Origin of the sequence: Bradyrhizobium sp. Cp5.3, assembly GCF_000426265.1 — a bacterium.
GTDB lineage: Bacteria > Pseudomonadota > Alphaproteobacteria > Rhizobiales > Xanthobacteraceae > Bradyrhizobium > Bradyrhizobium neotropicale.
On record NZ_AUFA01000014.1, the window covers coordinates 1 to 112,950 of the forward strand.

The window sequence follows — 112,950 nt, forward strand, 5'->3', positions numbered from 1 at the left end:
GCGTCGGGCAATTTCGATGTCGTGCTGCCGGGCCTTGGCCGCAAGGACGAGATCGGCGAGATGGCCGGCGCGGTCGAGGAGTTCAAGATGCAGGCCGTAGCCAAGGCCGAGCGCGACGCTGCCGCCAGCGAAGCCCAGAACAAGGAAGCAAGCGCGGCGCGCCGTTCCGAGCTGATCCGCTTTGCCGACGATTTCGAGAGCGCCGTCGGCGCCATCGTCTCCAACGTCTCGGCCTCGGCGGTGCAGCTCGAATCGGCGGCCTCGACGCTGACCCGCACCGCCGAGACCACGCAGAGCCTGTCGAGCCAGGTCGCCGGCGTGTCCGAGCAGGCCTCGAGCAACATGCAGTCGGTCGCGACCGCGACCGAGGAGCTGTCGGCCTCCGTCGAGGAGATCGGCCGCCAGGTCCGCGACTCCAGCCGCATCGCGGAAGCCGCCGTGGTGCAGGCCAAGGAAACCGACGGCCGCATCGGCAAGCTCTCGCATGCCGCCCAGCAGATCGGCGAGGTCGTCAAGCTGATCACCGCGATCGCCGAGCAGACCAATCTTCTGGCGCTCAACGCCACCATCGAGGCGGCGCGCGCCGGTGAGGCCGGCCGCGGCTTTGCCGTGGTCGCGAGCGAAGTGAAGTCGCTGGCGAGCCAGACCGCGAAGGCGACGGACGAGATCTCCTCGCACATCGCAGGGATGCAGGGCGCGACCGCCGAATCGGTCGCGGCCATCAAGGAGATCGGCGCGACCATCGGCCAGATCTCGACGATTTCGACCTCCATCGCCAGCGCGGTGGAGCAGCAGGGTGCCGCCACCCAGGAGATCGCCCGCAGCGTCCAGAACGTCGCCCAAGGCACGCAGGCCGCCGCCACCGACATCGGCCAGGTCAACCGCGGCGCCGCCGAGACCGGCTCGGCCTCGGAAGAGGTGCTGAATTCGGCCAAGTCGCTCTCCAGCGAGAGCACCCGCCTCCGGGCCGAGCTCGACCGCTTCATGGGGAATATCAGGGCGGCGTAACACTCAGGTCGGGCCACGCTCTCCATGTCGTCACGGCGAAGGCGGAGTTAGATGCGCCGTCCGAGCTTCACTCCCGCCCGAACGCCCGCTTCAGCTCCACCTTCGCCTTCTCCAGCCGCGTGCGTTGTGTCTTGGGCAGGGTCCTGCCGGCGCGGTTGATATAGAAGGTCAGCATCGAGAGTGCCGAGCGATAGGCACCGGTCTTGCGGCGCGAGCTGTGTTCGGCCGATCGCTTCAGTGATGCCGCGATCTTCTTCGGGCTCGTCTGCTTGAACACGCCGCGCTTGAGATCGAGCGCGTCGCTCTCCTTCGTCACGCGCTGCGACCAGCGTTTCGGCGCGGCACGCTTTGTGCTCTTGCGCGCGCTCGTGCTGCGCCTTGCCGTGCTCGTCTTCGTCCGGCGCGTCGTCTTCCGTGCGCCGCTCTTTCGCGAATGTGTCGTCTTTCTGACCTGAGCCATGCGTCAACTCCTTGCGGCTCCATCGGAAACGGGCGGCCTCAGGGGGTGTTCCTAAGGGAACCTGTCGTCGCGGCAGACGTTGTCGCCCGTGGCAGGCGTAATGCCGCACTGGCATGATCGGATCGACCCCGTCCACATCACGTGCCGCGGGGACGGTGGTATTGATCAGACACAACACGCGATGGAATTGCAGCAGAGCCCAGCGCTGAATCTTGGTCCTGCGGCGTCAGTGGCGGCCGCGGCGAGCCGCATCGTCGAGACCAGCATACCTTCGCGGCTCGACGCGCTGCCGTGGAGCGGCTTTCACACCCGCGTCGTGCTGGCGCTCGGCATCACCTGGATCCTCGACGGCCTCGAAGTGACGCTCGCCGGCGCACTCTCCGGCGCGCTGAAGCAGAGTCCGTTGCTGCAGTTCTCCAATCTCGATCTCGGCATCGCCAATTCCGCCTATCTCGCCGGTGCGGTGCTGGGCGCGCTCGGCTTCGGCTGGCTCACCGACCGCATCGGCCGCAAGAAGCTGTTCTTCATCACCCTTGCGGTCTATCTCTCGGCAACGGCCGCAACCGCGCTGTCCTGGAATATCGCGAGCTACGCGCTGTTCCGCTTCCTCACCGGCGCCGGTATCGGCGGCGAATACACGGCAATCAACTCGACCATCCAGGAACTGGTGCCGGCGCGCTATCGTGGCTGGACCGATCTCGTCATCAACGGCAGTTTCTGGATCGGCGCCGCCATGGGCGCCGTGGCCGCCATCGTGCTGCTCGATCCGGCTTTCATCGGGCCCGATCTCGGCTGGCGCCTCGCCTATCTCATCGGCGCAACGATCGGCCTCGTCGTGCTGTTCATGCGGATGTGGATCCCGGAGAGCCCGCGCTGGCTGATGATCCATGGCCGCCCCGACCAGGCCCATGCCATTGTCGACGAGATCGAAAGCTCGGTGGTCGGACATCGGCGGGAGGACCGCGAGGGCTTTGCCAAGATTCGCCTGAAGATGCGCGACCACACGCCGCTCGGTGAAGTCTGGCACACGCTGTTCTCCGCCTATCGGCAGCGCGCGGTGGTCGGCCTCGTGCTGATGAGCGCGCAGGCCTTCTTCTACAATGCGATCTTCTTCACCTTCGCGCTGGTGCTGACCGATTTCTACGGCATCAGCGCCGATCACGTCGGCTGGTATCTCCTGCCTTTCGCCGCCGGCAATTTCCTCGGGCCGCTCCTGCTTGGCCGTCTGTTCGATACGCTCGGCCGCCGCACCATGATCATGTTCACCTATGGCGCATCAGGCCTGCTGCTGGCGCTGTCGGGCTATCTGTTCTCGATCGGCGCATTGAGCGCGCAGGGGCAGACCATCGCCTGGATGGTGATCTTCTTCTTTGCTTCGCCGGCCGCGAGCGCGGCCTATCTCACCGTCAGCGAAACGTTTCCTCTGGAGGTTCGCGCGCTGGCGATCGCGGTGTTCTACGCGGTCGGCACCGGCATCGGTGGCGTCATCGGGCCGGCGCTGTTCGGCGCGCTGATCGACACCGGCTCGCGCACCAGCGTGTTCGCGGGCTATCTCTTGGGGTCGGTGCTGATGATCGCGGCCGCGATCGTGGCGTGGCGCTACGCCGTCTCCGCGGAGCGCAAACCGCTCGAACAAATCGCGCGGCCGCTCGCCTTTATGGAGTAGACTATGAAATCAGATCTGGCGGAAATGCCGTTGAACGACGAACCGACCATGCGCGATGACGAGGATACGCCGGAAACGGTGCCGGTTCCTCACGCGCTCGTGCCGCACCTGAACGAGACCGCGATCCTGCTCGACATCGACGGCACGCTGCTCGACCTGATGCCGACGCCGCGCGAGGTCTGGGTGCCGCCGGGCCTGTCTGATACGCTCAACCGCCTGGTCGAGCGTACGTCGGGCGCGCTGGCGCTGGTCAGCGGCCGCTCGCTCAACGACATCGATTTGATCTTCGCGCCCGATGTCTTTCGCGCCGTTGCCGGCCACGGCGCGGAAATGCGCCTGTCCCTGGACAATGAAGCTGACGACGTGCACGCCCCGCCGCTGGACAAGGAGTTGAAGCGGCGGCTGGCCGCGATCGCCAAGCTCAGCCCGGGCATTCTGCTCGAAGACAAGGGCTATTCCCTGGCACTGCACTACCGCCTTGCGCCGCATGCGGAGAAAGCGATCTACGAATCCGTCTCGCTGATCCGCGCCGACCTGCCCAATGCACCGATCGAGGTGCTGCCCGGCAAGTTCGTCTGCGAGATCAAGCATTCCGGCTTCACCAAGGCGAGCGGCGTGCGCGAATTGATGAAGCACGAGCCTTTCAAGGGACGCCGTCCGATCTTCATCGGCGACGACGTCACCGATGAGACCGTGTTCGCGATCATGCCGGATATGGACGGACTCGCTTTCTCGGTCGGCCGCCGCGCCATCGGCGTCGACGGCCATTTCGATGCACCGCGCGACGTGCGCGAGTTCCTCGCGCGTCTGCTCGATAATCCGAGCATGTGATCCTGACCTATCACGCGGTGACGAATCGTCCCGTGCTTTAGGTAAAAGCAAGGCAACGCCATCTCAGAGCCACAATACCTCTCGCGCAGCTCTCTCGCGTACGCGAATTCGTGCTGCGCAACACGGCTGCAAAAACTGTCTTTGCAGGCAAATTTCCGGGTTCCGCAGGCAAAACCGGTTCCAACGCACGCGCCCGATTTTGGTTTCAATTGGTTGAAACGATGAACAGGAACCTTATTGATGAACGTCAGTTAAACGGGACGGAATGAACAGGAGGGGACGACCTGTGAATCTTGTCGTCGTTTCGAACCGCGTCGCGCGCGGTAAGCCAAATGAACCCATGACGGGCGGCCTCGCGGCTGCTCTGCTTCCGGTGGTGGAATACTCAGGCGCGATCTGGGTGGGTTCCTCGGGTCGCGTGCGCGACGGCCAGCAGAAGGAACCGTTCGCCGAGATCGAAGCGCTCGGTACCGGTGCCTTGGCGACGCTGGATCTGCCGGCGGCGCATTACGGCGGCTATTACGAAGGTTTCGCCAATTCGGCATTGTGGCCGGCGCTGCATTCGCGCAGCGACCTGATCCGCGTCTCGCAGGGCGATTACCTCAGCTATCGCGAGGTCAACGCCTTCATGGCGCGCGCGCTGCTGCGCTTCCGAAAGACGCGGACTGCGTTCTGGGTGCAGGACTACCATTTCCTTGCGCTCGGCGCGGAGTTGCGGGATCTCGGCATCGACGATCCGATCGGCTTCTTCCTGCACACGCCCTGGCCGGTGACAGCGGTGATGCAGGGCGTACCGAATCATCGCGAGCTGATCACGGCGATGCTGGCCTACGATCTCCTTGGCTTCCAGACCGAGACCGATCGCCAGAACTTTCTCGGTTATGTCGGCGGCGAGCTGGGTCTCAGCGTCGATGACGGCATCGTGCTCTCGCAGCATGGCCGCACGCGCTGCGAGGTGTTCCCGATCGGCATCGATGCGGAGAAGTTCGCGCAATATGCCGCAAAGTCGGTCTCGCATCCTGACGTGTCGCGGCTGCGCCGCAGCCTCAACGGCGAGCGGCTCGCGATCGGCGTCGACCGGCTCGACTATTCCAAGGGCCTCGTCAACCGCATCAGCGCGTTCGACCGGCTCTGGACCGAGCACCCCCAATTCTCGCGCAGCATCTCGCTGCTGCAGATCGCCAACCCCTCGCGCGGCGGCATCGAGGCCTATGGCAATCTTCAGAACGAGGTTGCGCGGCTGGTCACCGACGTCAACGGCCGCCATGGCGAGGTGGATTGGACTCCGATCCGCTATCTCAACAAGGGCTTCAGCCAGGCCGTGCTCGCGGGCCTCTACCGCACCGCGCAGGTCGGCGTGGTGACGCCGCTTCATGACGGCATGAACCTCGTTGCCAAGGAATATGTCGCCGCCCAGAACCCGGCCGATCCGGGCGTGCTCGTGCTGTCGAAATTCGCCGGCGCCGCCAACGAGCTCGACACGGCGCTGCAGGTCAACCCGCACGACATCGACGGCATGGCGCGCGCGATCGCGATCGCGGCCGCGATGCCGCTCCCGGAGCGCAAGATGCGCTGGGATGCGATGATGAAGAAGCTGCGCGGTCACACCATCCAGCAATGGTCGAGCGATTTCGTCGCCGAGCTCGAGAAGTGCCGCACCCAGAAAGCCGCCGTCGCTCCGCTCGCCGCCCAACCGCCGCAAGCATTGCGCTGGCTGAAGTCGGCGATATCGGGCGTGAGGCTGATCTAGTCTCTTCCTCCTCTCCCCGTTCTTACGGGGAGAGGGCCGGGGTGAGGGGCTGTCTCCACAATCACGGTAGGAGATGGACTCGCGGAGAGTCCCCCTCACCCGGATTTGCATCTTCAATGCAACATAGCCGAAGCTCCGCTTCGGCGTTCTTAGGAACGGCCGCCGAAGGCGGCCTATGCCTCTCACCGCAAGCGGGGCGAGGTGAAAGCAAGCAGCCTTAGTAGCAATACGACACGCCATCCAGCACCGCGCACTGCCGCTTGTTCGGCGCGTTGGGATCATCCAGCGGCACCATGCCCTTGCCTTGGCCGACGAACACGCCGGGCCCGACATGGATCGACGACTTGTTGCCGATGATCACGCTCTGATGCGGCGTCGAGCTCGAGCGCGTGCCGTCCGGCCAGATGATGGCGTCGCCCGACAGCACCCCGCGCCGCCCGTCGTCGCAGCTGACGTCGACCCCCTGCCGCGTGCAGGCCTGCGCAAGGGCAGGCGGGGCGAAGGGGGCGGCAAGGGCCGAGAGCAGGCCCAGCGCGGCGATGGTTTTGCGGATGGTCATGGTGTCCCCAAGCATGTTTGGCGGTCAGTAGTGAATCGTCGCGTCAAACCCGCCCCCGGTTCAGCCGGCAGGCGACTTTATGCCGCCGCACGACGGCGTATATTCTCGCGTAATTACAATATCTTACGGAAAATTCATCCGATTTCCCCGCAGTCCCTTGCAAAATCATCTCTGCCCCTTCAAGAGAGGGCGCTCCGGAGAGATGGCCGAGTGGCTTAAGGCGCACGCTTGGAAAGCGTGTGTGCGGGAAACCGTACCGTGGGTTCGAATCCCACTCTCTCCGCCAGCCAGCTTCATCCCACGAGCCTCCACCTCCCATCCCCCGCGCGCTTCAGTGCCGGATCGCTCACCCGCACATGCTCGGCCAGAAAATCGATGAAGGCGCGCACGCGTGCGGGCAGGGGCGCGGTGTGGCCGACATAGACGGCGTGAATGTCTTCGCGGTCGCCTGGATTGTAGCTTTGCAGCACCGGCACGAGGCGGCCGGCTTCGATGTCGGGGCCGATATGGAAGAGGGCGAGACGGGCAAGGCCGACGCCGCCGAGAGCGAGGCGACGGGCGGCTTCGCCGTCGCTGGCACGCGCGGCGGGCGGCGGCACGGCTTCCTCGGTGCGGTCGCCGCGCTTGAATGGCCAGCCGCGGATCGCGCGCGGAAAGGTCCAGCCGATGCCGCGATGCTCGGCGAGATCCGCCGGCGTCTTCGGGGTGCGGAAGCGCGCCAGATAATTCGGCGCACCGACCACCACCATGCGGCTGGTGCCGAGCTTGCGCGCGACGAGGCGCGAGGCTCGCAACGGCCCGACGCGGATGGCGACATCGGCGCGCTCCTGCATGAGGTCGATCAGCGTGTCGGTCAGCACGAGATCGAGCGTGACGTCCGGATGCTGTTCGAGGAAGCGCGGGATCAGTGGCATCACATGCAGCATGCCAAAGGGAATGTTGCTGTTGACCGTGAGCCGTCCGCGCGGCGCGGCGCCCGAGGCCGCCTCGCGCTCGGCCTCCTCCATCTCGGCGAGGATGCGCACGGCGCGCTGGTAGAAGGCCTGGCCTTCCTCCGTGAGGGTGAGCTTGCGCGTGGTGCGGTTGATCAGCCGCGTGCCGAGGCGCGCCTCCAGCCGCGAGATCAGCTTGCTGACGCCCGACGGCGTCAAGCGCAGCTTTCGCCCGGCGTGGGTGAATCCGCCCAAATCGACGACGCGGACAAAAACCTCCATCTCGGCGGAGCGGTTGAGGTCGAAGCGGGCCATGTTGAATTCACGTCATAAATGATTGGATTGCGGACATCCTAATGGTTTTGCCGCGGTGCGGCTATCTGCGTGTCTCGTTCCTCTCATTGGAAGTCACGCATGCCTCCCGCCGTCCTCGCGCTCACCGCCGGTGCCTTCGGCATCGGCACCACCGAATTCATCATCATGGGCCTGTTGCTCCAGGTCGCCGCCGACATGCACGTCTCCGTGCCGGTCGCAGGTCTCCTCATCTCCGGCTATGCGCTCGGCGTCTTTATCGGCGCGCCGGTCCTGACTCTCGCCACGCGGCGGATGCCGCGGAAGACCGTGCTGCTCGCGCTGATGGCGATCTTCACGCTGGGCAATGCCGCCTGTGCGCTGGCGCCGAACTATGAACTGCTGATGGCGGCGCGCGTGCTGACCTCGCTCGCTCACGGCACCTTCTTCGGCGTCGGCTCGGTGGTGGCGACCAGCCTCGTTGCCGAGAACAAGCGTGCCTCCGCGATCGCCACCATGTTCATCGGCCTGACCGTCGCGACATTGCTCGGCGTGCCCTTCGGCGCCTGGTTCGGCCTGATGCTGGGCTGGCGCGCGGCGTTCTGGGCGGTGACGGTGATCGGTGTGATCGCCTTCGCAGTGGTCGCGGCTCTCGTGCCCGGCCACGTCGGCAGCGGCGACAAGCCCATCTCGCTTGCCGAAGAAGTCGCGGTGCTCGGCCGGCCGCAAGTGCTGCTCGGCCTTGCCATGACCGTGTTCGGCTTCGCCGGCCTGTTCGTCGTCTTCACCTATATCCAGCCGATCCTGACGCGCTTCACCGGCTTTCCGGAAGCCGCGGTCTCGCCGATCCTCCTGGTGTTCGGCGTCGGCCTTGCCATCGGCAATGTCGCGGGTGGCAAGCTCGCCGACCGTGGGCTGGCACGCGCCTTGATCGGCACGCTCGCCGCGCTAGCCATCGTGCTCGTGGGTCTTGCCGCGGCGCTATCGATCAAGAGCCTTGCCATCGTGCTCATCCTGCTGCTCGGCATCGCCGCCTTCGCGACTGTGGCGCCGCTCCAGCTTCGCGTGCTGGAGGCCGCCGGCCCCAGCGGCCGGACGCTGGCCTCCAGCCTCAACATCGCTGCCTTCAATCTCGGCAACGCGCTCGGCGCCTGGGCCGGTGGCGTCACCATCGATCGCGGCCTCGGTCTTTCCGCGCTGCCGCTGGTCGCGGCCGGCATCACCGCGGTCGGCATCGTGCTGGCGCTGTGGAGCCTCAGGCTCGACCGCGCGCCGGATGCGGTCGCGGCGTGCCCTGCCGAATAGAGCGAAGACACCCGACGATCCCCCGACAATTCGTCGCATTGACCGCCAATGCGTCATGCAGAAACGCCGCTGTACACGCTTCATCGCCCTCCGTAACCTCCGCTGCGCAATTTCAGGAGAATGCGACGTGGCGAAGAAGACGGTGACCAGGAAGAAAACTGCTTCGAAGAAATCGGCGGCGAAGGCCTCGAGCAGGAAGACCAGCGCCCGCAAGGGGGTTGTTGCCAAGCCGGCGAAGAAGGCCGCGCCACGCAAGTCGGCTACAGCGCGCCGTCCCAAGGGGCCAGTCTGGCAATGGTCGGCGGTCGAGACCGCGGCTGCGATCCGCGCGGGCGCGATCTCCGCGGTTGAGACGGTCGAGGCGCATCTGGATCGGATGCGGGCGGTCAATCCGAGGCTGAATGCGGTGGTCGTCGATCTCTCGGAAGATGCGCTCGCGGCGGCGCATGCGGCCGACAAGCAGCGCGCCAAGGGCGGCGAACTCGGCCTGCTGCACGGCGTGCCGATCACCATCAAGGAGAACGTCGACTATGAAGGCCGGGCCAATTTCAACGGCGTGCCGGCCAACAAGGACCTCATCGCGCCATCCGACTCGCCAGTCGTCAGCAACCTGAAGAAGGCCGGCGCGATCGTCATCGGGCTGACCAACACTCCGGAATTCTCCTTCCGCGGCTTCACCGACAATCCCCTGCACGGGCTGACATTGAACCCCTGGGATCCCGACATCACCTGCGGCGGCTCCTCGGGCGGCGCGGGCTCGGCTGTCGCCGCCGGCATCGGCACCATCGCGCATGGCAACGATATCGGCGGCTCGCTGCGCTGGCCGGCACATTGCAACGGTGTTGCGACCATCAAGCCGACGCAGGGGCGCATCCCCGCCTTCAACCAGAGCGCAACCGCCGAGCGGCCGATGCTGGCGCATCTGATGTCGGCGCAAGGGCCGCTTGCCCGCCATGTCGCGGATGTTCGCCTCGCGCTGGAGGTGATGAGCCAGCGCGATCCGCGCGACCCCTGGTGGGTGCCGGCGCCGCTGGTCGGCCCGAAGCCGAAGGGACCGATCAAGGTCGCGCTGGCGAAAATCCCCGAGGATATGGACGTCGATCCGCAGGTGACGGCGGCGCTGCGCCAGGCCGCCGATCACCTCGAGCGTTCCGGCTACCGCGTCAGCGAGGTCGAGGTGCCCGACATCAACGGAGTCTGGCAGACCTGGTGCGACATCATCACCAACGAGACCGTGGTGATGCAGGAAGCCGCGATGCTGAAGGTCGCCTCGGAGGACTTCCACAAGGCGTGGGGCGGCATGAAGACCGAGGCCAACGTGCTCGATCTGCCGGCCTGGATGCGCGCCACCGCCGCACGCAACGGCCATATCCGCGCCTGGCAATTGTTCTTCGAGGAATATCCGGTGGTGCTGGCGCCGACCACGGTAAAGCCGACGCCGGGACCGCGCGAGGACATCGTCAGCGCCGAGCGCGTGCGCGAGATCTTCTGGGGCGAGATCCGCTTCATTTCGGCGATCAACGTGCTGGGCCTGCCCGGCGCCGTGGTGCCGGTGGCACTGAATGACGGCAAGCCGATCGGCGTGCAACTGATAGCCGGACGCTACCGCGAGGACCTCGCGCTCGATGCGGCCGCCGCGATCGAGAAGCGCGCCGGCGTGCTCGTGCAGCGGCTGTGGGAGCAAATGGCCTGAGCCGGCAGCAGGGGCTTCGCGCACTGCGCGTGCCCCTGCTTGTTGGGCGTTGGCGGGACGGGCTGGTTCGTCGGATGCTAGCGTTGCTCTCGCATTCTCATTCGTGGAAGCATCCCCTCATCCGGCACGCTCCGCGCGTCACCTTCGCCCACAGGGGAGAAGGTGCATCACACCCTTGCCTTGAGCACAGCGCGTGCTGCCGCGACATAGTCCGACCAATGAGCCTCCGCGTAGCGCTCGGCCTGCCGGGCGCAGGTGATGTCAGGTGCATGCGCGGCTGCGATCATGCGTGCGAAGCGCTCTTCGGCCACCGTCGCGCCGTCGTCCGCGGCCGTCGACGCGAAGGCCGGCGCTGCGTGAGGTGCCACGGCGAGCCCGGCCATTCCGGCGAGCAAGATGCGACGTGACGTCTTCATGGCTATCGTCCTCCGTTGTCCGGCCTGCACTGTGGCAGGCGAGTGTGTCTCTGCGATCACGGCAGGGTACCCGTGTGCATTCGCCCAGTCCATCGGTTGCCGACGCCGCTTGACCGCGGCAGCGATCACGTTCCATTTAGCCGACTGTTCCGTCATCACAGCGCCACGCGTCGGATTGTCACGTGTCCTTCCGCAGTCAATCGTCCGGCCCGGCTTTGGCTGCTCCCGCCGCGGGACTGCTCTGTCTGATGATGTCCGCCGGCGCCGCCTTCGCCGCCGACGATGACGCCGCCGCTAAGCCGGCCGTTCCGAACATCTATCTCGATCTGCGCACGATCTATGCGGCGATCCCGGCGGGCACGCTTGGGCTCGGCTTCGGCAACACGTCGCTGTCGGCCGCGCTCGGAGCACTGGCGGTGCAGAGAGGCGCCGGATTGCCGAATGGCTTGCCGGCCGCGAAATCGATAGCCGTCGACCTGCCGCTGACCGTAGACGTCAGCGATCGCGTGTCGCTCTATGGCGGCGTGTCCGGCTCGACGATTGATCTCGGCGGCGGCTGGTCGTCGTTCGATATCACAAGCTGGAACATCGGTGTGCAGGCCGATCTCTATCAGCAGAACGGCGGGAAGATCCCGACGATCACGCTGCAATCCACCCTGACGCAGTCGGTGCCGAACGAGCAGGGCATGACGACGTCGTTCAACAACATCCTGGAATTCGACTACGCGCTGGACGAGGACGAGACGCGGGGCTGGCTTGCCGGCGTGCAATACACCCACACCGACATCGCCAGCCAGTTCGCCAGGATCAGGCCGTACACGATTCTCTATGCCGGCGGCTATTATCAATGGCCGAGCAACTGGAAGTTCACGGGACGCTTGGGTGTGCAGTCATTCGGCGGTGCCCAGCTCGTCAATCAGACGCTGGCGCACTCCTTCACCCAGCCGATCCTGCGGCTCGATCTCGACCGCATGGATGACAACGACAACCGCCTGTTCGGCATCACCGCGCAGATCGCCTGGATGCCGAAGCCGTCCTACCAGCTGACGCTGCGGACGCCGCTTTACGCCGTGCGCAACTGACTGCGGTCGTCTCCCGCAATTGACCGCATGATGGTGTGCGACCTCGGGGATCGGAGTGATCGCGCGGCTAGCTGTTAATCCGGCACCGGCACGTCGAACGTGTTCAGCGTGACGGAGACCATGCAGTAGACGCCGACGAGGTACGACAGCTCGGCCGCGCCGTGCTCGCCGAATTCCTTCACTGCGGCGCGCCAGGTCAATTCCGGCAGCACGCCGCCGCTCACCAGCGCCGAGGCCATGTCGTAGGCGACCGCCTCCTGCTTGGTCAGGTCGACCGGCCGCTGTCCAGCGACGATGGTGGCAAGCTTCTCGTCGGACAGGCCGCGCTGCTCGGCCACCAGCACATGGGCATAGAGCTCGTAGCCGGAGCGGAAATGCGATCCGGTGACCAGGATCGCGACCTCGCGCACCGGAGCCGGCAGTAGCGGCTTCGCCGCGATCGCCTTGACCAGCTCCCACACCGGTCCGCCGAAGCGCGGTTCGCGGATCCAGGGATTCCAGGGCCCGAGCAGCGCGCCGTCCTCGCGCATGTTCACGAAGCCCTTGAAGTGGTCCTTGATGCCCGCTCGCATGTCGTCATAGAGCGGCTTCTGTTCGTCGGTCAGTTGTTTCGGATCGAGAATGGGAAGGCGCACGGCAGGATCTCCTCGTTGAGAAGGCACGAAGCTCGCGCGCATGCCTGCCCAAGGCAAGTGAAGTTGCCGTGACATGCCAGGTCGTAGAGCGTTCGGTCAGGCCGCGCGTCGCGACGCGCTGAACGCCTCGTTCAAAACTCCAGCGGCGCGTTGTCGACGACTTCCTTCATCACGAAGAAGGTGCGGGTCTGGCGCACGCCGGGCAGCGCGATGAGCTGCTCGCCATGGATGCGGTTGAAGTCCTCCATGTCGCCGACGCGGATCTTGAGGAAGTAGTCGAAGTCTCCGGCGACGAGGTGGCAGTCGAGCACGAATTTCAGCTTGGCGATCGCCTGCTCGAACGTCGCAAAACTCTCCGGCGTCGAGCGGTCGAGCACGACGCCGACCATCACCAGCGTGCCCTTCGCCACCTTCTTCGGCGCAACCATGGCGCGGACGGCGGCGATGAAACCGTCCTCGAACAGGCGCTGAGTGCGGCGATGACAAGTCGCCGGGCTGATCGCGACGGTTTCGGCCAGCTCTGCATTGCTGAGCCGGCCGTTATTTTGCAGCAATCTCAATATCTTGAGGTCGGTGCGGTCGACCCTAGCGGCCATGGAAGAAACTTCCAGCAATTTGTAATCCTATGAAAGAATAAATAGCTAATCTGGCAATTAATGCAAGATAAAGCGCAATAGGCGTGCAGCATTTGAGAGCACATTTCCTGGAATAGGTGCTAGTCGCTTCCGCCGGCACAACGCCAATCGGGATGACCTATTCATGACGCTGGAAAAATTCGCGCGCTATCCATTGACCTTCGGGCCGACCCCCATCGAGAAGCTGGAACGGCTGTCAAAGCATCTCGGCGACAAGGTCGAGATCTATGCCAAGCGCGAGGACTGCAATTCCGGCCTTGCCTATGGCGGCAACAAGCTGCGCAAGCTCGAATACATCATCCCTGACGCGATCGCCTCGAACGCCGACACGCTGGTCTCGATCGGCGGCGTGCAGTCCAACCATACCCGCATGATCGCGGCGGTTGCCGCCAAGATCGGCATGAAGTGCCGGCTCGTGCAGGAAGCCTGGGTGCCGCACGAGGACGCGGTCTACGACCGCGTCGGCAACATCATGCTCTCGCGCATCATGGGCGCCGACGTGCGCCTGGTCGACGACGGCTTTGACATCGGCATCCGCAAAAGCTGGGAGCAGGCGATCGAGGAAGTGAAGGCGGCGGGCGGCAAGCCTTATGCAATTCCGGCCGGCGCCTCCGTGCATAAGTTTGGCGGGCTCGGTTACGTCGGCTTCGCCGAGGAGGTGCGCAAGCAGGAGAAGGAGCTCGGCTTCAAGTTCGACTATATCGTCGTCTGCACTGTCACCGGCTCGACCCATGCCGGCATGCTGGTCGGCTTCGCCGCCGACGGTCGCGCGCGAAAGGTGATCGGCATCGACGCCTCGTTCACGCCGGCGCAGACCAAGGCGCAGGTGCTCTCGATCGCGCAGAACACGGCCAAGCTCGTCGAGCTCGGCAAGGACCTCGTCGCGGACGATGTCGTGCTGATCGAGGACTACGCCTACCCGGCCTATGGCGTGCCGTCTGAGGAGACCAAAGAGGCCATCCGTCTGACCGCGCGGCTCGAAGGCATGATCACCGATCCCGTCTACGAGGGTAAATCGATGCAGGGCCTGATCGATCTTGCCAAGAAGGACTATTTCGAGAAGGGCGCAAAGATCCTCTACGCCCATCTCGGCGGCGCCCCGGCGCTGAACGGCTACGCCTACGCGTTCCGGAATGGGTAGCGCAGGTGTGATGTGATACAGGCGTAGCGCGCGCATCCTCACCCGTGTCGTCCTGGCGAAAGCCAGGACCCATTACCCCGACGGTGAGTTGTTGAAACACGCTGGGGCTACCCGCGCGTCATTTGCACGGCCTGTGAGTTATGGATCCCGGATCTGCGGTCGCTACGGGAAAGCGCTACGCGCTGCCCGGCGCTGCGCTCGTCCGGGATGACGATAGGGAGAGACGCGGGCGCACCAACTACAGCTGCGCTACGTGCCTACCGCGTCCTGATCAGTCGCAGCAATTCCTCGCCGTAATGCTCCAGCTTCTTGTCGCCGATCCCTGGCACATTGCGCAATTCGTCGAGCGTTGTCGGCCAGGCCCGCACGATGCCGTCGATGGTGGCATCGTGCAGCACCACATAGGCCGGCACGCCGCGCTCGCGCGCGACGTCGGAGCGCCAGGACCGCAGCCGCGCGCGCAATTCGGGATCGACGTCGCCTTGCGGCGCATTTGCCGCAGGCGCGAGGTCACCGCGGCGGGATTTGGCGCGGCTTGAGCGGATGCGGGTGCCGGGCGCCTCCTCGCGCAGCCACACCTCGGTCTCGCCGCGCAGCACGCCGCGCGATGAGTCCGTCAGCTTCAGCGCGCCAAAAGCCTCGCTGTCACTCTGCAAATGGCCCATCGCCACGAGTTGCCGCAGCACCGTGCGCCACTGCTTCTCGTTGAGCTCGCGCCCGATGCCGAACACCGAGAGCTTGTCGTGGCCGAACTGCGTCACCTTCTCGGTCAGCCGTCCCACCAGCACGTCGATCAGATGCATCGCGCCGAAGCGTTGGCCGGTGCGGTAGACGCAGGAGAGCAGCTTTTGCGCCAGCACCTTGCCGTCGCGCATTTTCGGCGGCGTCAGGCAGTTGTCGCAATTGCCGCAGGTCTCGCCCATCACGATCTCGCCGAAATAGGCGAGCAGCCGGCGGCGCCGGCAATGCGGCGTTTCGGCGAGGCCCACGAGCGCATCGAGCTTGCCGATCGAGACCCGCTTGAAATCGTCGGAGGCGCCGGATTCGTCGATCATGCGGCGCTGCTGCACGATGTCGGAGAGCCCATAGGCCATCCAGGCGGCGGACGGCTTGCCGTCGCGGCCGGCGCGCCCCGTCTCCTGGTAATAGGCCTCGATGCTCTTGGGCAGATCGAGATGGGCGACGAAGCGCACGTCGGGCTTGTCGATGCCCATGCCGAAGGCGATGGTCGCGACGATGACGATGCCGTCCTCGTTGAGGAAGCGGTCCTGGTTGCGCGAGCGTATACTGCTGTCGAGGCCGGCGTGGTAGGGCAGCGCCGCAATGCCGGCGTCTTCCAGCGCGCTGGCGACCTCCTCGACCCGGTTGCGGGAGAGGCAATAGACCACGCCGGCATCGCCGGCATGCCGTTCGCGGATGAACTCCTTCAGTTGCGACACCGAATTGCGCTTGTCGACGATCTCGTAGCGGATGTTCGGCCGGTCGAAGCTGGAGACGAATTGCGGGCTGCCGACAAGCCGAAGCCGCTCGACGATCTCCTTGCGCGTCAAGTCGTCGGCGGTCGCGGTCAGCGCGATCCGCGGCACGTCGGGAAAGCGCTCGGCGATGACGGAGAGAGCGACATATTCGGGGCGGAAGTCATGGCCCCATTGCGAGACGCAATGGGCTTCGTCGATCGCAAACAGCGCCACCTTCGCCTGGGCCAGCAGCGACAGGCAGCGCGGCGTGACCAGCCGTTCCGGCGCGACATAGAGCAGGTCGAGATCGCCCGCGATCAGGCGGCGCTCGATCTCGGACGCCTCCTGGAGTGTCAGCGAGGAGTTCAGCGCGGCAGCGTTGACGCCGGCTTCGATCAGGCCGGCGACCTGGTCGCGCATCAGCGCAATCAAAGGCGACACCACGATGCCGCAGCCCTCGCGCAGCAGCGAGGGCAGTTGATAGCACAGCGATTTGCCGCCGCCGGTCGGCATCAGGACCAGGCAATTGCCGCCATCGGTGACATGCTGGATGATCTTGCCCTGCGCGCCACGGAAGCCGGGCAGGCCGAACACCGAATGCAGCACCGACAGCGCATCGCGGCCGTCTCGGGGCGCGGGCAATGGGGCAGTGGAGGGCGCGGACATGGGCGAACGGGAGCAGGGCGGTGACGATTTCGTCACCGCCAGTGGCATGACGGCGCTGGCGTGACAAGGTTTTTGAGGCGAGCGCGGCAGCTCTTCTCTCGTGGTGTGGACAGAGCGTCCCGGGTTTCGCTCGCCGGGGGCAGGCAGCGGCCAGCCGCTTCCCTCACTCCTTCAGGTCATACCGGTAGGATTTCGACACGATCTGCCAGCCGTCGCTGAGCTTCATCGCGACCAGATAGTCGGTGAAGTAGCGCGGCGGCAGCTGGCACCTGACCTTGATGAAGGCGGTCTTGTCATCCGAGCGATCGATGGTGACGATGAAATCCTCGCGCGGCTTGCCCTCGGCCTTGGCAGAGGCCCGCTTGCGCACGCGGTCGAGCCAATCCGGTACGGTGAGGACCTGAAGCTCGCCCTTCTCGACCCAGCGCAAATCGGCGGAGGGATGGAAGATGGCGCCGAGCTTCTCGGCATCGCCCTCGTAAAGCCCGTCAAAATAGCTCTGCACGACGGCTTCGACGCTCGCACGGTTCTGGCTCATGGATCATCCTTCTAAATGATGGCTTGATCCGAACTTAGTCGTACACATCAAATTGCGCTATGGGTGTCTCCGCCATTTGCGCGAGGGCACTGCGATGACCGGATCAGAAAAGCCGAACGCTCGTATTCTTGCCGGCGAATGTTACTGCCGCGCCGTCCGCTTTGAAGTGGCAGACGAATTCTCCTACGCCATGAACTGCCACTGCTCGAACTGCCGCCGCACCACCGGCGCCGCCTGCAAGCCGTTCGCCGGGATCCAGCACAGCAAGCTCCGCATCGTCGCCGGCGAGGGTGGGCGCATCATTGTCGGGGACGAGATCACCCATGATGCACACTGCGCCCGCTGCGGCTCGCTGCTCTATTCCCGGGTTCGCGAAGGAAAATGGGTCCATGTCGCCATGGGAACCCTGGTCGATGCCCCCTCGATCCGGCCGAGCGCGCATATTTTCGTCGGCTCCAAGGCGCCCTGGCACGAGATCACGGACAATCTGCCGCAATATCGCGGGCACATCGCCGATGGCTGAGGGAACCTGGCCCCTGCGCGGCCTTGTCAGCGAACCGCTATCGCGCTGGCGAGACTAACAAAAGGGGCTCCGCATGCTCCCGGCGCCGTCTTCGTGACCCCCATCACAAGCGCGCGCGGTGGATCCTGCTAAGGAAGCCCAAAAGGGCCCAAAGGGTGTCGAATGCCCTCGATCTCTGGAAGTCGTGTCATGCGCAACCTGCTCAGACTTTGTCCGCTTCTTCTGGTCCTCCTGTTCGGCGCCGAGCCCGCGCTCGCCGGAAAACGCGTCGCGCTGGTGCTCGCCAATTCGGCCTACCAGAACGCGCCGTCGCTCGCGAACCCCGTCAATGACGGCGCGGTGATGGCCAAGACGCTGAAGGAGGCCGGCTTCGACGTCGTCGAGTCCCGGCACGACCTGTCGGCGCTGGATACAAGGCGCGTGCTGCGCGACTTCGCCGACGCGACGCGCGATGCCGATATCGCGGTGGTCTACTACGCCGGCCACGGCATCGAGGTCGAAGGCTCGAACTATCTGATCCCGGTCGACGCCAAGCTCGAGCGCGACACCGACGTCTATGACGAGGCGCTGTCGCTCGACCGCGTCCTGGTCGCGGTCGAACCCGCAAAGCAACTGCGCCTGGTGATCCTCGATGCCTGCCGCGACAATCCGTTCGGCAAGACCATGAAGCGCACGGTCGCCTCGCGCGGCATCGGCCGCGGCCTTGCCCAGGTCGAGCCGACCAGCCCCAACACGTTGATCGCCTATTCGGCCAAGGCCGGCTTCACGGCGCAGGATGGCGACGGCGCCAACAGCCCGTTCACCGTCGCGCTGTCGCGGCATCTGACCACGCCGGGTCTCGACGTCCGCCGAGCCTTCGGCTTCGTGCGCGATGACGTGCTGAAGAGCACGAACAACAAGCAGGAGCCGTTCGTCTATGGCTCGCTCGGTGGCGAGGACGTGCCGCTGGTGCCGGTCAAGGCGACGCCCGCAGCCGCAGCAGTGCCCAATCCGCAGGCGGACATGCGCCGCGACTATGAGCTGGCGCTGCAGGTCGGCAACAAGGCGGCCTGGGAAGCCTTCCTCGCCCAGCACGCCGACGGCTTCTATGCGAGCCTCGCCAGGTTGCAGCTCGAGAAGATCGCGGCCGAGCAGGCCCATGCTGCGGCGATCGAGAAGGCCAAGCAGGCCGAGGCCGAGCGCGACCGTCTCGCCGCTGTCGGCGCACAGAAGGAGGCGCAGGCCAAGGCCGCGGCCGATGCGAAGGTGGCCGAGCAGGCGCAGCTTGCCGCGCAGAAGGCCAAGGAGCAGGCGCAGCAGCAGGCGGCCGCCGCCGAGCAGCAGCGCGTCAACCTCGCCGGCGCAGCGCCGAATGCCGCGCCGGCCAGCGCGGCCGCGCCGACCGGCACAAATGTCGCCGCGCTGACGCCGGCGACCGCGCCGGCCGATCTCACCCGCTCGGTGCAGACCGAGCTCGGCCGCGTCGGCTGCTTTTCCGGGCAGGCCGACGGCAATTGGACCACGACCTCGCAGCGCTCGCTGTCGCAATTCAACCGCTATGCCGGCACCAAGCTCGACGTGAAGGTCGCAAGCGCCGATGCGCTCGATGCCGTCAAGTCAAAATCCTCGCGGGTCTGCCCGCTGGTCTGCGAGCACGGCTTCAGGGCCGATGGCGACAAATGCACCAAGATCGTCTGCGGCGACGGCTATGCGCTGAGCGACGACAATGAGTGCGAGAAGAAGCGCGCGGCCAAGCCCGCGGTTTCAAAGCCCGCGACGTCGCGGCGCGACGACAGCGGCGACGACCGTCCGGCGCGGAAGCGTTCGCAGGAGGGCTCCGCGGGCGGCTATGGCGGCATCGGCGGTTATGGCCGCGCTGCGGCCGGCATCGCAGCCGGCGCGCGTCGGGCATCAGGTGGCAGCAGCGGTCAGATCTATTGCGACAACACCACCTGCCGCCCGGTCAACCGTGGCTGTCATCTCGAATATCGCGGCGGCGGCGGCCCGGGCAATGCGGCCAATGCCGAGGTGTGCAACTAGGGAAATGCTTCCACGTGGTCGTCCCGGCCTTCGCCGGGACGACGGTTACGTCGCGATCGCGCTCGCCGCGATGTTCACCGTTAGTGCGAGCAGAGCCGTGTTGTAGATGAAGGAGACGATGCCGTGCGCGGTGGCGGTGCGGCGGATGGTCTTGTCGGTGATGCCGACGTCGGAGACCTGCGCGGTCATGCCGATCACGAAGGAGAAGTAGACGAAGTCCCAGTAGTCGGCGTGATCGTCCTTGTCGCCGCTCGGGAATTGCAGGCCGCCGGGTGGATGGCGGTAATAGTCGTGGGCGTAGTGCAGCGCGAAGGTCGTGTGCACGGCGGCCCAGGACAGCGCGATGGTGGTGATCGCGATGGTCAGCTCCCAGACGCCGCGATGCGGCGTGCCGAGCTCGAAGACGATCGCGGCGATGCTGGCAAAGGCGCCGATCGCCGTCACCAGCAGGATCACGAAGCGGCCGTCGTCTTGCATTGCTGCGGCGCGGCGGATGTGCTGGTGGTCGTTGTTCAGCATCATGCCGTAGACCAGCACCAGATAGGCCGCAATCAGCGCATCCCAGCCGAGCACCAGCCGCGTCACGAGCCGCAGCGAGCCCGGCAGCAGCAGGCAGACGATGATGCCGATCCCAAGCGAGATGAAGGTTCTCGGCCGCGCATAAAGCAGCCGCATTGGCCGCGACATCTGGCGGAAGCGGACGAGGACGGGATCTTCTTTACCGTCGGCCGCCATCGATGCGAGCTAGCTCTTCCGCTCGGCGACGAAGTGCGCGGCGGCGCGCAGCACGTCGGCGCGATCGCCGAAGATCGAGACGGCGCTGTCGGCCCGCGCGAGCAGGTCGCGCACGCGCTGCTTGGCGCCCTCGATGCCGAGCTGGGTGACGAAGGTGGTCTTGCCGAGCGCTGCGTCCTGCCCCGACGGCTTGCCGAGCGCGGCCGCGTCGCCCTCGACGTCGAGCAAATCATCGGCGATCTGGAAGGCTTCGCCGAGCGCGCGGCCGTAATCGTCGAGCGCCTGATATTCTTTCTGCGAGGCCTGCCCGAGGATGGCGCCCGCGATGCAGCCATAGCGGAGCAGCGCGCCGGTCTTCATCTGCTGGAGCCGAGCAACGTCGACCGGCTCGCGGTCGCCGAAACGACCTTCGCCGGCGAGATCGAGCATCTGGCCGCCGACCATGCCGCCGATGCCGGAGCAGCGCGCCAGTGCGCGCGTCAAAAGGAGCCGCACGTTGGCATCGCGATGGATCTCGTCGCGGGTGATGATGTCGAAGGCGAGCGTCAGCAGTCCGTCGCCGGCGAGGATCGCGGTGGCGTCATCGGTCTTCTTGTGCAGGGTGGGCCGGCCGCGGCGCAGGTCGGAATTGTCCATTGCCGGCAGATCATCGTGGATCAGCGAATAGCAGTGGATGCATTCGAGCGCTGCGCCGGCGAGCAGGGCGGCCTCACGCGGCACACCGAACACCGCGGCGCTCTCGACCACCAGGAACGGCCGCAGGCGCTTGCCGCCGTTAAGGCTCGAATAGCGCATTGCGTCCATCAGTCGCTTGGGGCGGGTGATTTCATCGGGCAGGATGTCGTCCGACAGCAGGCGGCCGAGCAGGGCCTCGGTATCATCAGCGGTCTTGTCCAGACGCTTGGCGAAATCGGACGGGGACGTGCCGGTCATCAAGAAGGGCTCCAGAACCAAAATTCGGCGGGACAATCCTTTATGCGCCCGCCCCAGTCAATCGTTTGGAAGGCCTTAAAAGTGTTGAAAAAGGCCCGAACAATCACAGGCTTAACGGCCGAGTTCGCTGATTTTGCGCCGGAAAGGTTGATTTGCGCGTCCTTAAGACCCTGATCGTGGTGATCGCGATCGCGCTTCTCGCGCCCTACTTGATCGCGCCGTTCTACCGCACCGGCCATCCCGTTTCGACGCTGATGGCCTGGCGAAGCTTGCGCGGTGCGCCGATGCATCGGGAATGGATCGACCTTGCGGCGATGTCGCCCTACCTGCCTCGTTCGGTGGTGGCGGCCGAGGATGCCCATTTCTGCAAGCATCACGGCATCGACTGGGGTGCGCTGCGCGAGGCGATCGACGACGCGCAGGAGGACGGCACGCCGTTCCGGGGCGCTTCCACCATTACCCAGCAGGTGGCGAAAAACCTGTTCCTCTGGCAGGGGCGGGATTTTGTCCGCAAGGCGCTGGAGTTTCCGCTGGCGCTGTGGATCGACTTCGTCCTGCCCAAGCGGCGGATCCTGGAGATCTACCTCAACATCGCCGAACTCGGCCCGCAGGGACAGTTTGGAGTGGAGGCGGCCAGCGCTTATGCCTTTGGCAAATCGGCCGCGAACCTGTCGCCCCGGGAGGCGGGCCTGCTGGCCTCGATCCTGCCGAATCCGGTCAAACGCAGCGCCAGAAACCCCGGTCCGGGCGTGCGGCGGCTGGCTGCAACCTATATGGCAAGGGGGCAGGCCAGCTCGCTTTCAACCTGCTGGCGGGAAAATCGCGGATTTTGAGCCCTTTCCGGGCACATTTTCCGGTCCAAAACCCTAGCTTTGCGGCCAGCCTTCCTCTATAAGCCCGGGCTTGATCGGCATTCAGCTCGCCTCGCATCGCGGGTGCTGAGCCGTCCCCTAGCGGACGATGCCCGGACAACACCAATCCCTAGAGGATATTGATAATGGCCGTTCCGAGAAGAAAAACCTCGCCGTCGCGCCGTGGCATGCGCCGCTCCGCGGACGCGCTCAAGAAGCCGACCTATGTCGAGGACAAGGACTCTGGCGAGCTCCGTCGCCCGCACCATCTCGACCTCAAGACCGGCATGTACAAGGGCCGGCAGGTCTTGAAGAAGAAAGAGTCCTGAGGCCGGACGTTTTCCTTTGGGCAGGGCGACGCAGCCCGCCTGATTTCGGCCTATCCCAGAACCAAGTTGCGTTAGGTGGTGACGGCGGCGGAGCAAATGCTTCGCCGCCGCATTGTCCTGCCCGGAGGTCTAAAGCGCGATGAGACTGGGATGAATCGTCATCGCGCTTTAGGTTATTGTTTGAGCATGATCTTTTCGGAAAACCGCTCCACACTTTTCCGGATCATGCTCTAGATCGAGAAGGCATTTTGCCGATGGTCGGTTTCCCGCTACTTCTGATTCCGCTCGCGGTCTACAACATCATCGCCTTCCTGATGCCGACCGTGTCGTTCACGGACGTGCTGTTCAAGGTGCCGATGGTGACGGGCGAAGTCTGGCCGGTCACGCTCGCTGACCTCCTCCTCGCGCTCGGCGTGGTGCTGTTGCTTCTCGAGGTGGTCAAGGGCGCGCGCCCCGGCGCCAAGTTCCTGATGGATCACCTGCTGTCGCTGATCATATTCGGCGCGGCCGCGGCCGAATTCGTGATGTGGCCGAAATTCGGCAACTCCACCTATTTCCTCCTGGTGCTGCTCTCGATGGCCGATTTCCTCGGCGGCATCGCCCAGCGCACGCGCCGCCGCATCACCTATGTCGCCGCCGAGGCGGTGACGACGCCGCGCAAGGCCAAGCGCCAGGCCGAACCGGAAGCGGAGGATGCGAAGTTCGAGCCGAAACATGAGCCCGCGCCCGCGCCGCTGCCGCCGGCTCCTCCCGCGCCTTCCGCGCAATCGGTTGCCGAATCCGTGCTGATGGATCACCCCGCGCCGAAGCCCGTGCAGAACAACTCGCCGGAAATCCCGTCGCCGCATCTGCAGCCGGGTAACGGCACTCCGTCTCCCGACACGCCGCCGCGCTGATTTTCCCTCAAGCCACCTGCCGCGTACGTGCGCTGACGCTGGGCAGCGGGCGCTTGCTGCCATAGGCCATGCGCGCATCCTCGGGCGAGGCGCGGCGCAGCCGGCTTGCCTGGGGCAGGTGCTCGGCATTGGCGATGAGCTGGGCGACGAAGCTCGGATCGGGGCGCGGCAGCGGCACCTTGTGCACCCACTGCAATGTCGGCGTCATCGGCACCAGGGCCGTGCCCGTGCCGCCTTCCGCCTCGTCCAATCGATCAGTACCCAACATCGCAATCACCGTTGATCCGGCGGAAAACTGTCGCGTTTCGGGACGCTGCGCCGGTGCGAGTCATGTACTCGCAAGGCCTATGCCGGACGGGCCGGTTTGGTTCCGGCCCCGCCTTCAAACGTGGTTTCCAAATTGTTTATGAACTTTGCCTAGGGTCGGGGGCGAATCCGGCTCTATCCTGTGCCGGCTCAGGACTCCCCGCTGTCCCGAAACGAGGCGAATTTGACCCCCGCATTGCCGCAAGCCTCCGAAATCCTCGCTGGCCTCGGCCAGGCCGTGTTTGTCTGGGACCTCGCCAGCGACGCCATCGTCTGGGGCGAGCGTGTCGATGCCGTCTTTCCCGCCATTCCGGCCGAGCGGCTGGCGACTGGCGCCGAATTCGCCAGGCTGATCGAGCCCGTGCAATCCGTGCGCATCGCCGCACTGGCGCAGACCTCCGCCGTGCACGGCGCCGACGGCACGCCCTATCGCGTTGAATATGGCGTGCGCATGAGCGCGTCCGATCCCGTGGTCTGGATCGAGGAGACCGGCCGCTGGTTCGCCGGCCCCGACGGCCGCCCGGTACGTGTGCAGGGTATCGTCTGCATCAACAACGAGCGCCACGCCCGCGACGAGGAGCTGGCGAGGCTCGCCCGCCTCGATCCGCTGACGGGCGAGCTCAACCGCACCCATCTGATCGCGGCGCTGGCCGAGGCGATCGAGGAGTCGACGCGCTTTCGCTCGACCTCGGCCTTCATGCTGCTCGGCATCGATCATCTCGCCCGCGTCAACGACGCCTTTGGCTTCGACGTCGCCGACGCCGTGATCCTCGACGTCGCAAGACGCATCCGCGCGCGACTGCGCGGCGGCGACGTGCTCGGGCGCTTCTCCGGCAACAAGTTCGGCCTGATCCTGAAGAACTGCACCGTCGACGACATGAATGTCGCCGCCGAGCGCTTCCTCGCCGGCATCCGTGACGAGGTGGTGCCGACGAGATCGGGCCCGGTCTCGGTCACGGCCTCGATCGGCGCCATCAGCTTGCCGCGCTATGCCCGCACCACCGACGAGGCGATCAACCGTGCCCACGAGACGCTGGACGCCGCCAAGCGCCGCCGCGCCGGTTCGTTCGCGGCGTGGCGGCCGAACGCCGAGCGCGACGCGCAGCGCCGCGTCAACATCCGCGTCACCGACGAGATCGTCACCGCGCTGAACGAGCGCCGCATCCTGCTCGCCTATGAGCCGGTGGTCGCCGCGGGCACGCGCGAGGGCGCTTTCCACGAATGCCTGGTGCGGATGGACCAGGGTGACGGCCAGGTGCTGCTCGCGCCCGACATCGTACCGGTCGCCGAGCGGCTGGGCCTCATTCGCCTGGTCGATCACCGCGTGCTCGAACTCGTGGTCGCCGAGCTCGCTGCTTCGCCCGATGTCCGGCTCAGCCTCAACATCTCACCCGACACCACCATGGATCCGGATTGGTGGGCCGGAATCGAGTCGCTGATGCACGCCCATCCCGGCGTCGCCGAGCGGCTGATCGTGGAGATCACCGAGACGGTCGCGATCCAGGACATCGACGATGTCCGCGCCTTCGTCGGCCGCCTGAAGCATTTCGGCAGCCGCATCGCCATCGACGATTTCGGCGCCGGCTACACCTCGTTCCGCAATTTGCGCAAGCTCGGCGTGGATATCGTGAAGATCGACGGCGCCTTCGTCCAGAACATCACCCATTCCGCCGACGACCGCGCCTTCGTGCAGACCCTGATTGACCTCGCCCGCCGCCTCGACATCAAGACGGTGGCCGAATGGGTCCAGGACGAGGAAGCCGCCGGCATGCTGCGCGACTGGGGCTGCGACTACATCCAGGGCCGCCTGATCGGGCTGGCGTCAGCCGATCGGCCATGGTGCCCGCCGCCGGACAACGCACTGCCCGCAGCGGGGTAGCTGTGTAGGGTGGGTTAGCGAAGAGCGTAACCCACGACTTTTTGTACCCGCAGGCACGAGCAGAGGTGGGTTACGCCTTCGGCTAACCCACCCTACGATTGCGTTCGTCGGCTTGGCTCTCTCCTCCATCATTGCGTCGCTGCGCTCGCAATGACGGTGTGTGGCTATGCCACGCAGATGTTCGGCACCGCGACCTTCTGAAACAGATGCGGGCTTGCGACGGCGGATGCGGGGTAGACTGCGATCTTGGCCCGGAATTCCGGATGGGTGAAGGCCGCGCGGAAATGCGCGTTGGATTCCCAGACCGCGTAGTTGAGATAGGTCGGATTGTCGCCGACGGCGCGGTGAAGCTGGGTCGAGATGAAGCCGGGCTGCCGCTTCATGAAGGCGGCATCGTCCTGCCAGCTCTTCAGGAAGTTCTGTTCGTCTTCCGCATCGAGCGTGAACAGATTGACCAGCACCACGGGGCCGGCGTCGAGAGCGATCTGGCGGTCGATCGGGAAGGCCGGGTCGAGCGGGCGCATCTGGGGCATGACATCACTCCGTCTAGTTTGGTATCATCATGTCAATTCGACAATGTGTGACATAGATATTTGACATGATGATGTCAATACGGAATGATCGTAACAAATGAGCAAGACCAAGCGGACCCCGGCGGGCGACGCCCTGACCGGCCTCATCCTCGACCTGTTCCGGGCCAACGGCCTGCTGCTGACCGCCGGCGACCGGCTGGTGGCTCCGCTCGGCCTCACCAGCGCGCGCTGGCAGATCCTGGGAGCGATCGTCGATGCGGAGCGTCCCGAGCCGGTCGCCTGGCTGGCGCGCAATCTGGGCGCCAACCGCCAGAACGTGCAGCGTATCGTCAACGACCTCGAGCGGGACGGCCTCGTCGCGTTCGAGGCCAACCCCCATCACCGCCGGGCGCAGCTCGTGGTCCTCACCGACAAGGGCAGGCAGGTCTACGATGCCGCCGGCCGCCTGCAGGTCCCGTGGGTCAACGGGCTGGCGAACGGATTATCGGTCAAGGATATCGAAATGGCCCATCGCGTCGTGACCGCACTGCGAGCCGGTCTGAAAGACGCCGGTGAAGCGAACGAATGAGCGGGGGAGGCGTCAGGGGGACACGAGGCGTACATCGTGTGAGCCCATTTCGGACTCAAATCCGCCGCCGACTCAATCGATGTAATCAAATACGGTTGGGGGCATGTCCTGAGTTGGGGAATTTGCCATGAGTGATGAAGATTTGCTCCGTCATAAGAGACAGAAGCCGATTTCCTCTGCCGAAGATATCGTGCCTGATGAGTCTTTCGAACTCTTGTCAAGGCAGCTTTGCGAAGGCGCTAGCTTTTCGGACGATGAATCCCCGTCGAACGACGTTTTCTTGCTTCTTGAGGAGAATGCGCGGCTTCGTGCGCTTGCCATCAGTCTTTCCAGCCTGGTCGGAGATCTTTCCGAACGGGAGTGGAGCAATGCGCTCGCATCGGTAGATCGTGCCACGCTCAATCGCCTGCGGTCGTCTCGGGCGTGACGATGGAGCGAGCGGCGGGGTGAAGCGGAGCGTCACGCCACGCGGCGGGTGGCGCTCAGCCTCTCGATCACGCCGCGCACCTCCGCAGTGGGGCACGGCTTGCCGAAGTAATAGCCCTGCACCGCAGTGCAGCCGCACTCGCGCACGAAATCGAGCTGCTCCACCGTTTCCACGCCTTCCGCCGTGGTCTCGACGCCGAGCACGGCGCCGAGGCTGGCGATGGTGCGCACGATCGCGATGCTCTCCGGGCTTTCGCCGAGCGTGCCGACGAAGGAGCGGTCGATCTTGATGCGGTCGAACGGGAATTTGCGCAAATAGCTGAGCGATGAGTAGCCGACGCCGAAATCGTCGAGGCTGACGCGTACCCCGAGCGCCCGAAGCTGGTGCAAAATCTCGATCGTCGCCTCGCTGTCGTCGAGCAGTGCCGTCTCGGTGACCTCGAGCTCGAGCCGACGCGGCGGCAGCCCTGCCTCCGCGAGCGCGTTCGTGACCATCGCCACCAGCCCGCGCGAGCGGAATTGCACCGGCGACAGGTTGACCGCCACCGCGACATCCGGCCAGGACGCGGCGGTCGCGCAGGCTGTGCGCAGCGCCCATTCGCCGATCGGAACGATCAGGCCGTTCTCTTCCGCGATCGGAATGAATTCGGCCGGCGAGACCAGGCCGCGCGTCGGATGATTCCAGCGCAGCAGCGCCTCGAAGCCGGTGAGCTCGGACGTGTCGAGGCGGACCTGCGGCTGGAACACGAGGTGGAACTGGCGTCCCTCCAGCGCGCCACGCAAGTCGTGCTCCAGCGCGTGCCGGCTGCGCGCCTCTTCTTCCATCTCGGGTTCGAATAGCTGATAGGCGCCGCGTCCTCTCGCCTTGGCCTGGTACAGCGCGAGGTCGGCGCATTTCATCAGCTCGTCCGCATCGAGCCCGTGATCCGGTGCGATCGCGATGCCGATGGATACGCCGATGTGAATCGACTGGTTCTCCAGCGGAGGTGGCCGGCCGATGATCTCGACCAGACGGCGCGCGAGCTGCTCGGCGGATTGCGGCTGGGGTGCGCGTTGCAGTACCGCGAACTCGTCGCCGCCGAGGCGCGCGACCGTGTCGTGCTCGCCGACATTTTCCTTCAGCCGCGCCGCGACCCAGCGCAAGAGCCGGTCGCCGGCGGCATGTCCGAGCCTGTCGTTGACCGTCTTGAAGTTGTCGAGGTCGAAGCACAGCACGGCCATCGCGCCGCCGGCGATCGCGACCTGGTTCAGTCCCTCGCCCATCTTCTCGCGGAACAGCGTGCGGTTGGGCAGGTCGGTGAGCGAATCGTGCCGCGCCATGTGCGCGACGCGGGCCTGCGCTTTGTGGCGCTCGGTGACGTCCTCATAGGTGACGACCCAGCCGCCATGTTCCATGCGCTTGTGATTGAGCTTGATGATGCGGCCGTCGCTCAAATGGCGGTGCAGCGTGTGCTCGCCTTCGCGCAGCCGCTCGACATAGTCGGCATAGAGTCGCGCAGCCGTGGTGTTCGGGTGGATGCCGAGCGAGCAGCTATGCTCCATGATCTCGCGCATCGAGACACCAGGCTTCACGATGTCGGGCGACAGGCCGTACATCTCGATGTAGCGGCGGTTGCAGACGATGACGCGCAGGCTCGAGTCGAGCATGCACAGGCCCTGGCTCATATTGTTCAATGCCGCGTCGAACCGGCGATATTGCTCGCTCAGCTCCTCGACCGCGCGCTCGCGTTCGGTGATGTCCTCGTAGGTGGCGACAAATCCGCCCTCGGGCAGCGCGCAATAGCGCACCGAGACCACGGTGTCGTTCGTCATGCGCCGGCGCATCGGCGAGGAATCCCGGCTCGCGATCCGCGCGCCCGCGGATTCGAGGATCTGCTGCGGGCTGTATTCCGAGGAGAAGGCGCCGTTCGCGATCGAGCGCTCGATCAGCTCGCCAAGATGCGTGCCGGGCTTGGTCTCCTCCGGCGATAGCATATAGATCTTCCGGTAGGTGTTGTTGCAGACGCGCAGCCGCATGTCGCTGTCGTAGAAGGCGAGCCCGTGCGCCATGTTCTCCAGCGCAGCATCGAGCATGACATTTTGCTGCCGCAGCGCCTCCTCATAACGCAGCCGCTCGGTGACGTCCTCATGCACCGTCACCCAGCCGCCGTCGGGGAGGAAGCGGGACGCCGCCTGCACCATCCGGCCGTCATGGCGCATCACGAGCAGGGACTTCGACTTCCTGCTGCGGATGTCCTCCAGCCGGGCATCGTGGAATTCGTCCGCAGGCATGCCCGGCAGATTGCCGCGCGACATCCAGTGTTCGATCACCGTGCTGTGCGATACGCCCGGCTTCACGATGTCGGCGTCGAGATTGTAGAGACGCAGGAATCGCTCGTTGCAGACGACGACGCGGCTCTCGGCGTCATACATGATGAGGCCGTGCGACATGTTGGCGAGCGCATGCTGGCTGCGCTCGGTCTGCACACGCAGTTCGGCCTCGAGCCGGGCGCGGCGGGTGACGTCGTCGCAGATCGTCATCCAGCCGCCGCCGGGAAGCGGCTTCAGGTCGAGCGCCATGACGAGGCCGCTGGAAAGCCGCTGCTCGGTGCGGAAGGGTTCGCCGGCCGCGATCTGCGCGATGCGCGAGGCGTACAGCGCGTCGAGCTCGCTCTCCGGAAAATTGCCGCGCGTCGCGCTGTGCGCGAGCACCTCGCGGTAGCTGGTCCCCTGCCGGACGACGTCTGCCGACAGGTCGAACAGCTCGAGATAACGGCGGTTGAGCAGCACGATCCGGTTGTCGGCGTCATAGACGCAGACGCCCTGCTCCATGCGGTCGAGCGCAAGCTGGCTCAGCACGAGCAGCGCCTCTGCGCCTTGCTCACGGCCTGCACCGGGCTCGATGTTGCGGGTCGACGTCATGGGATCGGCGGCTTCTCGGCGGGCAATACACTTAACGCGACGTAACTGGGACGCCGAGGGTAGCGAACACCCGGGAAAATTCCCTTAAGCGCGGTAGTTTACGGAGGGTGACCGGCGAAGCGGAGAATGATCCGGTCGCCCCTGGCGCATCGGCCCGGATGCATCTCGGCCGTTCATCCTTCGAGGCTCGCTACGCGCGCACCTCAGGATGACGGGGCTCAGATGATGAGGCGGGGATATGATGACGTGGAGGCACAATGCTGCCCCAACGTCGTCCTGGCGAAAGCCGAGCCATTACGACCGGCCGATGTTGTTGGAATGATCTTTTGTGCCCAGCCGGCCTCAACAACTGCGCCCTGGGGTTATTGCGACGAGCGCAGGCGCTCGCGCGGAGGTCCTGGCTTTCGTCAGGACGACATTGTGGTGCTAGCGGTGCTAAGCTACGGGCTCCGCGCCCGTACGCCGACGAACGAGGGACCTACTCGTCCTTCTTCGACATGCGCTCGAGGCGCTCCTGCATTTCCTTCATCTGCTGGCGCAGATCGTCGATGTTGTTGTCCTTCGGCGCCTCGGCGCTCGCATCGGGCTCCGGCTCCGCCGCCGGCCGCGCCGACGGCGCGAAGGGCTTGAACATCGAGAAGGTCTGCTGGAACAGCTCCATGTTGCGGCGGACCTGCTCTTCCAACGGAGCAAAAGGAGTGCCGGAGAGGGTGCTGGCGATCTGCTTGCGGAACTTCTCCTGCTCCTGGGTCAGCGTCGCGATCGACTGCTCCAGATATTTCGGCACCACCATCTGCATGCTGTCGCCGTAGAAGCGGATGAGCTGGCGCAGGAAGGTGGTCGGCAGCAGGTTCTGGCCGGCCTTGTTCTCCTGTTCGAAGATGATCTGGGCGAGCACGGAGCGGGTGATGTCGTCGCCGGTCTTGGCGTCGTAGACCAGGAAATCTTCGCCCTCCTTCACCATCGCGGCGAGGTCTTCCAGCGTCACGTAGGTGCTCGTTCCGGTGTTATAGAGCCGGCGGTTCGCGTATTTCTTGATAGTCGTGGGTTGGTCTGATTTCGCCATGGGCTCTCACTTGCAAACGCTGAGAACGGGAACCCGACGGGCTATGCCGCAGGGCGGGAAGAGTACGCAACGCAACAAAATAAGCATTTTCAAAGGGCTCACGCTACCGTTTTGTGCGCCACGGTTAATTGCGGAGCAAAAAGCTGCTTGCGAAATCGCCAAGAACGCTATTTTGAATGCGGTGCGGCATGGATTCGGCGCGCTGCCGATTGACATGCCTCAACGACGTTAACAGGATGCCTAACGAGACTGGCGAGCCGTTTTCTCAAAGCCCCGCCTGCCCCCTTCAAGAACCTCAAGCCTCAGGAGATGCCCATGTCAGACGATGTCGTCATCGTCAGCGCCGCCCGCACCCCGGTCGGAAGCTTCAACGGAGCCTTCGCGACCCTTCCTGCCCATGACCTCGGCGCCGTTGCCATCAAGGCCGCGCTGGAGCGCGGCGGCATCGAGCCCGGCCGAGTCTCCGAAGTCATCATGGGTCAGATCCTGACCGCCGCACAGGGTCAGAACCCGGCCCGCCAGGCTGCGATCTCCGCCGGCATTCCGGTCGAGAGCCCGGCCTGGGGTGTCAACCAGCTCTGCGGCTCGGGCCTGCGCTCCGTCGCACTCGGTTACCAGGCGCTGCTCAACGGCGACTCCGACATCGTGGTCGCCGGCGGTCAGGAGTCCATGAGCATGGCCCCGCACGCCCAGTACCTGCGCGGCGGTGTCAAGATGGGCGCAGTCGAGTTCGTCGACACCATGATCAAGGATGGCCTGTGGGACGCCTTCAACGGCTACCACATGGGCAACACCGCGGAAAACGTCGCGCGCCAGTGGCAGATCACCCGCGCCCAGCAGGACGAGTTCGCGGTCGCCTCGCAGCAGAAGGCCGAGGCCGCGCAGAAGGCCGGCAAGTTCAACGACGAGATCGTCCCCGTCACCATCAAGACCCGCAAGGGCGACGTCGTCGTCAGCGCCGACGAATATCCACGTCACGGCGCGACGCTCGACTCGATGGCGAAGCTCAAGCCGGCCTTCGAGAAGGACGGCACGGTTACCGCCGGCTCGGCCTCCGGCATCAATGACGGCGCCGCCGCGGTGGTACTGATGACGGCGAAGCAGGCCGCCAAGGAAGGCAAGAAGCCGATCGCGCGCATCGTGTCCTGGGCGCAGGCCGGCGTCGATCCGAAGATCATGGGCTCGGGGCCGATTCCGGCCTCGCGTCTCGCGCTGAAGAAGGCCGGCTGGAACGTCGGCGATCTCGACCTGATCGAGGCCAACGAGGCCTTCGCGGCGCAGGCCTGCGCCGTCAACAAGGACCTCGGCTGGGATACCTCCAAGGTCAACGTCAACGGCGGCGCGATCGCGATCGGCCATCCGATCGGTGCTTCCGGCGCGCGCGTGCTCGTCACGCTGCTGCACGAGATGCAGAAGCGCGATTCGAAGAAGGGCCTCGCCACGCTGTGCATCGGCGGCGGCATGGGCATCGCGATGTGCGTGGCACGCGACTGAAGCGGCCTTACGCGTAACTGACGCGTGCGCTGCACACGTCAGCCGCGTGCGTTGCACGCGATTAAAAAGGCAGCGGTTGCAAATCAAATATTCTTCGCAACCGCGCCCGCCTCGATTAAAGACAAACGCCCGGCTCGACGCCGGGCGTTTTGTTCTTGATGTCCGTCAAACCTACCGCATAATCCGCAGTTAAAAACGATCACTCAGAAAAGTCCAAGAAACCATCTTCAAGAAACCATCCGAGACGAGTCCAAGGGAAGGAAATCGACATGGCACGTGTTGCATTGGTGACGGGCGGAACGCGCGGTATCGGAGCTGCAATCAGCAAGGCCCTGAAGGCGGCCGGCTACAAGGTCGCAGCAAGCTATGCCGGTAATGATGCGGCCGCGGAGAAGTTCAAGGCGGAAACCGGCATTGCCGTCTACAAATGGGACGTCGCGTCGTTCGACGCCTGCGCCGACGGCGTGAAGAAGGTCGAAGCCGATCTCGGTCCGATCGACGTGCTCGTCAACAACGCCGGCATCACCCGCGACACCGCCTTCCACAAGATGACGCTCGAGCAGTGGACTGCCGTGATCAACACCAATCTCGGTTCGCTGTTCAACATGACGCGCCAGGTGATCGAAGGCATGCGCGCCCGCAAGTTCGGCCGCATCATCTCGATCTCCTCGATCAACGGCCAGAAGGGGCAGTTCGGCCAGGTCAATTACTCCGCTGCCAAGGCCGGCGACATCGGCTTCACCAAGGCGCTGGCGCTGGAGAACGCCAAGGGCGGCATCACCGTGAATGCGATCTGCCCAGGCTACATCAACACCGAGATGGTGCAGGCGGTGCCGAAGGACGTGCTGGAGAAGAGCGTCATCCCGCAGATCCCGGTCAACCGGCTCGGCGAGCCTGAGGAGATCGCGCGTGCCGTGGTGTTCCTTGCGGCCGAAGAGGCCGGCTTCATCACCGGCTCGACGCTGAGCATCAACGGCGGCCAGTATCAGGCCTGATATGGCGCGGCGCGCAACAAGAGGGTAATGAAGACGCTGTGCCCGGCCTCGTGCCGGGCATCCGCGTCCTCAGAGCCCTTTGATTGATGACATCACGCACCGCCACGCTGATCGGATTGACCGCGATCCTGATGTGGTCGCTGCTCGCGGTAATGACGGTGGCGACCGGAAAGATTCCCGCGTTCCAGCTCGCGGCGATGACCTTCGCGATCGGCGGTCTTGTTGGTCTCCTCACCTGGATCGGCCGCAGCGAGGCGGCGCTGAGCCTGCGCCAGCCGCCGGCCGTATGGGTGGTCGGCATCGGCGGGTTGTTCGGCTATCACGCGCTCTATTTCCTCGCGCTGCGTTTCGCGCCGCCGGCCGAAGCCGGCTTGCTCAATTATCTCTGGCCACTCCTGATCGTGCTGTTCTCGTCGTTCCTGCCGGGTGAACGCCTTGCCGTGCATCACGTCATCGGCGCCATGCTCGGCCTCGTCGGCACTGTGCTGCTGTTCGCCGGCAATACCTCTGGCTTCGCGCAGGGACAGTTGCCGGGACTGATCGCCGCCTTCATCGCGGCGTTCGTCTGGGCGGCCTATTCGGTGATGTCGCGCCGGCTGAAAGCGGTGCCGACCGATGCGGTCGCCGGGTTCTGCCTTGCCACAGCCGTGCTGGCGGCGCTGATGCACCTCGCACTTGAAACCACGGTGTGGCCGGAGACCGCACTGCAATGGCTCTCAGTCCTTGCGCTCGGTATCGGGCCGGTCGGGGCCGCGTTCTACGCCTGGGACATCGGCATGAAGCGCGGCGACATTCGCGTGCTCGGGGCCGCGTCCTACGCGACGCCGCTACTGTCGACCGGATTTCTCATCGCCGCCGGCTTTGCGAAGGCCAGCACCAACATCGCCCTCGCAGCGATCCTGATCGCCGGCGGTGGGCTGATCGCGGCAAAGGACATGGTGCTCAGGAAGCGCTGACGTCATTCCGGGGCGCGCGAAGCGCGAGCCCGGAATCCATTCATCCGCATCAATGGTGGCGAGATGGATTCTATGATGCGCAATTGCGCATCATAGTTCGCCGCTATGCGGCGCCCCGGAATGACGGTTTACCTACGGCTCCCAGCCTTTCGGCGCGAGCTCGAACTTCGCGAATTCGAATGCCGGGGCCACGCTGCAGCCGACCAGCGTCCATTCGCCGGAGCTCTCCGCCATCTGCCAGGCCTGCGCCGGCACGATCGCCTGCGGGCGCTCGCCGCCGACGAGGTCCGTGCCGAGCCGCACTTCGTGCTGGGTGCAGCCCTCATGCGCAATGCGCAGCGTCAGCGGGCTGCCGGCGTAATAGTGCCAGACCTCGACCGCATCGATGCGATGCCAGTGCGAGCGCTCGCCGCGCGCGAGCAGGAAATAGATCGAGGTCGAGCGCGACCGCCCGTTGGCGTCCGTGCGCTGGTCGCGGAATGTCTCGCGATAGTGCCCGCCTTCGGGATGAGGTCGGAGTTCAAGGCGCGCGATGATCTCGGCTGCGGTCGGCATCGATCCCCGTCAGGACTTGTTCTTGCGCTCGCGCAATTCGCCGAACACTGCGGCGGCATCCGCGCCCTTCATGTGTAACTTGGCTGCGACCGACGGTTCATCAGCCCGCAGGAACACGTTTGCTCGCTTCTCATCACCAAGCAGTGAGGGAATGGTCGGCTTGTTTTCGGCGCGGAGCTTCGCAACCTCCGCGGCGCGCGCCTGGAGCGCCGGATTGTCGGGCTCGACGGTGAGCGCGAATCTGACGTTGGAGGCAGTGTATTCGTGGCCGCAATAGAGCTTGAAGTCGTCGGGCAGGGCGCGCAGCTTGAGCAGCGAGTCCCACATCATCGGATAGGTGCCTTCGAACACGCGGCCGCAGCCGATCGAGAACAGCGTGTCGGCGGCGAACACCGTCTTCTCGGTGTCGAACACGTAGGAGATGTGATCGAGCGTGTGGCCGGGGGTCTCTATGACGCGCGCCAGCAGGTTGCCGATCTTGACGACGTCGGCATTGGCGACGCGCAGGTCGACATCGGCGATTTTCGTCGTCTTGTCATGCGGCGCGACGACGCGGCAGTTGAATTTCTGCTTGAGTTCGGCGACCCCGCCGACATGATCGCCGTGGTGATGGGTGATCAGGATGTCGGTGAGCTGCCAACCCTCGCGCTCTAGCGCTGTCAGGATGGGGCCAGCCTCCGGCGCGTCGATCGACGCCGTCGCCTTGGTTTCCACATCGTGGATCAGATAGCCGAAATTATCATTTAAACAGCTAAAGGTGCGAATTTCGGCGGCCATGATATCTCCATCGCGCTCAGCCCCGTCAGACAGATATGGCGTTAACGTTGCGCAGGCAATGCAATATTCGGCGCGCGCAGGTTGCCGGGCACATGTTACATTGCCGTCATGAGCATCGATGTCGTCGACCTCCGCGAATTCTATTCCCGTCGCCTCGGCATCGTGGCGCGGCAATTGATCAATCGCGGGATTAGGGAGCGCTGGCCGAACGCCGAGGGCCAGCGGGTGCTCGGCATCGGCTATCCGACGCCCTATCTCGGCCTGTTCCGCGAGGATGCCGAGCGCTGTATCGCCTTCATGCCGGCGGCCCAGGGCGTGCTGAAATGGCCGACCGGGCGGCCCGCGCTGGCCTCGCTGATCGATGAGTTCTCGCTGCCCTTACAGGACGCCGCGGTCGACCGCATCCTGCTCGTCCATGCGCTGGAAATGTCGGACGATCCGGCGGCGCTGCTGCGCGAGGTGTGGCGGGTGCTGTCGCCGTCCGGCCGCGTGATAGCGGTGATCCCGAATCGGCGCGGGGTGTGGACCCGTACCGACAACACCCCGTTCGGCCACGGCCGGCCCTATTCGCGCTCGCAGATCACCGACCTGCTGCGCCAGACCTGGTTCACGCCGACCGCCTGGGGCGAGGCGCTGTTCATGCCGCCCTACGCCGGCGGATGGGTGCTGAAATCGGCGCAGATGTGGGAGCGGGTCGGCGCGGCGCTGTCGCTGCCCTTTGCCGGCGTCCACATCGTCGAAGCCACCAAGCAGGTCTATCGCGCGATCCCTGCCACGCGCGAGCGGGCGCGGCTGATTCCGGCGCTGACGAAGCCCGTGCTGGTGCCGTCCTCGACAACGGTGACGCGCGGCTAGAAACAGGCAGCTCAAAAAAATGTCCCGGCGAGGCCGGGACATTGCACTTCAACAAATCCGAGAGAGATTGTGGCTTACTCGCCGGGGGCGAGATCGTCGCTCGATCCGGCTGGAGCGGCCTCGCGCTCGGGGCGCGGGCCATGCGGCCGCCGCCGCCGCCGCGGATAGCGCTCACCGCCGCCGCCCTCGAAGCTGCCACCCTGGCCACCATTCATCTGCGGCTGCGCGCCGGTGATGAAGGACGGCAGCCGATCGACACTGCCCGCATCGGCGACGACCGGCTGCGGCTGATTCTGCGGTTGCGGCTGGGGCTGATACTGCTGCTGCGGGCGATGTTCGCGCTCGCGGTGCTCGCGCGGCTGCTGCTGGTCGCGCTGATAGGGCTGCTGGTTGTCACGTTGATGGTCGCGCTGGCCGTCGCGGTCGCGCTGATAGTGCTGCTGCTGAGGCTGTGGCGCGAAGCCCGGCTCCTGGCCGAAATTCGAGAAATTCTCGCCGTCGTCCTCGCTGTCCTCGCTGACGGTCTCCTCGCCGCGCGGCTGCTGCTGGTTCTGGCGGAACTGCTCCTGGGCCGCCGCGATCATGCGGAAATAGTGCTCGGCATGCTGGTAGTAGTTCTCTGCCGCGACGGGGTCGCCGGAAGAGCGCGCATCGCGCGCGAGCTGAAGGTATTTTTCGGCGATATGCGAGGCCGTGCCGCGGATCTTGATATCGGGTCCGTTGGACTCGTAGACCCGGGTCATCGGGTTCTGGCCGCGCCGGTTGTTGTTATTGTTATTCCGGTTGCGCATCCGCTGCTTGTTCTGACCGTTTCTCATGTCCTGCCTTTAATTCCAGCCCTAAAAGTTGCACGCATTGACTGACTGCTGAGTGACCTGATGGCAGCGGCTCACTTCTCTTGCACGCACCGCGCGCAAGAGCGGCTCAAGCCCTGCCGATGTTCGTCGACCGTCGCGTTCAACAAAGACGCGTTCCCCACTCGCCAGCATCCATCGCCAGCGAACCCATTCATTTCGCCTGCCGAAACAAGCCCTGTTTTCTTGCGTAAGTCTTCAAGCGCAATATCAGGCTTTCGTTCACGTTGCGGTCGGAAAGCTGCGCAGCTCCACGGGCCATCGCGCTAACAGGACCTGCGGCTTGGAACCTTTGATCAGTAAAGCTCTCGCCCTGAGAGCCCGGTCTCGCCCGTAGATCTACGGGGCCGGTACCGATGTGTTGACCGGAACGTAGTCGTTCCCACGGGATATTCCAAGAGCTTTTTACAGTCCAATCGGGCTTTTATGGGGGCATTTTTCGGGCCGAAACGGCCCTCGGAATGCCCGCCAGATCGGCCCTCGCTGGCCTGTCCACCTTTAACGCGGCAGCAGCCATCAAGGTTTCAATGCCCTGGGCCTGGCCCTGTCCGGCCTCGACAATCAAGGCGCCGCCCGGTGCGAGACGCTCCGCCGCTTGCGGGATCAAGGCGCGATAGGCATCGAAGCCGTCATGCCCGCCGTCGAGGGCAAGATGCGGGTCGTGCTCGCGTACCTCCGCACTCAGATTCACGATGTCCGCCGAGGCGATGTAGGGCGGGTTCGACACGATCAGATCGAACGGGCCCGCAAGGGCCGCGGCATAGTAGCAGGCGACGAATCCGGAGCGGTCGGAAAGGCCAAGGGCAGCTGCATTGTCGCGCGCCGTGCCGAGCGCCGTCAGGCTGACGTCGGTGCCGACGCCGAAGGCGTCGGGAATCTCGTGCAGCAATGCGAGCAGGATGGCGCCCGACCCGACACCGATGTCGGCGATCCGCGGGGGGCGTCCCGTTCCCGGGAGCTCGCGAAAAATCTCCAGCGCCAGCTCGACTACGGTTTCGGTGTCCGGTCGCGGCACCAGCGTCGCCTCGGACAATCGAAATGGCAGGCCCCAGAATTCCCGCGTGCCGAGGATGCGTGCGACCGGCTCATGTGCGAGCCGGCGCTGCGCATATTGCTCGAGCCGCGCGGCCTCCTCGACCGTGAGCTGTCGCCCCGCCTGCGCGATCATGCCGGTCAAATCGAGGTCCAGCGCCGCGCCGACCAGCAGGCGCGCGTCCAGTGTGGCCTCCTCGATGCCGGCCGATTGCAGCCGCGCCGCCAGGATGCGCCGCGCGCTCTCGATGCTGTCGCCGAATTTGGAATTTGCCGCCAATGGAGCCACCTGCCTAGCCTCGTGGATAGATCGGCGGCCGCGCTTGCGTCAACGGAAAGGAGCGCGTTTGATCGCGCCGGCAACGACGGTGAACCGCATGACGGCATATGACGATCAGAATGTCTTCGCAAAGGTCCTGCGCGGCGAGATTCCCTGCTTCGAGGTCTTCAGGGACGACCGTACCTTCGCCTTCCTCGACATCATGCCGCGCTCGCCCGGACACACCCTGGTCATCCCCAGGGCGCCTGCGCGCGGCATCCTGGATATCGCCGAGGACGATCTCGCCGCGGTCACCCGTACTGCCAAACGGATAGCGGTCGCGGCGATGACGGCCTTCGACGCCGAGGGCATCATCATCCAGCAGTTCAGCGAGCCGGCCAGCGGGCAGGTGGTGTTTCACTTGCACATGCATGTCATGCCGGTCAAAGCGGGTGTCGAGCTGCTGCCGCCGCAGACCCGCAAGGAGGATCCGGCCGTGCTCGCCGAGCACGCCAGGCGAATGATCGCGGCGATCGGCGGCTGATGAAGGCTAGACGCCGAGATAGCGCTGCAGCAGCTCCGGCTGCGCCTTGAGTTCCTGCGCCGGACCCTCATGCACGATGTGGCCGTTATTGATGATGTAGATCCGCTGCGCCAGCGCCAGCGTCGCCGCGAGGTTCTGCTCGACCAGAACGATGGTCTGGCCGGCGGCCGCAAGCTCCCGGCAGGCCCTGACGAGGTCGTGGACGATGACCGGCGCGAGTCCCTCGAACGGCTCGTCCAGCAGAATGATCTTGGGGTCGCGCACAAGGGCCCGCGCGATTGCCAGCATCTGCTGCTCGCCGCCGGAGAGCTCGGTGCCACGGTTGTTACGCCGCTCCTTCAACCGCGGAAACATCGCGTAGATACGCTCGAGCGGCCACCGCTTCGGCGCGGTGAAACCGGCGAGCACGATGTTCTCCTCCACCGACAGGCTGCCGAAGATCCGACGCTCCTCGTGCACGAGCTGCATGCCGGCCTGCGCGATCCTGTGGCTCCTGCGGCCGGCGATGTCGATGCCGTCGAACCTTATGGTGCCGCTGCGCGGCGTCACCACGCCCATCAGGCTCTTCAGCGTCGTGCTCTTGCCGGCACCGTTGCGTCCGAGCAGCGCAACCACCTCGTGCCGCTCGACGCGCATGGCGACATCGAACAGGATGTGGGAATCCCCGTAATAGCTGTTCAGGCCGTTGACCTCGATCAGGCTCATGCGGCGATCTCTCCGTTCACGCCGCCGAGATAGGCCTCCTGCACCGCGGCGTTGGTCCTGATTTCCTGCGGCGTGCCGTCGAGCAGCACCCGGCCCTCCTGAAGCACCGTCACGCGCTGGACCAGCTCGAACAGCGAATCCATGTCGTGGTCGATGATGATCATGGTGCGGCCGCGCGCGATCGATTTGAGCAGCTTGACGGTCTCGACGCGCTCGCGCGGGCTCATTCCGGCGAGCGGCTCGTCGAGCAGCAGCAGCCGCGGCGAGGTGGCGAGGGCGAGCCCGATCTCGAGTCTGCGCTTCTCGCCATAGGCGAGCTCGGCGACCTGCGTGTCGGCGCGCGCGGTCAGATTGACCAGCGCGAGTGTGTGCTCCACCTGCTCCGACAGGCCTTTCACGTTCGCGAGCTTGCGGAACAGGTCGAGCCGGAACTTTCCGCGCAGCTCGGCCAGCGCGGCGATGGTCAGGTTCTGCCGCACCGTCAGTCCGGTGAAGAGCTGGTTGACCTGGTAGCTCTTGGTGAGCCCGAGCTGACAGACTTCGGTGACCTTCAGTCCCGTGATGTCGCGCCCCTCGAACACGATCTGGCCGGAGGTCGGCGCGATCTCGCAGGTCAGCATCTTGAAGAAGGTCGATTTGCCGGCGCCGTTGGGACCGATGATGCCGCGCAGCTCGCCCTGATCGACGCTGAAATCGACATTGCTGTTGGCGACAAGGCCGCCGTAGCGTTTGGTGAGGCCGGTGGCTTTCAGGATCGGCCCGGAATAGGCGGGATGCGCGACCTCCCTCGCCTGCATCGGCGCAGGCAGGGGCCGCGCAGCCCCGATCTGAGTCTGCTGCTCCGCCTCCTTCCGCGCCCGTTTGCCGGACACGAGGCGATAAAGGTCTGCGAGACCGCCGACGATGCCGCCGCGCAGGAAGCAGACCAGCAGCACGAACACGACGCCGAGCACGAGCTTCCAGGCCGCTCCCAGGTCCAGCGCGGCCTGGAGGAAATCCTGAAGGAACAGCCAGACGGCGGCGCCGACCAGCGGTCCGAACAGCGTGCCCCTGCCGCCGATCGCGGTTTGCATCACGAGCTGGCCCGAAGTGTCGAAAGTGAAGGCGTCGGGCGGCATGAAGGCCTGGAGCACGCCGAGCAGGCCGCCGGCGAAGCCCGCATAAGCCGCGGCGATCACGAAGGCGGTCAGCTTGTAGCCGTGGATGTTGTGGCCGACCGCGGTGGCGCGCAGCGGGTTGTCGCGGATCGCGCTGAAGATGGCGCCGACCGGCGAGCGGACGATCCTGAGCGCGATGATGACGCCGATGAAATAGCACAGGGCAATGAACTGATAGAGCGACCAGCCGTCGGTGAAGTGGATGGTCGTGAAGCCGAGATTGAAGCTCGGCATCGGCACGCCGGGCAGGCCGTTCTCGCCGCCGGTGAAATCCGACAGCGGATTGAACTCGACGAAGTAGAACACCTCGGCGATCGCGACCGTGATCATGGCGAAGTAGATGCCGGTGCGGCGCAGCGCGATCAGGCCGATCACATAGCCGGTCGCGGCGGCCGCGATCATGCCGATGATCAGCGCGACCAGCACATTGCCGAAGCCGGCGCGGGTCAGGAGGTAGGCGGCGACGAAGCCGCCGGTGCCGTAGAAGGCGGACTGGCCGAACGACAACAGGCCGGTGAAGCCGAACAGGATGTCGAAGCCGAGCCCGAACAGGCCCCAGACCAGGATCCGGTTCACGGTGTTCGGTGCGAAGCCGAGATGGGGCAGCACGAAGGGGGCTGCGATCAACCCGATTGCGGTCAGCGTCTCGATCAGGAACGGGCGTTGCTTGAGCATTGCGAAATCACTTACTCGCGGCCCTGGACGCCGAGCAGGCCATGCGGTCGCACCACAAGTACGAGCGTCATGGCCGCAAACAGCATCACATAGGCGTAGCCGGGGTTGAACATGGAGGTGACGCTGATGATCTCGCCGGCGATCAGGCCGCCGAGAATCGCGCCCGGGAACGAGCCGACGCCGCCGATCACGACCACCACGAAGGTCTCGACCAGGATGTCGTCACCGACGCCCGGCGTCAGCGACACCACCGGTGCGTTGACGATGCCGGCAAAGCCGGCCGCCATCGCGCCGATGCCGAACACCACCATGAAGACGCGGTAGACGTTGATGCCGAGCGAATCCACCATCACCGAGTCCTCGATGCCGGCGCGCACGATCATGCCGAGCCGGGTACGGTAGAGCACGAGGAACAGCGCGCCGAGCGCGATCGCAACGATGCCGACCACGGCGAGGCGGTAGGTCGGGTAGTACATGAAGCCGAGATTGGTGATGCCCTGGAACAGCGGTGGCGGCGAAACCACCTGCGACTGGCTCGAGAAGATCAGGCGTACGATCTCGACGAAGCAGATGCCGAGCCCGAAGGTGACGAGCAGCTGATCCTCGTGCGGGCGGTGATAGAAATGGCGGATGATGACGCGTTCCATCAGCACGCCCAGCAGCATCACGAACAGGGAGCCGGCGATGACGGCGACAATGAACGAGCCGGTATACTGATAGGCGACGAAGCCGGCATAGCCGCCGATCATGAACATCGCGCCGTGCGCGAGGTTCAGGACGCCGAGCGTGCCGTAGATGATGGTCAGGCCGGAGCTGATCAGCGCGAGCAGCGCGCCGAGCGCGAGCCCGTTGAAAAGCTGTGAAACGAGGTTGGGCCAACTAATCATGCAACGATCAATGTTGTGGCGAGCAAACGGCGCGCGCAAAAAAAGGTGACGCCGCAGGAGCGCAAAGCGGCCCGCGGCGTCACAGGGGTTAACGCGGGCTCAGGTGTAGTCGCCGAGATGGCAGCCGAAGGCGTCCGGCTTCTGCATCAGGCCTTCGCCCGGAACGATCTCGACGACGTCGTACCAGTCCTCCTTGTTCTTCATGTCCTTCTGCATCTTGCCCTTGACGATGATAACGGGCCGGACGCACTGATGATCCTCGGCCCGGTAGTGCACGTCGCCGACGAGCGAAGGCAGGGTCTCGCCCTTCTCATAGGCCTTGATCACGTCGGGCGGATTGAAGCTGCCGGCTTCCTCGCACATGCGGGCCCAGTGCGCGAAGCTGACATAGGCGTTCTCCGCGCCCCATTCCGGCTTGTAGCCGTACTTCTTCTCGAAGGCCTCGTTGAACATCTTCGCCAGTGGGAACTTGTCCTCGATCGTCCACCAATAGTCGGTGGCGGCGTAGACACCCTGCATCAGGCCGCCGGTCTCGCGCGCGATGAAAGGCACCTGGTACGGAATGACCAGCTTCATCCTGTCGAGCACGCCGAACTGCTTGGCCTGCTGGGTCGAGAGCACGGCATCGTGCCCCCAATTCACGTTGATGAGCACGTCCGCGCCGGAGTTGGCGACGTTGAGCAGGTATGAGGAGTAATCCGGCGCGCCGAGCGGGGCGACCTGGTTGGTCGCGGTCGTCCAGCCTGCGGTGGCGAGGAAGTCCTGCATCGACTTGGTCACGGTGTGGCCGTAGGTGTAGTCCGGCGTGAGGTACGCCGCCTTCTTGTTCTTGCCGAACTCCCTGACCATCACGGGTCCGATCGCCGCAGCCGCGGTCTGGCCGAAGAAGTCCTGGCGGAAGCCGTAGCGGACGCAGTCCTTGCCGGTGGTGTCGTTCGAGCCGGAGATGCCGCATACGAACAGCACGTGCTCGCGCTGGGCGAGCTTGTTGAGCGCGACCGCGACGGCGCTCGACGTGCCGCCGGTGATCATGATCGCCTTGTTCTCGCTGATGAAGCGCTGCTGCGCCTGCACCGCCTCGTTGGGCTTGGCCGCGGAGTCGGCGACGCCGAACTTCAGCTCCTTGCCGAGCACGCCCTTGCTGGTCTTCGGCGAGATCTTCTTGATCAGATCATGGCCACTGTTGATGTGCTCGATCGCGAGCTGATAGCCCTTGAGCTCGTCCTCGCCCTGCACTGCATAGGTGCCGGTGCGCGGAACCGAGATACCGATGAAGGCCGTGGAACCCGAGACGCCTGCAGGATAGGTGCCGATCGCCGGCTTGTCCTCGGCAAATGCCGGCATCGCGGGCAGCATCGAGCCGCCAATGAGACCTGCGGTCGTTTGAAGCAGGCTGCGGCGCGAGATGCCGCGGCCGAGGCCACGGCGGATGAGTTTGTCAGTCATATCGCTTCCTCCGAACAACGGTCTTGTTTTGCAGGCGCAACGCAACCCGCCCGCTATCCGACCTCGATGGCCGGAACACCGGGCACGTCACATCCACGTGTAGCTCTTCCCGTAAGCATTGCTTGTGAAGACCTTCTGTCAATTTCGCCTTTGGTCGAACGACGAAAATTACCTCGTGAAAACATATCGGGTCACGATATATATTAGTCTTTGTGAGTACGAGACCGGCGAGTTCGGCGAACGAAATGACGCGGCAGACGAGAACGGCGAGTGCCGGGAAGCGGCAATCCTGGCCGCAAGAGGCGGAGCGGCCCGCGGGGGAGGGAATCGACCAGCGCACGCCGCCGCACTCCGGCGATGCATCGCGCACGTCCGAACCGCGCAGCCGGCCCATCGGTCGGAGCGGGCCGGTCGGCGCTGTTCAGGGTAAGCCCGCCCCCGGTCCCATGAAGACGCTGAGTGTGCGCGCTCAGAACGTCCTCAAGGAGCTCGCGGTCGAGCTCACGGGCGAACAGCCGCCGAAGGGGACGTGGTCGCCGTCGCGCGAGCTGCTGCTCGCGCTGACGGCCGAGCGCCTCGTGACCGCGCGCAACTGTGGTCCTCACACGATGCGCGAGATCATCGATTGGGCGCAGGGCTGCGGCGTGACGATCAAGCCGGCGATCAAGGCCGGCGGCTCGCTGTCGGAGATGTGGTCGGGATTGATCGCCAATGGGTCGGCCGGTGCCTTGACCAGCAGCGAGATCGTCAGCGCGCTCCAGCGTTCGATCAGACGGAAAAGTGTCCGCATCCCGATCGCCTTTCAGGTCATCCTGGTGAAGATCCTGCTCTCCAGCTTCGAATAGGCGGCGGGCTTCTCGGCTTTCATGACGCCGATAATTGTGCATCCGCACTGCCTCGCAGTTGGTCCGGCTTGTCCTTCCTTGCTAATCTCGATCACTGGTCCACGGACGGGTCGACGAAGGCTGGGAATGGTTCAATCGAAGCGGGAAGCAGGCCGCGCGGCGTCTGCGCGACCCTCAAAAGGCGGCGCGATGCGCGAGTCCGACTACGCGGCGCTTGCGCAATTTCGCTATCAGCTGCGAACCTTCCTGGCGTTCAGCGAAGCCGCGGCCCAGCGCGCCGGGCTGACGCCGCAGCAGCACCAGGCACTGCTCGCGATCAAGGGATTTGGCGGCCGCGAGGCCGCGAGCGTCGGTGACGTCGCGCGCTTCCTCCTGATCCGGCACCACACCGCCGTGGAGCTGATGAATCGCATGGTGAAGCTGAAGTTGATCGTGCGGGAAGCCGACCCGCAGGACGCAAGGCGCGTCCTGGTCAAGCTGACAGCCAAGGGCGAGCAGAAGCTGCGATCGCTGTCGCGGATTCATCTGGACGAGCTGCGGGCCGCCACGCCGGCGCTGAGCAAGATCCTGCGATCGTTCCGCACCAAAGCGCGCTGAGGCACGGGACTTACGCCGCGGCGCCTTGCGCTGCGAGCTGGGCGGCCTGGTGCTCGGTGGTCAGCGCGTCGATCAATTCGCCGAGCGCTTCGCCCGCGATCACCTGCGGCAGCTTGTAGAGCGTCAGGTTGATGCGGTGGTCGGTGACGCGTCCTTGCGGAAAATTATAGGTGCGGATGCGCTCGCTGCGGTCGCCGGAGCCGACCTTCTCCTTGCGGTCGGCGGAGCGCGCCGCTTCGAGCCGCTGGCGCTCGGCGTCGTAGATGCGCGAGCGCAGGATGTTCATGGCGGAAGCGCGGTTCTTATGCTGCGAGCGGCTGTCCTGCATCATCACCACGATGCCGGTCGGGATATGGGTGATGCGGATCGCCGATTCGGTCTTGTTGACGTGCTGGCCACCGGCGCCTTGCGCGCGCATGGTCTCGATCCGCAGATCCTCGTTCTTGACGTCGACGTCGACGTCCTCGACCTCCGGCAGCACGGCGACGGTGGCGGCAGAGGTGTGGATGCGGCCTTGCGTCTCGGTGTCGGGCACGCGCTGCACGCGGTGCACGCCCGATTCGAATTTCAGCTTCGAGAACGCGCCGCGGCCCTGCACCTCGGCGATGATTTCCTTGTAGCCGCCGACGGTGCCTTCGCTGGCCGAGATCACCTCGACCTTCCAGCCCTGCAGGCTCGCGAAGCGTTCGTACATCCGGAACAGGTCGCCGGCGAACAGCGAAGCCTCGTCGCCGCCGGTGCCGGCGCGAATTTCCAGCACCACGTTGCGGTCGTCCATGGCGTCCTTGGGCAGCAGCGCGACGCGGATTTTTTGGACGAGGTCTTCGATTTTCGGATTGAGCTCGTCGCGCTCGGCTTCCGCCATGCTGCGCATCTCGGAATCCATTGCCGGATCGGCGATCAGCGCCTCGGTGTCGGCGAGTTCTTTCACGGCAGACCGATAGGTCTTCACCGCGTCGATCAGCGGAGTGATCTCGGCGAGCTCGCGCGTGACCTGCACATAGCGATCGGACGCGAGCTGGCCGAGCGATTCGGCCTCGAGCGAGGCGTGGTGCGCGAGGAGGACGTCCAGTTTGGCTTCGGGGAGTGACGACATCGGTTCAGTCTCAAAGAGCGTGCGGAGGGAGGGCGAAAGCGAGGCGGACAGGCCCGCTACAACGCCAGCCCCTCGGCTTCGGCGAATTCCGTCAGCTTCTGCCGGATCGAGACGCTGCCAGTGGGCGCGTCCAGCAACGGGCCGAGCATTGCCTCGGCCTTCTTCGCATCGAGATCGATGACCATCGCCTTGACCGGGCCCAGCGCGGTCGCCGAGAGCGACAGCGAGCGATAGCCCATCGCGATCAAGGCCAGGGCGCCAATCGGCTTGGAGGCCATCTCGCCGCACAGCGAGAGCGACTTCTTCGCGGCATTGGACTTGCGCGCGATCTCGCGCAGCACGCGGAGGATCGGCGCCGACATGGTGTCGAAGCGCTCCGAGACCTTGGCATTGCCGCGATCGACCGCGAACAGGAATTGGAACAGATCGTTGGAGCCAACCGAGATGAAGTCGACTTTCTTAAGGAGCTCGTCGAGCTGGTAGAGCAGCGCCGGCACCTCGACCATGGTGCCGATATCGATGCGTTCCGGCAGCGTGTGGCCGTGCTGGCGCAAGTAAGTCAGCTCGCGCTCGACCAGCGCCTTGGCGGCATCGAATTCGGCGACCTCGGAAATCATCGGGAACATGATGCGCAGCGCGCGGCCGCCGCCGGCGCGAAGCAGCGCGCGGATCTGGCCGCGGAGCAGACCGGGCCGATCGAGCCCGAGCCGGATCGCGCGCCAGCCGAGCGCCGGGTTCTCCTCGATCACGGTCTCCATGTAGGGCAGCGCCTTGTCGCCGCCGATGTCGAGGGTGCGGAAGGTGACCGGTTTATTGCCTGCGGCATCGAGCACGGCGCGGTAGAGCGCGAGCTGGTCGCTGGTGCGCGGCAGGCTCTGGCCGACCATGAATTGCAACTCGGTACGGAACAGTCCGATTCCGGCGCTGCCGGTGTCGTCGATATGGGGCAAGTCGATGGCGAGGCCGGCATTGATCATCAGCTCGACCTTCTCGCCGTCCTTGGTGACGCAGGGCCGGTCGCGCAGCGCCAGATACTGCGCCTGGCGGCGGGCGCGGAAGCGCACACGCTCGGCAAAGGCGGCCTCGATCTCCTGCGAGGGGCGCACATAGATCGAGCCGGATGTGCCGTCGACGATGATGGCATCGCCGGGGTCGGCGATGCCCGGTGCGTTCGGCACCTCGCCGACCGCGGGAATGCCGAGCGCGCGCGCCACGATCGAGACGTGCGAGTTGGCGGTGCCTTCCTCCAGCACGATGCCGCGCAGGCGCTTGCGGTCGTAGTCGAGCAGTGCTGCCGGTCCCATCGCACGCGCGATGACGATGGCGTTGTCGGGCAGATGCTCGCGCGAGGGTGCGTGGTCCTGGCCGACGAGCTGCCGCATCAGGCGGTAGCCGAGGTCTTCCAGGTCGTGCAGACGGTCGCGCAGATAGGGATCGGTCGAGCGCAGCATGCGCGCGCGGGTGTCGGACTGCACGCGCTCGACGGCGGCCTCGGCGGTAAGGCCGGTCGCGACCGCCTCATGCAGCTTGTGCGACCAGCCCTGGTCGTTGGCGAACATGCGGTAGGCTTCGAGCACGTCGCGATGTTCGCCGCCCTCGGCGACGTCGCCGCGCTCCAGCATGCGGTCGAGGTCGGAGCGCAGCTTGGCAAGCGCGGTGTCGAGCCGCTTGATTTCCTTCGGCAGGTCCTCGGCGATGTAGTCCTTGATGACGACGCGCGGCTCGTGCAGCACGACATGGCCGAGCGCGATGCCGTCCGACAGGATGGCGCCGACCTTCTGCGCGGAATGGCGCGCGGCCGGCTCCAGGCCCGGCTGGGCGAGCGCGGACAGTTCGCCGGAGGCGATCAGCTCCGCCAGCACCATGGCGGTGGTCTGCAGCGCCTCGAGCTCCTCCTCGACATAGTTGCGCTTGGCGCGGTTCTGCACCACCAGCACGCCGAGCGTGTTGCCGGCGCGCAGAATCGGCACGCCGAGGAAGGAGTGGTAGATTTCTTCGCCGGTCTCCGGGCGGAACGAGAAGGCGGGATGGGTCTGCGCGTCGCTCAAATTGAGCGGCGTGGCCTCGCTGGCAACCAGGCCGACCAGGCCCTCATGGGCGCTCAGCACGGTATGGTGCACAGCCTCGCGGTTGAGGCCTTCGGTCGCGTAGAGCTCGAGGGTGTTGTCGATGCGCAGCACATAGACCGAGCACACCTCGGCCACCATGTTGGCGGCGATCAGCACCACGATCTTGTCCAGCCGCTCCTGGGCCGAGACCTGCTCCGCCATGGTTTCGCGGAGCCGTCTCAACAAGACGCGGGGACCTCCCGATGCGCTCCGCATGTGCCGTCAATCTCCCTCATCTACCAGGGGCCCGGAGGCCCTCGGCGGTTCGCCCGAAAAATCCAGAAAAACAACAAACTTACTCATCCGGCGCCGGCCCCAGCGTCGCTTGAGCCGAATCGGCACCGCCTAAACTGGGGCACAGTTTGTGGCAGCCCACCCTGTTCGCCGTATAGCGAATTAGGGCTTGTTTTGCCAAGCAAAACGCCTGCCAAACGCGAAGGTGTGTACACCTTCGCGTTTGCTGCGACCGCTAAGAGAAAATTCGTCTAGGCCTGATCGAGGCCGTAGAGCGTATGCAGGGTGCGCACCGCGAGCTCGGTATAGGCGGTGTCGATCAAAACCGAGAACTTGATCTCGGAGGTTGTGATGGCGCGGATGTTGATATTCCGCCCCGCGAGGGCCGAGAACGCCTGGGCGGCGACACCGGCATGGCTGCGCATGCCGCTGCCGATGACCGATATCTTGGCGACGTCGGTAGCGCTGTCGAGCCGGGCATAGCCGATCTTGTCCTTGGCCGCGGTGATCGTGTCCTTGGCGCGGGCATAGTCAGCCGCCGGTACCGTGAAGGTGAGGTCGGTGGTCTTGCCGTCCTCGGAGACGTTCTGCACGATCATGTCGACGTTGATGTTGGCATCCGCGAGCGGGCCGAAGATCGATGCGGCCACGCCAGGCTTGTCCTCGATCTGGCGCACCGAGATCTGGGCCTCGTCCTTGGAAAAGGCGATTCCTGTGACGACGTGGCTTTCCATGATCTCCTCCTCGCTGCAGATCAGCGTGCCGGGCGGCTGGTTGGCATGCGGGTCGATATCCTCGGGCTTGTCGAAGCTCGAGCGGACGAAGATCGGCATGTTGTGGACCATGCCGAGTTCCACCGAGCGGACCTGGAGGACCTTGGCGCCCTGGGACGCCAGTTCCAGCATGTCTTCGAATGCGATCTTGTCGAGCCGGCGCGCCTTCGGCACGATTCGCGGGTCGGTGGTGTAGACGCCATCGACGTCGGTGTAGATGTCGCAGCGGTCCGCCTTGACGGCGGCGGCAATGGCCACCGCCGAGGTGTCGGAGCCGCCGCGGCCGAGCGTGGTGATGCGGCCCGTCTCCGGGTTGATGCCCTGGAAGCCGGCGATGACCGCGACCTCCTTGCGCTCCTTGAAGCGGGTGATGATCTCGGAGCCGTTAATGTCCTCGATCCGGGCCGAGGCATGGGCGTCGCTGGTCTTGATCGGGATCTGCCAGCCCTGCCAGGAGCGGGCCTGAATGCCCATGCCCTGGAGCACGATGGCCAGGAGGCCTGAGGTGACCTGCTCGCCGGAGGCGACCACGGCGTCGTATTCGCGCGCGTCGTGCATGGGCGAGGCCTCGGTGCACAAGGCCACGAGCTCGTTGGTCTTGCCGGACATCGCGGAGACGACCACGGCCACCTCGTGGCCGGCGTCGACCTCACGCTTCACATGGCGTGCGACGTTGCGGATACGTTCGATGTTGGCGACGGACGTGCCGCCGAATTTCATCACGAGGCGGCTCATGACGACGCGTGCATTCCCTCATAAGGATAAGTATGGTGACCCGCGCGAGGCGATGCTGCGGATGCCCGACCGCGCGTATACAGAGGGGCGGGGCCGGGGGCAAGCGGGTTCCTGCGGGGGCAGGGCGCGGGGACAGGCTGCGGGGGATGGGTTAACCGAGATCATGGCGCGTTATATCGACGAGATCCTCCAGCCCGGCGAGAAGGTGCTGTATTCGACCAATGCGCACTGGATCTTCTACTTCCCGGCCATCCTGGCCTGGATCGTGGCCCTCGTCCTGTTCGTCCTGTCCCGGCAGACCGCCGTCGAAGGCCTCGTGCTGCTCTGTCTCGGCGCGTCCGGCCTCGTGGCGCTGGCGGCCCTGTATTGGATGGTGAAGGGCTGGTTCCATCGCTTCACCACCGAGACCGACGTAACGAACCTGCGCGTCGTGCACAAAACCGGGTTCATCAAGCGCCGCACCTTCGAGATGGCGCTGGACAAGGTCGAGAGCGTCGACGTCGACCAGACTATTCTTGGACGAATTCTCAACTACGGCGACGTGACCATCAAAGGTGTCGGTGAGGGTCGCGAAACCATCAGGACCATCGACTCGCCGCTCGCCTTTCGTAGTTCGATCACCACGCGGTAGGACCGCGCGTTATCATGAGCATGCAGCAAAATACTTCCGAAACCGCATCTGGCCACCCGGGGTCGACCGTCGACGCCGCCGAGATCGCGAAATTCTCGAAGCTCTCGGCGGAGTGGTGGGACCCCAAGGGCAAGATGGCGCCCTTGCACAGGATCAATCCGCTGCGGCTCGGCTACATCCGCGATGCCGCCTGCCGGAAGTTCGAGCGCAACGTGCGCAGCCTCAATTGCCTCGGCGGCCTGCGCGTGCTCGACATCGGCTGCGGCGCCGGCCTGCTCTGCGAGCCGCTGTCGCGGCTGGGCGCACAGGTCATCGGCATCGATCCCTCGGTGAGCAACATCGCCGCCGCGAGGCTCCACGCCGACAAGGGCCATCTTGCGATCGACTACCGCTGCACCACGGTGGAGGAGATCGATCCGCGCGAGCGCTTCGACGTCGTGCTGGCGATGGAAGTGGTCGAGCACGTCACCGACGTCGGCGTGTTCCTCAATCGCTGCGCCGCGATGCTTAAGCCGAACGGGTTGATGGTGGTCTCGACCTTGAACCGCAATTGGAAGAGCTTTGCGCTCGCCATCGTCGGCGCCGAATACGTCCTGCGTTGGCTGCCGCGTGGCACCCATGAGTGGAACAAGTTCGTCACCCCCGACGAACTCGCCAAATACCTGCTCGACAACCGCCTCGTCATCACCGAGCAGACGGGCGTCGTCTACAGCCCCTTCGCCGACAAGTGGATCCTCTCCTCCGACATGGACGTGAATTACATGGTCGTTGCGGAAGGGATGGTGTGAGGGGGCGCGACGAGCGCAAGCGCTCGCGCGGGGGTCCTGGATCTGCGCTTCGCTTGTCCAGGACGATGGTGGAGTTTGTGGCGAAAGCATCGCTCCTATGACGTGGGCGTGATTGACCTGCCGGATCGTCAGCGGCAGGTTGGCCGTAAATCCTTTCCCGACCCAACGCTCCTCACCCATGTTCACCGTCGCCAGCCTCTGGATTCCCTTCACCGTCATTGCCGCGCTCGGGCAGGTCGCGCGCAATGCGATGCAGCGGTCGCTGACGAAGCCGCTGGGCACCTGGGGCGCGACCAACATCCGCTTCCTGTTCGGCTTCCCGTTCTCGGTGCTGTTCTTAGGGCTGGTGCTGATCGCCTCCGGCGATCATCTCAGCATGCCGCCGCCCGTGTTCTGGCCATGGCTGCTGCTCGGCGCGCTCAGCCAGATCGTTGCCACCGGCTTGATGCTGCTCGCCATGAACGACCGCTCATTCGTGGTGACGACGGCGTACCTCAAGACCGAGGCGATCCAGACCGCGATCTTCGGCTTCGTCTTCCTCGGCGATCACCTGACCTGGCTGAAGGTGCTTGCGATCGTGATCGCGACCGTCGGCGTCGTCATTACCGCGCTCAGGCCCGGCGGCGAGAAGAGCTTTGCGGAACTGAAGCCGACCATCACCGGCCTCGTCGCCGCTGCGGCGTTCGCCTTGTCCGCGGTCGGCTTTCGCGGCGCGATCATTACGGTGCCGGACGTGTCCTTCGTGACGGCCTCGTCGTTCACGCTGGTGCTCGGCCTGTTCGTGCAGACGCTGGTGCTGACCATCTTCCTGCTCTGGCGCGCACCGCACGTGCTGCAGGCGATCCTGGGCTTGTGGAAGCCGTCGCTGCTCGCAGGCTTCACGGGCGCCTTCGCGTCGCAGTTCTGGTTCCTGTCCTTCGCGCTCACTGCTGCTGCCAACGTCCGCACGCTTGCGCTGATCGAGGTGCTGTTCGCGCAAGCCGTGGCGTACTACTCGTTCAAGCAGCCGGTCTCGCCGCGCGAGATCTTCGGCATCGTGCTGATCGTGGTCGGCGTGGCGCTGCTGGTGGGGGTGTAAGTCTCTCAGCCATCGTCATGCCCGGCCATGCCGACGAACACGACCGTCAATTCCTGTCTTCCGGCAGCGTCGGCAACTGAGACACCTCGATGCCTTCGTCGATCAGCGACTTGGCCTCCTCGGGCGAGGCCTCGCCATAGATCGGGCGGTGCTCCTTGTCACCGTAATGCATCGCGCGGGCTTCGTTCGCGAAGCGCTCGCCGACATTGTCGGCGTTCTTCACGATGTGATCGCGCAGCTCCTTCAGCTTGGCGCGCAGCTCGCGCTCCTGCGCCATCATCAGCGAGGTCGGTCCGGACTGCGTCGCCTCAGGCGTTGTCGTCGGCGCGGTTGTCGCGGCCGCCTCCGGCGGCGGCGTCGCGCGTCCGCGGCCCTTCTTGCCGACGATGCGCGGCGCCATGATCGCCTTCTCCACCTTGGCCGAGCCGCAGATCGGGCAGGTCACGAGCTTGCGCCGAATTTGCGAATCATAGGCCGACGAGCTCTGGAACCAGCTCTCGAATGCGTGGTGCCGGTCGCAATGGAGCGCGTAGCGGATCATGCCGATCCCCGCACGAGATGCAGATGGTCCGGTCCCGCCTTGGGATCGGCGACGCCGAAGCGGCGGCCGTGCTGGAGCGAGGGAATCGCCCTGCGTGCCGTCTCGACCTTGGCCGGATCGATCCTCGCCATGATGATGCCGGGCTCGACATCGCCCTCGGCGAGGATTTCGCCCCAGGGATCGATGATCAGCGAATGGCCATAGGTCTCGCGCTTGTTCTCGTGCAGGCCGGCCTGCGCCGCGGCAAAAATGAAACAGCCTGTCTCGATCGCGCGAGCGCGCAGCAGGATGTGCCAGTGCGCCTCGCCGGTCTTGCGGGTGAAGGCGGAGGGCACGGTGATGAAATACGCGCCGCTCTCGGCGAGCGCGCGATAGAGCGCGGGGAAGCGCACGTCGTAGCAGATCGTCAGCCCGATCCGGCCCCAGGGCAGGTCGGAGATCACCGCGGTCTCGCCCGGCTGATAGTTGGCGGATTCGCGATAGCTCTCGCCGTCCGGCAGCTCGATGTCGAACATATGGATCTTGTCGTAGCTCGCGATCACGTTGCCCTCGGGCCCGATCAGGAACGAGCGATTGACCGCCTTCTCCGGCGAGAAGCGCAGTGCCAGCGAGCCGACATGCAGGTGGATCTTCAGTTCCGCCGCGAGCGCGCGATAGGCCCTCAGCGAAATGTCGTCCTCTTCGCTCTGGAGGTGCTCGAACAGCGCCTTGCGGTTCAGCTGCATCATGTTGCTGACTTCGGGCGTCTGCACGTAGTTGGCGCCGTTCGCCGCCGCCTGCCGGATCAGCTTGGTTGCCTGCGTCAGGCTCTGCTCGGGCAGAAGACCGGTGCGCATCTGCACCATGGCGGCGGTGAAGCTTCGATCCTGAGCTTGAGCTTGATTCTGGCTCATGAGACGGCCTTGACGCTCTCGAGCATGGAGTCGAGCTTGCCTTCGCGGTCGAGCGCGTAGAGCTCGTCGCATCCGCCGACATGGGTTGCGCCGATCCAGATCTGCGGAAAGGTCGCGCCGTCGCCCGCGCGGTCGTACATCTCCTGACGCCACGACGCATCCCTGGCGATGTCGAACTCGGTGAAGGTCGCCTTCTTGCGGGTCAGCAGCGATTTGGCCGCGGAGCAATAGCCGCAGCCCGGCCTCGTGTAGATCTCGACAGCATCAGTCATGTCGTCTGGCGCTTTCATGTCATGAATTCATTGAATTATATGGGACGGGGCCCGCTCTCGACAACCCGGGCGAACACCAGTAGGTCGACCTGGGCGGCCTTGGCGCGGAGCAGGGCCCGCGCGCAGGCGTCGGCGGTCGCGCCGGAGGTCAAGACGTCATCTATGAGGACAATATGCCGGCCCTGGACCGCGGCCTGGAGGTCGGCAGATACCTGGAATGCGCCCTGCACATTTGTCGCGCGCTGGGCCCGCGACAGGCCGATCTGCTGCTCGGTCGCGCGCACCCGGCGCAGCACCTCGCTCCTGACCCTCACGCTGCTCTGCCGCGCGATGATTCGCGCCAGCGCTCCGGACTGATTGTAGCGGCGGCGCCAGGCTCGTCGCCAATGCAGGGGAACGGGCACCAGCATGTCGGCGCCGGTGAGCAGTTCGCTGCCCGCGCGTGCCATCCAGCGGCCCATGGCGGGGGCGAGATCGGTACGGTCCTGGTACTTCAGCGCGTGCACCAGCGTGCGGGCGACGTCGTCATAGCGCACGGCCGCGCGGGCCCGCTGATAGGCCGGCGGGCTCGCGATCGCCTCCATCGACAGCATGTCGGGGCCGGGATCGTAGACGAAGGGAATGCCGAGCCGCGGGCAATAGGGCGGGGCGATGAACGACAATTTTGCCCAACAGGCCGCGCACACGCCCTCACCATCGACCGGCTCGCGGCAGGACACGCACAGGGTCGGCAGCGCAATGTCGAGCGCGAGCCGCGCCGCACGCGACAGCGCGTGGCGGCCAGCCGACCATGCGGCCCGCAGCGGCGCGGCGATGGAACGGGAGGGGGCGCTTTCGGCTTCCATGGGGGAAGGCTAGCGCCGCACGCACCGGATTGCCAGAACCGTCGAGATCGGCGTAACCAGCGGCATGGTTCAGAACCCGCAGAATCCACCCGCCTTGTTCGATCGAGCATTGCTGCATGCCCGCCAACGTCGCGCGCAGGCGCAGGGGCCGGTGCGCTTCCTGCTCGATCGGGTGGATGAGGACCTGTCCGACCGGCTCGCCGCGGTGATGCGCGAGTTTGGTGCGGCCGCCGATCTCTGGACGCCGGGCGAAGGTCTGATGGCAGCGCGTACGCGGCTGCCTTCCCTCGAACGGGTCGCTCTCGATGCGACGGGGGCGGAGAAGCTGCCTTTCGCGTCCGAAAGCCTCGATCTCGTCGTCTCCGCGCTGGCAATGCAATTCGTCAACGACCTTCCGGGTGTGCTCGCGCAGATCCGGCGTGCACTGAAGCCGGACGGCCTGCTGCTGGCAGCGATGATCGGCGGCGATTCGCTGACCGAGCTGCGCCAGGCCTTTGCTGCGGCGGAAGCCGAATGCGAGGGCGGAGTGTCGCCGCGCGTGGCGCCGTTCGCCGACTTGCGCGACATCGGCGCGCTGCTGCAGCGGGCAGGATTTGCACTGCCGGTCACCGATGTCGATCGCGTCGTGGTGCGCTATGCCAATGCGTTTGCGCTGATGCAGGATCTGCGGCGCATGGGCGCAACCAACGTGCTGATCGAGCGGCGGCGCAAGCCGGCGCGGCGCGCCACGCTGCTGCGCATGGCCGAGATTTATGCCGAGCGCTTCGCCGATGCGGATGGTCGTGTCCGCGCGACGTTCGACATCATCTGGCTCTCCGGCTGGGCGCCGCATGCGAGCCAGCAACAGCCCTTGAAGCCCGGCTCGGCGAAGGCGAGCCTGGCGGAGGCGGTGAAGAAGGCGGGGAAGGCGTGAGTTGCCTCCTCCGTCATGGCCGGGCTTGACCCGGCCATCCACGTCTCTCAGTGCGGTACGAAGATCGTGGATGCCCGGGACAAGCCCGGGCATGACGTGGAGAGCGTGGCGACGGCTTCAACCTCACATCAGCAAATCAATCAGATGCGGGATCAGCGGGATGTCCGCCGGCGGCATCGGGTAGTCGCGCAGCTTGTTGGCGCGGACCCAGGCGAGGGTCTGGCCTTCGCGCGCCGTCACGAGGCCTTCCCAGCGCCGGCAGATGTAAAGCGGCATCAACAGGTGGAAGGTCTCGTAGGCGTAGCTCGCAAACGTCAGCGGCGCGAGGCACGGTTCGGCGACGGTGATGCCGAGCTCTTCGTGCAGCTCGCGGATCAGGCTCTGCTCCGGCCGCTCGCCGGGCTCGAGCTTGCCGCCGGGAAATTCCCAGAGGCCCGCGAGCGCCTTGCCTTCGGGGCGCTGCGCGATCAGGACGCGCTTGTCGGCGTCGATCAGGGCGCAGGCCACCACCAGTATCAGTTTGAGATCGGCCATGCTTGTTCTGTCAGGAGGATACGTTCGTGGGTGCTGGGACGACGTAACGGGCTGTTAACCCATTTCGGTTCCCGCTCTACGGTCTCTATAAGTCATATTTAATCGGCAGTTCCTAGAATGGAAACGCAAAACCATTCCGGACCCGACCCATGCGCGCCGCGTTTCGTAACGTCATTCGTCGCTTTGCCTGCGACCAGCGCGGCAACATCGCCGTGATCTTCGCAATTGCCTGCGTCCCGCTGATCACGGCGGTCGGCTGCGCGATCGACTATTCCCGCGCGACGCAGATCCGCGCCAAGCTGCAGGCTGCGGCGGACGCGGCCAGCGTCGGCTCGCTCGCCAAGGCCTCGCCGGCCTTCGCTGCGGCGGGTTCGATGACCTCCGATGGACCGATTCCCGTCGGCGTCACCGATGCACAGAACATCTTCGACGCCAACCGCGCCAATCTGACCGACTATACGCTCGTCAACGTCACCCCGACCGTGATCAAGAGCGGCTCGACCATCACCACAACGGTCTCGTTCAGTGCCAACATCAACACCATGTTTCTCGGCCTGATCGGCAAGAGTGCGCTGAATGTCACGGGCACGTCGACCTCGACGGCCAACATGCCGCTCTATATCGATTTCTACCTGCTGCTCGACAATTCGCCGTCGATGGGCGTGGCGGCGACGCCGGACGACGTCACCAAGCTGGTCAACGCGACAGCCTCATTCCCGTCCAGCAAGCAGAATTGCGCGTTCGCCTGCCACGATTACAACGACTCGAACAGCACCTATAATCTGGCGAAGAACATCGGCGTGACCACGCGAATCGATGTGCTGCGCACCGCGACCCAGTCGCTGATGGACACCGCCACAAACACCGAGACCTACCCCAACCAGTTCCGCATGGCGATCTACGATTTCGGCGCCGCGTCGAAGACGATCGGCCTGCGCGCGCTGTTCTCGTTGTCGGCGAGCCTGTCGAGTGCCAAGACGGCGGCCGGCGCCATCGACCTGATGGGCGTCTACGGCAACAACGACGCTTATACGGCCGACAAAGACACGCAGTTCAGCAAGATATTTCCGGCGATCACCAGTTTGATTCCCGCATCGGGAACCGGTACCTCGTCAGCACCGCTGAAGTATCTCTTCTTTGTCTCGGATGGCGTCGCCGACGAGAGCAATACGTCTTGCTCCAAGACGATGTACAATAGCCACTGGGGCAACATTTCGCCACGCTGCCAGTCGCCGCTCGATGCGACGCTTTGCGACGCGCTGAAGAGGAACAACGTCAAGATCGCCGTGCTCTACACGACCTATCTGCAACTAAAAGACAACCAGTGGTACATGGATTGGATCGATCCCTTCAACAAGGGGCCGTTCGGGCCCTCGCCGAACAGCGAGATCGCCAAGAACATGCAGAGCTGCGCTTCGCCCGGACTCTATTTCGAGGTCAGCCCCACGCAGGGCATTTCGGATGCGATGAACGCGCTGTTCAGGAAGGCCGTCGCCGACGCACGCATTGCGGGGTGACTTGGATCCCCTCTCCCCGCAAGCAGGGAGAGGGAGCAGTGAGCCCTACGACCGATAGTCTCCGTTGATCGCGACATATTCCTTGGTGAGGTCGCAGGTCATGACGCGGTCGCGGCCCTTGCCGAGGCCGAGGGAGACCTTGATCGCGATTTCCGGGGCCTTCATCGCCTCGGACACCTGCGCCTCGTCGTAGTCGGGATCGCGCGCGCCGCTCTTGGCGACGCGGATGCCGTTGAAGGAGATCGAGAGCTTGTCCCGATCGGCGGGCTCGCCGGCCTTGCCGACCGCCATCACCACGCGGCCCCAATTGGCGTCCTCGCCGGCAATCGCAGTCTTGACCAGCGGCGAGTTGGCGATCGACATCGCGATCTTGCGTGCCGAGGCCTTGGTCTTGGCACCCTCCACGGTGATCTCGACCAGCTTGCGCGCGCCCTCGCCGTCGCGGGCGACCTGTTCGGCGAGATTGGCGAGCACGCCGTTGAAGGCCTTGACGAAGGCCTTCAGCCGCGGGTCGCTGGCGCGGCTGATCTTGGGCGCGCCGTGCGCGGCCGCAGCGCCCGTGGCGAACGCCAGCAGCGTGTCCGAGGTCGAGGTGTCGCCGTCGATGGTCACGGCGTTGAACGTGTCCTCGACCCCGCTCTTGAGCAGGGCCTGCAGCGCCGCCGGCGCGATCGGCGCGTCGGTGAAGATGAAGGACAGCATCGTCGCCATATCAGGCGCGATCATGCCGGCGCCCTTGGCCATGCCGTTGATGGTGACCTTGGCCTTGCCGAGCTTCACCGTCGCGGTCGCGACCTTCGGGAAGGTGTCGGTGGTCATGATCGCCTTGGCCGCGCCGAGCCAATCGGCAGGTTCGGCAGCCTCGGCGAGGCGTCCGAGCACGCCGTCGAACTTGGTCGCGTCCAGCGGCTCGCCGATCACGCCGGTCGAGGCCAGGAAGATCTCGCTCTCGCTGCAGCCGACCGCCTTGGCCGCGATCTTGGCGGTGAGCGCGGTGGATGCCCGGCCGGTCTTGCCGGTGAAGGCATTGGCGTTGCCGGAATTGACCACCAGCGCACGCGCCTTGCCGCCCTTGAGCTTGGCGCGGCACCATTCCACCGGTGCGGAGGGGCACTTCGACTTGGTGAAGACGCCGGCGACCGCCGTGCCCTTGTCCATCAGTGCGAGCAGCACGTCGGTGCGGTTCTTGTAGCGGATGCCGGCCTCGGCCGTCGCGAGACGGATGCCCGCAATCACGGGCATGTCAGGAACGTGCTTCGGGGCGAGCGGGGAGACGGAGGAGGACATCGCGGGGCGCCTTGGTGTATCTGGATATGCAGATGGCCGGGACATCCAGTGCGAAGACGTGCTTCGCACTTTAGCCCGGCCATTGCGATGCTTAGATACTATTGGCGTCAGCGAAGTGACAGCGAATTCTTACTTCTTCGCCGGTGGCGCCATCTTGCTGTCGGAGGGCTTGGCCGCATCGGCCGGCTTGGCGTCCTTGGACGCGTCCGCCGCCGGCTGGTCCAGCCGCTCGACCTTGGCTTCAGCGCGGAGCTTGGAGACGTAATCGGCCTGGGCCTTGCGGGTGACGTAGTTCTCGATCTGGGCCTTGACCTGATCGAAGTCCGGCGCCTTGCGGTTGCGCTTCTCCTCGACCTTGATGATGTGCCAGCCGAACTGCGACTTCACGGGGTCGGAGATCTTGCCCGGCTCGAGCGCGAAGGCGACCGCGGAGAATTCCGGCACCATCTGCTCCTTGGTGAAGAAGCCGAGATCGCCGCCGTCGGCGGAGCCCGGATCCTTGGACTTCTTCTTGGCGAGCTCGGCGAAATCGGCGCCCTTGTCGAGCTCGGCCTTCACCGCCTTGGCCTCGTCCTCGGTCTCGACCAGGATGTGGCGGGCGCGCACCTCCTGCTCGCCGGTGATCTGCTTGGAGGCCTCCTCATAGACCTTCTTCATGGCGTCGGGCGTGGTCGCGGCCTTGCCTTCCTGGGCGAGCAGGCTGTCCATCAGGAGGCGATTGCGGGCGAACGCCATCCGCTTCTTGAACTCGTCGCTGTCGGCGATCTTCTTGTCCTCGGCGGCCTTGGCGACGATCTTCATGTCGATCAGGAACGCGAGCACGTTCTCGTCCTTGGTCGCGGGGTCCATCTGTGCGAGGCTCGGCCCGAGCTCCTCCTCGGCCATGGCGACATCGCTCTTCTTGATTTCCACGCCGTTGACCTTCGCCAGGACCGGATCGTCGGCGGCCCGCAGCGGGCCCGCGAACGCCAGGGTCAACGCCAGAGCCAGGCCGCTAGCCAGGGCAGACGCATGGCGGAAACGCTGGCCGGTGGTTACCGGGAACGAGGTGGTCATGGAAAATCCTTATTATGTTGAAGCAGGGGCTGCTTAAGCGGGGCGGACACTCGCCCAATCAGGGGGGCTTGGCAACGCGAAAAGTCTGTCAAAATGATGAATTAGCGGAAACCCGCCCGCCGTTGACAAGGCCCTGACCCGGCCATATCTCTGCGCGGTCGCGTCCATGGCGATGGCGTTTATTTTGCTGCGTTTTTGGCCGTTGAACCCAGGCTTGCTCAATTCCCACCCATATGGCGGATGCCCCCGAAAGGCCGGGCACCGGCACCACGAGGCGTCACGGTGAGTTGATAGGCAAGTGGGTGACAACCTCTTGGCTGCAACGCGGTTAAATCGCGAACACAGGAACTAGGCATGATCGGCGCGCTCGCCCGCAAGTTTTTCGGCTCCGCCAACGACCGGCGGGTGAAGGGATACCAGTCCCGCGTCAACGCCATCAACGCGCTGGAACCTGAAGTATCCAAGCTCTCCGACGAGGCGCTGAAGGCGCGCACCGCCGAATTCAAGCAGCAGCTCGCCGAGGGCAAGACGCTCGACGACCTGCTGGTGCCGGCCTTCGCCACGGTGCGCGAGGCGGCCAAGCGCACGCTCGGCCAGCGCCATTTCGACGTCCAGCTCATCGGCGGCATGGTACTGCACGAGGGCGACATCGCCGAGATGAAGACCGGTGAAGGCAAGACGCTGGTGGCAACGCTCGCGGTCTACCTCAACGCGCTCGCCGGCAAGGGCGTCCACGTCGTCACCGTCAACGACTACCTCGCCCGCCGCGACTCCGGCTGGATGGGCCAGATCTACGGCTTCCTCGGCCTCACCACCGGCGTGATCGTCCACGGCCTCGACGATGCCGAGCGCAAGGCGGCCTATGCCTGCGACATCACCTACGGCACCAACAACGAATACGGCTTCGACTACTTACGCGACAACATGAAGTACCGGCTCGAGGACATGGTCCAGCGGCCGCACTTCTTCGCCATCGTCGACGAAGTCGACTCCATCCTGATCGACGAGGCGCGCACGCCGCTGATCATCTCCGGCCCGCTCGACGACCGCTCCGACTTCTACAACACCATCGACACCTTCATGCCGCAGCTCGCGAAGGTGACCGACTTCGAGGTCGACGAGAAGCAGCGCACGGTGACGCTGACCGAAGGCGGCATGGAGAGGCTGGAGACGCTGCTGCGCGACGCCGGCCAGCTCAAGGGCGAGTCGCTCTACGACGTCGAGAACGTCTCCGTCGTGCACCACGTCAACCAGGCGCTGCGCGCCCACACCCTGTTCACCCGCGACAAGGACTACATCGTCCGCGACGGCGAGGTCGTGATCATCGACGAGTTCACCGGCCGCATGATGCCGGGCCGCCGCTATTCGGAAGGCCTGCACCAGGCACTCGAAGCCAAGGAGCACGTCGCGGTTCAGCCCGAGAACCAGACGCTCGCCTCGATCACCTTCCAGAACTACTTCCGCATGTACGAGAAGCTGGCGGGCATGACCGGCACGGCGGCGACCGAAGCCGACGAACTGTTCGACATCTACAAGCTCGAGGTCGTGGAGATCCCGACCAACCTGCCGGTGGCGCGCCTCGACGAGGACGACGAGGTCTACCGCACCCAGCAGGAGAAATACGGCGCCATCCTCGCCGAGATCGAGCGCGCCAATGCGCGGCTGCAGCCGGTGCTGGTCGGCACGGCGTCGATCGAGAAGTCGGAAGTGCTGGCCGAATTCCTGAAGAAGAACGGCTACAAGCAGATCGACTTCGGCAAGGAGCACGCGCTCGACAAGCTCTATGCAGCGGCGCGCTCGGGCAAGCCGGCAAAGCTGTTCGCGGTGCTGAACGCGCGCTTCCACGAGCAGGAAGCCTATATCGTCGCCGAAGCCGGCGTTCCGGGCGCGATCACGATCGCGACCAACATGGCCGGCCGCGGCACCGACATCAAGCTCGGCGGCTCGCTCGAGATGCGCGTCCAGCAGGAGACCGCAGGCATCGAGGACGAGGCCGAGAAGGCCAGGAAGATCGAGCAGATCAAGGCCGACATCGAGCACTTCCGCGACATCGTGCTGAAGGCCGAGGAGACCATCGAGATCGAGCCGGCGAAGGGGTCCAAGCCCGCCAAGACCGTGACCAAGCCGGGCGGCCTCTACATCATCGGCTCCGAGCGGCATGAATCCCGCCGCATCGACAACCAGCTCCGCGGCCGTTCCGGCCGTCAGGGCGACCCCGGCCGCTCGAAGTTCTTCCTGTCGCTGGAAGACGATCTGATGCGCATCTTCGGCTCGGATCGCCTCGACAGCATGCTGCAGCGTCTCGGCCTGAAAGAGGGCGAGGCCATCATCCATCCCTGGATCAACAAGGCGCTGGAGAAGGCGCAGCAGAAGGTCGAGGCCCGCAACTTCGACATCCGCAAGAACCTGCTCAAGTTCGACAACGTCCAGAACGACCAGCGCAAGGTGATCTTCGACCAGCGCGTCGAGCTGATGAAGGACGAGAGCGTCGCCGAGACGGTGGCCGACATGCGCCACGCCTTCATCGACGACCTCGTCGCCAAGCACGTGCCCGAGCATGCCTATGCCGAGCAGTGGGACGTCGCGGGCCTGAAGGAGGAGCTCAAGCGCGTGCTCGATCTCGACCTGCCGGTCGACGACTGGGCCAAGGAAGAGGGCATCGCCGACGAGGAGCTGCTCACGCGCATCGAAAACCGCGCCGACGAGCACATGGCCGCCAAGGTCGCGCAGTGGGGTCCCGACGTGATGCGTTACGTCGAGAAGACCATCCTCCTGCAGACGCTCGACCATCTCTGGCGCGAGCATCTGATCATGCTCGACCATCTGCGCCAGGTCATCGGCCTGCGCGGCTACGGCCAGCGCGATCCGCTGCAGGAGTACAAGACCGAGGCCTTCAACCTCTTCCAGGAGATGAGCGCGCATTTGCGCGAGGCCGTCACCGCCCAGCTCATGCGCGTCGAGATCATCCCGCCGGAGCAGGAAGCCCCCATGCTGCCCGCGATGGAAGCGCACAAGCTCAATCCCGACACCGGCGAAGACGAAATGGCCTTCGCCAACGTCACCCTGGCCCCGCAGGCGAACACCGTCTCCGCCGCCCAGCGCGACCCGAAGAACCCGGCCAGCTGGGGCAAGATCGGCCGCAACGAGGACTGCCCGTGTGGGAGCGGCAAGAAGTTCAAGCACTGCCACGGGCGGTATGGTTAGTAACTAGCCTCGCTGTCGTCGCCCGGCTTGACCGGGCGACCCAGTACGCCGCGGCTTATCGATTCAAGCAAAACTGTCTTTGCAATGCTGGATCGCCCGCTTTTCGCGGGCGATGACAGTTCACGTTCTTTAGAGAGTGGAAAGCGCGGAGGCTACCGCGCCTACTTCACCGCCCCAAACCGGCTGTCGAACGAATTCGACGACACCACCGGCGCTGCTCCCGACATCTGGCCGCTGCTGCCGGCATCGGCCGAAGCATTCGACACTGACGGCTTGAGCGCCGGCCGGGTCGCGGCGACCTTCGTTTCGGCGGGCTTCGCCGGTTCGGCGGGCTTGGCGGCTGCGACCGGCTTGTCCTTGTCGTGGCCCGGCACGAAGCGCGTCACCGCGGCCTTCAGCCTCGACGTCGCCGTGGCCGGGGTTGTGGAGGTGGTGGCCGGAGCGGCGGACGCGGTGGCTTGCGGCGGCGATGTGGTGGCGGTGGTGTCAGCCGTGCCCATGCCCATCTTGCGGGCGATGCCGGAGAAGAAGCCGCCGCCTGAGGATTTCTCGGCAGGCGCGGCGGCAGCGGGCGCGGCTGCGGCCGGAGTGGCTGCGGCGACGCGGGTGGTCGCGGCGACTGCGACGACCGGCTCTTGGGCCGCGGTCGGCTCGAAATTCGGCTTCGGCGGATTGACGGTGCCGGGGATCGTGCCCGGCGCCTTCGACATCGCCAGCATCTGCAGGGTCGAGCCTTCGGCGCCCTCCGACAGGCCGGTCGAGCCTTCCGGAATCTTGGAAGCGAAGATCTTGTTCATGCCGCCGTCGATGCCGGTGTTCATGCGCGCCACCGGCGTGCCCTTGGAGACGAGCTTGTTGTACTCGGCCTGGTCGCGCTCTTCCTTCTCGCGCACCGCGCTCGCGATGTCCTCGGGGATCACATAGGCTGGGCACTTCGCCGAGGCATCGAACACCGGATCACGCTTGGCATCCGGCGTCTTGGCGGCGTCGAAGACGTACTTCTTCTCGCAGAAATCGACCTTCGGCTCCTGCCGCGTCACCTCGAAATGATCATAGCCTTCCTTGATCATCTTCCAGAAGGCCATGTTCGGATTGGTCCGGTGCTTGGCCATGTTCACCGGCGTCATCTTGAACGGATAGGCCTGAAGCTGGAACGCCTTCTGGCCGCCGAAGAAGGATTCGCGCCCGAGCGAATAGATCTCCGCGATCTGCTCGTCGGTCATCGCGTAGCAGCCGCGCGAGGAGCAGTCGCCATGCACCATGAGCTGCGAGCCGGTGCGGCCAAGCGCCTTGTCGAACGCGTTCGGATAGCCGGTGTTGAAGGAGAGGTAGTAGGCCGATTGCGGATTCATCTGGCTGGGGTTGATCGAATAGAACCCCTCGGGCGCCTGGCGGTCGCCTTCGCGCACCTTCGGTCCGAGATCGCCGGACCAGCGGCAGATCGGATAGGTCTTGAGCAGCGCGAACTGGCCGTTTCGGGTCTGCTTCCAGACCTCGAGCTCGGCCTCCTGCTTGAACAGACGGACCAGAATCGGCGATTGCAGATCCATGTCCTTCTCGGCCATCGCGGCGACGAGCTTTGGCGGGACCGGCTGGTTGGCCTTGGCATTGGTCGCGAGCGAAACCTGATCGGTATCGCAGCCGGCCAGCAACACGCTGGCCGAGAGCGCAACCGACGCCAAGAGCGCGCGAGCAAGCGAACTGGATATCAAGATGGACCCCACACCGTGCCGGGCAAGGAGCGCGAACCCCAACTTTGGAACCTGGTCTGACCGGATATCCGGACCCGCTTGTGGCGGTTTTTTTCAGACCAAGCCCCAGCGCTTATGCCCTGAAGCCATTGATTAAAATTCTAACCTCCGGACCCGAGCGTCGCAACCCGAGCGGGGATCACGAGCCCGTTGGCCCATAGGCATGGTCAACAGAGACTAAACTTGGACGGTACTTGAGACATGACTTGGGACGGAACTTTGGCCGTTCGGCCAAAACGTCACTGAGATCGCTGATTTGGGCAAAAAAAGGGTTAACGGAGCCTTACCGAAGGCGCTGTAGGGTGGGCAAAGGCGCGAAGCGCGGTGCCCACCATGCAGCCACCCGGTGGCGGGGAGCGGTGGGCACGCTTCGCTTTGCCCACCCTACGGCACCTTAAAATCGGCGAATCAGCTCAGTTTCCGGCCGATATCGAGGAATTTCTGCCGCCGCTGCTTGCGGATACCGTCGCCATCCAGATTGCGCAGCTCGTCGAAAGCCTTGGCGATGGCCTCGCCCGTGGTGGCGATCATGGCGGCGGGGTCGCGGTGGGCGCCGCCGACCGGCTCCTTCAGGATCTGGTCGATCACGCCGAAGCGGAGCATGTCCTGGGCGGTGATCTTCATGTTGTTGGCGGCTTCCTGCGCCTTGGTGCCGTCGCGCCAGAGGATGGAGGAGGCGGCCTCCGGCGAGATCACGCTGTAGATGGCGTGCTCCAGCATCAGGACCTTGTTGGCGGTGGTGATCGCGATCGCGCCGCCCGACATGCCTTCGCCGGTGATGATCGCGACGTTCGGCACGCCCAGCGCGAGGCAGGCGTCGGTCGAGCGCGCGATCGCCTCGGCCTGTCCGCGCTCTTCGGCGCCGATGCCGGGATAGGCGCCGGCGGAATCGGCGAGCGACAGCACGGGCAGGCCGAAACGCTCGGCCATTTCCATCAGCCGCACCGCCTTGCGATACCCTTCCGGCCGCGCCATGCCGAAATTGTGCTTGATGCGGCTGTCGGTGGAATCACCCTTCTCCTGGCCCATCACGCAGATCGGCTCGCCACGGAAGCGGCCGAAGCCCGCGACCAGCGCCTCGTCCTCGCCGAACTTGCGGTCGCCGGCGAGCGGGGTGAACTCGGTGATCAGGCCTTTGATGAAGTCGGAGAAATGCGGCCGTTGCGGATGGCGCGCGACCAGCGTCTTCTGCCACGGCGTCAGGTTCGTATAGAGGTCGGCCAGCGCCTGCGCCGCCTTGTCCTCGATCCGCCCGATCTCCTCGGCGATATCGGTGCCGGAGGCCGCAAGCGTGCGCAATTCGTCGACCTTGGAGTCGAGCTCGGCGACGGGCTTTTCGAAGTCGAGATAGCTGCGCATCTGGTCTGGCATCAACTCAATATAGGAGGACGGGGCGAAGCGGCGAAGCGGATTTGGCTTGCGGTAAGAAGTTGAGTTTCTTCAATGAGTTGGCTTGTGCGCTCCCGGGAGCCCGCCAAATCACGCGTGAGGCCACGGCTCTTTCTGCGGAGATGTGGCCGAAGTCAAGGCGGATCGTCACCTCTCCCGCTTGCGGGAGAGGTCGGCGCGAAAGCGCCGGGTGATGGCTCTCTCTCCGCTTAGGGACCGTCCCATTGCGGGGGCACCCTCTCCCCAGCCCTCCCGCAAGCGGGGGAGGGAGCGCACCTCGTTCGGGGCACGAGACCTACGTCTCCGCCAGCGGGTGCAGGTCGCGCACCAGGCTCTTCAGGCGTTCCTCGACCACATGGGTGTAGATCTGGGTGGTGGAGATGTCGGTGTGACCGAGCAGGGTCTGCACGATGCGCAAGTCGGCGCCGTTGTGAAGTAAGTGGCTGGCAAAGGCGTGGCGCAGCACGTGGGGCGAGACCAGCCGGGCCTGCAGGCCGGAGGCCACCGCGAGCTCTTTCAAGTCGCGGGCAAAATGCTGCCGCGTCAGATGCCCGCTCTCGCCGAAGGAGGGGAACAGCCATTTCGAAGCCGCGAGGCTGTTCTTCGTCTTCTCGGCTTTATTGTTTTCCTTGGCCGCTTCAGTGGCAGCGAGATAATCGGCCATCGCCTGACGCGAGGCCTCGTTGAGCGGCACCAGGCGTTCCTTGTTGCCCTTGCCGCGCACCACGATCATGCGCGCGTCGCGCTTGGCCGCCGTGCGCGGCAGCGCCACCAATTCGGAGACGCGCAGGCCGGTGGCGTAGAGCACCTCGAGCAGGCAATAGAGTCGCAAGCTGCGCAGCCGCTGCGAGGCTGAGACCTCAGCCGCCTCGCTCATCTCCTTGGCGCGGCGGAGCATGCGGTCGACATCCGATATCGACAGCACCTTTGGCAGGCCGCGGCCGCGCTTCGGGCCGGACAGGATCGCCGCGGGATCCTCGTCGCGAATGCGCTCGTTCAGGAGGAAGCGATAGAGATGCCGCATCGCCGACAGCCGCCGGGCGACGCTGGAGGATTTGAAGCCGCGGGTGTCGAGATCGGCGAGATAATCGCGCAGTGTTTGTGTCTCGGCATCCACAAAAGTATGGCCGACGCGGGCCAGAAACTCCGAGAAATCGGTGAGGTCGCGGCGGTAGGCATCGAGCGTATTGGGGCCGGCGCCTTGTTCCGCCGCGAGCATGTCGAGGAACAGGCCGATGAGCTTGGTATCTGAGGGCTTGTTGGCGCGCATGCCCCGGAGGTTAGCTCCTATTTCTTGAGAAATTTGTCAGGCGGGATCGTCACCGTCATTTCCCGCGACTTCGGGGTGACGAAGTTCGCCAGCGCGAAGACCACGCCATAGACGATGCCGGCGATCACGGCGACGACCGTCAGGAACCGGAACAGGCTGGGCATCGGGCAAGGTCTCGACGAGGGGCTCGAACGGCCAAATTAACCAATGAAATCATCCAACATGTTCGCCGTTTCATAGCAAGAGTCCTCTGGCGAGGGCCGCTTGGGGGGTAGTATAGGTGGCCGGATGTCGCATGAGGCGGCAGATTTGAGCGAGGAACATGTCCGACGCCGTGTTGCCAGCACTTGGTTCGCCTGAGGCCGACATCCTGTCGGCGCTGGGTGCGCGCTCGCTCGTGCTGGTCGGCATGATGGGGGTGGGCAAATCCACCATCGGCCGGCGCCTCGCGGCGCGGCTGCGGCTGCCCTTCGTCGACGCCGACACCGAGATCGAGGCGGCGGCCGGCATGCCCATACCGGAGATCTTCGAGCGCCATGGCGAGCCGCATTTCCGCGACGGCGAGGCCCGCGTGATCGCGCGGCTGCTCGACGGCGGTCCCCTGGTGCTGGCCACCGGTGGCGGGGCCTTCATGCGGGAGGAGACGCGCGGGCGGATCGCGGCGAAAGCGGTCTCGATCTGGCTCAAGGCGGACCATGACGTCATCATGCGCCGCGTGCGCCGCCGCGCCGACCGCCCGCTGTTGCAGACCGCCGATCCCGAGGGAACCGTCACGCGGCTGCTCACCGAGCGCGAGCCGGTCTACCGCAACGCCGACCTCACCATTGCCTCGCGCGACGTGCCGCACGACAAGATCGTCGAGGAGACGATCGAGACGCTGCACGCGCATCTCTGCGGCAACGGGGCCGATCCTCAAGTCTCTCCTGATGTCGCGAGTGCCGCACGATGACTGCGCCGTTGAAACAGACCGATCCGGTGAAGGTCGACGTCGCGCTCGGCGATCGCGCCTACGACATCATCATCGGCCGTGATGTGCTTGCCTCGCTCGGCGAGCGCGTCGCGGCCTTGCGCCCCGGCGTGCGCACCGCGATCGTGACCGATCGCACCGTCGCGAAATACTGGTTAGAGCCCACTGAGGCCTCGCTGGCCGCGGCCGGCATCCCGACATCACGCATCGTCGTCGAGGAAGGCGAGATCTCGAAAACCTATGCCGGGCTCGAGAAGGTCAGCGAAGCCCTGATCGCGGCGAAAATCGAGCGCAATGATCTCGTCATTGCGCTCGGCGGCGGCGTGGTCGGCGATCTCGCCGGCTTTGCGGCCGCGATCCTGCGCCGCGGCGTCGATTTCGTGCAGGTGCCGACCTCGCTGCTGGCGCAGGTCGATTCCTCCGTCGGCGGCAAGACCGGCATCAACTCACCGCAGGGCAAGAATCTGCTCGGCGCCTTCCACCAGCCGGTGCTGGTCATCGCCGACACCGCCGTGCTCGACACGCTGTCGCCGCGGCAATTCCGCGCCGGCTATGCCGAGGTCGCCAAATACGGCGTGCTCGGCGACGAAGCCTTCTTCACGTGGCTGGAGAAGAACCACGCCGACATCTTCAAGGGCGGCTCGGCCCGCGAGCATGCGATCGCGACCTCGTGCCGCGCCAAGGCGGGCGTCGTCTCGCGCGACGAGCGCGAGACCGGCGAGCGCGCGCTGCTCAATCTCGGCCACACCTTTGGCCACGCGCTGGAAGCCGCGACCGGGTTCTCCGACCGTCTGTTCCACGGCGAGGGCGTTTCGATCGGCACGGTGCTGGCGGCGGAGTTTTCGGCGCGGCTCGGCATGATCGGCGCGGCCGATGCCGCGCGCGTCGAACTCCACCTCATTGACGCGGGGCTGCCGACGCGGCTGCAGGACATCGCGGGCTTTTCGCAGGAAGGGCTTGCCGATGCCGACGCGCTGATGGCGCTGATGGCGCAGGACAAGAAGGTCAAGCGCGGCAAGCTCACCTTCATCCTGCTCGAGGCAATCGGCCGCGCGGTCATCGCGAAGGACGTCGAGCCGTCGCTTGTGCGCGATTTCCTCAAAGAGCAGCTCGCGCACAAGGCATGAGGCGCGGCTGAACGGCGCCAAAGCGTTTTCGAGCGAAGTGGGTACCGGTTCGCGTAAAGCAAACGCGTCAAAACAAGAAGCTAGAGTGGTGCATGGACTGGCTCGGACTCTCCATCGTCGTGTTCTGCCTCTTGATCTCGGCGTTCTTCGCCGCGAGCGAGACTGCGCTGACCGGCGCCTCGCGCGCCAGCATGTTGCGGCTGACCAAGCAGGGCAATCACGACGCCGAAATCGTCTCAAAGCTGATCGAGAACCGTGAGCGGCTGATCGGCGCGCTCCTGCTCGGCAACAACATCGCCAATATCGGCGCTTCCGCAATTGCGACCGGCATCTTCACCACCTGGTTCGGCGAGGTTGGCGTGCTCTATGCGACCGGCGTGATGACGGCGCTGGTCGTGATCTTCGCCGAAGTGCTGCCCAAGACCATCGCCATCAACGCGCCCGACCGGCTTGCGCTGGCGGTGGCACGCCCGATGCGGCTCACCGTGTTCATCCTCGGGCCGGTGCTCTCGGTGGTCGAGGCCATCGTGCGGATGCTGATGCGGCTGTTCGGCGTCGCCATCGGCGAGCACCAGGCGATCCTGTCGCCGACCGAACGCCTGCGCGGTGCGGTCGACCTCTTGCATCATGAAGGCAAGGTCGAGAAGCACGACCGTGACATGCTCGGCGGCCTCCTGGACCTGCGCGAGCTCCAGGTCTCCGACGTCATGATCCATCGCACCGAGATGATGATGATCAATGCCGACCTGCCGGCGGAGGAGCTGGTGCGCGAGGTGCTGGCGACCGAATACACCCGCATTCCGCTCTGGCGCGACAAGCCGGAGAACATCATCGGCGTGCTCCACGCCAAGGATCTCTTGCGCGCGATCAGGGCTTCGGACGGCGATACCTCGCGCATCGACGTCTCCACCATCGCGCTGCCGCCCTGGTTCGTGCCGGAGATGCGTCCCGTCTCCGAGCAGCTCAAGGCGTTCCGCCGTCGCAAGACCCATTTCGCGCTCGTTGTCGACGAGTACGGCGAAGTTGAAGGTCTTGTGACGCTGGAAGACATTCTGGAAGAGATCGTCGGCGACATCTCCGACGAGCATGACGTCGTGGTCGCCGGTGTGCGCGCCCAGCCGGACGGCTCGGTCGTGGTCGACGGCTCGGTGCCGATCCGCGATCTCAATCGCGCCATGGATTGGCACCTGCCCGATGAAGAGGCAACGACGGTGGCCGGCCTCGTCATTCACGAGGCGCGCTCGATCCCCGACCGCGGCCAGAGCTTCACCTTCCACGGCTTCCGCTTCCGCGTGCTCCGCCGCGAGCGCAACCGCATCACCGCACTCCGTATTTCACCGGTGCCGCGCGAAGCCGAGGTCGAGGAATCCAAGCCGAGGCGGGCAGGGACGTCGTTCTGACTGATTTGAGCTCTCAACCCTCATGGTGAGGAGGCGCGTAAGCGCCGTCTCGAACCATGAAGGCCGGGATGCAGCGGCGGGGGCTTCATCCTTCGAGACGCGCGCAAGGGCGCGCTCCTCCAGCGACAATGGCTTCGCCATTGCGCGGGGATGAGGGGAAATAGTATGATTTGATGCTCGAATTGGCGAGCTAGGTCCCGCCCTCGCCCGGCGCCTGCGCGTGGATCGCCAATGCATGCACGCCGCCGGAAAGTTCCGCGGCCAGCGCCGAATTAATCATGCGATGGCGCTCGACGCGGCTCTTCCCTTTGAAGGCTGGCGACACGATATAAACGCGGAAGTGCGTCTCGCCGCTCGGCCGATGGCCGGCGTGTCCTTCATGCAAATGTGACTCGTCGACGACCTGCAGGCTTTCCGGCGTGAAAGCTTCCTGCAACTTGTTGCTGATAGTGTCTCTGATAGCCATGTGAGTCATTAAAGAGGGCGATCGCACTCCGTCAATGCCCCGATGGGCCGCGCTTGGCGGCCGTTCTGAAAACGCCGAAGCAAAGCTTTGGCGACCGGTTTTGTCCTAATTGCAATGTCAAGACTTGAAGGTTTTCGCATTGCGTAGTCAAAGTCAGCCATGCCGATCGATTCATCAAAGTTCTTCGACTCCATCCGCGTCAAGCCGCGAGGCAAGCAGGAGGCAAAGCCGCGCGAGACGGTGGTCAAGTGCGAATGGCCGGATTGCCAGAACAATGGGGCGCACCGTGCGCCCAAGGGGCGCGAGAACGCGCGTGAGTATTGGCACTTCTGCCTCGACCACGTGCGCGAGTACAACCAGTCCTACAATTTCTTCTCCGGCATGAATGCTGACGCGGTCGCGCGTTACCAGAAGGACGCACTGACCGGCCACCGTCCGACCTGGAAGATGGGCGCCAATGGCGGCAAGAAGGGATCGGAAGCCGAGATCGACGGCGCCTTCGATCCGTTCAGCATGTTCAGCGAGATCAATGGCCGCGCCAACTGGCGCCGCGGACCGGAGGCCCAGCCCAAGGCCGAGACGCGCAAGGTGATGAACGCCGAGCGCAAGGCGCTCCAGGTGATGGGCCTCGGCCCCGACGCCACGCTCGCTGACGTCAAGACCAAGTACAAGGCGCTGGTGAAGCAGCACCACCCCGACGCCAACGGCGGCGACCGCTCGACCGAGGATCGCCTGATCGAGATCATCAAGGCGTATAATTATCTGAAGACGGTGGTGAAGGAGGCCTGAGCCTCCTACGCAGTCGTCGCCGCACTCTCTGGCGTCGTCCCGGCGAAGGCCGGGACCCATAACCACAGGGAGAAGTTTGGCGAAGACTAGTAGTTACTGGTCCTTCCCGCGGTACTCACGGCTGCGTTCACCGATAGATCAAGCGGTATGGGTCCCGGCCTTCGCCGGGACGACGGCGGAGTTTGTGGCTCCGCCATTGTGCTTCAGCTACTCGCCGGAAGCCTTCGGCATCGCCCCGACATACGACGAGCTCGGCCGGATCAGCCGTCCTGTGCGGCGATGCTCGAGCGCGTGCGCGGTCCACCCCGCGGCGCGCGCGACCGCGAAGATCGGCGTGAAGGCCTGGCGCGGGATGGCGAGCGCATCGAGCAGGATCGCGGTGAAGAACTCGACATTCGTTTCCAGCGGCCGGTCCGGATTCTTCTTGCGCAAGGCGGAGCGGATATAGGCCTCGACCTCGCCGGCGAAGGGCAGGTCGGCGCCGTCGGCGGAAAGCCGCTCGATCGCGGCCTTGAGCACGTCGGCGCGCGGATCGCGGACGCGATAGACGCGATGGCCGAACCCCATCAGCCGCTCGCCGCGCGCCAGTGCCGCATCGACCCACGGCTTGATCCGCTCACGCGAGCCGATCGCATCGAGCATCTCCAGCACCGGCTCCGGCGCGCCGCCATGCAAGGGGCCGGTCAACGCGCAATATCCGGCGGTGACGGCGGCGAACAGATCGGCCTGCGTCGAGGCCACCACGCGCGTGGTGAAGGTCGATGCGTTCATGCCGTGATCGCAGACGGTGACGAGATAGGCATCCAGCGCCGCGACCTCGCGCGGCTCCGGCGCAGTGCCGCGCAACATGCGAAGCGTGTCGGCGGCATGGCTCGCGTTCGCATCCGGCGCGACCGGATCGAGCCCCTTGACGCGTCTCACCAGTGCGCCGGCAATCACCGGAAACGCGCCGACGATGGTCGCCTCGTGCTCCAGCCCGTTTTCCGCACGCAGACCTGCGACTGCCGCACGGAACCCGTCGACGATGCCCATGCCGCGGGTCGCCGGCAAAAGGTCCGGCAATCGTGCGAAGGCGCGCTCGCGTGCCAGCCCTAGGCTCGCCCGCACATTTGCCTCGCTCAGCATGCTCTTGCCCGCGCCGTTCCAGAGCCGGGCGGTGACGCCCTCGAAGCTCGATTCGGCGGCCAGTCGGCCGACATGCTCGCCGGCGATGATCAGCTCGCCGCGCTCGCCGTCGACATGACTCAACACGGTTTCAGCGGCGGGAACGCCGTCCAGTCCGATCTGGCTTTTGGTGAGGTGGATGTTCATGGCCCAAATCTCCTTTCACACCAGGAAAAGTCGGCCCTCTCGACAGATTGATCAATCTTGATTACATAAATCAATATGAAAAATTCTCCGGAGCTGTACCTCTCCGCCCGGGAAGCCGCGGCCGAACTCGCGATTTCGCCGGCCACGCTCTACGCCTATGTCAGCCGCGGCCTGATCCGCTCCGAGCCGACCCCGGATTCGCGCAGGAACCGCTATCGCGCCGAGGACGTCCGCGCCCTCAAGGAGCGCCGTGTCCCCTCGCCGGAGCCGCGGGGCCTGCGCAGCTTCGACGCCGACCTGCCGGTCATGGACACGGAGATCTCGACCATCACCGAGGACGGCGCGATCTATCGCGGCGTGAACTGCGTCGACCTTGCCGAGAACGACACGCTGGAGCACACCGCAACGCTGCTCTGGGATGTCTCCGGCGTCGATCCGTTTTCGCCCGAGAATTGTCCCGCGATCTCGGACGAGATGCGCGTCATTGCGCAGGCCGCGCGCCGCGCCGCACCGATCGACCGCGCGATCGCGGTGCTGGCGCTGGCGACCAGCGCCGATCCGCGCGCCTTCACCCGCGCGCCCGACGGCCGCGCTATGGTCGGTGCGCGCATCGTCCGGCTCTTGGTTGCCACCATGCTCAATGCCGAGCCTTCGGCCGAGCCGCTGCACCAGCAGATCGCAAGAGCCTGGGCGCCGGACAACAAGCATGCGGGGGACCTCATTCGCCGGACGCTGGTGCTGCTGGCCGAGCACGAGCTGAATGCATCGACCTTCACCGCGCGCTGTGCGGCCTCGACCGGACTCAATCTCTATGACTCCGTCATCGCCGGCCTTGCCGCGCTGAAGGGACCCAAGCACGGCGGCGCCGGCGTGCTGGCCTCGCAGCTCGTCAAGACGCTGGTGGACCGCGACGTCGAGCCGATGGTGCGCGAGCGCGTCGCGCTCGGTGAGCGTTTTGCCGGCTTCGGCCACGGCGTCTACAAGCGCGGCGATCCGCGTGCCCAGTCGCTGCTCAATGCACTGGCGCGCGCCGGTGCGCCGCGCAAATTCACCCGCGAGGTGCCGGAGCGGATCGCGGAAGCGACCGGCGAGTTCGTCAATATCGACTATGTCCTCGCGGTGCTCGTGCACGCTTTGCGCCTGCCGGCCGGCAGCGAGCTTGCGCTGTTCGCGATGGCGCGCAGCGTCGGCTGGATCGCGCACGCAAGCGAGCAGTTGCAGTTCGGAAAGCTGATCCGCCCGCGGGCGCGCTATGTCGGGCCTGCGCCCGGGCGGAGGACGGGGGCTGCGGATTCCAGGAGCTAATCCTCAAGACCCTCATGGTGAGGAGCGCGGAACGCGCGTCTCCGGACGATGCTTTGCATCGCCGGGCGAACCATAAGGCCCGCCTCTCGCCCGCGGCCATCCTTCGAGACGGCCGCCTGATGCGGGCTCCTTCAGGATGAGGGGAGGAGTGCTTGGCGATACAATAGAACTAACCCCGCGGCTTGGCCGCAGCCACTCCGCTGCCGTGCCGGCGGCGGATGGTCCAGATCGCGAGCCCCATGACGATCGCGACGCCGACGACGGTGAACATCCAGATATGTTTGCCAACGTGCTCATGATGCGGCAGGCCGGCATATTCGTGCAGCGCGGAGACCGCGAGCACGCCGGGCAGCACGTGGGCCGGTGCCCAGACCAGGATCGCCGGGATGTTGACCGCATAGAAGCGCGCCGGCGCCATGCCGAGTGCGCCGGCCGTGACCGGCACGAAAGCCCGAATTGGAGGGACAAAGCGCGCGAAGAACACCGCCCAGGTACCGAAGCGGTGGAAGAAGGTCTCGCTCTCCTCGACCACGCGCGGATAGTTGGTCAGGGGCCAGGTGTTGAGGATTTCGCGCTGCCGCCGGTGGCCGATCCAGAAGGCCGAGCCGTCTCCAAGGACCGCACCAAAGGCGGCCGCCAGCAGCACCCAGGGCAGCCTGAGCTCCCCGCCCGGAACCAGGGCGCTCAGCGCCAGGATGATGGTCGAGCCGGGGACCACCGAGCCCACCACCGGAACGGCTTCGAGAAGCGCTGCCAGGAACAGGGTCAGATAGGCCAGCCACGCATGGGCCGAAACGAACGAAATGAAGGGATCAAGGATGGACGTCACGTCGTCTCTGTGTTGGCCACGGGCATTCGGGTTCAGACCCTACATAAGTGGGGAGAGCTGCGAAAAGTGCCATTCGCGCAGGGGGACCAACTTATTCGGGCGAAATTCGAGCATGATTCGCAGGGCAGCCTTCCAAAAATCGCGTTCCTTGCCTATCTAAATGAAAAGACAATGGAACTTTGATTTGCGCGCGGGCTTCTGCCGGCTCGTTGTCTCTGATAGGTTCGCAACCGCACCCAGCCGCAGCCAACGTGCAAATAACTGGTCTCGGGACCGCCCGGGGCCTCGGAGGATTGATGACGACCGCCGCCCTGTCCAAAGTTGAGGAAGTTTCCGGTCTGCCCGACATGAAGGTGTCGGTCCGCCAGGTGTTCGGGATCGACAGCGATCTCGAAGTGCCGGCCTATTCCGAAGTCGATCCTCATGTCCCGGAAGTTGACGCCGACTACCGCTTCGACCGCGCCACCACGCTCGCCATTCTCGCCGGCTTCGCCAAGAACCGCCGCGTGATGGTGACCGGCTATCACGGCACCGGCAAATCCACCCACATCGAGCAGGTTGCCGCGCGGCTGAACTGGCCCTGCGTGCGCGTCAACCTCGACAGCCACATCAGCCGTATCGACCTCGTCGGCAAGGACTCGATCGTGGTCAAGGACGGCAAGCAGGTCACCGAATTCCGCGACGGCATTTTGCCCTGGGCGCTGCAGAACAACGTGGCGCTGGTGTTCGACGAATACGACGCCGGCCGCCCGGACGTGATGTTCGTGATCCAGCGCGTGCTGGAGGTCTCCGGCCGCCTGACGCTGCTGGACCAGAACAAGGTGATCAAGCCGCACCCGGCGTTCCGGCTTTTCTCCACCGCCAACACCGTCGGCCTCGGCGATACCTCGGGTCTCTATCACGGCACCCAGCAGATCAACCAGGGCCAGATGGACCGCTGGTCGATCGTCACCACGCTGAACTATCTCAGCCATGACGAGGAAGTGGAGATCGTGCTCGCCAAGGCGAAGCACTATCGCACCCAGGAGGGCCGCGACATCGTCAACAAGATGGTCCGCCTTGCCGATCTCACCCGCAACGCGTTTGCCAACGGCGATCTGTCGACGGTGATGAGCCCGCGCACGGTGATCACCTGGGCGGAAAACTCCGACATCTTCGGCGATATCGGCTTCGCGTTCCGCGTCACCTTCCTCAACAAGTGCGACGAGCTCGAGCGTCCGCTGGTCGCCGAGTTCTATCAGCGCTGCTTCAACGCGGAGCTGCCGGAATCGGCGGTGAACGTGGCGCTCAGCTGATCCATGGCAACCATCACCGTCGAGCGCAGCGTTGGGACAACCAAGAAAGCCGTGCTCGCCGGGCTCATTGGCTACAACAATGAGCGGATGGGGAAGCAGAAATACAAGCGCCTCGCGATTTCCCTGAAAGAGCGCGGCAAGATCGTCGGCGGTATCGTTGGTGAGGTCTGGACGTCGGTTCTGTTCATCCAGCTGTTCTGGATCGAGCAGAAGCTTCGCGGCAGGGACCACGGCACGAAGCTGATCGCGGCGATCGAGGACGAGGCGAGAAAGATCGGGGCAACCCGGTCCTACCTGGACACGATGAGTTTCCAGGCGCCGGGCTTCTACCGCTCCTGCGGTTACAAGGAGTTCGGCGCCATTGACGGCTATCCTGGCGGCGTGACGCGCCATTGGTTTACGAAGTCGCTATGAGCACATCCAACTCCAAATTCCGCACCGGCAGCAAGGAAGCCCCGACCGAGCCGTTCAAGCGCTCGGTGGCGGCGTGCCTGAAGGCGATCGCCAAGACGCCCGAGCTCGATGTCAGCTTCGCCGCCGAACGTCCGGGCTTGGCTCCCGGCAAGGCGCGGCTGCCCGAGCCCGCGCGCAAGATGACCAAGCGCGACGCGGCGGTGGTGCGCGGCCACGCCGATTCCATCGCGCTGAAGATCGCCTGTCACGATCCGAAGCTGCATCGCAAGCTGATGCCCGGCAATCCGCAGGCGCGCGGCGTGTTCGAGGCGGTCGAGCAGGCCCGCGTCGAGGCGATCGGCGCGCGCCGTATGGCGGGCGTTGCGAAGAACCTCACCGCGATGCTCGATGACCATTTCCATCGCGGCAAGTTCGACGAGATCACCGACCGCGCCGATGCGCCGCTGGCCGATGCGCTGGCAATGCTGGTGCGCGAGCGGCTGACCGGCATGGCGCCCCCGGCCGCGGCGAAGAAAATGGTCGATCTCTGGCGGCCGATCCTGGAAGACAAGATCGGCAGGCGGCTCGACCGACTCGATGGCCTGGTCGAGAACCAGACCAAGTTCGGCGACGCCGTGCACGATCTGCTGACGGCGCTCGATCTCGGCGACGAGCGCAACGCCGACACCGACGACAACGACGACCAGGACGACAACCGCGACGGCGACAACGATCAGTCCGGCGCCGAGGGCTCGCCCGATTCCGACGCCGCCCAGGAGATGAGCGCCGACCAGGCGCAGGCGACGACGGAGGAGATGAGCGAGAGCGCGATGGAAAGCGCGCAGGCCTCGACATCAGACACCTTCGACGATGGCGAGCTCGGCGATGACGAGACGCCGGGTGAGGCGACGCGGCCGAATTCGCGCGGCGCCAACGAGCCGCGCGGGCCGGAGTACCACGCCTTCGCGCCGAAATTCGACGAGGTGATCTCGGCCGAAGACCTCTGCGACCATGACGAGCTGGAGCGCCTGCGCGCCTATCTCGACAAGCAGCTCGCGCATCTGCAGGGCATCGTCGCCCGTCTCGCCAACCGGCTGCAGCGCCGGCTGATGGCGCAGCAGAACCGCGCCTGGGAGTTCGACCTCGAAGAGGGCATCCTCGACCCCGCGCGTCTGTCGCGCGTGGTGACCGACCCCTATCACCCGCTGTCCTTCATGCGCGAGAAGGAGGCGACCTTCCGCGACACCGTGGTGACGCTGCTGCTCGACAATTCCGGCTCGATGCGCGGGCGCCCGATCACGGTGGCGGCGACCTGCGCCGACATTCTGGCCCGCACGTTGGAGCGTTGCGGCGTCAAGGTCGAGATCCTCGGCTTCACGACGCGCGCCTGGAAGGGCGGCCAGTCCCGCGAGGCCTGGCTTGCCGCAGGCAAGCCGGCCAATCCCGGACGCCTGAACGATCTGCGCCACATCATCTACAAGTCGGCGGACGCGCCCTGGCGCCGTGCGCGGAAAAACCTCGGCCTGATGATGCGCGAGGGTCTCCTGAAGGAGAACATCGACGGCGAGGCGCTGGACTGGGCGCACAAGCGCCTGCTCGGCCGGACCGAGCAGCGCAAGATCCTGATGATGATCTCGGACGGCGCGCCGGTCGACGATTCCACGCTGTCAGTCAATCCCGGCAACTATCTCGAGCGGCACCTGCGCCACATCATCGAGGAGATCGAGACGCGCTCCCCGGTGGAGCTGATTGCGATCGGCATCGGCCACGACGTGACGCGCTACTACCGCCGCGCGGTGACGATCGTCGACGCGGAGGAACTCGGCGGCGCCATCACCGAGAAGCTCGCCGAGCTCTTCAGCGAGACGCATACCGCCCCCAGCCAGCCGGCCAGCCGCCCGCGCCGCAAACTGCATTCGTGAGCAGGCTTTCATCCCGCCGCAGCTTCCTCGGCCACGCGGCGGCGGGATTTTCCACTCTCGCACTCCCCGCGCTTGCGCGGGCACAGCCTGTCACCGAGCCGCCGCCAAAGGCGGCGCAAATCCCGGGGCAGGTCGAACACCCCGTCACCGAACCTGCCGCGATCGAGGTCAATGCGCGACCGATCCCGGCATTCGAGCCGCGCGACCGCTCGCGCGTGCGCTTCGGCTCGCTGGAGTATCGCAGCGGCCTGGTGCTGACCTCACCCTATCGCGGTTTTGGCGGACTGTCCGGCATCCGTTTCCTCGACGCGAAAGGCGAGCGCTTCGTCGCGATCTCCGACCAGGGCGCCTGGTTCACCGGCCGCATCCGCTATGAAGGCCGCGCCATGGCCGGGCTCGACGACGTCGAGGCCGCGCCGATGCTCGGCGCGGACGGACGTCCCATCACCGACAAGCGGCTCTGGTACGACACCGAGTCGATCGCGCTCGACGGCTCGCTGGTCTATGTCGGACTGGAGCGCGTCAACCAGCTCATGCGCTTCGATTTCGCCAAGGGCTTTACCCGCGCCCGCGGCGAGGTGCTGCCGCTGCCGCCGGCCGCGCGAAAGCTGCCCTACAACAAAGGGCTCGAGGCGCTCGTCGTTGTTCCCAAGGGCCAGCCGCTCGCGGGCACGCTGATCGCGCTGTCCGAGCGCGGGCTGGATGCCGACGGCAATCTGATCGCGTTCCTCGTCGGCGGACCTTCGCCCGGCCAGTTCAGCGTGCGCCGCACGGAAAAATTCGACATCAGCGATGCGGTGATCCTGCCGTCCGGCGAGCTTCTGATCCTCGAGCGCAAATTCTCCTGGTTCACCGGCGTCAACATCCGCATCCGCTCGATTCCCTTGAAGGCAATCGCGCCCGGCGCGCTGGTCGACGGCCCCGCGCTCTTCAACGCCGATCTCGGCCACGAGATCGACAACATGGAAGGCATCGACGCCCACGTCACGAGCGAGGGCGACACCGTGCTGACACTCGTCTCCGACGACAATTTCTCGCTGCTCCAGCGCACGCTGCTGCTGCAGTTCACGCTGGTGGAGTGAACGCAACATGCGTCGTCCCGGCCCTCGCCGGGACGACGTGAGGATTGAACGCGCGCTCCCCCTCCCGCGACAAAGCGTCATGCTGATCCGCCGCGCCGTCATCACCCTTGCCCTCACGCTCGCCGCGCTGTCGCCGGCCCATGCCACGGCCGAGCATCAGTACGGCAAGCACGAATACGCCATCATCGCCGACGGCCGGGCGCCGAACGGAAAGCTGTCGGTTGCCTCGCATGGCGGAGGCGAATTCGGCGGTGACAATTTCCACGTCTTCCTGATGGCCGAGCCCCGCCATCGCCGGCTCGCGGTGCTCGACAACATCAGCGACGAGAACAACCTCGACCACGCGCCGCAGGCCTATTATGCCGCCTGGTCGCCGGATTCGCGCTACGTCGCCATCGCCTTCCGCACCGAGCGCCACATCATGACGCTGAACCTCTACGCGATCGAGGGCCGCCGCGCCCGGCTCATCGAAGTGCCGGACCTGTTCCGGGAGACGACCGGCCGCACCGTCCAGGTCAAGACCGAGGGCGACATGCGTACCTTCGTGCCGACAGTCACCTGGCAGGCGCCGCGGCGCTTTCGCCTGAAGGAATCCCGCGTGTTCGTCGAGGACGACGCCGCGCTGGCCGACAAGCTGGGTGCGCTCGGCAAGACCACGAAGATGGACGACGGCCACTACTCGATCGAGTTTTCCGCGGAAGCGGATGTCACCCTGTCGCGCGGCGGCCGCTATCGCACCGGCAAGCTGCAGCCGGGGAAGTTTCGAGACGGGGAGTGAGGGGCGTTTTGGCGTAGCCTCAAATCTTATCGTCGTCCTGGCTTTCGCCAGGACGACACCGGAATTTGAGGCGACGGCGGAGTTTGGCCTCGCCCTTGCGACCATGTGAGCCCGCAATGCGCCCCGCCACGGGCGGCCATTCCCGCCGCGCTGGTGGTAATTGTGCATCCGCTCACTACACTTCCTCCAAAGCCCCTCCATCCTCCCGGAACCTCCCGCATGAGCGCCCTGTTTTCCCCGATCAAGCTGCGCGGCCTGACGTTGAAGAACCGTCTCGTGGTGTCGCCGATGTGTCAGTATTCGGCCGACGACGGCGTCGCCACCGACTGGCACTTCAGCCACATCAACAACCTTTCGCTGTCGGGCGCTTCGATGTTCTGCATCGAGGCGACGCATGTGGAGGCGATCGGCCGCATCACGCCGGGCTGCCTCGGGCTCTACAGCGACGCCGGCGAGGCGGCGCTGAAGCAGATCCTCGCCTCCGTGCGCAAGCACTCCTCCACGGCCGTCGGGATGCAGCTCGCCCATGCCGGCCGCAAAGCCTCCAGCGCGCGGCCCTGGGACGGTGGCCAGCTCATTCCGCAATCGCAGGGCGGCTGGCAGCCGGTGGCGCCGAGCGCGGTGCCGCACAAGGAGGGCGAGGCCGCGCCGCTGGCGCTGGATGCGGCGGGCCTGAAGCGCATCCGCGAGGCCTTCGTCGACAGCACCAAGCGTGCCGCGCGGCTCGGCATCGACGCCATCGAGCTGCACGGCGCGCACGGCTATCTCCTGCATCAATTCCTCTCGCCGATTTCCAACCGCCGCACCGACGAGTACGGCGGGTCGCTCGAAAACCGCATGCGCTTCCCGCTCGAGGTGTTCGACGCTGTGCGCGCGATCTTCCCGTCCGACAAGCCGGTCGGCATGCGGGTGTCGTCGACCGACTGGATCGAGGGCGGCTGGGACCTCGCGCAGACCATCGCATTTGCCAAGGCGCTGAAGGCGCGCGGCGTCGACTGGATCGATGCGTCCTCCGGCGGCGTCTCGCCGTTGCAGAAGATTCCGCTCGGCCCCGGCTACCAGGTGCAGTTCGCCGAAGCCATCAAGCGCGAGACCGGGATTCCCACCATCGCCGTCGGCCTGATCACGGAGGCGAAGCACGCCGAGGAGATCGTGGCATCCGGCAAGGCCGACATGGTCGCGCTCGGTCGCGCCATGCTCTACGACCCCCGCTTCGGCTGGCACGCCGCCGCCGAGCTCGGCGGCGAAGTCGAAGCACCCCCGCAATACTGGCGCTCGCAACCCTCGACGCAAAAGGCGCTGTTCGGCAAGACCACGTTCGGGGCGAGGTAGCGGCAGCGCGCATCTGGGGCGATAGCCGCGCGATGACGCAATCCTCCGCCGCTAACTCATCCGGACTACTCCATCCGGCCGATGATCGCAGGTTGCACTGCTCACCCCTCCGTGACACCCCTTACCTTTCGCCCTCACCAAAATTGGCCTAACCTTGCCGCACTCAGGCGCAAGCGGGGCCCGCCATGCGTTTTCGTGTCCGGAAGACTGCCCACGTCTTTGAGCGCGTGGGCCTCGCGATGGCGGGGGCGGCGTGCGGGCTGTTCGTCGGCGCCTATGTCGGCTCGGCGATATCGCATCTCACCACGCAGGGCTTTCTGATGGTGATGATGCTGCTCGGCGTCATCGGCTTCTATCTCGGCATCGACACGCCGCAGCTTCCCTTCGACGAAGAGCACAGCCGGATCGACGCCGCGGAGTTCCTGAGCTCCGCCGGCACGCTCTTTGCCACCTTCGCCGCGTTCGCCTCCGTCGCCGTGATCGTGCTGCGGCTCGACCCGCATCTCGCCTGGTCCTGGCTCGTCCTCGTCGCCTGGATCGCCGGCGTCGCCATGCAGATCGTCGCGGGCGCAAAGGCGCGGATGCGGAAGTAGGGGTGGGGAGTTAGGTGCGGGCGGAGCGCTGGAGAGCTGCCACCCTAGAACACCACGCCCACCCGCGTGCCGCGCTTCCAGGCGATGCGGCAGCGCTTCTTGGTGTTGACGTGCAGCAGCTCGAAGCGGTCGGGGATCTGGACCTGCCCGCCGAGATCGACGCAGGCGCCGCCCGGCGAATAGTCGATCAGCGTGCAGTTGATGACCGGTGCGCGCGGGTCGGTGATGATCTTGGCCTGGCGGGACACCAGCCCGCTCGGCTTCACACGGGTAAATTTGCGCGGATACTGTGGCACGTCTCCTCCAAGTCCGCTTCGAGCATCATGCTCGGACAAAAGGTCGCGGTGGTCTTGGCCGATGATGGCGGGGAGATGATGCGATAGGGCTAAGGTCCGCAGGAGAATTTTAAGGAAAAGTAGCGGCGAATTGGGGGGAGGGCAGTAGTTGGCTGCCGAAGTGGCGCTCCGTTCGTGCCTCTTGCTCCGCCGTCGTCCCGGCGAAGGCCGGGACCCCCGCGCGAGCGCTTGCGCTCGTCGCGATCAACCCACGCTCGCGTCCATCACCCGTCATTGCGAGCGCAGCGAAGCAATCCAGACTGTCACCGCGGAAAGACCCTGGATTGCTTCGCTACGCTCGCAATGACGAGGTGGCTGCATCCCGCCCCCTTCACACTTTCTCCACCTCCCCCGCCATCTCCGCATGCGGCGGCGTCGGCATCGGCACCGTGACAAACTCCTTCGGCAGGTTCACCGGCCGATATTTCGCCTCCGCTTCCATCCGCTTCACCACGCTCTCATGCACATGCGCGCCTTCGGGGATGACGCGCGGTTCGCAATCGGGGATGTAGAAGCCAGCGACGACCTTCCGCTCCGGCCATTCCTTGTACTTCGCGCTCTTCGGCACATACTCCAGCACGCGCCAGGCCGCCGTCATCGAATTGTGCAATTCGCCCGTCTTCCCCGAATAGCTCGGCCTTACATAGGTGAACGGGCTGTTCTTGCGCTGGATGCCCCAGGCGAGCTGGTTCACGGTGCGCGGGTTGAAGTTCAGTCCCGCGCGTGCCGCCTCGTCGATCATCCACAGCAGCGGATATTTCGACTCCCCGCTCTCGGCTTCCGGATAGCCGCCGCCGACGTCGCAATGCACGCCGGCGAACCACACCTGCAGGATGTCCTGCGGCACCTTCTTGTCGTCGGGCACGAAGCGGTTGCTCCAGTATTCCTGCGGCTCCTTCCACTCCTTCAGGCGGAACATGCAGCGCCGCTCGTCGATCGCGATCGCCTGCCGGAAGATCTGCACGCTCGGGTTCAGCAGCGTGAAGGCGAGCTCCTCGATGCTCGGCAGATAGAACCGGTCGGCGCGCGGCACGATCACGCTCGCCACCGTGTCCCACACGCCGATGAAGTGGATCGTCGGCCAGCGCGAGGAGGTGATGCGCGCGAACTGGGCGGCGAGATCGAACTTGTCCTTCGGCAGCGGGCCGTCCTCGTCGCTGCCGGCATCCGTGAGGTCGCTGACATCATTGCCGCGCCCGCTGCCCGAATATTGCTTGTAGGAGACGAGGCCGGAACCTGCGAGGTTGACCTGCTCCGGCGAGATCAGCCCGACCTTGTGGATCAGCCCCGCCAGCACCCGCACCGTATAGGCTCCGCGGGAGAAGCCGAACAGATGGATCTTGTCGCCCGGGCTGTAGTTCTCGACCAGGAAGCAATAGGCCGACAGCACGTTGTCATCGAGCCCGTAGCCGGTGGCGAGCCCCAGCACCAGATTGATGTTGGCCTTCCAGCGGTGCCACGTGCTCGGCTTCGTCACCGTGCCGACCCCGGGATCATAGAACACCAGCTGCCGCGGATGCGTCTTGTCGGTCTTGCGCAGGCAGCGATAGAGCTTCAGGACGTTGGAGATGTTCTCGCTGATCTCGTTGCCGGTGCCGTCACAGCAGACGACGAGATTTTTCGGCTCAAGCTTGGGTTCCGCCTTGCGCTCGTGATCCACGGTAAGCCCCTCCAGGTGATGCTACCGGGGCGAGTATAGCTGAAGCGCGGCCCCATTGCTTAATCATCTGTTGACATTAACCACTTGTTAACCATGCGGTCGCCTAATGTTGACGAGTGGGGGATCACCATGTCGGCCCATGTGACGCGAGCGAAGTTGATGCCTGTTTTGGCCGATCCGGCCATTCGTTCGGCTGCGAGGCTCGCGATTCGCGCCACGGCCGTCTTACAGAGCAAAACGGCTGTCCTACGGAGCAAAGCAATGTTCGGAAAGGACGATCTAGTGGACAATCTCAGCCGCGACCTCGATCGCGTGCGCGTAAGGCGCGATGCGCTTGCATCGGAAGCCACGACCCTGACGGCCCAGATCGCCGAAATCGAAGCCCGCCTCTCGGAGGAGAAGAAAAGGCGGGAGCGTGATCGTGTCCTGGCCGAGATCGAAGCAATCAAGAGCCGAATCAAGCAAGCCGCCAGCGCCTTTGCGCCCGTCGTCGATGGTCTCTCCAAGGCGATCGAGTCGGCCGCGACAGTCGTGCCCGAGGCGCGCGATCTCAACAGTTTCCTGGTGTCGGTGGCGACCGAGATCGACAGCGTGCTCGATCCCCTGTTGCGCGGACTGGATCAGCGCGCGGATGCGGTGCGGATCGGCCAGGTCGCACTGGACCTCCCGAGTTCTGTCACTGAAGCGCCCGTCGAGCCGCCAAAAGACCACGCCGATCGCCTGCTTCGTTTCCCGGCATGGCTGTCTCGCGACAAGGAGACGGAAAAGCCGGAAACAGCGGAGAACCCGCGCAGCACCGCGGCGTGAACGGTCGGCGCGGCGCGCCTCAAACTCCCCCGTCGTCCCGGCCTTCGCCGGGACGACGGGGGAGTTTGTCGCTACTCGACCAGCGAGCCCAACAACCGGTCGTCATCCCGGGGCGTGACGAAGTCGCGAGCCCGGGATCCATCGGGCCGCAGTGACCGTTGAGAAATGGATTCTCAGATGCGCAATTGCGCATCGTAGCTCGCGCCAAGAGGCGCGCCCCGGAATGACGGAGCAAAACAACAACTCTTTAATGCCGGACATGGACCGCGAGGCAAGCAGCTCCGCTTCCTAACGCCCGCTCAGTTGGCGGTGCGGCGCAGGAAGGCGGGGATATCGAGAATGCCTTCGTCGGCCACATTGCGCGGAGAGGCGCGGCCGTAAGGATCGAGCGGCCGGGGAGCCGCCTGGCGCGCATAGTCCTGATTCGGCCTTGCCGGTTGCCCCGCGGGCGCCGCCGGGCGGAGCGGCGGGCTCTCCACTTGCGGCAGGGGTGCACCACGCTCGATGCGATCGGCGATGCGGCGGCTGTCGTTGCGCAGCCTGCCGGCGAGCTGCGTGAGCGCGGTTTCCACCGGGTGCGCCTCTTGCGCCGGGTCGAGATTGTCGATGCCCGTCGCCACCACCGAGACGCGGACGATGCCTTCAAGGCTCTCATCGAAGGACGCGCCGACGATGATGTTGGCGTCCGGATCGGCCTCGTCGCGAATGCGGGTGGCGGCTTCGTCGACCTCGAACAGCATGAGATCCCGGCCGCCGGTGATGGAGATGATGAGGCCGCTGGCGCGCTTGATCGAGGGGTTCTCGATCAATGGATTGGAAATCGCGGCCACCGCGGCGGCGAGCACGCGCTTCTCGCCGGAAGCCTCGCCCCGTCCCATCATCGCCTTGCCCTTCTCTTTCATGACGGAGAGGACGTCGGCAAAATCGAGATTGATCAGGCCTTCCTTGACGATGAGGTCGCTGATGCAGGCGACGCCCGAATAAAGCACCTGGTCGGCAAGGGCGAAGGCATCGGCGAACGTGGTCTTCTCGCTGGCCACCCGGAACAGGTTCTGGTTCGGGATGATCAGGAGGGTGTCGACCGACTTCAGCAGCTCCTCGATGCCGGCTTCGGCAAAGCGCATGCGGCGCTGGCCCTCGAAGTAGAACGGCTTGGTGACCACGCCGATGGTGAGAATGCCGAGCTCGCGCGCGGTCCTCGCGACGATCGGTGCAGCCCCGGTGCCGGTGCCGCCGCCCATGCCGGCCGTGACGAATACCATGTGTGCGCCGGCCAGATGCTCGCGGATCGTGTCGATCGCCTCCTCGGCTGCGGCGCGTCCCAGTTCGGGCTGCGAGCCGGCGCCAAGGCCCGCAGTGACCTGGGTGCCGAGCTGGATGAGGCGCTTGGCCTTCGACATGGCCAGCGCCTGCGCGTCGGTATTGGCGACGACGAACTCGACCCCCTGCAGCCCCGCCGTGATCATGTTGTTGACGGCATTGCCGCCGGCGCCGCCGACCCCGAACACGACAATGCGGGCCTTCATCTCGCGAATATCGGTATTGCCTGTCATCTGTCCCTCGAGGTCGCTCCGGCAAGCCGGGGATTTGAGAAAGTATCGAATGCTACCTACTGGCCGCGCGGTCTGCTTTGACGATGGAAGCGGCCAGACGTCCCAATCGAAGCGCGGCTTGTCCCGCGACCGAGCCGCCAGCCTGGCGACCAGTCCGCAGCTCCGCCACTTCATCTTCCAATCGTGCCGCCCACACATTGGCTGCCGTCGTCTCGGCAGCCGCCTGCACGAGCTCGACGGCAAGGCGATCGGCGCGCTCCCGCTCGCGCTCGAAATTGGCTCTGTACTGGGCTGCAATTGCTTCGAGCCGCGCGATCTCCGCCTTGCAAGCCTTGATCTCTAATGCCTCGATCTCTCGGGCCTCGATCTCTGCCATGGAGGCGGCGATGGGGGCGGCGGCGTGGCCTGCCCGGCGGCCAAGTCGCGGGCGCGGCGTATAGCGGAGTTCGGAGAAATCGACGCTCACCAGGGCCTTGCCGTCATCCGAACGCGAGCGCGGCAACCGGCGTCGCCTGGCCAGCGCACGCGCGGCCTCGCGCGAGATTTTGAGGCGGGCAGCTAGATCAGCATAACTCAACAACTCAACGGACATCGGCGCTTCTCCTGGAGCGAACCGGGAAGGCATTTCAGGCTGATGATGGCTGGGCAATGAGAGGAGGCTAGGCTGCGTTGGTTAATGGCCGGTTAACGCGCGAGCGAACGCGTTAAGTCTGTCTTGCGCAGGCAGAGATGGGGCTTGAGGGCGTTGGAGATGTTCTCGGAGGTTTCGTTGCCGGTGCCGTCATGGCAGGTGGCGAGGTTTTTCGGCCCGGGCTTGCGCTCCTGCTCCATGGCATGCCCCTCCCGGCGATACTACCGGGGCGGATATGGCGGGAAAACGGCCCACGAGCACTATGCGGCGATTGTCGATGCAGCACGCCCGCGGATTGTAGTCAGGTGAGCAAGTATCTAACGCCGACAGCGCTGAGAAAGGGCGTCCGCAAAGAAACGCATTTTTCTGATATCGTTTGAATATAGCATCAGGAGACCCGACTCGTCGTTCTCCAGCCCAACGTCTGCTTCCTTGGCGCACTCTAGCAGAAGGTCGAGTCTTCCTGCCTTTGCAAAGAATGCGACGACGGGATAATTCTCGTGATGGTGTCCTCCATAAGCGCCGCCATTGCAGCTGCTAATTGGTATACACCCAGCTGCCGACAAAGTCGCGACAGTCGCAGCTACGCCGATATCCAATCCAAGTATGCCCTCAGGGTCATCGTATAGTTCATCTGAGATCGCCTCGTATTCCGCGTCGAGATCGGTTGCAGCTTCCAGCCGAGCAACAAGTTCGGCTTCCAAGGCGCTTATTGTCTCAACATCGTCCCATGAGAGATTGCGTAAATCTTGATAATCCCGATTGCATCCAGGATTTGTTTCCGCTTCGACCTCAGCCGCTCGCGGCCAGCAGAGGCGCTGGCCATCGACGAACCGCACGATTTCCACGTCGAACAAATGATACTCGAACATATGAGTTCCATCGAGGGCGTTGATTGCGCTAAACTGACTGCTGCTTTCGATATTCGTCCGTATCGTAGCGTGCCGCCTCTAAGAGCGTGCACATCTCATCGATCATCTCCTGACGGATGTCGCTTTCGGACGCCAAATACTCGTCTACATCGAGCATACTGCTAACGCGTTTCAACGCTTTCGTTGCTAAATCACACTCGTCTATCGGTGTCGGCTCAATCGTTGCCAGATTCACCGGGTCCTTTGCCACCTCGAAGGTGGGGTTAAAACGAATTGCTATGGATACCATGTCTTCAACTGAAGCGCCGCCATGGACCCTATAGCCGAGGGCGCTCTTCACCTCCATGATTGATGGAGGGCTGTGCGCGGCCGCAAGACGAAGTAGCCATTTACAAAGTCCGACTAAGAACACCGATTGTATCCCAGCCTCCGACTTCTTCGCGTTATCGAGCGACGAAGAATCTGAGATACTGAACTTTTCAGATGAGGCAGCCTGAAACGGCGCGCATTCCGCAAGATTGAGACGATAGAGCCCGGCGAGCCGATTCAAGGTTTCAGTGTGTACATGGGCTTTGCCGACTCGAGTCGTCAGGAGCAATAACCACGGCGATTTGCGGCGCGCTTGAACTGACAATAGTCTCACAACCATGTTGTAATATGTCTCGTCAAAGCTCCCAGGCGATTGCGCGCCGAAACCATCGCACAAATCCAAATTGATGACGTCGTAAGGTCCAATTTCAGACGTCTTGTGCCAGGCGATCGAGTCCGTGTTGACGAGTTCGCGCATATCATCGGCAAGAATTTCCGATTGAGGATCGAATGAGGCCGATTTGCTCACTTCATCCAGTGATATATTCAACTCTGTCTGGTCTTCGGCCGCAGCAGCCGCGCTGTTGTTGAAGCCAAGAAAGCGGAGCTTGATTTCTCTTGGCTCGCATACGCTTGAGCCAAAGCATCTTAAATCGAGCAAATCATCGCCGGGAAGACCAAAGTAGGTGAGAGTGCGACCTTGCGTCGGAAGATCATCGAGCAGCTGTCCGATAAAGTAGCACCATTGCTCCTTCCTGACGAATTGCTTCCGTGGCTTATGCCAAGGTTGAAAACCTTTCGTCTTTGGAAATGAAAATCTGTACTCGCCCACGCTGGAAATGTTATCGGCAAAGCTTCCAGTATCGTTTCCCGCCCCTTGATCGTTCATCCCTCTCGCTCTTCCAGTATCTGATGGATAGCTCTGAGAAGAGCTTCCTGCTTCTTTTTCGTGAGTTGATCGATGAGGCCAAACGATGCAAGAACCTGCGCAATCGCCTTCAATTTTTCATCGATAATACTCGCCCTTGCTCTCTCCTTGGGAGTCTTGGGTCTTGTGCTCCGGCTTGCCACGGCTGAGCGTTGATAGACGTAGGTATCCGGATTGGTGCGTTTCGGGATGTCACCCTCAACAAGCTCCACCGATGGCGGTGCCGAAGCTGGATCGTCTGATTGCTCGGTCCAGACTTCAGACGCAACTTTCTGAATTGAGACTACGCGGGCGTCCTTCGTGCCTTCGCGCTCGTGCCGCCGTACTTGGCTCGCAGCCTTCTTTTGTACAGTCGCTAGTTGCCGCAGAGCTTCATGAAGCCATCTCGTGATATAGACGGCGTGAGGGTGTGCGTTATTGAAGGACTCGCGATCAATGTTAAGTGCACTATCAAGGCCCTCATTGACGAAGATTTCGCAGGTGATTTGTCTTAGTCGGGTTTGTTCCGAAATCTGGTATCGCATAAACGTGGGATCGAATAGAGTGCCACTCGCCCCATGAATGCGTATGAGTGACCCTTGGTGTTCGGTGGGTGAAATCTTCGGGTACCAAAAGAGGTAAGCTTCGAACTGAAGTCGACCCCCGCTTAGCTCAGGTGGCAGCTTCGGAAAGGTTTCATCACACTTCCCTACGAATACCAGAGGATGCTTTAGCGCGTGAGTTGGAGGAACGGGCAAATCTCTAAATTTGATCGGACGGGAGAGCTTAAGATCATCAATAAAGACCTCAAAGACTCCCGCAGATTTCCCTCGGATCGTCTAAGCCGATCGTGTCTCGGATCGATCCTCGTCCCTCGACGGGGTGTGCAGCGCCTTTGGGCTTGTTTGAAAGTAGGAATGTCTCGGTCCAGCCGGAGGTGGGTTGGTCGAACAAGTGTCCTTGAACGTATGGCAAGGGTACAGAGAGCCCAAGGAGCCAGACCATTCGCAGATAGTAGTCAAAGATTCGCTCGAGCTTTGGGTTTGGATTGGCTGCTTGAGTTTGGTCCCATACAGAATCAACAAGCTTTTCGAAAGCTTTGGAAGGGCTGTCAGTCTTCTCCCAAGGCAGCGATATATATTGATCGCCGGTAGGTTTGAGAAGTTTCCCGGTCCGGTCGACTCTGCCAACATGATACTTCGGTGGTTCAATGGACTGCTTTTCATCGTCAGCCGCAGTCTCTTCGTTATGTTCGATTGCTCCCCAAATCTCACGGCTTCGAAGAGTGTCCCGCGCTTGAGGGCGTATCGAATTGAGGACGATCGTGGTGCCCTGCTTCTCTACATCCGTAGCTTTTTCGCGCCAAATGACGACCTTCCCCGACTCGAATTTTTTCTCTCCGTGCGAGGGAGCTACTTCCGAATCTGCAAATTGTCTAAGCGACACCGTCGCCACAGTGCGGTGATTGTCGCCTTTGGTCTTGGTTATGATCTGGAACGAATGAGTCAGTTGGGATACGGAGAATAGGCCAATACCAATCTTCCCAATGAGTCTGCGGCCGGCCGGGCTTCGTGTGGGGTCAGTTGGCGATGTAATTCCTAGCTCTTCACCTTCGGCGTTTCGTTTGGCGCTGCCGCCGATATTAAAGAGGAGATGAGCAAGAACTGCGGGCGTCATACCCGAGCCATTGTCTTCAATTGTAATGCGCTCAAATCGCGGAACGTCGGTTTTGATAGTCACGCGGGTTGCGTCCGCGTCGTAGGCGTTCGAAATTAGTTCTCTAAGTGCGGATGCAGGTTGCCGATAGATACCGTCGGTTACGCGCGCAATGACCTGCTCGTTAGTTTGAAGCGTGGTCTGGACAACGAGTTCTCGATCCTCGCTTTGAAGGATATTTCTCGCGAGCTCCCGTTCGTCAGTGTTTTTCTGCTCGATGACTTTGATAGCCAATTTACTCTCTCAATGAACGTCTGATCGCTGCCGCGACACTCTTGGCTAGTGGAGGAGGGACTGCGTTCGAGACTTGCTCCACTTGTTCGGAGAGATTTCCCTTCAACACAAAGTTCTTGGGAAAGCCTTGTAGGAGCATCGCTTCAAATATGCTTAAGCGGCGCGTGCCGCTCGGATGGACATAAATTTCCCGGTGACCAAACGCGATTGTGGGACTCGGCTTCTGCCAGCTGAGCTGTTTGAAGCAGCGCCCGCCATGGGTTACTGCTTTCATTTTGAACCTGGGCGACACCGGATTCATCGTCCAGTGATTGGGATGATGCGGAATGTCTTCCGCCGCCAAATTTCGTGAAAAGAACTTTGGTTGGGGAAGAGCGCCTATTGCCTCTCGAACCGTCGCAAGCCCCTTTCTGCGCCTCGGACGAACAGGCTTCATAGCGACCTCGGTTCTAATGGCCGATAGCACTATTCTGCGTCGTGTTTGTGGAACCCCAAAGTCGAGAGCGCAGAGTTCCTTCGCCGTTATGTCAAACCCCAGCGCGCGTAATCCTGACAACAGACTTTGATAGGCGGCGGAGTGCTTTTTGTCGCGCATTCCGAGAACATTTTCGAACACCACAAACTCAACTTCAAAATGCTTTTGAAGCTCCTGTACGATTTCGATGTACAGCTTCGGTAGTTGATTTCGGGGATCTGATGCAGTTGCAGTCGTGTTAGCCCTGGAAAATCCCTGACACGGGGGGCCACCGATGATGCCGATCCGAGAACCGACCCCCGCTGCCTGTTTGACAATCGAAGCAACACCTTTGGGACCAAGCGCGATCAAATCCCCGGCCGTAGCGGTCGCGCCCGGAAAATTCCGTTTATGCGTCTCAATCGCTGCTGGAGAGATATCGAAAGCTGCACTGAGTTCGAAGCCCGCCGACTTGAATCCGTGATCGAGACCACCGGCGCCGGAAAAGAGGCTCACGATCTTTGGAAGCTTGGACGTCTTGCGTTGGGAGTCAGTTCGTCGTTGCTGCGCCTTCGTCATCAGTCTTGATCTAACCGGTAGGGGTCGCTTGCAGGTACTAAGCGGCTCGCTTCTGCAACCGAGAGTATACAGGGAGGGGCGTTACGTCCAATTGTTGCTGTTCATGGTAAAAAACGTATTAAAATTCAGCGGCTTGATTGGAGGTCCGCGGCGCGAGCTATAGGGATGGATACGATATCAACGATTCGGCGGAGCGCGAATATGGCGGCGATCCGCTCAAAAAACACACGTCCAGAGATTGTCGTTCGCCGTTTTCTGTTCGGCGCCGGACTCCGGTTTCGACTGCATGCGAAAGCGCTTCCGGGAAAACCAGACATCATTTTTCCGTCGCGGCGGATCGCAGTCTTTGTTCATGGCTGTTTTTGGCATGGGTGTACGAAGTGCGTGGACGGGAAACGTAGGGTGAAATCCAATTCGAAATACTGGACCGAGAAGGTTAGCGGGAACCGATTGCGCGACACCAGGAATAAGAGGGCGCTGCGGGCCGAGGGATGGAAGTGTGTGACAATATGGGAATGCGAAGTCTCGAAGCCGAACCGGTTGCGCAGTCTCCTTGAGACTATTGTTTCCCATTCGAGCGCATAGCTCCAAAAACAAAAACGGCCGGATCTTTCGATCCGGCCGTCACGCAAAACTCAACTGGCTAAGCCTTACGCCACGCGACGCAACTTAGCCCCCGCCCAAACTTTCAAATGGCTTAGCTCGCCTTCTTCGCCGGCTCGCCGCCGACCTTCTTCTGGATCTGGCGCTTCAGCTCGAGCGCGCGCGGCGACAGGGCGTCGGCGTTGGCCTTGAGCAGGAAGGCATCGAGGCCGCCATTGTGGTCGACGCTCTTGACCGCGTTGGTGGAGACGCGCAGGCGCACGTTGCGCTCGAGGGCTTCGCTGATGAACGTCACGTTGACGAGGTTCGGCAGGAAGCGGCGCTTGGTCTTGATGTTGGAGTGGCTGACCTTGTGGCCGACGAGGGGGCCCTTGGCCGTCAGTTCGCAGCGGCGAGACATGGCAAAAATCCTTATCCTTTCCCCCAAGCGTTGCGGCGGCCATTCGGGGCGCCACGGGGGTCGTAAATTCTCTGTCCTTGCAGGGAGCGGGCGGACGTATAGGGGGGAAGGGGCGGGTAGTCAAGGCGACGGGGCCGAAAGGCCCTGTCGTCCCGGGGCGCGCGGGAGCGCGAACCCGGGATCTTGGGCCGCAGGGGAGGTGCGCTCCCTCTCCCGCTTGCGGGGGAGGGCGGGGTGGGGGTGCCTCCGCGGCGAAGGGCGGTCGATATCACGGTTGGTGTCTCCGCGTGGAGAGAGCCCTCACCCGCGCCTTCGGCGCGACCTCTCCCGCAAGCGGGAGAGGTGTTCGAGCCCGCGGCGGCCCGATCACGAAAACGGCAATGATTGAAATGCCTTACCACCACATAAAGGGCGTATTCGGCCGCGAAGAGGGAGGCTGAGTTCCCGGCCTTTCGTGCCCGGATCATTGTTTGCCGCGATTTTCCGCTTAAGTAACAGCCACTCGCATCCCGATTGGATCGTTTCGTGCCCTTTTCCCCCCTTATCCCGCAACGGTTGCGCCTCGCCGGCAGGCTCGCCTTGGCTGCCCTCGGTGGGCTGACCCTGGCGTGGGGGGCCGCGCCCGCCGCGGCGCAGGGCAAGCTCGAGGCGCAGTATGAGGCGACGCTGGCGGGCATTCCCGTCGGCCGGGGCGCCTGGAACATCGACATCCAGGACGATGTGTTTTCCGCTGCGGCAAGCGGCGGCACCACGGGCATCCTGAAGTCCTTCACGGGCGGGTCCGGCACCGGCGCCAGCCAGGGGCGGGTGCTCAATGGTGCGCTGGTCGCGACCGGCTACCAGGCCTCCACCATCACCTCGAAGAAGAAAGAGGAGATCCACATTGTCCTCGACAAGGGCAATGTGAAGGAGTTCGGCATCGTGCCGGAGCCGCCGGTCGATCCCGACCGCATCGTCGTCACCGACGCCCATCGCCGCGGCATCTGGGACCCGATGACGGCCTCGCTGCTGCGCGTGCCCGGCAATGGCGATCCGGTGTCGCCGGAGGCCTGCCACAACGGCGCGCCGGTGTTCGACGGCCGCATGCGCTACGACCTCAAGCTCGATTTCAAGCGCATGGAAATGGTGAAGGCGGAGAAGGGCTATCGCGGCCCGGTCGTGGTCTGCGCGCTGTATTTCGTGCCGGTCGCCGGCTACATCCCCGATCGTCCCGTGATCAAATACCTCGCCGCCCAGCGCAACATCGAGATCGCGTTCGCGCCGATCGCGGGCACGCGGGTCCTGGTTCCGTTCTGGCTGAAAGTGCCGACGCCCTTGGGGCCGGCGATGCTGGAAGCGACGAGCTTCATCACGGCACCGCAGCCGCCAAGGGTCGCGAAGACGCAGTAGGCGCCGCGCTGCCGTCGCTGCGTAGCCTGGATGGAGCGAAGCGCAATCCGGGATTTTCACCCGCTGCTCCCCGCATTCCGCTGCGCTCCATGCGGGCTACGATGTCCCGTCATTCCGGGGCGCGACGAAGTCGCGAGCCCGGAATCCATCAAGCCGCAGAGCTTGTCTCCCAATGGATTCCGGGCCCGCGCCTGACGGCGCGTCCCGGAATGACGAGAAGGAGCGTTTGGCACGCCGCCTCAACGCCTTACGCGCCGTCACCCCGTCCACCCGTTCTACTTTGCATGGGGTTGTTTTCGCGAAAATGCGTGAGGGCAGGCAGCGGGAATCCAATTGACTCCGCCCCGATTCTGATTCGACTCCGCGCCATCCCCAATTTTAAGGAATTCGCCCGCAAATGATCGCTTGTGCGGCGGAGCAAAACTCCATCTAGTGCGCAACCAAGAGGCGTCCCGCGACATGTTGCGTGAACGTAACAGGAAGCAAAGGGGAGTCAGCGATTCGGCCGCGATTCGTTCTAGAGTCGTTCCGAGGCTTAAGAAGAGCGGAAAAAGCGTCGCAAAGTGAGACAGTTGGCCGGGATTTTTAGGGAGCTCTCCTGCTCCCTCTCCCCGTCCTTACGGGGAGAGGGTTGGGGTGAGCGGCTGCTTCCACGGATTCGGTGATGGCTGGACTAGCGGAGACTCCCCCTCACCCGAATTCGAGCTGCGCTCGAATTCGACCTCTCCCCGCAAGCGGGGCGAGGTGACTTCCAAGCGCTTCGCGCCTCCAGCGACAACGGCTTCGCCGTTGCGCGGGGATGACGGGGACGGATCCAGCTCGAGCCGCCCCGCCGCCCCAAAACGGCACTGACAATCGCCCAAATCGCCACTACCTAATCCGCTAGTCATGGCCTTTCCTCCTTCCCCCTTCGCTTCCGAGCGCGCTCCCGGCGCTGGCGTCACTGCGGTGCTCGGGCCGACCAACACCGGCAAGACCCATCTCGCCATCGAGCGGATGCTCGCGCATTCCAGTGGCATGATCGGGCTGCCGCTGCGCCTGCTCGCGCGCGAGGTCTACAACAAGATCGTCGATCGGGTTGGTGCTGAAGCCGTCGCGCTGATCACGGGCGAGGAGAAGATCAAGCCGAAGAACCCGCGCTACTGGGTCTCGACCGTCGAGGCGATGCCACGCGACCTCGACGTCTCGTTCCTCGCCGTCGACGAGGTGCAGATCGCCGCCGATCTCGAACGCGGCCACGTCTTCACCGACCGCATCCTCAACCGCCGCGGCCGCGACGAGACGCTGCTGCTGGGCGCTGCGACGATGCGCCCCATCATCGAACGGCTGCTGCCAGGCGTGTCCATGATCACGCGGCCGCGCCTGTCCAGCCTCGAATTCGCTGGTGACCGCAAGATCACGCGCCAGCCGCGGCGCACCGCGATCGTCGCGTTCTCCGCCGATGAAGTCTACGCCATCGCCGAGCTGATCCGTCGCCAGCATGGCGGCGCGGCCGTTGTGCTCGGCTCGCTGTCGCCGCGCACGCGCAATGCGCAGGTCGCGATGTTCCAGAACGGCGACGTCGATTATCTCGTCGCCACCGATGCGATCGGCATGGGCCTCAATCTCGACGTCGACCACGTCGCCTTCGCCTCCGACCGCAAGTTCGACGGCTACCAGTTCCGCCGCCTCACGCCGGCCGAGTTCGCGCAGATCGCGGGCCGCGCCGGCCGCGCCACGCGCAACGGTACTTTCGGAACGACAGGCCGCTGCGCGCCGTTCGAGCCCGAACTCGTCAACGCGCTCCAGAACCACACCTTCGACGCCGTGAAGATGCTGCAATGGCGGAACTCGAAGCTGGATTTCGCCTCGCTCGGCGCGCTCCAGGTCTCGCTGAACCTGGCGCCCGGCCATGAGGCACTGACGCGCGCGCCGATCGCCGAGGACATGCGCGTGCTCGATCACGCCGCCCGCGACGTCGAGGTGCGCGACAAGGCGCACGGCAAGGCGGCGGTGGAACGGCTGTGGGAGGCCTGCCAGATACCGGACTACCGGAAACTGTCGCCAGCGGCCCATGCCGAGCTGGTGACCACGCTCTACGGCTTCCTGATGGACAAGGGCTGCATCCCCGATAACTGGTTCGCAGCCCAGGTCGACCAGGCCGACCGGATCGACGGCGACATCGACACGCTGTCGGGCCGGATCGCGCAGATCCGCACCTGGACCTTCGCCGCCAACCGCCCGGACTGGCTCAAAGACCCCGAACACTGGCAGGGGATCACGCGGGAGGTCGAAAATAAATTGTCAGATGCGCTCCATGAACGGCTGACGGAGCGTTTCGTTGATCGTCGGACCAGTGTATTGATGCGCCGCCTGCGGGAGAACACGAGCTTGAATACTGAAATCGGCAAGACCGGCGAAGTCATCGTCGAAGGCCATGTCATCGGCCGCCTCGATGGCTTCACCTTTGCACCGGATGCGGCGGAAGCCGGCTCCGATGCGAAAGCCTTGCAGGCCGCAGCGCAGGCCGTGCTCGCCGGCGAGATCAACACGCGCGCGGAAAAGCTCTCCGGAGCACCCGATGAGCAGTTCGTGCTGACCTCCGAGGGCATCATCCGCTGGACCGGCGATGCGGTGGCGCGCCTCGTCGCCGCAGAGGAGGCGCTGCATCCGCGCATCCGCATCATCTCCGACGAGCGCCTGACCGGCAGCCCACGCGAGAAGGTGCAGGCCCGGCTCGATCTCTGGCTCAAGACGCATATCGAAAAGCTGCTCGGGCCGATGTTCGAGCTCAGCAAGGCCGAGGACGTCACCGGCATTGCCCGCGGCATCGCCTATCAGCTCGTCGAGGCGCTCGGCGTGCTCGAGCGTCCGAAGATCGCCAATGAGCTGAAGGATCTCGACCAGCCCTCGCGCGCCACGTTGCGGAAGTACGGCGTCCGCTTCGGCGCCTATCACATCTATTTCCCCGGCCTCTTGAAGCCCGCCGCGCGTGCGCTCGCCGCGCTGCTCTGGGCGCTGAAGCAGGACAATGTCGACCTGTCGGCGCTGTCGGGCGCGCAGCATCTGGCGAGCTCGGGCCGCACCTCGTTCCCGGTCGACAAGGCGCTGCCGCGCGATGCCTATCGCGTGCTCGGCTACAAACAGGCCGGCGAGCGCGCCGTGCGCGTCGATATCCTGGAGCGGCTCGCCGATTTGATCCGTCCGGCGCTGGCCTGGCGCGAAAGCTCGCCCGGCGAAAAGCCCGCCGGTGCGTTCGACGGCCGCGGCTTTGTGGTGACGCAGGCGATGACCTCGCTCACCGGCTCCGCCGGCGAAGATTTCGCCTCGGTGCTGCGCGCGCTCGGCTATCGCATGGACAAGCGCGCGCCGCTGCCGCCGAAGCCGGTGGCGACGGAGGCGCCCGCTGCGGAGACACCGGCTGGCGAGGGCGCCGCTGAAGTGGTTGCCGAGGTCGCTGCGAGCGAGACGCCTGTCGAGGAGACCGCTGCCTCCACTGATGCGGCAATCGAGCCGGTTGTCGAGGCCGTCACGGTCGAAGACGCGCCCGGCATGGAACAGCACGACGAGCCCGCGCATGAGGCCGTGCCTGCGCTCGAGGCCTCGCCTGATGCGCCCGTCACGCCGGAAGATGCCCCTGGCATCGCGCCGCCGGCCGAGGAAGCCGCGACGCCTGCCGAGCCCACCGGCCTCGAGGCTGCCGCCGCTGAAACTGCTGCGACGGAAGCCGCAGCATCGGCCGATGCCGCCGCGCCCGTGGAGGCCGCGGCCACGCCCGCCGAGCCTGAGCTCGTCGAGGTCTGGCGTCCCGGCGGCCGTCACGAGGACCGCAAGCCGCGCCACGAGCGCCATCGTCACCAACGTCACCACCAGCCGCGCCCGCAGGCGGGCGCCGAAGCTGGCGCTGCGCCTGCCGAAGGCGAGGCCGCGCAGGCCGCCGATGGCGAGAAGCGTGGCGAGCGCCATCGTCATGGCGGGCATCGGAAAGATTTCCGCAAGGGCCGCGAAGAGGGCGGCCAGGGCGGTGATCGCCGCGAGCCGCGTGGTGACGACAAGAACCGCCGCTTCGAGGGCAAGGATCGCGATCGTAGCAAGGGCAAGTTCGGCGAGCGCGAGGGTGGCCGCGAGCATCGTGGCCGCGACCGCGACAAGGGCCGCGATCGCCGCGACCGCGAGTCCGGTCCGTCGCTCCGTCCCTACGCCTCGAGTGCGAACCCGCGCGAGCGCGATCGTCCGATCGATCCGAACTCGCCCTTCGCAAAGCTCGCCGCGCTGAAAGAGCAGCTCGCGGGGCGCAAGGAGTAATCCCACGACGACCGAGCGCCAGCGTCTCGACAAATGGCTGTGGCATGCGCGGGTGGTGAAGGCGCGGACCTCGGCGGCCGAGCTCGTCGAGTCCGGCCATGTGCGCGTCAACGGCGTGCGCGAGACCTCGCCGGGGCACGCGATCAAGATCGGCGACGTCCTCACCATCGCGCTCGATCGCGCCGTGCGCGTCTTGAAGGTCACCGCTTTTAACGAGCGTCGTGGCGATGCGGCCTCCGCACGCGTGCTCTACGAGGAAGTCGGTGACGTAAAGCGCAATTAATTGCGCCTTGAATTCATTTCTTGGCTGATCAAACGCGGAAAGCCGTCATGATCGCCGCTGTCGATCTTGCAGCGCCGGGCCATCCGCGCTACGCAAGCCCCGACTTTTAAAAGAGCTTTTCGGAGCGTTCGATGACTTACGTCGTCACTGAGAACTGCATCAAGTGCAAGTACACCGACTGCGTCGAGGTCTGCCCGGTCGACTGCTTCTACGAGGGTGACAACATGCTGGTCATCCATCCTGACGAATGCATCGACTGCGGCGTGTGCGAGCCGGAATGCCCCGCCGACGCCATCAAGCCGGACACGGAACCGGGCCTGGAGAAGTGGCTCGAGGTCAACGCCGAATACGCCAAGACCTGGCCGAACATCACCCAGAAGAAAGAATCACCCGCCGACGCCAAGGAATTCGACGGCATGCAGGGCAAGTTCGAGAAATATTTTTCTCCGAATCCCGGCTCTGGTGACTAATTCGCGCCCAAACTTAACCCTAATACCTTCGTCGGCGCCGAAAACCAGCCCGAAAAGCCCCTAAATCATTGATTTTTGCGGGAAATGTGCTATATTGGGCACATTAAGCCGAACCCCGTCAGCCCGTTTGGCCCATCTGGGTTCCCGTGAAACCAAATGTCGAACAGGGGCGTGGCAGTTTCCGCGCGCAGGCTGTGTCACAGAAAACGCGTAAAAAGAGTACTTCAGCGAGGGCTTCCCATAAGGAGGCCAAAAAAGTCGCCGCGGCGAGCCGTAGCGCATCCAAGGGCCGTGCCGCCACGAAGGCGTCGGCTGCAAAGTCCTCCAAGAACAAAAGAAGTGCGATGCCGAACAAGCCTGTGAAAACTGCCGCGAAAGCGACCGTTTCGAAGCCTGCCGCTGCCAAGACTGCTGCCGCCAAGCCCGCGCCGAAGGCGCCTGTTGCTGCCGCCCCTGCCAAGGCCCCCGTCGCTGCCAAGCCGGCCGTGAAGCCCGTTGCTGCGCCGAAGGTCGAGGAGAAGAAGGTCGTGACCCAGCGCCAGGGGTTCAAGGCCAACGAATTCGTCGTCTATCCCGCTCACGGCGTCGGCCAGATCCTGGCCATCGAGGAGCAGGAGATCGCCGGTGCCAAGCTCGAGCTGTTCGTCATCAACTTCATCAAGGACAAGATGACGCTGCGCGTTCCGACCGCGAAGGTCGCCAACGTCGGCATGCGCAAGCTGTCCGAGCCCGCGCTGGTGAAGAAGGCGCTGGAAACCCTGAAGGGCCGCGCCCGCGTCAAGCGCACCATGTGGTCGCGCCGCGCCCAGGAGTACGAAGCAAAGATCAATTCGGGCGACATCGTCGCGATCGCGGAAGTCGTGCGCGACCTCTATCGTTCCGAGTCGCAGCCCGAGCAGTCCTACTCTGAACGCCAGCTTTATGAAGCGGCGCTCGATCGCCTGTCCCGCGAGATCGCGGTGGTGCAGCACTCGACCGAGACCGAAGCGATCAAGGAGATCGAGGCCCAGCTCGCCAAGAGCCCGCGCCGCACCAACGCCAAGGCGGAAGCCACTGAGGGCGAGGGCGATGCGGACAGCGAGAGCGATGCCGACGATACCGACGGCGACGACAGCACGGTCGCCGACGAGGCAGCGTAAGCGCCACGCGTCGATCGCAACAGATCAAAAGCCCGGCCGTTCGGCCGGGCTTTTTGTTTGGCCGGCTCGTAGGGTGGGTTAGCGCAGCGTAACCCACCGCTTCTCTTCACGCGTGGACAGCAAAGAGGTGGGTTACGCTGCACTAACCCACCCTACGTTCGCGCTACGCGTGTCGCTTGTCCGGGGCAACGACGGAGCTACTTCACCGGCCGCTTCTCGAGCTTCCGCGCGAGCGTCCGCCGGTGCATCCCCAGCCGTCGCGCCGCTTCCGAGATATTGAAATCCGTCTCGATCAGTGTCTGGTGGATGCGCTCCCACTCCAGGGTCTTGATCGAGGTCGGGCGCGCATCCAGCGCGACCTCGGCGTTGCCGCCGGCCTTGTGGAAGGCGGCCTCGATGTCGTCGGTGTTCGAGGGCTTTGCCAGATAGTGGCAGGCCCCCAGCTTGATGGCTTCGACCGCTGTCGCGATGCTGGCAAAGCCGGTGAGGACCACGATCAGCATCTCCGGATCGTGGGTGTGCAACAGCTCGACGCAGGCAAGGCCGGAGGCGCCGCCGAGCTTGAGGTCGACCACGGCGTAGCCGAAGGAGCGCTCCTCCAGGACTTTGCGGACCTCCTCGATCGATGCGGCCAGCACGACCTCGTAGCCACGCCGCTCGAAGGAGCGCTTCAGCGTGCGGGCGAAGCCGGAATCGTCCTCGACGACGATGAGCGAGCGGTCAGGCGTCAAAGCCGCCTCCGATAGCGAGCGTTGCCAGCGGCAAAGTAATGCGGACGGTGGCGCCGCGCTTCCTGTGGTTCTCGGCGGTCACGCTGCCTCCCAGTTTCCGCACGACGTTCACCACCAGGAACAGGCCGAGCCCGCCGCCGGCGCGGCCCTTGCTCGACTGGTAGGGTTTGCCGACCTGCGCCAGCATCTCGGGCGCAAAGCCGGGGCCGCGGTCGCTGATCGACAGCACCAGCTTGTCGCCCTCGCGTTCGGCGAGCAGCTCGACCCAGTCGCGCGAGACCTCATAGGCGTTGTCGAGCACGTTGAAGATCACCTGCTTCAGCGCGATGTCCGAGACGATCGCGACGTCCTCGCCGAAGGTGTTGACGAAATAGAGCGTCCGCGCCGAGCGCGCATTGCGCCACTCCTCGACCATGTCGGTGAGGAACGCCGTCACCGTCGTCGGTGACGATCCCTCGCCGCGCGCTTCGCCTGCGGAGACCAGGATGCCGGTCACGATGGTCTTGCAGCGTTGCAGCGAGGTTTCCATCTCGGCCAGATCCTCGGCGAGCTCGCGGTCGGCCGCGAGGTCCGGCATGCGGCGCCAGTCGCTGAGGATGACGGAGAGCGAGGCGAGCGGCGTGCCGAGTTCGTGAGCGGCGCCGGATGCGAGCAGGCCCATGCGGACGATGTGATCCTGCTCGGCCGCGTGCTGGCGCAGCGCGGCCAGATGCGCATCGCGCTCGCGCAGGTTCCTGTTGATGCGGGTCACGAACACGACGAGCAGCACGGCATTGAGGATGAAGCCCAGCAGCATGCCTGCAACTGTGAGCGTATATGTCTCGCTGAGCGGATTGGGCGGCAGATCGAGCGGACGGTAGGCCACCGTCAGCCAGACGAAGCTCGCGCAGGTCAGCGCCACCAGCGACCAGGTCGAGCGGCCATCGAGCAGCACCGCACCCAGCGTGACCTGAAGCAGGAACAGCGACGTGAAGGGATTGGTGGCGCCACCGCTGAGGTAAAGCTGCGCGGTCAGCGCCGCGACGTCCAGCATCAAGGCGACCAGCAGCTCGTTGTTGGTGATCGCGGCGCGATGGTGCACCCAGACCAAGCTGGAGACGTTGAGCAGGACCAGGGCACCGATCACCGCGCCCATCCGCTCCAGCGGCAAGGGAATGCCGAGCCCGTAATGCACGGCGCCGATGGTCACGATCTGGCCGACCACCGCGGTCCAGCGCAGCTGGATCAGCAGCGCCATGTTCTTGCGGTTGGTCTCGTCGTCGGTGGGCGAGGCGCCGGTCAGCCCGCTACGCGCGTCCGCCTGCGATTGCAGCGCGACGGCCAGCTCGGCATGGGGAAGCATCTTCCCGTCGTCAGGTGGGCTCGATCGTTCCAGCATCTGATCCCGTCCTGCGGGCGGTGGCATCCGAGCCGCCGGCCGGTTCGTGGACGAAGCGCCTGCGGCGGAACAGCCCGCCGCCGAATGTGACGAAAAGTTTACCGGCCAGCATGAAGGCCAGGGCAAACCACGTCAGCGCGTAAATCAGGTGGTTATTGGGAAAGCGGATCACGGTCAATCCGCCGATTGGACCGCTGCCTGTAGGCGGCGCAGCGTCCGCATCAATGAAGAATGGGGCGACATCGTGCAGGCCACGTGCCGCTGCGATTGCAGCGACGTCGCGCGAATACCAGCGGTCGTGAACGGGGTCGTTCGTCCTGAGGAATCCGCCTTTCGGCTCCGTCATGCGCAACAAGCCGGTGATATCGACCTGACCCTGCGGATTGCCATCCTGGCGCGTCGATGCGTCGCGCCGCTCGGAGGGCACGAAGCCGCGGTTGATCAGGACCAGCGTGCCGTCGTCGCGCCGAAGCGGCGTGAGCACCCAATAGCCGGCGCCTTCCTCGGTGACGGCCTGAACCAGCGTTTCCCGGTCATGCAGGAAGCGGCCTGTGACGGTGACGTGCCTGTACTCGTCATTTGCGGTGGAGACCGCGGGCCACGCTGCAGGCGAGAGGATCGGCTGGGCGGTGGCGTGGACGCGCTGCTCGACGCGGTCGATCAGCGCCAATTTCCAGGTGCGGCGTTCGATCTGCCAGACGCCGAGGGCGATCAGAGCAGCGAAGGCCGCGAGCGCGAGGACCGTGAGCCACAAGGGAGGGCGCGCGGTCTTGCCGCGCGTCCCGTTTGTCCCGTGGTTCGCGGTCCCGGTTTCGTTCACTTCATCCCGCTCATCTCGTGGATCGGCATCATGTTGGCGTTGAGGTGGTTCATGACCCACAGCGAGCCCGATAGCGCGATCACGACCATGACGATGGTGAAGATCAGCGCCATCATGCTCCAGCCGTTCTCGGATGTCGTGTTCATGTGCAGGAAGTAGATCATGTGCACGACGATCTGCACAACCGCGAAGGCCATGATGACGAGCGCGGTGATCTGCTTGCTGGGCAGCGCGCCGCTCATCACGAGCCAGAACGGAATCGCGGTGAGCACGACCGAGAGCACGAAGCCGAGCATATAGGTCGAAAGCGTGCCGTGCGATTGGTCGTCGTGGTGATGCTGGCCCGCAGCGGTGGCGTGGGTGTCGGTGTTCATCGCAGCACTCCCAGGAGATAGACGAAGGTGAAGACGCCGATCCAGACCACGTCGAGGAAGTGCCAGAACATCGACAGGCACATCAGGCGACGGCGATTGGCCTCGATCAGGCCGAACTTCCAGACCTGCACCATCAAGGTCACCAGCCAGATCAGGCCGCAGGTGACGTGCAGGCCGTGGGTGCCGACCAGGGTGAAGAAGGCGGACAGGAAGGCGCTGCGCTGAGGCGTCGCGCCCTCATGGATCATGTGGGCGAACTCGGTGAGCTCGATGCCGATGAAGGCGGCGCCGAACAGGCCGGTGATCGCGAGCCACATCTGCGTCTGGCCGATGCGGTTCTGCTGCATCGTCAGCATGGCGAAGCCATAGGTGATCGACGACAGCAGCAGCATCGAGGTGTTCACCGCGACCAGCGACAGGTCGAACAGATCCTTCGGCGCCGGGCCGGCGGCATAGCTGGCGCCGAGCACGCCGAAGGTGGCAAACAGGATCGCAAAGATGAGACAGTCGCTCATCAGATAGATCCAGAAGCCGAGCGAGGTGCTGTATCCTTCCGGATGCGGGTGCTCGTCGGCGAGGTAGAACAGCGGCTCGCCCGTTTGGGTGGGTTTGACAGCGATCGTCATTTACTTGGCTCCGGCGAGCAGTTTGGTGCGCGCGTCCTCGGTCCGGATGACGTCGTCAGCCGGAATGTCGAAGTCGCGGTGATAGTTGAAGGTGTGACCGATCCCGACGACGAGCATCGCGATGAAGCTCGCAGCGGCCAGCCACCAGATGTACCAGATCAGGCCGAATCCCATCGCGGTGGCGAAGCCGGCGAGGATGATGCCGGTGCCGGTGTTGCTCGGCATGTGGATCGGCTTGAACCCGGTGAGCGGGCGCTGGTAGCCGCGCTTCTTCATGTCCCACCACGCGTCATTGTCGTGAACGACGGGCGTGAACGCGAAGTTGTAGGCCGGCGGTGGCGAAGAAGTCGCCCATTCCAGCGTACGCGCGTCCCAGGGATCGCCGGTGACGTCCTTGAGCTGCTCGCGCCGGAGGAAGCTGACCGCGAACTGCACCAGCATGCAGATGATGCCGAGGAAGACGAGGCCCGCGCCGATCGCGGCGATGATGAACCAGATCTGCAAGCTCGGATCGTCGAACACGCGCAGGCGCCGGGTCACGCCCATCAGGCCGAGCACATAGAGCGGCATGAAGGCGAGGTAGAAGCCGGTGACCCAGAACCAGAACGACAGCTTACCCCAGAACGGATCCAGCTTGAAGCCGAACGCTTTCGGGAACCAGTAGCCGATGCCGGCGAACGCGCCGAACACCACGCCGCCGATGATCACGTTGTGGAAGTGCGCGATCAGGAACAGGCTGTTGTGCAGGACGAAGTCGGCCGGCGGCACCGCGAGCAGCACGCCGGTCATGCCGCCGACCACGAAGGTCAGCATGAAGGCGATGGTCCACATCATCGGCAGCTCGAAGCGGATTCTGCCGCGATACATCGTGAACAGCCAGTTGAACATCTTCGCGCCCGTCGGGATCGAGATGATCATCGTGGTGATGCCGAAGAAGGAGTTGACGCTGGCACCCGACCCCATCGTGAAGAAGTGGTGCAGCCAGACCAGGTACGACAGGATGGTGATGACCACCGTGGCGTAAACCATCGAGGTGTAGCCGAACAGGCGCTTGCGCGAGAAGGTCGAGGTGACCTCGGAGAAGATGCCGAAGGCGGGAAGAACCAGGATGTAGACCTCGGGATGGCCCCAGATCCAGATCAGGTTCACGTACATCATCGGGCTGCCGCCGAAATCGTTCGTGAAGAAGTTGGTGCCGACGTAGCGGTCGAGCGAGAGCAGCGCGAGCACGACGGTCAGAACGGGGAAGGAGGCGACGATCAGCACGTTGGTGCAGAGCGAGGTCCAGGTGAAGACCGGCATCCGCATCATGGTCATGCCGGGGCATCGCAGCTTGACGATGGTACAGATCAGGTTGATGCCGGATAACGTGGTTCCGACGCCGGCGACCTGCAGCGCCCATATGTAATAGTCGACGCCGACGTCTGGACTGTAGCCGATGTTCGACAGCGGCGGATAAGCGAGCCAGCCGGTGCGGGCGAATTCGCCGATGAAGAGCGAGGCCATCACCAGCACCGCGCCGCCGACCGTCATCCAGAAGCTGAAATTGTTCAGGAACGGGAACGACACGTCGCGGGCGCCGATCTGGAGCGGCACGACGTAGTTCATCAGGCCGGTGACCAGCGGCATCGCCACGAAGAAGATCATGATCACGCCGTGGGCGGTGAAGACCTGGTCGTAGTGATGCGCGTTGAGGTAGCCCTCCGAGCCGCCAAACGCGAGCATCTGCTGGCCGCGCATCATGAGCGCGTCGGCGAAGCCGCGCAGCAGCATCACGATGCCGAGGATCATGTACATGATGCCGATGCGCTTGTGGTCGACGGTGGTGAACCACTCGCGCCACAGATAACCCCAGAGGCGGAAATAGGTGAGCCCACCGAGCAGCGTGATTCCGCCGAGGGCCACCACCACGAAGGTGCCGACGACGATCGGCTCGTGCAGTGGCAGCGATTCGATGCCGAGCCGGCCGAAGATGAGCTTGAGAAGATCAGGAGACATGCGAGCTCTCTTTAGGAGTCTGACTTCGGACGTTGTCCGAGGAAGAAGGACGAAGACTTGAGCGGCGTGAAGCTCGGACGCTTCAGGCCGGCACCGAGCAGCGGGGTTGCGTCGCTGGGCGCCTTGATGTCGGCGGTGGTCTGGCCTTGCGGCGCATCGGGCGTGCAGGTACCGGCCACGAAGGTCGGCTCGCCGCCGAGCGCGGTGCCGCGGCGCGCATACTTGTCGTAGGCGAGCGGCAGGGTGTTGTTCAGGCCTTCATGGCCGAGGCCGCCCTTGGCGTCGATCGCCATCATCTCGCTCTGGCACATCTTGCCGGTCTCGACGCACATGTTGAGGATCAGGCGATAGAGATCGGCATCGACGGTGCCGTAGCGCCGCACCGGCTCGTTCTGGCTCGGCTTCTCGAGCTGAAGATATTCGGCGCGACCGAGCGAGCCGCCGGCCGATTTGGCGCTGGCGATCCAGGCGTCAAAGCCCTTGTCGTCGAGGCCGTGGAAGGCGAAGTGCATGCCGGAGAAGCCGGCGCCGCTGTAGTTCGCCGAAAAGCCCTTGTAAGTGCCGGCGTGGTTCACGACCGCGTGGAGCTTGGTCTCCATGCCCGGCATCGCATAGATCTGGCCGGCGAGCGCGGGGATGTAGAACGAGTTCATCACCGAGGAGGCGGTGATGCGGAAATTGATCGGGCGATCGACCGGAGCAGCCAGGTCGTTGACGGTGGCGACGCCGTAGTCCGGATAGATGAAGAGCCATTTCCAGTCGAGCGCGACGACGTCGACCTCGAGCGGCGCCTTGGCCTGGTCCACGGCGCGCTCCGCATTGATGCGGCCGAGCGTGCGATAGGGGTCGAGCAGATGCGTGCCCATCCAGGTCAGCGCACCGAGGCAAACGATGATCAAGAGCGGCGCCGACCAGATCACCAGCTCGAGCTTGGTCGAGTGGTCCCAATCCGGCTCGTAGCGCGCCGACTTGTTGGACTGGCGGTAGCGCCAGGCGAACAGCACCGTCAGCCCCATCACTGGCACGACGATCAGGAGCATCAGGACGGTGGAGATGATGACGAGGTCGCGCTGCTGGGCAGCGATATCGCCGGCTGGCGCCAGCACGATGTAGTTGCAGCCGCTTAGTGCAACCGCCAAAGGTAGTAACGCCAGGATCTTGAGACGAGACACGGGCCGAGCCTTCTGAGAATGAGTTTCCTTTGCGGGGCCAAGGGGTAGCTGCGGCGCAACAATCCGGACATTGGACAATTTGTCCAATGTTGCAGTGCGGGAGGTTGGTTCAGACAGGCGCAGATTGCCCGGCGTCCGCCGGGTGCTCGGCTTTGGTTTTCAGGACGTTAAGGGCGCACGATGGCGACGGCACAAACCCCCGCAATGGCAGACCTCCACACGGGCGAGCACGGCCACGACCAGGCCAGTCCCGGCGAGATCGCCATCGGCGTCATCATCGGCCGCACCTCGGAATTCTTCGACTTCTTCGTCTACGCCATCGCCTCGGTGATCGTGTTTCCGCGCCTGGTCTTCCCGTTCGCGAGCGAACTGACCGGCACCCTCTATTCCTTCGCGATCTTCGCGCTCGCCTTCATCGCGCGGCCGCTCGGCACCGTCATCTTCATGACGATCGACCGGCAATACGGCAAGACGGCCAAGCTGGTCACCGCGCTGTTCGTGCTCGGAACCGCCACCGTCGCGATCGCGTTCCTGCCCGGCTATCACGAGATCGGTGCCACCGCGATCTGGCTCCTGGCCATGGCGCGCGCCGCGCAGGGTCTCGCATGGGGCGGTGCATGGGACGGCCTCGCATCGCTGCTGGCCCTGAACGCGCCGCCGTCGAAGCGCGGCTGGTACGCGATGGTGCCGCAGCTCGGTGCGCCGCTCGGACTGATCGTGGCGAGCGCCTTGTTTGCCTATTTCGCCGGTAATCTGTCGGCCGACGATTTCTTCGACTGGGGCTGGCGCTATCCATTCTTCGTCGCCTTCGCCATCAACGTCGTGGCGCTGTTCGCCCGCCTGCGCATGGTGGCGACCGAGGAATATGCGGCGCTGTTCGAGACTCGCGATCTGCAGCCGGCGCGCATCTCCGACACCGTCGCCCGCGAAGGCCACAACATCATGCTCGGCGCGTTCGCGCCGCTGGCGAGCTTCGCGCTGTTCCACATGGTCACGGTGTTCCCGCTGTCCTGGGTGTTCCTGTTCACCCGCGAGAGCCCGGTGCGCTTCCTGATCATCGAGATGGTCGCCGCCGTGTTCGGGGTCGCCGCGATCGTCGCCTCGGGCGTCATCGCCGACCGGGTCGGCCGCAAGTCGCTGCTGATGGGCTCGGCGATCGCGATCGCGGTCTATAGCGGCTTTGCTCCGCAGCTGCTCGATGCCGGCGCGTTCGGCGAGACCATCTACATGGTGATCGGCTTCATCCTGCTCGGCCTGTCCTTCGGCCAATCCTCGGGCGCGATCGCCTCGAACTTCAAGCAGATGTACCGCTACACGGCCTCGGCGCTCACCTCCGACATGGCCTGGCTGTTCGGCGCCGGCTTCGCCCCGCTCGCCGCGCTCCTGCTCGCCACCAATCTCGGCGTCATCGCCTCCGGCGCCTATCTGCTCTCGGGCGCGCTGTGGACCCTCGTGGCACTCTGGCTCAGCGGCCAGCGCGAGGCAGGGGACATGGATGCGGGGCGGTAGGTTCAACTCAGGCGGCGCAGCTTATTCAGCCGTCGTCCCGGCGATGGAGTTTGTGGCTTCGTAGGGTGGGCAAAGGCGCACAGCGCCGTGCCCACCATCCTTCCACGATTGCGGGCAGACGTGGTGGGCACGCTTCGCCTTGCCCACCCTACGAGAAACTAGCGGGCGTCAATCCACCACGATCTTGACGCGGTCGCGTACCTTCACCTGCGCGGTGCGATCGAGGCCGTTGAGAACGCGGAAGCGTTCGGTCGGGTGATCGACGCCCGACATGCGGTGGGAGAGCGATTCCACGGTGTCGCCGGGCTGCACGGTGATCACCTTGAGGCGCAGGGGCCGGGCGGCCTGGATCTCATCGAGCGTCAGGCGGCGGAATGAATTGACGGTCTCGCGCGCATTACGCTCGCTCTCGGTTGATTTCTGCTTCGTGGCGAAGATGAAGCGGTAAACGTCGCTGCCGAAGCGCAGCGCATAGACCTTGAACTGCCACTGGTCGCCCTTGGCGGTGGCGGACGCGCCAGGAAAACCGTTGATGGTGAGATCCTCGATCGAGGCCTTCTCGACGCCTTCCATCCAGCCCGAATTGAGGTAATCGCCGAGCGACTGCTCGGCCGGCACGCGCACCACGTCGAAGCGCATCGCCTGCGAGCCGCCCTCGCGCACGCCGATCACCGCCTGTGCGGTGTTGTCGAGCGTAAAATTGTCCGGCGCCTGGAAGGTGAAGCCGAGTTTTGGATGCAGGAAGCGGCGGCCGCGAACGAAGCCTTCGCTGGGATCCTCGCCATAGACGAGGTTGTCGATCGCGGCGAGATAGCTCTCGCGGTCACGTTCGCCGCCTTCGGGGGCAGCATATTGCCGCGCGATCGTCTGCGCGTTCTGCACGCGCTCCGGGGTTGCCGGATGCGACGAGGTGAAATCCTGCGCGCGCGGATCGAGGGTGTTCTTGCCGGCCTTGAGCTCGGCATTACGCTCCATCGCGGAAAGGAAGCGCGCGGCACCATAGGGGTCGAAATGCGCGCGGGCGGAAATGCCCACCCCGATGCCGTCAGCCTCGAACTCCTGGTTGCGCGAGAAGCTTGCCATGGTGAGCTTGGTCTTGGCCAGCGCAAGCGCGGTGAGATCGGGATCGTTGCTCATGTCGGTGACGACGCGGGTGACGATCGCGGCCTGGCGGGCCTGGTCCTCGCGCATCGCGGCGTGCTTCGACAGCACATGCGCCATCTCGTGGCTGAGCACGGAGGACAATTCCGAGGTCGCTCGCGAGCGCCAGCAGGCCGCGCGTGACATAGAGCTGTCCGTTCGGCAGGGCGAAGGCGTTCACCGCGCCGGAATTGAGGATGGTGACCTTGTAGCCCTGGTCGGGACGGTCGGAGGCCGCGACCAGCCGCTCGACGGTCTTGGTGACCAGTGATTCGAGCCGCGGGTCGTCATAGGCGCCGCCATAGCTCGCCAGGATGCGCTCGTGCTCCTTTTCGGTGGCCGGCGTCTGCGCGACGGCCGGCTTCGGCTTGGGCATCGCGACCGTCGGCGGCGCCGCAGCGGTTTGGAAC

General features: G+C 64.7%; 106 protein-coding genes, 1 tRNA gene and 2 pseudogenes (1 of these 109 only partly in view). 51 read left to right on the forward strand and 58 right to left on the reverse strand.

Features of this window, described 5'->3' with window-relative positions:
- Positions 1-1,008, forward strand: a 1,008-nt coding sequence (locus K289_RS0121150) for a methyl-accepting chemotaxis protein (RefSeq protein WP_027553359.1), incomplete at its 5' end; no start/stop codon positions are given.
- Positions 1,009-1,075: 67 nt separating this feature from the next.
- On the opposite strand, the gene K289_RS48790 is transcribed toward K289_RS0121150, so the two are convergent.
- A complete protein-coding gene (locus tag K289_RS48790; RefSeq protein WP_084788670.1) occupies positions 1,076-1,468 on the reverse strand; it encodes a DUF3175 domain-containing protein in 393 nt (130 codons plus the stop codon).
- 181 nt (positions 1,469-1,649) lie between these two features.
- Between K289_RS48790 and K289_RS0121165 the strand changes: the two genes are divergently transcribed.
- The 4 genes from K289_RS0121165 to K289_RS0121175 all read left to right on the forward strand — a co-directional run bounded on the left by K289_RS0121165 (position 1,650) and on the right by K289_RS0121175 (position 5,715).
- Positions 1,650-3,134: an MFS transporter gene (locus K289_RS0121165; RefSeq protein ID WP_027553361.1), complete on the forward strand. Its 1,485-nt coding sequence runs from the start codon at positions 1,650-1,652 to the stop codon at positions 3,132-3,134.
- 3 nt (positions 3,135-3,137) lie between these two features.
- Positions 3,138-3,965, forward strand: coding sequence for a trehalose-phosphatase (gene otsB / locus K289_RS0121170; protein ID WP_027553362.1), 828 nt, complete (start codon positions 3,138-3,140; stop codon positions 3,963-3,965).
- Positions 3,966-4,075: 110 nt separating this feature from the next.
- Positions 4,076-4,234: a hypothetical protein gene (locus K289_RS51665; protein ID WP_198024747.1), complete on the forward strand. Its 159-nt coding sequence runs from the start codon at positions 4,076-4,078 to the stop codon at positions 4,232-4,234.
- A gap of 17 nt (positions 4,235-4,251) precedes the next feature.
- Entirely contained in the window at positions 4,252-5,715 is a 1,464-nt protein-coding gene (locus K289_RS0121175) for a trehalose-6-phosphate synthase (RefSeq protein ID WP_027553363.1), read from the forward strand.
- 217 nt (positions 5,716-5,932) lie between these two features.
- On the opposite strand, the gene K289_RS0121180 is transcribed toward K289_RS0121175, so the two are convergent.
- On the reverse strand, positions 5,933-6,274 hold the full coding sequence (locus tag K289_RS0121180) for a hypothetical protein (protein WP_027553364.1): 342 nt from the start codon (positions 6,272-6,274) through the stop codon (positions 5,933-5,935).
- A 196-nt stretch (positions 6,275-6,470) separates the two neighbouring features.
- On the opposite strand from K289_RS0121180, the gene K289_RS0121185 reads away from it, so the two are divergent.
- A tRNA-Ser gene (locus K289_RS0121185) sits at positions 6,471-6,560 on the forward strand.
- Between the two features lie 7 nt (positions 6,561-6,567).
- Here the strand turns inward: K289_RS0121185 and K289_RS0121190 are convergent.
- Positions 6,568-7,521, reverse strand: coding sequence for a LysR family transcriptional regulator (locus K289_RS0121190; protein ID WP_027553365.1), 954 nt, complete (start codon positions 7,519-7,521; stop codon positions 6,568-6,570).
- A 99-nt stretch (positions 7,522-7,620) separates the two neighbouring features.
- On the opposite strand from K289_RS0121190, the gene K289_RS0121195 reads away from it, so the two are divergent.
- On the forward strand, positions 7,621-8,802 hold the full coding sequence (locus K289_RS0121195; protein WP_027553366.1) for an MFS transporter: 1,182 nt from the start codon (positions 7,621-7,623) through the stop codon (positions 8,800-8,802).
- A gap of 127 nt (positions 8,803-8,929) precedes the next feature.
- Complete coding sequence (locus K289_RS0121200; RefSeq protein WP_027553367.1) at positions 8,930-10,495, forward strand: amidase family protein; 1,566 nt, start codon at positions 8,930-8,932, stop codon at positions 10,493-10,495.
- A gap of 167 nt (positions 10,496-10,662) precedes the next feature.
- On the opposite strand, the gene K289_RS0121205 is transcribed toward K289_RS0121200, so the two are convergent.
- A complete protein-coding gene (locus tag K289_RS0121205; protein ID WP_027553368.1) occupies positions 10,663-10,911 on the reverse strand; it encodes a hypothetical protein in 249 nt (82 codons plus the stop codon).
- A gap of 215 nt (positions 10,912-11,126) precedes the next feature.
- On the opposite strand from K289_RS0121205, the gene K289_RS0121210 reads away from it, so the two are divergent.
- Positions 11,127-11,993 carry a hypothetical protein gene (locus K289_RS0121210; RefSeq protein ID WP_027553369.1) on the forward strand — a complete coding sequence of 289 codons (867 nt, stop codon included), beginning with the start codon at positions 11,127-11,129 and terminating at the stop codon, positions 11,991-11,993.
- A gap of 74 nt (positions 11,994-12,067) precedes the next feature.
- On the opposite strand, the gene K289_RS0121215 is transcribed toward K289_RS0121210, so the two are convergent.
- Together K289_RS0121215 and K289_RS0121220 are read right to left on the reverse strand one after the other, a co-directional pair.
- Positions 12,068-12,628, reverse strand: a complete 561-nt coding sequence (locus K289_RS0121215) for a carboxymuconolactone decarboxylase family protein (RefSeq protein WP_027553370.1) — start codon at positions 12,626-12,628, stop codon at positions 12,068-12,070.
- Positions 12,629-12,759: 131 nt separating this feature from the next.
- Entirely contained in the window at positions 12,760-13,224 is a 465-nt protein-coding gene (locus K289_RS0121220; RefSeq protein WP_027553371.1) for an Lrp/AsnC family transcriptional regulator, read from the reverse strand.
- A 163-nt stretch (positions 13,225-13,387) separates the two neighbouring features.
- Here K289_RS0121220 and K289_RS0121225 point away from each other — a divergent pair, with 163 nt between their 5' ends.
- Positions 13,388-14,404: a 1-aminocyclopropane-1-carboxylate deaminase gene (locus K289_RS0121225; RefSeq protein ID WP_027553372.1), complete on the forward strand. Its 1,017-nt coding sequence runs from the start codon at positions 13,388-13,390 to the stop codon at positions 14,402-14,404.
- Positions 14,405-14,661: 257 nt separating this feature from the next.
- Here the strand turns inward: K289_RS0121225 and recQ are convergent, their stop codons facing one another.
- Both recQ and K289_RS0121235 read right to left on the reverse strand, forming a co-directional pair.
- Positions 14,662-16,527: a DNA helicase RecQ gene (gene recQ, locus K289_RS0121230; protein WP_027553373.1), complete on the reverse strand. Its 1,866-nt coding sequence runs from the start codon at positions 16,525-16,527 to the stop codon at positions 14,662-14,664.
- Between the two features lie 163 nt (positions 16,528-16,690).
- Complete coding sequence (locus K289_RS0121235; RefSeq protein ID WP_027553374.1) at positions 16,691-17,065, reverse strand: nuclear transport factor 2 family protein; 375 nt, start codon at positions 17,063-17,065, stop codon at positions 16,691-16,693.
- A 94-nt stretch (positions 17,066-17,159) separates the two neighbouring features.
- On the opposite strand from K289_RS0121235, the gene K289_RS0121240 reads away from it, so the two are divergent.
- Together K289_RS0121240 and K289_RS0121245 are read left to right on the forward strand one after the other, a co-directional pair.
- A complete protein-coding gene (locus K289_RS0121240) occupies positions 17,160-17,588 on the forward strand; it encodes a GFA family protein (RefSeq protein WP_027553375.1) in 429 nt (142 codons plus the stop codon).
- Positions 17,589-17,777: 189 nt separating this feature from the next.
- Complete coding sequence (locus K289_RS0121245) at positions 17,778-19,607, forward strand: caspase family protein (RefSeq protein WP_027553376.1); 1,830 nt, start codon at positions 17,778-17,780, stop codon at positions 19,605-19,607.
- Between the two features lie 45 nt (positions 19,608-19,652).
- On the opposite strand, the gene K289_RS0121250 is transcribed toward K289_RS0121245, so the two are convergent.
- Positions 19,653-20,342: a DUF1345 domain-containing protein gene (locus K289_RS0121250; protein ID WP_027553377.1), complete on the reverse strand. Its 690-nt coding sequence runs from the start codon at positions 20,340-20,342 to the stop codon at positions 19,653-19,655.
- A 9-nt stretch (positions 20,343-20,351) separates the two neighbouring features.
- On the reverse strand, positions 20,352-21,275 hold the full coding sequence (locus K289_RS0121255) for a polyprenyl synthetase family protein (RefSeq protein ID WP_027553378.1): 924 nt from the start codon (positions 21,273-21,275) through the stop codon (positions 20,352-20,354).
- 152 nt (positions 21,276-21,427) lie between these two features.
- Here K289_RS0121255 and mtgA point away from each other — a divergent pair, with 152 nt between their 5' ends.
- The 3 genes from mtgA to K289_RS0121270 all read left to right on the forward strand — a co-directional run bounded on the left by mtgA (position 21,428) and on the right by K289_RS0121270 (position 23,351).
- Complete coding sequence (mtgA, locus tag K289_RS0121260; protein ID WP_027553379.1) at positions 21,428-22,108, forward strand: monofunctional biosynthetic peptidoglycan transglycosylase; 681 nt, start codon at positions 21,428-21,430, stop codon at positions 22,106-22,108.
- A gap of 164 nt (positions 22,109-22,272) precedes the next feature.
- The gene (gene rpmF / locus K289_RS0121265; protein WP_024509484.1) at positions 22,273-22,455 is read left to right on the forward strand and encodes a 50S ribosomal protein L32; all 183 of its coding nucleotides are present in this window, start codon (positions 22,273-22,275) and stop codon (positions 22,453-22,455) included.
- A gap of 254 nt (positions 22,456-22,709) precedes the next feature.
- Entirely contained in the window at positions 22,710-23,351 is a 642-nt protein-coding gene (locus tag K289_RS0121270; RefSeq protein ID WP_027553380.1) for a hypothetical protein, read from the forward strand.
- A gap of 7 nt (positions 23,352-23,358) precedes the next feature.
- On the opposite strand, the gene K289_RS0121275 is transcribed toward K289_RS0121270, so the two are convergent.
- Entirely contained in the window at positions 23,359-23,619 is a 261-nt protein-coding gene (locus K289_RS0121275; RefSeq protein ID WP_027553381.1) for a hypothetical protein, read from the reverse strand.
- Positions 23,620-23,841: 222 nt separating this feature from the next.
- On the opposite strand from K289_RS0121275, the gene K289_RS0121280 reads away from it, so the two are divergent.
- Positions 23,842-25,536, forward strand: a complete 1,695-nt coding sequence (locus K289_RS0121280; RefSeq protein ID WP_027553382.1) for a bifunctional diguanylate cyclase/phosphodiesterase — start codon at positions 23,842-23,844, stop codon at positions 25,534-25,536.
- 164 nt (positions 25,537-25,700) lie between these two features.
- Here the strand turns inward: K289_RS0121280 and K289_RS0121285 are convergent, their stop codons facing one another.
- The gene (locus K289_RS0121285; protein ID WP_027553383.1) at positions 25,701-26,069 is read right to left on the reverse strand and encodes an antibiotic biosynthesis monooxygenase; all 369 of its coding nucleotides are present in this window, start codon (positions 26,067-26,069) and stop codon (positions 25,701-25,703) included.
- Between the two features lie 97 nt (positions 26,070-26,166).
- Between K289_RS0121285 and K289_RS0121290 the strand changes: the two genes are divergently transcribed.
- Positions 26,167-26,637: a MarR family winged helix-turn-helix transcriptional regulator gene (locus tag K289_RS0121290; RefSeq protein ID WP_027553384.1), complete on the forward strand. Its 471-nt coding sequence runs from the start codon at positions 26,167-26,169 to the stop codon at positions 26,635-26,637.
- 127 nt (positions 26,638-26,764) lie between these two features.
- Complete coding sequence (locus K289_RS0121295; protein WP_027553385.1) at positions 26,765-27,064, forward strand: hypothetical protein; 300 nt, start codon at positions 26,765-26,767, stop codon at positions 27,062-27,064.
- 32 nt (positions 27,065-27,096) lie between these two features.
- On the opposite strand, the gene K289_RS0121300 is transcribed toward K289_RS0121295, so the two are convergent.
- Together K289_RS0121300 and phaR are read right to left on the reverse strand one after the other, a co-directional pair.
- Positions 27,097-29,964 carry a PAS-domain containing protein gene (locus K289_RS0121300; RefSeq protein ID WP_027553386.1) on the reverse strand — a complete coding sequence of 956 codons (2,868 nt, stop codon included), beginning with the start codon at positions 29,962-29,964 and terminating at the stop codon, positions 27,097-27,099.
- A 478-nt stretch (positions 29,965-30,442) separates the two neighbouring features.
- On the reverse strand, positions 30,443-31,030 hold the full coding sequence (phaR, locus tag K289_RS0121305; RefSeq protein ID WP_027553387.1) for a polyhydroxyalkanoate synthesis repressor PhaR: 588 nt from the start codon (positions 31,028-31,030) through the stop codon (positions 30,443-30,445).
- A gap of 315 nt (positions 31,031-31,345) precedes the next feature.
- On the opposite strand from phaR, the gene K289_RS0121310 reads away from it, so the two are divergent.
- The 3 genes from K289_RS0121310 to K289_RS0121320 all read left to right on the forward strand — a co-directional run bounded on the left by K289_RS0121310 (position 31,346) and on the right by K289_RS0121320 (position 34,475).
- Positions 31,346-32,524, forward strand: a complete 1,179-nt coding sequence (locus K289_RS0121310) for an acetyl-CoA C-acetyltransferase (protein WP_027553388.1) — start codon at positions 31,346-31,348, stop codon at positions 32,522-32,524.
- A 269-nt stretch (positions 32,525-32,793) separates the two neighbouring features.
- Positions 32,794-33,519 (forward strand): acetoacetyl-CoA reductase, encoded by a 726-nt coding sequence (phbB, locus tag K289_RS0121315; RefSeq protein ID WP_027553389.1) that lies wholly within the window; start codon positions 32,794-32,796, stop codon positions 33,517-33,519.
- Positions 33,520-33,605: 86 nt separating this feature from the next.
- Positions 33,606-34,475 (forward strand): DMT family transporter, encoded by an 870-nt coding sequence (locus K289_RS0121320; RefSeq protein ID WP_027553390.1) that lies wholly within the window; start codon positions 33,606-33,608, stop codon positions 34,473-34,475.
- Between the two features lie 132 nt (positions 34,476-34,607).
- On the opposite strand, the gene K289_RS0121325 is transcribed toward K289_RS0121320, so the two are convergent.
- Entirely contained in the window at positions 34,608-35,030 is a 423-nt protein-coding gene (locus K289_RS0121325) for a cupin domain-containing protein (protein WP_027553391.1), read from the reverse strand.
- A 9-nt stretch (positions 35,031-35,039) separates the two neighbouring features.
- Positions 35,040-35,807 carry a hydroxyacylglutathione hydrolase gene (gene gloB, locus K289_RS0121330; protein WP_027553392.1) on the reverse strand — a complete coding sequence of 256 codons (768 nt, stop codon included), beginning with the start codon at positions 35,805-35,807 and terminating at the stop codon, positions 35,040-35,042.
- A gap of 108 nt (positions 35,808-35,915) precedes the next feature.
- Between gloB and K289_RS0121335 the strand changes: the two genes are divergently transcribed.
- The gene (locus tag K289_RS0121335) at positions 35,916-36,662 is read left to right on the forward strand and encodes a class I SAM-dependent methyltransferase (protein ID WP_027553393.1); all 747 of its coding nucleotides are present in this window, start codon (positions 35,916-35,918) and stop codon (positions 36,660-36,662) included.
- 74 nt (positions 36,663-36,736) lie between these two features.
- Here K289_RS0121335 and K289_RS0121340 read toward each other — a convergent pair whose 3' ends face one another.
- Together K289_RS0121340 and prmC are read right to left on the reverse strand one after the other, a co-directional pair.
- The gene (locus K289_RS0121340) at positions 36,737-37,480 is read right to left on the reverse strand and encodes a DUF4167 domain-containing protein (RefSeq protein ID WP_027553394.1); all 744 of its coding nucleotides are present in this window, start codon (positions 37,478-37,480) and stop codon (positions 36,737-36,739) included.
- Between the two features lie 460 nt (positions 37,481-37,940).
- Positions 37,941-38,828, reverse strand: coding sequence for a peptide chain release factor N(5)-glutamine methyltransferase (gene prmC / locus K289_RS0121345; protein ID WP_371260844.1), 888 nt, complete (start codon positions 38,826-38,828; stop codon positions 37,941-37,943).
- 97 nt (positions 38,829-38,925) lie between these two features.
- On the opposite strand from prmC, the gene K289_RS0121350 reads away from it, so the two are divergent.
- Complete coding sequence (locus tag K289_RS0121350) at positions 38,926-39,351, forward strand: HIT domain-containing protein (RefSeq protein WP_027553396.1); 426 nt, start codon at positions 38,926-38,928, stop codon at positions 39,349-39,351.
- Between the two features lie 6 nt (positions 39,352-39,357).
- On the opposite strand, the gene K289_RS0121355 is transcribed toward K289_RS0121350, so the two are convergent.
- The 4 genes from K289_RS0121355 to K289_RS0121370 all read right to left on the reverse strand — a co-directional run bounded on the left by K289_RS0121355 (position 39,358) and on the right by K289_RS0121370 (position 44,221).
- Entirely contained in the window at positions 39,358-40,056 is a 699-nt protein-coding gene (locus tag K289_RS0121355; protein ID WP_027553397.1) for an ABC transporter ATP-binding protein, read from the reverse strand.
- Entirely contained in the window at positions 40,053-41,888 is a 1,836-nt protein-coding gene (locus K289_RS0121360; protein WP_027553398.1) for an ATP-binding cassette domain-containing protein, read from the reverse strand. Before K289_RS0121360 ends, K289_RS0121355 begins: the two co-directional genes overlap by 4 nt.
- A gap of 11 nt (positions 41,889-41,899) precedes the next feature.
- Complete coding sequence (locus K289_RS0121365; RefSeq protein ID WP_027553399.1) at positions 41,900-42,775, reverse strand: branched-chain amino acid ABC transporter permease; 876 nt, start codon at positions 42,773-42,775, stop codon at positions 41,900-41,902.
- Between the two features lie 99 nt (positions 42,776-42,874).
- The gene (locus tag K289_RS0121370; protein ID WP_027553400.1) at positions 42,875-44,221 is read right to left on the reverse strand and encodes a substrate-binding protein; all 1,347 of its coding nucleotides are present in this window, start codon (positions 44,219-44,221) and stop codon (positions 42,875-42,877) included.
- A 446-nt stretch (positions 44,222-44,667) separates the two neighbouring features.
- On the opposite strand from K289_RS0121370, the gene K289_RS0121375 reads away from it, so the two are divergent.
- Both K289_RS0121375 and K289_RS0121380 read left to right on the forward strand, forming a co-directional pair.
- Positions 44,668-45,066 carry a hypothetical protein gene (locus K289_RS0121375; RefSeq protein WP_245283970.1) on the forward strand — a complete coding sequence of 133 codons (399 nt, stop codon included), beginning with the start codon at positions 44,668-44,670 and terminating at the stop codon, positions 45,064-45,066.
- Positions 45,067-45,192: 126 nt separating this feature from the next.
- Entirely contained in the window at positions 45,193-45,663 is a 471-nt protein-coding gene (locus K289_RS0121380) for a MarR family winged helix-turn-helix transcriptional regulator (protein ID WP_027553402.1), read from the forward strand.
- Positions 45,664-45,673: 10 nt separating this feature from the next.
- Here K289_RS0121380 and prfA read toward each other — a convergent pair whose 3' ends face one another.
- From prfA to K289_RS0121395, 3 genes are all read right to left on the reverse strand, one after another.
- Entirely contained in the window at positions 45,674-46,759 is a 1,086-nt protein-coding gene (gene prfA, locus K289_RS0121385; RefSeq protein ID WP_027553403.1) for a peptide chain release factor 1, read from the reverse strand.
- 56 nt (positions 46,760-46,815) lie between these two features.
- Positions 46,816-49,083 (reverse strand): phosphoenolpyruvate--protein phosphotransferase, encoded by a 2,268-nt coding sequence (gene ptsP, locus K289_RS0121390; RefSeq protein WP_027553404.1) that lies wholly within the window; start codon positions 49,081-49,083, stop codon positions 46,816-46,818.
- A 269-nt stretch (positions 49,084-49,352) separates the two neighbouring features.
- Positions 49,353-50,609, reverse strand: a complete 1,257-nt coding sequence (locus K289_RS0121395) for an aspartate kinase (protein WP_027553405.1) — start codon at positions 50,607-50,609, stop codon at positions 49,353-49,355.
- Between the two features lie 163 nt (positions 50,610-50,772).
- Between K289_RS0121395 and K289_RS0121400 the strand changes: the two genes are divergently transcribed.
- The 3 genes from K289_RS0121400 (at position 50,773) to K289_RS0121410 (ending at position 53,106) form a co-directional block, all read left to right on the forward strand.
- Positions 50,773-51,240: a PH domain-containing protein gene (locus K289_RS0121400; RefSeq protein WP_027553406.1), complete on the forward strand. Its 468-nt coding sequence runs from the start codon at positions 50,773-50,775 to the stop codon at positions 51,238-51,240.
- A gap of 14 nt (positions 51,241-51,254) precedes the next feature.
- Positions 51,255-52,028, forward strand: coding sequence for a bifunctional 2-polyprenyl-6-hydroxyphenol methylase/3-demethylubiquinol 3-O-methyltransferase UbiG (gene ubiG, locus K289_RS0121405; RefSeq protein WP_027553407.1), 774 nt, complete (start codon positions 51,255-51,257; stop codon positions 52,026-52,028).
- 178 nt (positions 52,029-52,206) lie between these two features.
- On the forward strand, positions 52,207-53,106 hold the full coding sequence (locus tag K289_RS0121410) for an EamA family transporter (RefSeq protein ID WP_027553408.1): 900 nt from the start codon (positions 52,207-52,209) through the stop codon (positions 53,104-53,106).
- Positions 53,107-53,152: 46 nt separating this feature from the next.
- Here the strand turns inward: K289_RS0121410 and K289_RS0121415 are convergent, their stop codons facing one another.
- From K289_RS0121415 to K289_RS0121430, 4 genes are read right to left on the reverse strand one after another with little or no spacing between them, the layout of a single operon-like run.
- A complete protein-coding gene (locus tag K289_RS0121415) occupies positions 53,153-53,647 on the reverse strand; it encodes a DUF1178 family protein (protein WP_027553409.1) in 495 nt (164 codons plus the stop codon).
- Positions 53,644-54,540, reverse strand: a complete 897-nt coding sequence (locus K289_RS0121420; RefSeq protein ID WP_051310717.1) for a carbon-nitrogen hydrolase family protein — start codon at positions 54,538-54,540, stop codon at positions 53,644-53,646. Before K289_RS0121420 ends, K289_RS0121415 begins: the two co-directional genes overlap by 4 nt.
- Entirely contained in the window at positions 54,537-54,812 is a 276-nt protein-coding gene (gene grxC, locus K289_RS0121425) for a glutaredoxin 3 (protein WP_027553411.1), read from the reverse strand. Before grxC ends, K289_RS0121420 begins: the two co-directional genes overlap by 4 nt.
- 35 nt (positions 54,813-54,847) lie before the next feature.
- Positions 54,848-55,657, reverse strand: a complete 810-nt coding sequence (locus tag K289_RS0121430; protein ID WP_027553412.1) for a ComF family protein — start codon at positions 55,655-55,657, stop codon at positions 54,848-54,850.
- 64 nt (positions 55,658-55,721) lie between these two features.
- Between K289_RS0121430 and K289_RS0121435 the strand changes: the two genes are divergently transcribed.
- Entirely contained in the window at positions 55,722-56,570 is an 849-nt protein-coding gene (locus K289_RS0121435) for a methyltransferase domain-containing protein (RefSeq protein ID WP_027553413.1), read from the forward strand.
- 123 nt (positions 56,571-56,693) lie between these two features.
- Here the strand turns inward: K289_RS0121435 and mutT are convergent, their stop codons facing one another.
- Complete coding sequence (gene mutT, locus K289_RS0121440) at positions 56,694-57,104, reverse strand: 8-oxo-dGTP diphosphatase MutT (RefSeq protein ID WP_027553414.1); 411 nt, start codon at positions 57,102-57,104, stop codon at positions 56,694-56,696.
- Between the two features lie 149 nt (positions 57,105-57,253).
- Between mutT and K289_RS0121445 the strand changes: the two genes are divergently transcribed.
- Positions 57,254-58,621 carry a TadE/TadG family type IV pilus assembly protein gene (locus tag K289_RS0121445; protein ID WP_027553415.1) on the forward strand — a complete coding sequence of 456 codons (1,368 nt, stop codon included), beginning with the start codon at positions 57,254-57,256 and terminating at the stop codon, positions 58,619-58,621.
- Positions 58,622-58,666: 45 nt separating this feature from the next.
- On the opposite strand, the gene argJ is transcribed toward K289_RS0121445, so the two are convergent.
- A complete protein-coding gene (gene argJ, locus K289_RS0121450) occupies positions 58,667-59,908 on the reverse strand; it encodes a bifunctional glutamate N-acetyltransferase/amino-acid acetyltransferase ArgJ (RefSeq protein ID WP_027553416.1) in 1,242 nt (413 codons plus the stop codon).
- A 129-nt stretch (positions 59,909-60,037) separates the two neighbouring features.
- Entirely contained in the window at positions 60,038-60,964 is a 927-nt protein-coding gene (locus K289_RS0121455) for a peptidylprolyl isomerase (RefSeq protein ID WP_027553417.1), read from the reverse strand.
- Positions 60,965-61,318: 354 nt separating this feature from the next.
- On the opposite strand from K289_RS0121455, the gene secA reads away from it, so the two are divergent.
- The gene (gene secA / locus K289_RS0121460; protein ID WP_027553418.1) at positions 61,319-64,168 is read left to right on the forward strand and encodes a preprotein translocase subunit SecA; all 2,850 of its coding nucleotides are present in this window, start codon (positions 61,319-61,321) and stop codon (positions 64,166-64,168) included.
- 161 nt (positions 64,169-64,329) lie between these two features.
- Here secA and K289_RS0121465 read toward each other — a convergent pair whose 3' ends face one another.
- The 4 genes from K289_RS0121465 to K289_RS44835 all read right to left on the reverse strand — a co-directional run bounded on the left by K289_RS0121465 (position 64,330) and on the right by K289_RS44835 (position 68,742).
- Positions 64,330-65,880 carry a murein L,D-transpeptidase family protein gene (locus tag K289_RS0121465; protein ID WP_245283971.1) on the reverse strand — a complete coding sequence of 517 codons (1,551 nt, stop codon included), beginning with the start codon at positions 65,878-65,880 and terminating at the stop codon, positions 64,330-64,332.
- 447 nt (positions 65,881-66,327) lie between these two features.
- The gene (locus tag K289_RS0121470) at positions 66,328-67,290 is read right to left on the reverse strand and encodes an acetyl-CoA carboxylase carboxyltransferase subunit alpha (RefSeq protein ID WP_027553420.1); all 963 of its coding nucleotides are present in this window, start codon (positions 67,288-67,290) and stop codon (positions 66,328-66,330) included.
- A 313-nt stretch (positions 67,291-67,603) separates the two neighbouring features.
- Positions 67,604-68,578, reverse strand: a complete 975-nt coding sequence (xerD, locus tag K289_RS0121475; RefSeq protein ID WP_027553421.1) for a site-specific tyrosine recombinase XerD — start codon at positions 68,576-68,578, stop codon at positions 67,604-67,606.
- A 17-nt stretch (positions 68,579-68,595) separates the two neighbouring features.
- Entirely contained in the window at positions 68,596-68,742 is a 147-nt protein-coding gene (locus tag K289_RS44835) for a hypothetical protein (protein WP_035685402.1), read from the reverse strand.
- A gap of 158 nt (positions 68,743-68,900) precedes the next feature.
- Here K289_RS44835 and K289_RS0121485 point away from each other — a divergent pair, with 158 nt between their 5' ends.
- From K289_RS0121485 to K289_RS0121495, 3 genes are all read left to right on the forward strand, one after another.
- The gene (locus K289_RS0121485) at positions 68,901-69,527 is read left to right on the forward strand and encodes a shikimate kinase (RefSeq protein WP_027553422.1); all 627 of its coding nucleotides are present in this window, start codon (positions 68,901-68,903) and stop codon (positions 69,525-69,527) included.
- Positions 69,524-70,672, forward strand: coding sequence for a 3-dehydroquinate synthase (gene aroB, locus K289_RS0121490; protein ID WP_027553423.1), 1,149 nt, complete (start codon positions 69,524-69,526; stop codon positions 70,670-70,672). The genes K289_RS0121485 and aroB overlap by 4 nt, the downstream gene beginning before the upstream one ends.
- Before the next feature lie 92 nt (positions 70,673-70,764).
- Positions 70,765-72,072, forward strand: coding sequence for an HlyC/CorC family transporter (locus tag K289_RS0121495; RefSeq protein ID WP_027553424.1), 1,308 nt, complete (start codon positions 70,765-70,767; stop codon positions 72,070-72,072).
- Positions 72,073-72,262: 190 nt separating this feature from the next.
- Here K289_RS0121495 and K289_RS0121500 read toward each other — a convergent pair whose 3' ends face one another.
- Positions 72,263-72,538, reverse strand: coding sequence for a BolA family transcriptional regulator (locus tag K289_RS0121500; protein ID WP_051310719.1), 276 nt, complete (start codon positions 72,536-72,538; stop codon positions 72,263-72,265).
- A 159-nt stretch (positions 72,539-72,697) separates the two neighbouring features.
- Between K289_RS0121500 and K289_RS0121505 the strand changes: the two genes are divergently transcribed.
- On the forward strand, positions 72,698-73,327 hold the full coding sequence (locus tag K289_RS0121505) for a J domain-containing protein (protein WP_027553426.1): 630 nt from the start codon (positions 72,698-72,700) through the stop codon (positions 73,325-73,327).
- 207 nt (positions 73,328-73,534) lie between these two features.
- Here K289_RS0121505 and K289_RS0121510 read toward each other — a convergent pair whose 3' ends face one another.
- A complete protein-coding gene (locus tag K289_RS0121510; RefSeq protein WP_027553427.1) occupies positions 73,535-74,638 on the reverse strand; it encodes a citrate synthase/methylcitrate synthase in 1,104 nt (367 codons plus the stop codon).
- Between the two features lie 75 nt (positions 74,639-74,713).
- Between K289_RS0121510 and K289_RS0121515 the strand changes: the two genes are divergently transcribed.
- Complete coding sequence (locus tag K289_RS0121515) at positions 74,714-75,943, forward strand: citrate synthase family protein (protein ID WP_027553428.1); 1,230 nt, start codon at positions 74,714-74,716, stop codon at positions 75,941-75,943.
- A gap of 169 nt (positions 75,944-76,112) precedes the next feature.
- Here the strand turns inward: K289_RS0121515 and K289_RS0121520 are convergent, their stop codons facing one another.
- Positions 76,113-76,772: a DedA family protein gene (locus tag K289_RS0121520; protein WP_027553429.1), complete on the reverse strand. Its 660-nt coding sequence runs from the start codon at positions 76,770-76,772 to the stop codon at positions 76,113-76,115.
- A 296-nt stretch (positions 76,773-77,068) separates the two neighbouring features.
- On the opposite strand from K289_RS0121520, the gene cobS reads away from it, so the two are divergent.
- From cobS to K289_RS0121555, 7 genes are all read left to right on the forward strand, one after another.
- Positions 77,069-78,067, forward strand: coding sequence for a cobaltochelatase subunit CobS (gene cobS, locus K289_RS0121525; RefSeq protein ID WP_027553430.1), 999 nt, complete (start codon positions 77,069-77,071; stop codon positions 78,065-78,067).
- A 3-nt stretch (positions 78,068-78,070) separates the two neighbouring features.
- Complete coding sequence (locus K289_RS0121530; protein WP_027553431.1) at positions 78,071-78,481, forward strand: GNAT family N-acetyltransferase; 411 nt, start codon at positions 78,071-78,073, stop codon at positions 78,479-78,481.
- On the forward strand, positions 78,478-80,382 hold the full coding sequence (gene cobT / locus K289_RS0121535; RefSeq protein ID WP_027553432.1) for a cobaltochelatase subunit CobT: 1,905 nt from the start codon (positions 78,478-78,480) through the stop codon (positions 80,380-80,382). The genes K289_RS0121530 and cobT overlap by 4 nt, the downstream gene beginning before the upstream one ends.
- Positions 80,379-81,464 carry an esterase-like activity of phytase family protein gene (locus tag K289_RS0121540; protein WP_027553433.1) on the forward strand — a complete coding sequence of 362 codons (1,086 nt, stop codon included), beginning with the start codon at positions 80,379-80,381 and terminating at the stop codon, positions 81,462-81,464. The genes cobT and K289_RS0121540 overlap by 4 nt, the downstream gene beginning before the upstream one ends.
- Before the next feature lie 79 nt (positions 81,465-81,543).
- A complete protein-coding gene (locus tag K289_RS0121545; RefSeq protein WP_027553434.1) occupies positions 81,544-82,242 on the forward strand; it encodes a hypothetical protein in 699 nt (232 codons plus the stop codon).
- Positions 82,243-82,461: 219 nt separating this feature from the next.
- On the forward strand, positions 82,462-83,574 hold the full coding sequence (locus tag K289_RS0121550; RefSeq protein WP_027553435.1) for an NADH:flavin oxidoreductase/NADH oxidase: 1,113 nt from the start codon (positions 82,462-82,464) through the stop codon (positions 83,572-83,574).
- Between the two features lie 185 nt (positions 83,575-83,759).
- Positions 83,760-84,167 carry a hypothetical protein gene (locus tag K289_RS0121555; RefSeq protein ID WP_027553436.1) on the forward strand — a complete coding sequence of 136 codons (408 nt, stop codon included), beginning with the start codon at positions 83,760-83,762 and terminating at the stop codon, positions 84,165-84,167.
- Between the two features lie 44 nt (positions 84,168-84,211).
- On the opposite strand, the gene K289_RS0121560 is transcribed toward K289_RS0121555, so the two are convergent.
- Both K289_RS0121560 and K289_RS0121570 read right to left on the reverse strand, forming a co-directional pair.
- Positions 84,212-84,463, reverse strand: coding sequence for a PilZ domain-containing protein (locus tag K289_RS0121560; protein WP_027553437.1), 252 nt, complete (start codon positions 84,461-84,463; stop codon positions 84,212-84,214).
- Between the two features lie 370 nt (positions 84,464-84,833).
- Complete coding sequence (locus K289_RS0121570; protein ID WP_027553438.1) at positions 84,834-86,162, reverse strand: DUF2235 domain-containing protein; 1,329 nt, start codon at positions 86,160-86,162, stop codon at positions 84,834-84,836.
- 261 nt (positions 86,163-86,423) lie between these two features.
- Here K289_RS0121570 and K289_RS0121575 point away from each other — a divergent pair, with 261 nt between their 5' ends.
- Positions 86,424-86,969 (forward strand): hypothetical protein, encoded by a 546-nt coding sequence (locus K289_RS0121575; RefSeq protein ID WP_245283972.1) that lies wholly within the window; start codon positions 86,424-86,426, stop codon positions 86,967-86,969.
- Between the two features lie 299 nt (positions 86,970-87,268).
- Here the strand turns inward: K289_RS0121575 and ftsZ are convergent, their stop codons facing one another.
- The 8 genes from ftsZ to K289_RS0121610 all read right to left on the reverse strand — a co-directional run bounded on the left by ftsZ (position 87,269) and on the right by K289_RS0121610 (position 94,224).
- Positions 87,269-88,522 carry a cell division protein FtsZ gene (ftsZ, locus tag K289_RS0121580; protein WP_027553440.1) on the reverse strand — a complete coding sequence of 418 codons (1,254 nt, stop codon included), beginning with the start codon at positions 88,520-88,522 and terminating at the stop codon, positions 87,269-87,271.
- Positions 88,523-88,574: 52 nt separating this feature from the next.
- Positions 88,575-89,114 carry a hypothetical protein gene (locus tag K289_RS0121585; protein WP_027553441.1) on the reverse strand — a complete coding sequence of 180 codons (540 nt, stop codon included), beginning with the start codon at positions 89,112-89,114 and terminating at the stop codon, positions 88,575-88,577.
- A 92-nt stretch (positions 89,115-89,206) separates the two neighbouring features.
- Positions 89,207-89,353, reverse strand: coding sequence for a hypothetical protein (locus K289_RS50605; RefSeq protein ID WP_156918099.1), 147 nt, complete (start codon positions 89,351-89,353; stop codon positions 89,207-89,209).
- Between the two features lie 117 nt (positions 89,354-89,470).
- Positions 89,471-90,025, reverse strand: a complete 555-nt coding sequence (locus K289_RS0121595; RefSeq protein WP_027553442.1) for a hypothetical protein — start codon at positions 90,023-90,025, stop codon at positions 89,471-89,473.
- A 28-nt stretch (positions 90,026-90,053) separates the two neighbouring features.
- A complete protein-coding gene (locus tag K289_RS0121600; protein WP_035685406.1) occupies positions 90,054-91,223 on the reverse strand; it encodes a hypothetical protein in 1,170 nt (389 codons plus the stop codon).
- Positions 91,220-91,786, reverse strand: coding sequence for a hypothetical protein (locus K289_RS48795; protein ID WP_051310721.1), 567 nt, complete (start codon positions 91,784-91,786; stop codon positions 91,220-91,222). Before K289_RS48795 ends, K289_RS0121600 begins: the two co-directional genes overlap by 4 nt.
- A gap of 262 nt (positions 91,787-92,048) precedes the next feature.
- Complete coding sequence (locus K289_RS48800; RefSeq protein WP_051310722.1) at positions 92,049-93,191, reverse strand: ATP-binding protein; 1,143 nt, start codon at positions 93,189-93,191, stop codon at positions 92,049-92,051.
- A 1-nt stretch (position 93,192) separates the two neighbouring features.
- On the reverse strand, positions 93,193-94,224 hold the full coding sequence (locus tag K289_RS0121610) for a DNA cytosine methyltransferase (RefSeq protein ID WP_051310724.1): 1,032 nt from the start codon (positions 94,222-94,224) through the stop codon (positions 93,193-93,195).
- A 165-nt stretch (positions 94,225-94,389) separates the two neighbouring features.
- Between K289_RS0121610 and K289_RS48805 the strand changes: the two genes are divergently transcribed.
- The gene (locus tag K289_RS48805) at positions 94,390-94,809 is read left to right on the forward strand and encodes a very short patch repair endonuclease (RefSeq protein WP_084788671.1); all 420 of its coding nucleotides are present in this window, start codon (positions 94,390-94,392) and stop codon (positions 94,807-94,809) included.
- A 112-nt stretch (positions 94,810-94,921) separates the two neighbouring features.
- On the opposite strand, the gene rpmB is transcribed toward K289_RS48805, so the two are convergent.
- Positions 94,922-95,227, reverse strand: coding sequence for a 50S ribosomal protein L28 (rpmB, locus tag K289_RS0121615; protein WP_027553445.1), 306 nt, complete (start codon positions 95,225-95,227; stop codon positions 94,922-94,924).
- Positions 95,228-95,806: 579 nt separating this feature from the next.
- On the opposite strand from rpmB, the gene K289_RS0121620 reads away from it, so the two are divergent.
- From K289_RS0121620 to K289_RS0121645, 5 genes and pseudogenes are all read left to right on the forward strand, one after another.
- Positions 95,807-96,616 carry a DUF3108 domain-containing protein gene (locus K289_RS0121620; protein ID WP_027553446.1) on the forward strand — a complete coding sequence of 270 codons (810 nt, stop codon included), beginning with the start codon at positions 95,807-95,809 and terminating at the stop codon, positions 96,614-96,616.
- 888 nt (positions 96,617-97,504) lie between these two features.
- Positions 97,505-100,900: a helicase-related protein gene (locus K289_RS0121625; protein WP_027553447.1), complete on the forward strand. Its 3,396-nt coding sequence runs from the start codon at positions 97,505-97,507 to the stop codon at positions 100,898-100,900.
- Between the two features lie 13 nt (positions 100,901-100,913).
- Positions 100,914-101,183 (forward strand): annotated as a pseudogene (locus K289_RS0121630) (RNA-binding S4 domain-containing protein); the annotation flags it as partial.
- A gap of 131 nt (positions 101,184-101,314) precedes the next feature.
- A complete protein-coding gene (gene fdxA / locus K289_RS0121640) occupies positions 101,315-101,653 on the forward strand; it encodes a ferredoxin FdxA (RefSeq protein WP_027553449.1) in 339 nt (112 codons plus the stop codon).
- A 344-nt stretch (positions 101,654-101,997) separates the two neighbouring features.
- Positions 101,998-102,792: a CarD family transcriptional regulator gene (locus K289_RS0121645; protein ID WP_084788672.1), complete on the forward strand. Its 795-nt coding sequence runs from the start codon at positions 101,998-102,000 to the stop codon at positions 102,790-102,792.
- A gap of 197 nt (positions 102,793-102,989) precedes the next feature.
- Here K289_RS0121645 and K289_RS0121650 read toward each other — a convergent pair whose 3' ends face one another.
- Genes K289_RS0121650 through cyoA form a run of 7 tightly spaced genes read right to left on the reverse strand, consistent with a single transcriptional unit; the run spans position 102,990 to position 109,891 of the window.
- Complete coding sequence (locus K289_RS0121650) at positions 102,990-103,523, reverse strand: response regulator transcription factor (RefSeq protein WP_027553451.1); 534 nt, start codon at positions 103,521-103,523, stop codon at positions 102,990-102,992.
- Entirely contained in the window at positions 103,513-104,901 is a 1,389-nt protein-coding gene (locus K289_RS0121655) for an ATP-binding protein (protein WP_027553452.1), read from the reverse strand. The genes K289_RS0121650 and K289_RS0121655 overlap by 11 nt, the downstream gene beginning before the upstream one ends.
- Entirely contained in the window at positions 104,876-105,721 is an 846-nt protein-coding gene (locus K289_RS0121660; RefSeq protein ID WP_027553453.1) for an SURF1 family protein, read from the reverse strand. Before K289_RS0121660 ends, K289_RS0121655 begins: the two co-directional genes overlap by 26 nt.
- Positions 105,718-106,095 (reverse strand): cytochrome o ubiquinol oxidase subunit IV, encoded by a 378-nt coding sequence (gene cyoD, locus K289_RS0121665; RefSeq protein ID WP_027553454.1) that lies wholly within the window; start codon positions 106,093-106,095, stop codon positions 105,718-105,720. The genes K289_RS0121660 and cyoD overlap by 4 nt, the downstream gene beginning before the upstream one ends.
- On the reverse strand, positions 106,092-106,721 hold the full coding sequence (cyoC, locus tag K289_RS0121670) for a cytochrome o ubiquinol oxidase subunit III (RefSeq protein ID WP_027553455.1): 630 nt from the start codon (positions 106,719-106,721) through the stop codon (positions 106,092-106,094). The genes cyoD and cyoC overlap by 4 nt, the downstream gene beginning before the upstream one ends.
- Positions 106,722-108,719, reverse strand: coding sequence for a cytochrome o ubiquinol oxidase subunit I (cyoB, locus tag K289_RS0121675; protein WP_027553456.1), 1,998 nt, complete (start codon positions 108,717-108,719; stop codon positions 106,722-106,724).
- An 11-nt stretch (positions 108,720-108,730) separates the two neighbouring features.
- The gene (gene cyoA, locus K289_RS0121680) at positions 108,731-109,891 is read right to left on the reverse strand and encodes a ubiquinol oxidase subunit II (RefSeq protein WP_027553457.1); all 1,161 of its coding nucleotides are present in this window, start codon (positions 109,889-109,891) and stop codon (positions 108,731-108,733) included.
- A 180-nt stretch (positions 109,892-110,071) separates the two neighbouring features.
- Between cyoA and K289_RS0121685 the strand changes: the two genes are divergently transcribed.
- A complete protein-coding gene (locus K289_RS0121685) occupies positions 110,072-111,400 on the forward strand; it encodes an MFS transporter (RefSeq protein ID WP_027553458.1) in 1,329 nt (442 codons plus the stop codon).
- A gap of 168 nt (positions 111,401-111,568) precedes the next feature.
- Here K289_RS0121685 and K289_RS44845 read toward each other — a convergent pair.
- Positions 111,569-112,950 (reverse strand): annotated as a pseudogene (locus K289_RS44845) (M48 family metalloprotease) (it continues 8 nt past the right edge of the window).

Excerpts from the sequence above, each read along its gene's own strand:
- K289_RS48790 (WP_084788670.1), bottom strand. The coding sequence starts at position 1,468 with ATGGCTCAGGTCAGAAAGACGACACATTCGCGAAAGAGCGGCGCACGG.
- K289_RS0121165 (WP_027553361.1), top strand. The coding sequence starts at position 1,650 with ATGGAATTGCAGCAGAGCCCAGCGCTGAATCTTGGTCCTGCGGCGTCA.
- otsB (WP_027553362.1), top strand. The coding sequence starts at position 3,138 with ATGAAATCAGATCTGGCGGAAATGCCGTTGAACGACGAACCGACCATG.
- K289_RS0121180 (WP_027553364.1), bottom strand. The coding sequence starts at position 6,274 with ATGACCATCCGCAAAACCATCGCCGCGCTGGGCCTGCTCTCGGCCCTT.
- K289_RS0121190 (WP_027553365.1), bottom strand. The coding sequence starts at position 7,521 with ATGGCCCGCTTCGACCTCAACCGCTCCGCCGAGATGGAGGTTTTTGTC.
- K289_RS0121195 (WP_027553366.1), top strand. The coding sequence starts at position 7,621 with ATGCCTCCCGCCGTCCTCGCGCTCACCGCCGGTGCCTTCGGCATCGGC.
- K289_RS0121205 (WP_027553368.1), bottom strand. The coding sequence starts at position 10,911 with ATGAAGACGTCACGTCGCATCTTGCTCGCCGGAATGGCCGGGCTCGCC.
- K289_RS0121220 (WP_027553371.1), bottom strand. The coding sequence starts at position 13,224 with ATGGCCGCTAGGGTCGACCGCACCGACCTCAAGATATTGAGATTGCTG.
- K289_RS0121225 (WP_027553372.1), top strand. The coding sequence starts at position 13,388 with ATGACGCTGGAAAAATTCGCGCGCTATCCATTGACCTTCGGGCCGACC.
- recQ (WP_027553373.1), bottom strand. The coding sequence starts at position 16,527 with ATGTCCGCGCCCTCCACTGCCCCATTGCCCGCGCCCCGAGACGGCCGC.
- K289_RS0121235 (WP_027553374.1), bottom strand. The coding sequence starts at position 17,065 with ATGAGCCAGAACCGTGCGAGCGTCGAAGCCGTCGTGCAGAGCTATTTT.
- K289_RS0121240 (WP_027553375.1), top strand. The coding sequence starts at position 17,160 with ATGACCGGATCAGAAAAGCCGAACGCTCGTATTCTTGCCGGCGAATGT.
- K289_RS0121245 (WP_027553376.1), top strand. The coding sequence starts at position 17,778 with ATGCGCAACCTGCTCAGACTTTGTCCGCTTCTTCTGGTCCTCCTGTTC.
- K289_RS0121250 (WP_027553377.1), bottom strand. The coding sequence starts at position 20,342 with ATGGCGGCCGACGGTAAAGAAGATCCCGTCCTCGTCCGCTTCCGCCAG.
- K289_RS0121255 (WP_027553378.1), bottom strand. The coding sequence starts at position 21,275 with ATGACCGGCACGTCCCCGTCCGATTTCGCCAAGCGTCTGGACAAGACC.
- rpmF (WP_024509484.1), top strand. The coding sequence starts at position 22,273 with ATGGCCGTTCCGAGAAGAAAAACCTCGCCGTCGCGCCGTGGCATGCGC.
- K289_RS0121270 (WP_027553380.1), top strand. The coding sequence starts at position 22,710 with ATGGTCGGTTTCCCGCTACTTCTGATTCCGCTCGCGGTCTACAACATC.
- K289_RS0121275 (WP_027553381.1), bottom strand. The coding sequence starts at position 23,619 with ATGTTGGGTACTGATCGATTGGACGAGGCGGAAGGCGGCACGGGCACG.
- K289_RS0121285 (WP_027553383.1), bottom strand. The coding sequence starts at position 26,069 with ATGCCCCAGATGCGCCCGCTCGACCCGGCCTTCCCGATCGACCGCCAG.
- K289_RS0121290 (WP_027553384.1), top strand. The coding sequence starts at position 26,167 with ATGAGCAAGACCAAGCGGACCCCGGCGGGCGACGCCCTGACCGGCCTC.
- K289_RS0121295 (WP_027553385.1), top strand. The coding sequence starts at position 26,765 with ATGAGTGATGAAGATTTGCTCCGTCATAAGAGACAGAAGCCGATTTCC.
- K289_RS0121300 (WP_027553386.1), bottom strand. The coding sequence starts at position 29,964 with ATGACGTCGACCCGCAACATCGAGCCCGGTGCAGGCCGTGAGCAAGGC.
- phaR (WP_027553387.1), bottom strand. The coding sequence starts at position 31,030 with ATGGCGAAATCAGACCAACCCACGACTATCAAGAAATACGCGAACCGC.
- K289_RS0121310 (WP_027553388.1), top strand. The coding sequence starts at position 31,346 with ATGTCAGACGATGTCGTCATCGTCAGCGCCGCCCGCACCCCGGTCGGA.
- phbB (WP_027553389.1), top strand. The coding sequence starts at position 32,794 with ATGGCACGTGTTGCATTGGTGACGGGCGGAACGCGCGGTATCGGAGCT.
- K289_RS0121320 (WP_027553390.1), top strand. The coding sequence starts at position 33,606 with ATGACATCACGCACCGCCACGCTGATCGGATTGACCGCGATCCTGATG.
- K289_RS0121325 (WP_027553391.1), bottom strand. The coding sequence starts at position 35,030 with ATGCCGACCGCAGCCGAGATCATCGCGCGCCTTGAACTCCGACCTCAT.
- gloB (WP_027553392.1), bottom strand. The coding sequence starts at position 35,807 with ATGGCCGCCGAAATTCGCACCTTTAGCTGTTTAAATGATAATTTCGGC.
- K289_RS0121335 (WP_027553393.1), top strand. The coding sequence starts at position 35,916 with ATGAGCATCGATGTCGTCGACCTCCGCGAATTCTATTCCCGTCGCCTC.
- K289_RS0121340 (WP_027553394.1), bottom strand. The coding sequence starts at position 37,480 with ATGAGAAACGGTCAGAACAAGCAGCGGATGCGCAACCGGAATAACAAT.
- K289_RS0121350 (WP_027553396.1), top strand. The coding sequence starts at position 38,926 with ATGACGGCATATGACGATCAGAATGTCTTCGCAAAGGTCCTGCGCGGC.
- K289_RS0121355 (WP_027553397.1), bottom strand. The coding sequence starts at position 40,056 with ATGAGCCTGATCGAGGTCAACGGCCTGAACAGCTATTACGGGGATTCC.
- K289_RS0121360 (WP_027553398.1), bottom strand. The coding sequence starts at position 41,888 with ATGCTCAAGCAACGCCCGTTCCTGATCGAGACGCTGACCGCAATCGGG.
- K289_RS0121365 (WP_027553399.1), bottom strand. The coding sequence starts at position 42,775 with ATGATTAGTTGGCCCAACCTCGTTTCACAGCTTTTCAACGGGCTCGCG.
- K289_RS0121370 (WP_027553400.1), bottom strand. The coding sequence starts at position 44,221 with ATGACTGACAAACTCATCCGCCGTGGCCTCGGCCGCGGCATCTCGCGC.
- K289_RS0121375 (WP_245283970.1), top strand. The coding sequence starts at position 44,668 with ATGAAGACGCTGAGTGTGCGCGCTCAGAACGTCCTCAAGGAGCTCGCG.
- K289_RS0121380 (WP_027553402.1), top strand. The coding sequence starts at position 45,193 with ATGGTTCAATCGAAGCGGGAAGCAGGCCGCGCGGCGTCTGCGCGACCC.
- prfA (WP_027553403.1), bottom strand. The coding sequence starts at position 46,759 with ATGTCGTCACTCCCCGAAGCCAAACTGGACGTCCTCCTCGCGCACCAC.
- ptsP (WP_027553404.1), bottom strand. The coding sequence starts at position 49,083 with ATGCGGAGCGCATCGGGAGGTCCCCGCGTCTTGTTGAGACGGCTCCGC.
- K289_RS0121395 (WP_027553405.1), bottom strand. The coding sequence starts at position 50,609 with ATGAGCCGCCTCGTGATGAAATTCGGCGGCACGTCCGTCGCCAACATC.
- K289_RS0121400 (WP_027553406.1), top strand. The coding sequence starts at position 50,773 with ATGGCGCGTTATATCGACGAGATCCTCCAGCCCGGCGAGAAGGTGCTG.
- ubiG (WP_027553407.1), top strand. The coding sequence starts at position 51,255 with ATGAGCATGCAGCAAAATACTTCCGAAACCGCATCTGGCCACCCGGGG.
- K289_RS0121410 (WP_027553408.1), top strand. The coding sequence starts at position 52,207 with ATGTTCACCGTCGCCAGCCTCTGGATTCCCTTCACCGTCATTGCCGCG.
- K289_RS0121415 (WP_027553409.1), bottom strand. The coding sequence starts at position 53,647 with ATGATCCGCTACGCGCTCCATTGCGACCGGCACCACGCATTCGAGAGC.
- K289_RS0121420 (WP_051310717.1), bottom strand. The coding sequence starts at position 54,540 with ATGAGCCAGAATCAAGCTCAAGCTCAGGATCGAAGCTTCACCGCCGCC.
- grxC (WP_027553411.1), bottom strand. The coding sequence starts at position 54,812 with ATGACTGATGCTGTCGAGATCTACACGAGGCCGGGCTGCGGCTATTGC.
- K289_RS0121430 (WP_027553412.1), bottom strand. The coding sequence starts at position 55,657 with ATGGAAGCCGAAAGCGCCCCCTCCCGTTCCATCGCCGCGCCGCTGCGG.
- K289_RS0121435 (WP_027553413.1), top strand. The coding sequence starts at position 55,722 with ATGGTTCAGAACCCGCAGAATCCACCCGCCTTGTTCGATCGAGCATTG.
- mutT (WP_027553414.1), bottom strand. The coding sequence starts at position 57,104 with ATGGCCGATCTCAAACTGATACTGGTGGTGGCCTGCGCCCTGATCGAC.
- K289_RS0121445 (WP_027553415.1), top strand. The coding sequence starts at position 57,254 with ATGCGCGCCGCGTTTCGTAACGTCATTCGTCGCTTTGCCTGCGACCAG.
- argJ (WP_027553416.1), bottom strand. The coding sequence starts at position 59,908 with ATGTCCTCCTCCGTCTCCCCGCTCGCCCCGAAGCACGTTCCTGACATG.
- K289_RS0121455 (WP_027553417.1), bottom strand. The coding sequence starts at position 60,964 with ATGACCACCTCGTTCCCGGTAACCACCGGCCAGCGTTTCCGCCATGCG.
- secA (WP_027553418.1), top strand. The coding sequence starts at position 61,319 with ATGATCGGCGCGCTCGCCCGCAAGTTTTTCGGCTCCGCCAACGACCGG.
- K289_RS0121470 (WP_027553420.1), bottom strand. The coding sequence starts at position 67,290 with ATGCCAGACCAGATGCGCAGCTATCTCGACTTCGAAAAGCCCGTCGCC.
- xerD (WP_027553421.1), bottom strand. The coding sequence starts at position 68,578 with ATGCGCGCCAACAAGCCCTCAGATACCAAGCTCATCGGCCTGTTCCTC.
- K289_RS44835 (WP_035685402.1), bottom strand. The coding sequence starts at position 68,742 with ATGCCCAGCCTGTTCCGGTTCCTGACGGTCGTCGCCGTGATCGCCGGC.
- K289_RS0121485 (WP_027553422.1), top strand. The coding sequence starts at position 68,901 with ATGTCCGACGCCGTGTTGCCAGCACTTGGTTCGCCTGAGGCCGACATC.
- aroB (WP_027553423.1), top strand. The coding sequence starts at position 69,524 with ATGACTGCGCCGTTGAAACAGACCGATCCGGTGAAGGTCGACGTCGCG.
- K289_RS0121495 (WP_027553424.1), top strand. The coding sequence starts at position 70,765 with ATGGACTGGCTCGGACTCTCCATCGTCGTGTTCTGCCTCTTGATCTCG.
- K289_RS0121500 (WP_051310719.1), bottom strand. The coding sequence starts at position 72,538 with ATGGCTATCAGAGACACTATCAGCAACAAGTTGCAGGAAGCTTTCACG.
- K289_RS0121505 (WP_027553426.1), top strand. The coding sequence starts at position 72,698 with ATGCCGATCGATTCATCAAAGTTCTTCGACTCCATCCGCGTCAAGCCG.
- K289_RS0121510 (WP_027553427.1), bottom strand. The coding sequence starts at position 74,638 with ATGAACATCCACCTCACCAAAAGCCAGATCGGACTGGACGGCGTTCCC.
- K289_RS0121515 (WP_027553428.1), top strand. The coding sequence starts at position 74,714 with ATGAAAAATTCTCCGGAGCTGTACCTCTCCGCCCGGGAAGCCGCGGCC.
- cobS (WP_027553430.1), top strand. The coding sequence starts at position 77,069 with ATGACGACCGCCGCCCTGTCCAAAGTTGAGGAAGTTTCCGGTCTGCCC.
- K289_RS0121530 (WP_027553431.1), top strand. The coding sequence starts at position 78,071 with ATGGCAACCATCACCGTCGAGCGCAGCGTTGGGACAACCAAGAAAGCC.
- cobT (WP_027553432.1), top strand. The coding sequence starts at position 78,478 with ATGAGCACATCCAACTCCAAATTCCGCACCGGCAGCAAGGAAGCCCCG.
- K289_RS0121545 (WP_027553434.1), top strand. The coding sequence starts at position 81,544 with ATGCTGATCCGCCGCGCCGTCATCACCCTTGCCCTCACGCTCGCCGCG.
- K289_RS0121550 (WP_027553435.1), top strand. The coding sequence starts at position 82,462 with ATGAGCGCCCTGTTTTCCCCGATCAAGCTGCGCGGCCTGACGTTGAAG.
- K289_RS0121555 (WP_027553436.1), top strand. The coding sequence starts at position 83,760 with ATGCGTTTTCGTGTCCGGAAGACTGCCCACGTCTTTGAGCGCGTGGGC.
- K289_RS0121575 (WP_245283972.1), top strand. The coding sequence starts at position 86,424 with ATGTTCGGAAAGGACGATCTAGTGGACAATCTCAGCCGCGACCTCGAT.
- ftsZ (WP_027553440.1), bottom strand. The coding sequence starts at position 88,522 with ATGACAGGCAATACCGATATTCGCGAGATGAAGGCCCGCATTGTCGTG.
- K289_RS0121585 (WP_027553441.1), bottom strand. The coding sequence starts at position 89,114 with ATGTCCGTTGAGTTGTTGAGTTATGCTGATCTAGCTGCCCGCCTCAAA.
- K289_RS50605 (WP_156918099.1), bottom strand. The coding sequence starts at position 89,353 with ATGGAGCAGGAGCGCAAGCCCGGGCCGAAAAACCTCGCCACCTGCCAT.
- K289_RS0121595 (WP_027553442.1), bottom strand. The coding sequence starts at position 90,025 with ATGTTCGAGTATCATTTGTTCGACGTGGAAATCGTGCGGTTCGTCGAT.
- K289_RS0121600 (WP_035685406.1), bottom strand. The coding sequence starts at position 91,223 with ATGAACGATCAAGGGGCGGGAAACGATACTGGAAGCTTTGCCGATAAC.
- K289_RS48795 (WP_051310721.1), bottom strand. The coding sequence starts at position 91,786 with ATGCGATACCAGATTTCGGAACAAACCCGACTAAGACAAATCACCTGC.
- K289_RS0121610 (WP_051310724.1), bottom strand. The coding sequence starts at position 94,224 with ATGACGAAGGCGCAGCAACGACGAACTGACTCCCAACGCAAGACGTCC.
- K289_RS48805 (WP_084788671.1), top strand. The coding sequence starts at position 94,390 with ATGGATACGATATCAACGATTCGGCGGAGCGCGAATATGGCGGCGATC.
- rpmB (WP_027553445.1), bottom strand. The coding sequence starts at position 95,227 with ATGTCTCGCCGCTGCGAACTGACGGCCAAGGGCCCCCTCGTCGGCCAC.
- K289_RS0121625 (WP_027553447.1), top strand. The coding sequence starts at position 97,505 with ATGGCCTTTCCTCCTTCCCCCTTCGCTTCCGAGCGCGCTCCCGGCGCT.
- fdxA (WP_027553449.1), top strand. The coding sequence starts at position 101,315 with ATGACTTACGTCGTCACTGAGAACTGCATCAAGTGCAAGTACACCGAC.
- K289_RS0121645 (WP_084788672.1), top strand. The coding sequence starts at position 101,998 with ATGCCGAACAAGCCTGTGAAAACTGCCGCGAAAGCGACCGTTTCGAAG.
- K289_RS0121655 (WP_027553452.1), bottom strand. The coding sequence starts at position 104,901 with ATGCTGGAACGATCGAGCCCACCTGACGACGGGAAGATGCTTCCCCAT.
- cyoD (WP_027553454.1), bottom strand. The coding sequence starts at position 106,095 with ATGAACACCGACACCCACGCCACCGCTGCGGGCCAGCATCACCACGAC.
- cyoC (WP_027553455.1), bottom strand. The coding sequence starts at position 106,721 with ATGACGATCGCTGTCAAACCCACCCAAACGGGCGAGCCGCTGTTCTAC.
- cyoB (WP_027553456.1), bottom strand. The coding sequence starts at position 108,719 with ATGTCTCCTGATCTTCTCAAGCTCATCTTCGGCCGGCTCGGCATCGAA.
- K289_RS0121685 (WP_027553458.1), top strand. The coding sequence starts at position 110,072 with ATGGCGACGGCACAAACCCCCGCAATGGCAGACCTCCACACGGGCGAG.